The following is an 82,575-nucleotide window of genomic DNA, read 5'->3' on the forward strand; positions in this document are numbered from 1 at the left end:
GTCACGCCCGCCGCGTCCTCGGGCAGGGCCAGAACGGCGTTGGCCGCACCGCGCAGCTTGAAGGCGCCGGTGGCCTGGGCGATTTCCAGCTTGAGCAGCACGTCGTGGCCGGCGATCCGGGCGAGGAAAGGGGAGGGGACGAGCGGCGTGTCCAGCGTGGCGGTGCCGGCAATCCGCCGGCGCGCCGCCAGGATATCGGCCAGCGAAAGCGTCGTTACCACTAGCTTGCCTCCAGAACGGCGCTCAGGAACTGGCGCGTGCGCTCTTCCTTGGGCTCGTTGAAGATCTCGTCGGGCTTGCCGGATTCGGCGATCCTGCCGCCATAGAAGAAGCAGACGCGGTCGGCGAACTCCCTGGCGAAGCCCATCTGGTGGGTGACCATAAGCATGGTCAGGCTGTGCTCGGTGCCGAGCTTGCGGATGACGTTGAGTACCTCGCCGACGAGTTCCGGATCGAGTGCGGAGGTCACCTCGTCGAAGAGCATCACCTTGGGCCGCATGGCAAGCGCGCGGGCGATGGCCACGCGCTGCTGCTGGCCGCCGGAAAGCTGGCTCGGATACTGATCTCTCTTGTCGCCGAGCCCCACCATGTCGAGGAGTTCCGTGGCCCGTTCCGCCGCCTCCTTCCTGGAAAGGCCCAGCACATGGACCGGCGCTTCCATGCAGTTCTTGAGCGCCGACATGTGCGGGAAAAGGTTGAAGTGCTGGAAGACCATGCCGATGTTGCCGCGCACGCGTCGCAGATAGCGCTCGTCGGCCGGCACCAGCTTTCCGTTCTTCTGCATGTGCGTCATCGGCTCGCCGTCGACATAGATGACGCCCTCGTTGATGCGTTCCAGCGTCATCAGCATGCGCAGCACCGTCGTCTTGCCGGAGCCGGATGGGCCGATGATGGCCACCTTCTCGTTGGGGGCGATTTCCAGATTGAGCGAGTCGAGCACGGTCAGGGAGCCGTAGCGCTTGGTCACATTGTCGAACTTGACCATGGGAGTCGTCATCGCGCGCCTCCGGGATTGCGCAGGGTGCGGTTGAGATAGGCCTCCACCCGGCGGATCAATGCCGCCGCGACCAGGCTCATGACCAGGAAGAACGCCCCGACGATCGTGATCGGCTCGACATAGCGGAAGCTTTCGGACCCCAGGATCTTGGCCGTCTGCATGAGTTCCAGCACCGCGATGGCCGAAAGCAGCGGCGTCTCCTTGAAAAGGGCCACCAGATAGTTGCCGAGCGCCGGCACCACGGGCGGAATCGCCTGCGGGATGATGATGTCGCGGAAGGTGATGTAGGGGCTCAGATTGAGCGCGATGGAGGCCTCCCATTGTCCGCTGGGTATGTTTTCGAGCCCGGCGCGGTAAACCTCCGAGCAGTAGGAGCCGTAGTGCAGGCCGAGCGCGATCACTCCGGCGACCATGGCTGGCAGGACGATGCCGAATTCGGGAAAGACGAAATAGATGAAGAAGATCTGGATCAGCACCGGTGTGGAGCGGATGAATTCGATGAAACCCGCGGTGAGAACGGAGATCCACGCCGTCTTCGACATGCGCAGGATGGCAAGCACCAGGCCGAGAACGGCGGCCAGGATGAAACCCAGTACCGTCGCCTGTATGGTGACCAGTGAAGCGCGCAGCAGCGCCGGCATTATCTCCCAGACGTAGCTCCAATCCCACATCGCTCATCTCCCCCGCGCGATGCCGCGTGCAGCGATTGTCTCGAGCGTGCGCGTGCCGACGGTGATGACGATGGAGATCGCCAGATACATGACCAAAACGATTGTGAAGATCTCGACCGTGCGGAACGTGATCTGGTTCATCTGTTGTGCTTTGAAGGTGAGGTCGGAAATCGTGATGAGCGAGACGAGTGCCGTCGCCTTCAGGAGCTCGATGAAGAGATTGCCCCACGGCGGGATCATCGCCACGAAAGCCTGCGGCAGGATGATCCGGCGCAACGCCAGTGCCCGCGGCATGTTAAGGGCGACGGACGCTTCCCACTGGCCGCGGGGTACGGAATTCACCGCGCCGCGCACCACTTCGGCCCCGTAGGCGCCCACATTGAGCCCCAGGGCGGCGATGGCCACGGTCATAGGATCGAGCACGACGCCGAAATGGGGCAGCACGAAGAAAAGCCAGAAAAGCTGGACCAGCGCCGAGGTGCCGCGGAAGATCTCGATGTAAGCGACGGCCAGCCAGCGGATCGGGCCGAGACCGTACATTTTGGCCATCGCGCCGATCAGCGCCATGACGACGGCGAGCAGCGATCCGCCGACGGTGATCTGGATTGTGACCCAGGCGCCCTGCAGGAGGCCGGGGATGAATTCTCGGAAGCCTGCGAAGCTGGAGACCGCCAGGCCCGCGGTGAAGAAGACGATTGCGCAAACCGCGAGCTGGCGAAGTTGCATCGCGAACCCTCACATCCCCCGATTACAACCGCTTGATCGGCGCGGTCCTTTCCCCACCGCTTCTGCGGGAGCCTCGATTCGAGGCGGCCCGGCCGAAACCGGTGCCGCCGTTCTCTTTCGCCGGCCTTATCCGTCGCTCGAGCAGAGTTCCTCGGTCGTCTGCGTCGGCAGATAGCCTTCGCCGAAGCCGAACTGCGACACGAGCTCGATATGCTCCTCGGTGCCGATGAAGTCCGTCAGGTGGCTGTTGAACTCCTCCAGAAGCGCTTCGTCCTCCTTGCGGAAGGCAAAGCCGCCGTGGCCCATCACGGATTCGCCAGCGACCTCGGCGAAGGGCTCGGTGGATTCCACGCCCTCGTTGTTTTCCGCCATGCGCTGGATGGACAGGGCGGTCAGCGCGGCCGCATCGGCGCGACCGGCCCGCACGGCGCTCACCAGGCTGGCCTGGTCGGGCAGAACCACGAGTTGGTCCTCCGGAATTCCCGCCGTCTCTGCATAGCCGGCCTCCACGGCACCGGCCATGACGGCAAGGGTCAGGTCGCCGTTTTCGGCGATGGAGCCGTAGTCGGTGATGTTTTCGGGATTGCCCTCGGCGACGAGGAGCGCCTGCCCGATGCCGTAGGACGGTTCGGAAAAGGCGACCTGCTCGCAGCGCTCCGGCGTGATGAACATGCCGGCGGCGATGATGTCGAAGCGGCCCGCCTGGAGGCCGGGAATCAGCGAGCCGAACTCGGTGAGCACGCCGTCGACTTCATCTATGCCCATGCGGGAAAGGATTTCCTTCGCGACCTCCGGGGATTCACCGGTCAATTCACCGGCGGGCGTGGCGAAGCCATAAGGCGCCTCGTTGGCGAATCCGACGCGGATATAGCCCTGCTCGCGCGCACTCTCCAGCGTGTCCTGCGCGGAAGCGGCGGTGGCGAACGTACCCAGTGACGCCGCCACGGCACCCAGCGCCACCATTCCCTTCAGAACAGTCCGTCTCATGGTGTCTCCCCTGCGTTTTCGTGAAAAATGAAATTGCTGGCCGACACAGCCTGTTGTATACATCATCACGCGTGTCGAGCGCTTGTCAACGGGCCTTCGACAACGCGGAAGGTTCAACAGAGTTCCCAATTATTTCAAACAGAAACGGTTAGCACCGCCCGGCAGCAATGGCGCGTGGGACGCGTCGGAATGCCGGGAAGCCTTGCGTGGTTCCGGAGGTCTCATGCCCGCATCCGTCCTGCCTTTCTCCCTTCAGGAATATGCCACCCGCCTCGACAAGACGCGTCAGGCGATGGAAGCCAAGGGAATCGATATCCTGTTCGTCGAGGATCCGTCCAACATGGCCTGGCTGACCGGCTATGACGGCTGGTCCTTCTATGTCCATCAGGGCGTCCTGGTCTTCAAGGAGAGCGACCCGATCTGGTGGGGGCGGTCGATGGACGGCAATGGCGCCGTACGCACCTGCTACATGGATGACGAGCGGGTGCTGCGCTATCCCGATCACTATGTACAGGCCAATTCGCTGCATCCCATGCAGCACCTTGCGGAGATCATCCGCGCCCACGGCTACGGCAATCAGCGCATCGGCGTGGAACTGGAGAACTATTATTTCTCCGCGAAGGCGTATCTGGTCCTCAAGGAAGAGCTCCCGGACGCCAAATTCGTCGACGCCACCGGGCTGGTGAACTGGCAGCGCGCCGTCAAGTCGGACGAGGAACTGGTCTTCATGCGCCGCGCGGCGCGCATTTCCGAAAAGATGATCGACGGCATCGTCGAGCGCATCGAGCCGGGCATGAAGAAGAACGACCTGGTGGCCGAGATCTATGCCGACGCCATCCGCGGCGTCGACGACGACTGGGGCGAGTATCCGGCGATCGTGCCGCTTCTGCCCACCGGTTCGGACGCCGCCGCCCCGCACCTGACCTGGGACGGGCGTCGCTTCGAGCAGGGGCACGCGACGTTCTTCGAGATCGCCGGCTGTTACCGCCGTTACCACACGCCCTTCTGCCGCACCGTCTTCCTCGGCACGCCCCCGCAATACATGCTTGAGGCGGAAAAGGCACTGGTGGAGGGGATCGAGGCCGGCCTCGACATCGCCCGTGCCGGCAATCGCGCCGGCCAGGTCGCCGAAGCGCTCTACGGCGCGCTGGAAAAGGCCGGCATCAAGCGCGACGGGCGCTGCGGTTATTCCATCGGTATCTCCTATCCGCCGGACTGGGGCGAGCGCACCATCTCCTTCCGCCGCGAGGATGAGACTATCCTGGAACCGGGCATGACGTTCCACTTCATGCCGGGGCTGTGGATGGCCGACTGGGGTCTGGAGATCACGGAGACCATCCTCATCAGGGAGGAAGGCCCGGCGGAGACCCTTTGCAAGCGGCCGCGCGAGCTTATCGTGAAGGAATAGACGCCGTCGGCGTTTCATGATCAATGTCGCGGAGCGCGCCTTCGGCGGTGCGGCGGGTTTCGTCCGACCCCGCACCGCCGGCGCCCCCCGCGCTGGAATGCAGGACCGACGCATGGCCGATATCGCACGAACGAGAGATATTCTTGCCGATCTGGTGGCGTTCCCGACCGTTTCGGCCGACAGCAATCTGGGGCTCATCGCCTATGCCGGCGAGATCCTGAGCGAGGCCGGCGCGCGGCTTTCGATCCACCATGACGAAAGCGGCACCAAGGCCAATCTTTTCGCCACCCTCGGGCCGGAGGGCGACGGCGGCATCGTCCTTTCGGGACACACCGACGTCGTGCCCGTGGAAGGGCAGGACTGGACGGGCGACCCCTTTCGCCTGCGCGAGGCGGACGGGCGACTCTACGGGCGCGGCACATGCGACATGAAGGGCTTCATCGCCTGCTGCCTCGCCATGGCGCCCGTCTTCGCCGAAAGGACGCTCAAGCGGCCCCTGCATTTCGCCTTCACCTATGATGAGGAGGTGGGCTGCTTCGGCGCGCGGGCGCTGATGGAGGATCTGAAGCGCGCGCAGATCCACCCCGCGGCGGCCATTATCGGCGAGCCGACCCTGATGCGCATCATCGAGGGGCACAAGGGCTGCTACGAGTATACGACCGAATTCCGCGGCCTCGAGGGCCACGGCTCCGACCCCGACCGCGGCGTCAATGCGGTGGAATATGCCGTGCGCTACGTTTCGCGCCTGATGGCGCTGGCGGAGGATCTCAAGGCTCGCGCACCGGCGGAAAGCCCTTTCCGGCCGCCCTGGACGACATTGCAGGTCGGCCTCATGCAAGGGGGCGCGGCCCGCAACGTCATTCCCGGCCATTGCGCCGTGGAATGGGAGATGCGCCCCGTGCAGGAGGCCGACGCGGCTTTCGTCAAGGACAACGTCCAGGCCTATATCGACGCGGTGCTGCGCCCGGCCATGCAGGCGATCTCGCGCGAGGCGGACATCGTCACCCATGTGGTCGGCGAGGTGGAGGGACTGGAGCCGGCGCCCCGATCGGAAGCCCGGCGCATTGTTTCCGAACTGACCGGCCTCACCGAGGCGGAGGTGGTGGCCTTCGGCACCGAGGCGGGCCTCTTCCAGAGCGCGGGTGTTTCCGCCGTCATCTGCGGCCCAGGTTCGATCGCCCAGGCACATAAGCCCGACGAGTTCGTTGCCGTCGAGCAGCTCTCCGCCTGCCTCGGCATGCTCGAGCGGCTCACGGCGAAACTGGTGTGAGCGGAGATGGGAAAGGCGGGCGGCAGCGAGGCGCGTGTCCGCTTCGAGAAAATCTACCGGATATTGCGCCGCCGCATCTGTCTCCTGGACTACCCGCCGGGGCGGCGGTTGCGCGAAGAGGATCTCGCCGCCGAGTTCAGCACCAGCCGTACGCCCATCCGCCGCGTCCTGGCGCGGCTTGAGGACGAGGGCCTTGTCAGATCCGTCCACGGCGTCGGCACGATCGTCACGGATTTCAGTATCGACGACTTGCAGCAGGTCTATCAACTGCGTGTCGAACTGGCCGAACTGATCGGCAAGCTGGCCCCGGTCGCGCCGGACCCGGAAAGGCTGGCGGCCTTTCGCCGCCTCGTCGAACGCGGGCGGGAGCTGGCGGACAAGCCCGACGCGCGCGAGTTCGCCAGGCTGAATATGGAGTTCTTCCATCTCCTGATGACGCTGACGGCCAACGAGCCGCTCAAGGAGATTTCCGAGCGGCTCTACTACCAGACGACCCGCGTCTGGCTGAAAACCGCTTCGCGGCTCGCGCAGTACGAGAACATGCTGCGAAACGAGATCAGCATCTTCCAGCGCGAGATGGCCGATACGGTGGCGGCCATCGAGGCGGGCGATCTGAGGATCATCGGGCATATCCGTCGCTCCCATGTAGCGATGAGCTTCGCCAGACTGCGAGCGGAAACCCATCCGGCGCGCTGAGGTCGACGACGGGAAACGCACGACTGGGAGCGGGCCCCGCGTTGCCGGCCGACGGCCGCGTTCCGCCCGCAATGAAGAGCGCAATCATGCAGCATCCTATGGAACCTCCGCTCCTTATGCTGGTTGGCCCAGCGAGGGACACGAACAGGTGGGACCACGCTCGTGGCAGGGGAACGATATGGGAGGATTGCAGCGCCGGGTCGGCGTGCTCGTCGTCGAGGACGAATTTCTTATCGCGCTGGATGTCGAGGACAAGTTTCAGCAGCTGGGCTTCTGGGATATCCATGTCGCCCACAGCGTGGAGCAGGGCAGGGATGTTCTGCGCGACCACGTGATCGGCCTTGCCTTTCTGGACGTGAACCTCGGCCGTGAAGTGGTGTTTCCGCTGGCCGAGGAACTGCGCACCAGGCAAATCCCCATCGTCTTTTCCACCGCGCGTTCACGCAGCGACATACCGGTGGAATGGACCGGCTATCCGATCCTTGGCAAGCCGCTCGAGCCTGCAAGTCTCGTGGACGCCCTTCGCCGGCAGGGCGTCGAGCCCGACGGCGGCGGCTGACGGGCGGGTGTTCTCTCCGAAAAACCGGTTAACGCGACGATTCAAACTTTATTGGCAACTTTGCGCTAACGCTGCAGGCTCGCCCACATGCGAGGTGCCGTGCCTCGCTTTGGACCGGGGGGTGCAGGTCGCATGCGCAGTTCTTTGTTGGTCACATTCTTTGCCGCCTGCCTCGGGCTTGCCGCCTGTTCGGGCAACACCGACATCGATTCGGCGCTGAAGGTCACGAAACCGTCGGCGGAGACGACGGCCTCCATCGTCAGGCCCGATGCCGCCGTTCCGGGCGGAAGTGGCGAGACGGCCGACACCGCGGCCGGCATGACCGCCATCGCCGAACCAGACCACGTGAAGGCGGCGGCCTTCGAGCAGGTGGCCTTCGCCAACCCGCCGAAGCCGCAGCTGCGCTCGAACGCCGCGTCGTCCGTGCGCGTCGTTCCCGCCCGCTTCGACGATGCCCACCCCATCGACTTCGGGCGCGTGACGCCCAAGCACCACGCCGTTCACGGTGTCGACGTCTCGCGCTGGCAGGGCGAAATCGACTGGCCGAGCCTGCGCGCCCACGGGGCCAACTTCGCCTTCATCAAGGCGACCGACGGCATCGACCATCTCGACCCGATGTTCAGGAAAAACTGGGAGGGCGCGCACCGTGCCGGCATCATGCGCGGGGCGTATCATTTCTTCTATTGGTGCCGGAAGGCGTCCGACCAGGCGAAATGGTTCATCCGCAACGTCCCGAAGGAGAAGGGTGCGCTGCCGCCGGTGCTGGACCTTGAATGGAACCACCAGTCGAGCTGCAAATGGCGCCCGTCGCGCGCCGAGATCCTGGAGAAAATCGCGGTCTTCGTGGAGCGGCTCGAGCGGCACTACGGACAGCGGCCCATCATCTACACCACGCCGGACTTCTACGACCACGTGCTGAAAGGCGCCTTCCCGAACCATCCGTTCTGGCTGCGCGCGGTCGCCGAGCACCCCTCCAAGGTCTATCCCGGCCGCGACTGGGTGTTTTGGCAATATTCGGGCTCGGGCTTGAGCGGCGGCGTGGACGGGCGCATCGACCTCAACGTCTTTTACGGCGACGAGGCGGAGTGGCGGCGCTGGCTCGCGCACGTCGCCGGGTGAGGCGCGCGCCCGGCGCGCGCGCCTTTGCCGCGGGGATTTGAGGCCGCCATCGGTTTCCGGCGTGGCCGGTTCGCTTTTTTGCCACCATTGCGCACTACCGGGCGCATTCCGCGCCGCTCACCCGCATTTGCGGCGGTGCGGGTATATATTTTTTGTTTTGAACATGACGTCGGACCCGCGCCTTTCGGGGGGATCGGCTGAAATATTGAAAAAGATTGGAAGCACGCATGAATTTTGTCAGAGACCGGGAACTCGCCCAGCGTTTCAGGAATGGTGCCGTCTCCTCGAGGGAGAGGCTGCTGTACTATTTAATTTTCACAACGGTCACGATCGCGTTGTTCTCATCCTCCTTCACCGCGGGGGCGGAAGAGGAGGGTGCCAGCCGATGGGACCTGGTTCTCGACATCTTTTACATTGTCGTGCAACTGGCTGGCGTATTGGTCTGCTACAGCACGAACAGGCGCGGAGACGACAGGGAGTTTATCGAAAGGATGGTCTGTATCGGTTTTCCGGTCGGCATCCAGACATTTTTGATTTGCCTTCTCCTCATCGGATACTACGTCGTCGCTTCGTTCTTCTTTCCCGGAACGGACTTGTCCGGTTATCCGTATATCCTTCCGGTCGTGACGCTCCCGGTGATCTATTACTACTGGCGCCTGAACGCCTCTATCCGCGTGGCGGCGGGGTAGCGCGTCCTGTCATGCGAGGAAGGCGGCGACGGGTGCGGGCTTTCCGGCATCGGGCATCCAGTGCCGGAAGCGTCGGGCGTGAGCGGAGAGGGAACGGCATGGATCCCAGGTCTGCGCCTTCGGCACCACCCTGGGATGACGAAGGTGAGGAGGAAGGGCTCTTAAGTAGGAGCGATGCCTCTCAACTTCATCCTAAGCCGCTTTTGAGTACCAGTGTTGCTGAATGTACTGGGAAGCCTCTGGGCTGATATTGTACCAGTGCGCCATGTTGTTTGTGACGTCCACGACATAGAGGCTGTCATTCTGGTCCATCACGTACCAAACCGCTCTAGCGACCTCTTCGGCGGAAAGAGGGGTGTCCAGATACCAAAATGATTTGTGAATTTTCGCCCAGCCACCAAGAGTCTTGATCTTGGCGATCACGTTCTCGTAGTTCTGTCCGGGCTTGTAGAGGTCGTATGAGATGTGAATGTTGTTAGCCATGGGGGTCCTAATTCTAGTCGAGCCTCAGGCACTTCGACGCAGAAATATGGCCTTTGGCCTCAATTGCCATGGCCAAAGCCAACCCTTCGGGTCGGCTTTGGCGCTTGTGAGGATGTCGCGCACCCCTACTGGGTGTGACAGCTGTAGCTGCAGTAGTAGCAGCCGTTGACCTGATCACGGTGCTTTTTTGCTTCACTTACTGCTGGACGGCAGGAGGTGAAGTCACCAAGATAGATTCGGTTTTCCGGCTGAGGCATGAAGCTGCAACCAGTGGTATGCACTTCATGGTCACCATTTGACTGCGCGTTCTTGTTTACGTAGTAGCGTGCCATGGGGCCTGTTCTCCTTTCTCCCGCATCACTTGATGCGCAGCGCCTTTTGGTCGCGCTTGACATCCGTTGATCATGAGAACAGCATGCCCACGCTTTAGCGAGCGAGTGAGCGGCAAGGGCGGCGGGTCCACCTTGGCTGTTCACAGAAGGGCGGTGTGATCCCAAATGGGTTATGCCGCCTTTCGTTTTTGATGCTTCCCCAACAGTCCGTTTGAGTCCATCCCTTATCTCGTAGTACCCCTTATCCACAGCCGAACTTGACCTGAACAGAGAATCGTAGCATCACTATTCAAAGTCCGTTGACGCCAATATACAGGTAGAAGTCAAGGACTGGATACCATATCTGGTATCGATTGCACTGCAAGCGCATTTTAGTCGTTTGCTGTGGATAATGTGTTCTCCACATCATTTGCACAGGAAAGCCGCGCTTTATCTAGCTGGCTGAGGCGGTTGCCGTAGCCGTTTTCCTCGAATCAGTCGGCCCAATCTTCGACTGGGCCGAGCGTGATTCGTTTCGGTTGCTGCTACTACTCGCTCGCGGATGCTTCTCAACTACACCCGCTCGTCGCCCCGCACGTATCGCACTTCTCGCAGGTCCCATTCCGCACCATCGTGAAGTTCTGGCACTCCGAGCACATGTTGCCCGTATACCCTTGCGCGATGGCTTGGGCCCGGCGGTGGCTTTCGACCTTCTTGGCCTCCGCCGCTTCCTCGGCCGCCGTGTCGGAGAAGAGGGCGTTCATGCCTTCGTCTTCGAGGGCCTCCTCGGCCAGTTCCTTGGCGCGCTCCTCGTAGTCGCGGCGGAAGGCGGTGGCTTCTTCCTGGAGGCCGGCATAGGCGGGCTTCAGCGCCGTCACCGTGCCGCCGGAGGAGGAGATGGTGTGGACGTTGGAGCCTGATTTCGCGGTGGGGGCGGAGCGGGCAGGGGTGTCTGCGCCGCCCTTGGCCTCGCCCTTCGGCTCCGACTTGCCGGAGACCAGCTTGAAGGGGGTGGCGCCGCGGGTTAGGCCCTTGGAGAAGGGAAGGGCCTTGCCTTCGTTGATGCCGCGGCCGAGCGCGGTCTTGTCGAAGTCGGACGTATCGACATGGGCGAGGTCGGAGCGGCCGAGATAGGAGACCGCCAACTCGCGGAAGACATAGTCGAGGATCGAGGTGGCGTTCTTGATGGCGTCGTTGCCCTGCACCATGCCGGCCGGCTCGAACTTGGTGAAGGTGAAGGCCTCCACATATTCTTCGAGCGGCACGCCGTATTGCAGGCCGAGCGAGATGGCGATGGCGAAATTGTTCATCATGGCGCGGAAGGCTGCGCCTTCCTTGTGCATGTCGATGAAGATCTCGCCGAGGCGGCCGTCGTCGAACTCGCCGGTGCGCAAGTAAACCTTGTGGCCGCCGACCACGGCCTTCTGGGTATAGCCCTTGCGGCGGTTGGGCAGCTTCTCGCGGTCGCGGTAGAGGCGCTCGACCACGCGCTCGACGATCTTTTCGGTGACCTGCGTGGCCTGGGCGGCGGCGGGGCTTGCCACCAGCTCCTCCACGAGATCGTCGGCCTCCTCGTCGTCGTCGGAGAGCAGCGAGGCGTTGAGGGGCTGGGAGAGCTTTGAGCCGTCGCGGTAGAGCGCATTGGCCTTCAGCGCCAGCTTCCACGACAGCATGTAGGCTTGTTTGCAGTCGTCCACCGTCGCGTCGTTGGGCATGTTGATGGTCTTGGAGATGGCGCCCGAGATGAAAGGCTGGGCGGCAGCCATCATGCGGATGTGGCTTTCGACCGACAGATAGCGCTTGCCGACCTTACCGCAGGGGCTGGCGCAGTCGAAGACGGGCAGGTGCTCGGCCTTCAGGTGCGGCGCGCCCTCGAGCGTCATGGCGCCGCAGATGTGGATGTTGGCGGCCTCGATCTCCTTTTTCGAGAAGCCGAGCGCCGGCAGGAGCTCGAAGGAGAAGTCGTCGAGCTGCTCCTGGGCAAAGCCGAAGGTCTCCTTCAGCCAGTCAGCGCCCAGCGTCCACTGGTTGAGCGCGAACTTGATGTCGAAGGCGGATTTGAGCGCCTCGTTGAGCGCGGCGATCTTCTCGTCGGTGAAGCCCTTGGCCTTCAGGGTCGAGGGGTTGATGCCCGGTGCCTGGTTCAGATTGCCGTGGCCGACGGCATAGGCCTCGATCTCGGCGATCTGGGCTTCGGAATAGCCGAGGGTGCGCAGCGCCTCGGGCACGGCGCGGTTGATGATCTTGAAATAGCCGCCGCCGGCGAGCTTCTTGAACTTCACCAGCGCGAAGTCGGGCTCGATGCCGGTCGTGTCGCAATCCATGACGAGGCCGATCGTGCCGGTGGGGGCGATCACGGTCGCCTGGGCGTTGCGGTAGCCGTGCTTCTCGCCGAGCGCCAGCGCGCGGTCCCAGGCGGCCTTGGCGTGCTCCACGAGGTCGGCGTCCGGGCATTCGGCGGCCTTGAGGGGGACGGGATTGACGGCGAGCGCCTCGTAGCCTTGCGCTTCCCCATGGGCGGCGCGGCGGTGGTTGCGGATGACGCGCAGCATGTGTTCGGCATTGCGCTCATAGTCCGGGAAGGGGCCGAGCTGGCCGGCCATCTCGGCGGAGGTGGCGTAGGCGACGCCCGTCATGATGGCGGTCAGCGCGCCGCAGATGGCGCGGCCCTCATCGGAATCGTAGGGAATGCCGGAGGTCATCAAGAGACCGCCGATATTGGCGTAGCCGAGGCCGAGCGTGCGGTACTGGTAGGAAAGCTGGGCGATCTCCCTGGACGGGAACTGGGCCATCATCACGGAGACCTCCAGCACGATGGTCCAAAGGCGAACCGTGTGCTCGTAGGCCGCGATGTCGATCTTGCCGTCCTTGCCGCGGTATTGCAGCAGGTTGATGGAGGCGAGGTTGCAGGCCGTGTCGTCCAGGAACATGTATTCCGAGCACGGGTTCGACGCGCGGATGGGGCCGGCCGCCGGCGCGGTGTGCCAGTCGTTCATGGTGGTGTTGAAGTGGAGGCCCGGATCGGCTGACGCCCAGGCGGCGTAGCCGATCTTCTCCCAAAGATCGCGAGCCTTCAGCGTCTTCGCCGGCCTGCCGTCGATGCGGTTGATCAGCGTCCAGTCGCCATCGTTCTCGACGGCGCGCAGGAAGTCGTCCTTGAGCGAGACGGAATTGTTGGAGTTCTGGCCGGAGACGGTGAGATAGGCTTCCGAATCCCAGTCCGTGTCGTAGGTCTTGAAGGCGATGTCCGTGTAGCCCTGGCGCGCGAACTGGATGACGCGCTTGATGTAGTTTTCCGGTACGGCGTTCTTCTTGGCCGCCTTGACCTCGCGCTTCAAGGCCGGGTTCTTCTTGGGATCGAAGCAGTCGTCATTGTCGGCCTGGCAGTTGACGCAGGCCTTCATGATGGCTTCGAGGTGCTTCTTGACGATCTTGGAGCCGGTGACGAGTGAGGCGACCTTCTCCTCCTCTTTCACCTTCCAGTCGATATAGTCCTCGATATCGGGATGGTCGATGTCGACGACGACCATCTTGGCCGCCCGCCGCGTCGTGCCGCCGGACTTGATGGCGCCGGCCGCCCGATCGCCGATCTTGAGGAAGGACATGAGACCGGAGGACTTGCCGCCACCCGACAGCCTCTCGCCTTCGCCGCGCAGGTGAGAAAAGTTTGAGCCGGTGCCGGAGCCGTATTTGAAGAGGCGCGCCTCGCGCACCCAGAGATCCATGATACCGCCCTCGTTGACGAGGTCGTCGCCAACGGACTGGATGAAGCAGGCATGCGGCTGCGGGTGCTCGTAGGCCGACTTGGACTTCGTCAGCTTTCCCGTGAAGGGGTCGACATAGTAGTGGCCCTGGCCGGGACCGTCGATGCCGTAGGCCCAATGCAGCCCGGTGTTGAACCATTGCGGGGAGTTGGGGGCGACGCGCTGGGTGGCGAGCATGTAGCAAAGCTCGTCCATGAAGGCGCGGGCGTCTTCCTCGGAATCGAAATAGCCGCCCTTCCAGCCCCAGTAGGTCCAGGTGCCGGCCAGCCGGGTGAAGACCTGGCGGGCGTCCGTCTCGGAGCCGTAGCGCTCCTCCTCGGGAAGTTCCTTCAGCGCCTCCTGGTCAGCCACCGAGCGCCACAGGAAGGAGGGGACCGAATTCTCCTCAACCTTTTTCAGGCGCGCCGGCACGCCGGCCTTGCGGAAATATTTCTGGGCGAGAATGTCGCTCGCGACCTGCGAGAACTGGGCCGGCACGTCGATGTTGTCGAGCCGGAAGACGGTCGAGCCGTCCGGGTTCTTGATCTCGCTCAAGGCCTTGCGGAACGCGATCTCCGCGTACGGAGACTGGCCTTCTTTGGTGAACCGGCGTTCGATGCGCATCTTCGTCCCTCTGTTCGATCCCTAAATATAGCGTCCTTCGCGGTGACATGCTCGCCGCATTTTCCCCGTCTGGACGGCCAATCCACAGCAGCCCGCCGCACCTCGTATCGCGGCGGTAATCGTTCCTGATTCCCCGTGCCCGTGACCGCCGCGGCGTCACCGCCTGGCCGCACGTGCCGGGGAAACCGGCCAGTCCATTCCGACGCTTCCTGTGATGGTTCTCCAAACGGAGAAGTTCACATTATCTGGTGCCGGTTTTCTCAGCAAACACTAAATATAGTATTAACAGCTTGCTAAAACCAGCCCTGATACCCAGCGCCCCCATCGCCTTCTCAAACGCAAAACCGTCTCCATCCCCCTGCGGCGACAACAGGCGGACGAACAGATACACATACCCGATTGGAAACTGACAGACTGCTGAACTTTTCAACCGCGCCCGCAACGGAACGCGTGCGATCATTAAAAGGCGACTCGCTTTCGCCCGTCAAGCACTCGTTCCTTGTAAGTTTTGTGACCGCTACATGTTGTGTGTCATCGGTGTGGATATCGGGGAACGCGCAGATCCCCACTTGTGCGCGGGGAAAGGCGCAGAACGCCGGCCGGTGGCCGTCATGTTCCGGCCGCGGACGCTACATATTCGGCCACCGCATCGATCTCCGCCTCGCTCAGCCGTTCGCCATAGGCCGGCATGGCGCCCGGACCGTCTTGCAGGGCCTTGCGCACCTGCTCGGGCGTCGGCTGGAGTTCATCGAGATTGGGGCCGACGCGGCCCACGGCGCCGGCGTCCCGCAGCACGTGACAGACGGAGCAGGCCGGCTCGACGGAGGAAAAGAGTTCCTTTCCCGACGGAGCATCATCCCCGGCGAAGGCGCCCGCCGGGGCGGCGGCGAACGCGCCGAGGATAATGGGCATGAGGACGGAACGGCATGACATGGCGCGGGTCAGACCACCGTCACATCCACCGCCAGGCGGCGCCAGCCGCTATAGTCGTAGCCGCGGTGGTTGGGCTCGGTGACTTCCTCCTGAACGGTGCCTTCCGAATTGGTGGCGCGGCTGGTGACCGTGTAGGTGCCGGGCTCCAGATCGGCCTCTAGGACGAAGGGCCGCCAGGCGAAGCGGCCGAGGTCCGGTCCGAGCAGACGTGCCTCCTGCCAACTTTCGCCGTCGTCGGTCGATACCTCGACCTTGTCCAGCGCGTGATAGCCGCCGAAGGCCACGCCCTCGATCAGCACGGTGCCGTTCTCCACGTCGGCCAGCGGCCGGGTCACCCATGACTTCACCTTCATCTCCCACATGGAGGGCTGGTCCGGGGCACCGTCGACCCCGACCGGGCGGACACGGTAGCCGGTGCGCATGATGGCCGCGTCGCTCTCATCATCGGTGAAGGCAACCCGCTGCACGTATTTCACGTTGTTGATGCCGTAATAGCCGGGGACAATGACGCGCAACGGGCCGCCATGGGCGCGTGGCACCGGCTCGCCGTTCATCTCCCAGGCCAGGATGGCGTGCTCCATGGCGTACTCCACCGGGACCGAGCGCTCCACCACGACCTCCTTCGGATCGACGCCCTCGGGCAGGGATTCGCCGCCGGTGCTGGTCATGAAGTTGCGACCGTCCTCCAGTCCGCCGAGCGCCTCGACCACGTTGCGCACGGGCACACCGCTCCACAACAGGTTGCCGGCCGCGCCGGTGCGCCATTGCGAGCCGCTGGTCTCGTGCTCGAAGAAGCCGCGCCCGTTGCCGGAGCATTGCAGCACGGTGGCGACCGTCTCCACGCCCATGCGCTTCAGTTCGCCGACGGTGAGGGTGCGGGGCTCGGCCACGCCTTCGACCGAGACCTCCCAGGCGTCGCGATCGGCGACGGCCACCTCGTCGGGCGAGGGAAGGTTGTTGCGCAGATAAAGCACATCCTTGGAGGTGATGCCGCTGGTGCCGATCGCGTCGCGCTCGGTCTCCACCGTGAGGTCCGAATGCACGATGGTGGCCCCAGGATCCTTCCAACTGACGGCCTCAGGCAGTTCCTGTGCGTTCTGCTCCTGTGCCCGCGCGATACCCGGTGCAAGGGTGCGCAGCGACGTGGCGGCGCCGGCTGTACCTGCCAGAGCGACGAGGAAGTGACGGCGTGGAATCGTGATCATGGTTTCCTCCCTGAATGGATGCCTGCGCCCCGACACCCCTTCACGGGTGCGCAAAGGCATTCCGATGGACGTTGCATCCGTCGAACGCGGAGGTAACGGAACTATGCCGCGGTTTGTTCCTGCAAGAACGAAGCCGTGCGCGTGGTGCAGCCGCTAAAGCACTGCATCGAACAGGAGGAAGACCCCGGCCGCCAGAATGCCGGCGGCGGGCACGGTCGTCACCCAGGCGGCGACGATGGTGCGCACATGGGCCCGGCGCACCAGCTTGCGCCGGGCGATCTCCTCGCGCGACATGCCGGCATCGCCGCTTTCTCCGCCGGACGGACCGGTGGTGTTGCTGTTTCCATCGCGCTCTTCGTTCTTCACCTGCAGGCCTTTGCGTTCCAGGTAGGCGCGGCGGCGTTTCGAACGCGCGGTGTACCACTCGCGGAAGAAGCCGACACCGAAGACGGCGCCGACGGCGGTATGGGTGGAACTGACGGGCAGGCCCAGCCAGGAGGCAATGATGACCGTAATGGCGGCGGCCAGCGCGACGCAGAATGCGCGCATGGGGTTGAGCTTGGTGATCTGCTCGCCGACCATGCGGATCAGCTTCGGGCCGTACAGGACGAGGCCGATCGAAATGCCCAACGCACCGATGATCATGACCCAGATGGGGATTGCCACCTCGGCCGTGACGGTGTCCGCCTGGGCGGTGAAGACGATGGCGGCAAGCGGCCCGACGGCGTTGGCGACATCGTTGGCGCCGTGGGCGAAGGACAGGAGCGCGGCGGAAATGACAAGCGGCAGGTTGAAGAGCTCACGGAGCGACTGGTTGCGGTTCTCCATCCCTTCGGACTGGCGGCGCACGTGGAAATGCGAAAGCACCCAGATGAGGACGAAGGTGCCCAGGCCCAGGGCCGTCACCCCCAAGGCGCTGACGTGAACGATCTTCTTCAGCCCCTTGGTCGCAAGATAGGCGGCGAAGGCCCCGGCCATCACGGCGATCAGCAGCGGCAGCCAGCGGCGCGCCGCGGTGATCTTGTCGTCCTGATAGATGATGAAGGTCTTGATGACGGCGAGGAACAGGGCGGCGACCACGCCGCCCATCACCGGCGAGACGACCCAACTCGCGGCGATCTGCGCCATCACGGTCCAGTCGACGGCTGAAAATCCCGCCGCCGCGATGCCCGCGCCCATGACGCCGCCGACGACCGAGTGGGTCGTCGAGACGGGGGCGCCGATCCACGTGGCGAGATTGATCCAGAGGGCGGAGGAGATGAGCGCGGCCATCATGACGCCGATGAAGACGCTGGGGCTTGCCACCGCCTCGGGCGCCACGATGCCCTTGGAAACGGTATTCACCACGTCGCCGCCGGCGATCAGGGCGCCGGCGCTTTCGAAAATGGCGGCGATGACGAGGGCGCCGCCAAGCGTCATGGCCCTCGAGCCGACCGCCGGCCCGACGTTGTTGGCCACGTCGTTGGCGCCGATATTGAGGGCCATATAGGCGCCGATGGCCGCCGCGGCGATGATGATGATGGCGCGAGGCTCGCCGATCACATAGACCGAGGCAAAGACGGCTGCCAGTGCCAGAAAGAGAAGTGCGAGGCCGGGCGCCACCAGCCCACGCGCCAACAGACTGGCCGCTTCCTCGACATGGACGAGCTTGTCCAGATCCTTGTCGAGGGTCTGTTTTCTGGGGTTGGTGGTGTCGGCCATTACTGGTCTTCGCTCAGATTCTCTTTCGCTTCCAACGGGCTGTCTTCCGGCAAGGGGCGAATGACGGATTTGTTCCGTCCACGCCCGCATTTCCGGAAAGGCTCATCCGGCTCATGGCAACCCCCGCCGATCGCGCGCGGGCAACCTGTCGCCCGCCGCGCAATGTGACAGCCCATCGGGTAGGAAAAGGAGCATGCAGAGACAAGCGCCGGATCGAAGATCGGCGTCGATCATGCCGTTCAGGCGGCAATTTCCCGTGGATTACCGTGGAAAGCGGTGATGAGTTCGGCCAGATCCGGCTCCTTCACCATGTCGGCGGCCGCTTCGCGAGTCACCCACAGGCGGGTGCGCTTCTTCTTCTCCGGCCATTTCTTGGCCTCGCGTTCCACCTTGAGCGGAAAGACGGCGACCTCGCAGCGCCAGAGCAGGCCCGTCGCCGTCGCCTTGCCGTAAAGATAGCGGCCCAGCGCTTCCTCGCTGATGTCACCTTCCACGCCGGCCTCTTCTACCGCCTCTCGCGCCGCGGTCGCAGAAAGGCTTTCTCTGCCCTCCGGCCAGCCCTTGGGCAGAACCCAACGGCCGGTTCCACGGCTGGTGACCAGCATGACCTCTATGCGATCGCCCTTCACCCGCCAGGGAAGGGCCGCCGCCTGCACACGGGGCGGATTGCCGCCGATGAGGCGGCGTAGCCACTCGATCAGTCCCATGCGCGTGGCGTGGCTTGCGATCATCCTTCTCCGTCCGAGGTTCCATGCGACGAATCACCGTCACATCATTCAACTTCGTACCGAGAAGATAGGTTGCGCAGGAAAATAGGCAAATAAGCGGGGCAGGGCCGCGGCCGGCACGGCTCAGCCGCGCTCGTTCTCGGCAATAGGCTTCTGGTAGGAAAAGCCCATGTCCCACGGGAAATAGATCCAGGTGTCCTGCGAGACTTCCGTGATGAAGGTGTCCACCAGCGGCCGCCCCTTCGGCTTGGCGTAGACGGTGGCGAAGTGTGCCCTGGGCATCATCGCCCGCACGATCGCTGCCGTCTTGCCGGTGTCCGTAAGGTCGTCGACGATCAGCACCCCTTCACCGTCGTTCTCGAGCAGGCCAGGTGTTATCTCCTTCAGCACCTGCAACTCGCCCTGCTCGGTATAGTCGTGATAGGAGGCCACGCAGACGGTCTCGATCAGGCGGATGCCGAGTTCCCGGGCGATCACCGCCGCCGGCACGAGGCCGCCGCGGGTGATGCAGACGATCGCGTTCCATTGTCCGTTGGCTCCCGCCAGGCGCCAGGCCAGTGCCCGCGCATCACGATGAAACTGGTCCCACGAGACGGGGAAGGCTTTGTCTGGAAGGGCCATGCTCTCAACACTCCGCGTGGGCACGCCAGCCGTGCCGGGAATGCGCGGGGAATTAGCCGGAAACGGGTCGAAGGCGCAAGGGGCGTATGCAGACGCTCCAAGCGTCTGCAGCGGTAAAGGCCGGCGTGGCCTTACTTGTGGCGGATGAAACGGAGCACGCCGACGGTATCCGAGCCGGCAGGTCTGGCCCTGTCGGAGGGATGGTTCACGCCATCCGAGACCGGCACTTCGTCGAAATCGAACGGACTTATCCCCTCGAGACAGGCGACATTGACGCCGTATTCATTCGGGTCGGAGCGGCGCTGGTGATGCGTGTAGATCCCGCAGCGCGAGCAGAAGTAGTGTTTCGCCGTCATCGTATTGAACTGATAAAGGCTGAGCGCGTCCTCACCGGCAAGTATGTCGATGCCGCCGCGTTCGGCCGTCACAGCCACGGCTCCGCGCATGCTGCAGTAGGAGCAGGTGCAGCGGCGGGCCGTATGCAGTCCGCCCTTCAGCCGGACACGAAAGCGCACCGTCCCGCAGTGGCAGGCACCGCCAATTTCATCGATATCATACTCCATCTGCAGCCTCGATCGTTGCCATTGGAAGCCCCGAAGGAGATCACAATTTAGGCGTATTTGCGTATCAGGGGCGTAGGAATTGATATTAGAAATATGTTTTTTAGGGAAATTTTGATGACAAAGCTTTGCATGCGTTCCGCGCCATTGATCATTTTTTCGTTCTTCATGCTGGTGTCCACGTTTCCATTGAAGGCCGAGGTGTTCGCCACGTCACCCGATGACGAGAAAGAGGCGGAAGCGGCCGAGGTCGCGAAGATATACTTTCTTGCTGAGATGACGATGAGCAACGTATCCGACCTGATGCGCGTTCTCGACGGGCTGAACACGGGCTCAAAGAATCTTAAGACGATATATCTCTATATAAACAGCGAGGGTGGCAGTATAGATAGTGGGAAGATGGCCTATTGGGCGATCAAAAGTTCCCGAACACCCGTCACTGCCGTAAATTTGTCCATGGTCGCCTCGTCAGCGACCCTCATGTTCTGCGGCGCCGAAGAGAGACGATCGTTGGAAAGGGGAATCCTTTACCTGCATGCCCCCAGCACTTGGAGTGACGGTGGAGCGTATATTCAGCCCGACCAATTGATCAATGCGGAGCAACTGTTGGGCGTGTACAAGGATTCCATGGCGGACATCTACAGGGAATGCACGTCCCTGTCGGATGATGAGATAGAGAAGATCCTTTACAGCGAGAATGACAGGCTGGTCCTTTCGCCTGTGGAAGCGGAAGAAAAAGGAATCATCAGCGCCATCGAGAACGGCATCGTGGACGCGCCGCTCTCCATCGTCATAAAGGATGCCTCGGAAGACGACGGCTGATCACCGCGACATCAGGACCGGTGCGGTCATCGACTGCAGCATGCTTCGCGTGACGCCGCCGAAGATGAACTCCGAGGCGCGCGAGCGGCCGTAGGCGCCCATGATCAGAAGGTCGGCGCCGGTGTCGGAGAGGCGGTTGGCGATCACGTCGCCGTGGCTGAGTCCTGCCGACTGCTCGGTGCGCACGGTGACGTCGATGCCGTGACGGGCGAGCGTGGCGGCGATCGCCGCGCCGGCCATGCCGGCGTCCTGCTGCAGCGTGTCGCTCGGATCGACGGTCAGCACCTCGACATTGCCGGCCTCCTTCATCAGCGGCAGCGCGTCGAAGACGGCGCGGGCCGCCTCGCGGCTGCCGTTCCAGGCCAGGATCACCTTCTTGAAGGGGGCGCTGCGTCCTGACCACGTGTACGGGATAAGCAGGACCGGCCGGCCGCTCTCAAAGATCAGCGCCTCGACGTCGGCGACCATGCGGGCGTCGGCATCCGGGTCGTTCTGCTGCGCGATGGCCAGATCGGCCGCGCGCGCGCTTTCGATGCCGGAGACGGCGGAATCGCCGGAGACGTTCTCGTAGCCGCGCCATTCGGCGGAGACGCCTTCGGTCTGGGCGCGCTCGTCGAAGAGCGCGCGCAGCTCGGCCTGGCGGCTGTCGGCCTCGCCTTGCGCCTCGTGCGTCAAATCCATCGCCGGAGCGCCCATGGGCGTGATCATTGCGACGGGCAGCGCCTCGGCGTGGAGGCCGATCAAGTGGCTTTCGTGTCGCGCGGCGAAGGGCAGGGCGAAATCGAGGACGCGCGGCGCATCGGCCTCACTCTGCAGGATCGCGAGCAATGTGCGGTAGGTCATAGAAGCCTCCTTGAACGGCAAGGGCGGGAGTCTATGCCCGCCAGAGCAACTCCGGGAAAGGTGGATTCCGATTTTCCGCTCGGAACTGTGCAATATAAGACAGCTCGACCATTTCCGCGAGCCGCGGGAATGATGTGGTACAACGGTACAGGCTCAATTCCGTTTCAAAAGGCCGTCGAGCATCGCCTCGACCGCCGTCTTCGCCTCCTTCAGGACATCTTCGGATCGTGCCCGGATGACGATCTCGGTCCAGAAGCTGCCGTCCTGGTATTTCGGATAGGAGCCGATGATCGCTTCGGCGTGCGCTTTCTGGATCTCTCCGAGCGGACCACCGATCGTTCCTTCGGGAAGCGGGGAGGGAATGGCGACCGAGAGCAGCTTGGCGCCCGTCTTGAGCGTCGGCACCACGGCGTCGAGCATGGCCTGGAAGATGGCGGGCACGCCGGCCATGACATAGACATTTCCGATGTTGAAACCCGGCGCGACGGAGATGGGATTGGCGATGTGGACGGCGCCCTTCGGCATGCGTGCCATGCGCTTGCGCGCCTCGGTGAAGGCGATGCCGCGCCGGGCAAAGTGCTCTTCGAGCAGTTTCAGCGCCTTCGGTTCATAGTCGCAGGGCACGCCGAAGGCGGCGGAAACGGCGTCGGCGGTGATGTCGTCGTGGGTCGGGCCGATGCCGCCGGTGGTGAAGACATAGGTATTGCGCGCGCGCAGCGTGTTCACGGCTTCGACGATGGCCGCCTCGTCGTCGGCGACGATACGCACTTCCTTGAGGTCGATGCCGACGGCCGTCAGCATATCGGCGAGATGGCTGATATTCCTGTCCTTGGTGCGGCCTGAAAGGATCTCGTCGCCGATCACCACCATCGCCGCCGTAACAATTTCGCTCATCGCGTGTTTCCCCGTTGCGAGACCCGTCAGATAACCGGATCGCCGCGCAGCGGCAATGGATGGGAAAGGGTGAACACTGTGTCGGCAAAGAGGGGTGTTCCATCCTCCGGCACGATCCCTAAATCTCGGATGGCGCAGCAATCGCCCCAATGATTGGCAAGGAGCGGAAGACACAATGACGAAGATACTGGTTCTTTATTATTCGAGCTGGGGCCACATGGAGCAGATGGCCAGGGCCGCGGCGGAGGGTGCCAAGGAGGCTGGTGCCGATGTGACGGTCAAACGCGTGCCGGAGTTGGTGCCCGAAGAGGTGGCGAAGCAGGCCGGCTATAAACTCGACCAGGAAGCGCCCATCGCCGAGCCGCTGGAGCTTGCCGACTATGACGGCTTCGTCTTCGGCCTGTCGACCCGCTACGGCATGATGGCCGCGCAGATGAAGAATTTCCTCGACCAGACGGGGCCGCTTTGGGCCGAGGGCAAGCTGATCGACAAACCCGCTACCGTGATGGCCTCCACCGCCACGCAGCACGGCGGGGCGGAAATGGCGCTGACCTCGATGCAGCACGCCCTGCAGCACCACGGCATGCTCATCGTGCCGCTCTCCTATGCCTATGACGGCCAGACGGGCAATGATACGGTGCGCGGCGGCGCGCCCTACGGCATGACCACCACCACCAACAGCGACGGCTCGCGCTTTCCCTCGGATCAGGAACTGGAAGGGGCGCGGTTCCAGGGCAAGCGTCTGGCCGGGATTGCCGCGAGGCTGAAAGGCTGACGTAACGCCTGTGGAGGGGGGCGGCGACTCGCCGCCCGCCGCTTCCTCAGGCATGGCCGCCGCGCCGGCCTTCCTTCCTGCGATGCCACCACACTTCGATCCGGCGGCGAAAGCGCCGCACGGCTGCGACGTCGTAGGAGAGGATGAGCAGTCCCACCGGCACCATCCAGAAGCCGAGTACGGGCAGAAAGCCAAAGAGGCCGAGAACGGCCAGCGCGCCACCGATCCCGAGGCGTGCGAGGCGCGAGCGGGGAACGGGAATACGGCGCCCGGCCACCTTGACATGCGGACGGTCCCGCGCCGCGCGGTCGTGGTCTTGGCGTGGGGTTTGTTTTTGCATCGTCTCTTTTCCGGCGTCCGTGTCCATGGTCCGCGCTGCTTAAAGCCGCGCCTTGCGGTACGCGGCGCGCTTTCCCATATGGAGTGACGAACTGGCGGATGCGAGGCGCCATACTGAAATCGGCGAAAAAATTCGCAGAAGCCGCTTTGCAAATGCGAAAGCTCTTTGCTATAGGCACGTTCACTTGCCAGAGCACAGGTATTCCCCGGTAGCTCAGCGGTAGAGCAACCGGCTGTTAACCGGTTGGTCGCTGGTTCGAATCCGGCCCGGGGAGCCATTCCCATTCCGTAGAATTCGTGCGGCACCCGTTGTTGGCGACTGCGCGTATCAACCCGAGCATCGTTACCGTGACGATGGCCGGTGGGTTCGATGGCTTTTGGAATTTCGTCCTGCTACCCGACCGGCTGACGAACAGAACCCGCCGCCAAAGGCGACGGGTAAGGCTATGCCGTCGGGGCGGCGTTACTGGATTTCCGAATCCGGTTCGATGGCGTTCAGTTCGGTTTCCGCCGTTATCGGAGCGGGCAGTTCCTCGGGGTCGATCGCCGCGACTTGCTCGGCGCAAAGGCTTGCCGCATCACGGCTTATTTTCTGGCCGCCGGGCAGCATCGCCCACTCGGCGTTCTCCACGAACTGCCTTTGGCGATAACTGCTCAACGCGACCAGTTCCTGCTGTTCGAGACGCGCCTCACCTAGTGAAGAGAAGTTTTCAACGCAGATCGTGGCGGCAAGCTCGGCGTGTCGTGCCTGTGCCGCTTCTTCTGCCATTGAACGCGCCGTGCCGCCGGTAACCCAACCACCCCATGTGAAGCCCACAACCATTGTCAGGATGCTGGCTCCGACGGCGGTCCAAGCCAGAACTGATTTCTGGGGCCTGTAGTCCTTCCACCTGTCCGTGATACCCATGTCGTTTCTCCCAAAAGATTACATATGGTAGCAAACCTTGAGGCTTCCGGGGATCGAATGTCAATTTTATTCGTCGTGGCGGCCCCTGGAACTCCTTGTCTTCGCGAACGTGAGGAGTGGGAGGCTTGGAGGGCTTACCCTCACCATCGTTTCTGAAAGGGCCGCACGGCCGGTTCATCCGGCTCCCGCGGTGGCGAAATTCCGGAGTCTATTCGGCCCGGACTCGTTGCGCCCGCCAGGTGCGGCGGACCGGTGTGGCCGGGCGTTCGGCCCGTGCGGCCGTTATCATGCAGAAGGGGCCGCTTTATGCGTTGACTTTCTCCACCGTTGCGCCTTATTGTCCGCGCCATGATGACGACAGGTATTCTCGTAGTAGGAACGCACATGGGCAAGGCGGCGTAGCCGTCGGGCGACAGCCACTCATGTGCGAAGACAGGGCTCCTCCGGGAGCCTTTTTTATTGGCCGATCGAAGCGAATGTGAAAAGACGGGACAGCAAGCGATGAACGCACAAGCGCCGGCGCCGGAAGGGCAGGAGTTGGGCATGCAGGAAATGACGGGCGCGGAGATCGTGGTGCAGGCGCTGAGGGATAACGGCGTCGAGCATATTTTCGGCTATCCGGGCGGGGCCGTGCTTCCCATCTATGACGAGCTTTTCCAGCAGGAGGATGTCGAGCATATCCTGGTGCGCCACGAGCAGGGCGCGGGACACGCGGCCGAGGGCTATGCGCGTTCAACGGGCAAGGCGGGCGTGATGCTGGTCACCTCCGGGCCGGGGGCGACCAATGCGGTCACCGCGCTGCAGGATGCGCTCATGGATTCCATCCCGTTGGTGTGCATTTCCGGCCAGGTGCCGACCACGCTGATCGGTTCCGATGCGTTCCAGGAATGCGACACGGTGGGGATTACGCGCCCCTGCACCAAGCACAACTGGCTGGTGCGCGACGTCAACCGGCTGGCGGCGGTTCTGCACGAGGCCTTTCACGTCGCCCAGACGGGACGGCCCGGGCCGGTCGTCGTCGACATCCCGAAGGACGTGCAGTTCGCCAAGGGCACATATACGTCGCCGCAGACGGCACCGCGCACCAGCTACCATCCGCGGGAGGAAGGCGACCAGGACCTGATCAAGCACGCGATCGCGCTGATGGCCCAGGCCGAGCGGCCGGTCATCTATAGTGGCGGCGGTGTGGTGAACGCCGGTCCGCAGGCCAGCCAGTTCCTGCGCGAGTTGGTGGACCTCACGGGCTTTCCCATCACCTCGACCCTGATGGGTCTCGGCGCCTATCCGGCGTCGGGCAGGAACTGGCTCGGCATGCTGGGCATGCACGGCACCTACGAGGCCAACATGGCCATGCACGACTGCGACGTGATGCTGTGCATCGGCGCGCGCTTCGACGACCGCATCACCGGGCGCATCGACGCGTTTTCGCCGGGGTCGAAGAAGATCCATATCGACATCGATCCCTCGTCGATCAACAAGAACGTGCATGTCGACGTTCCCATCATCGGCGATGCGGGACGCGTCCTGGAGGATCTGGTGCGCCTGTGGCGGGCGAGCGCCAAGGCTGACAAGAAAGTGCTTTCGCCCTGGTGGACGCAGATCGAGAAGTGGCGGGCACGCAATTCGCTCGCCTACAAGCCGAACGACCACGTTATCATGCCGCAATATGCCGTCCAGCGCCTCTACGCGCTGACGAAGGATCGCGACGTCTATATCACCACCGAGGTCGGCCAGCATCAGATGTGGGCGGCGCAGCACTTCGGCTTCGAACAGCCCAACCGGTGGATGACGTCCGGCGGGCTCGGCACGATGGGTTACGGCCTGCCGGCCGCGCTCGGCGTGCAGGTCGCCCATCCGGATGCACTGGTGATCGACATCGCCGGCGATGCCTCCGTGCTGATGACGATGCAGGAGATGAGCGCGGCGGTGCAGCACAACGCACCGATCAAGATCTTCATCCTGAACAATCAGTATATGGGCATGGTGCGCCAGTGGCAGCAGCTGCTGCACGGAAACCGTTTGTCGCATTCCTACACGGAGGCGCTGCCGGATTTCGTCAAGCTCGCGGAAGCCTATGGCTGCAAGGGCATACGCTGCGAGAAGCCGGGCGATCTCGACGATGCGATCACCGAGATGATCGAGACCGACGCGCCGGTGATCTTCGATTGCCGGGTGGCCAACCTCGCCAACTGCTTCCCGATGATCCCGTCCGGCAAGGCGCATAACGAGATGCTGCTTCCCGACGAGGCGACGGACGAGGCGGTGGCGAACGCCATCGATGCCGAGGGCCGGGCACTTGTGTAGAACTACATTCCGGTAGCAAGGATAGAGAACAAGCGAATGAACGCCCAGTTGAAGCCCACCGGCTCCGCGTATTTCATCGCCGCCGAGACCGAGCAGGAAGAAAAGCGCACGCTCGCCGTGCTCGTCGACAACGAGCCGGGGGTGCTCGCCCGCGTCATCGGGCTGTTTTCCGGCCGCGGCTACAATATCGACAGCCTCACCGTATCGGAGACCGAGCACGAGCGGCACGTTTCGCGCATCACCATCGTCACCCGCGGAACCCCCCACACCATAGAGCAGATCAAGCACCAGCTCGAGCGCGTGGTGCCGGTGCACCGGGTGGTGGACCTGACGATCGTCGCCCATGAGCGCGGGCAGGAGCGTCCGCTGGAGCGCGAGCTGGCGCTGGTGAAGGTGAGCGGGAAGGGCGACCATCGCGTGGAGGCCCTGCGCCTGGCAGACGCCTTCCGCGCCCAGGTGATCGACGCCAATACGGAGCATTTCATCTTCGAGATCACCGGGCGTGTCTCGAAGATCGAGCAGTTCATCGCCATCATGAAGCCGCTCGGGCTGGTGGAAGTCTGCCGCACGGGCGTAGCGGCGATGAACCGCGGGCCGCAGGGCATGTGAGTTTTCCGCGATGCTTGCCGGCGGGAAACCGAGCGGGCTTCGCCGCGTTTCTATCCCATCAAGCGTTGGAATTGCATGTCACTCGATGTTTTCCTCGCCCTGCTGGTATTCTCCTTCGTTTCGTCGGTGACACCGGGGCCGAACAATTTCATGCTGCTGGCCTCCGGTGTGAATTTCGGGTTCCGCCGCACGGTCCCGCACATGTTCGGCATCGCCGGCGGCTTTGCCTCGCTGCTTCTGGCGGTGGGGTTCGGGTTGGGCGCGCTGCTGGCCGCCTATCCGCAGCTGCATGTCGTGCTGAAAGCGGCCGGCGGCGGCTATCTCCTCTACCTTGCCTGGCGGATCGCTTTCTCGCGGTCGCTTGACGCGCGGGGGAAGGAGCGTTCGCGGCCAATGCGCCCTGTCGAGGCGGCGGCCTTCCAGTGGGTCAATCCCAAGGCGTGGATGATGGCCGTCACGGCGATGGCGATCTACACCGATCCGCACACGCCCGTGCTCTCGATCCTCTTGGTGGCGCTGGCCTTCACGTTGGTCAATTTCCCGAGCGTGTCCATCTGGGCCGGTTTCGGCACGGCGATGCGCGGATTCCTGGCGGATCCGGTCCGGCTGAAATGGTTCAACATCACAATGGGACTGGCGCTTGCCTCGACCCTCTGGCCCATGCTGAACGCGTGATCATTGCTCGGCCAGGAAGGCGGCGAACTGGGCGAGGGCGGCGTTCCAGTTGATGGTGATCTCGTTGGTCGACCAGCTCTCGATGTCGTCGACATAGCAAAGCTGCGGCGCGCAGCCGGCGCGTTTTCCGGCCGCCACGGCATCCTGGAGCCAGACATTGGGGCCGCCAGCGAGCGCACCCTTGGGCGGGTGCGGAAGGGTTGCATCGAGCTGGTGGGCGAACCAGCGCGAATGCTGGTTTTTCGAATAGGCGCTGCCGTAACCGGTAATGAAGGAATTGTCGAGCGCATTGCGGCCCAAAAGGTAGTCGGCGGCTTCCAGCGCAGCGCGGCGGAAGCGCGGATCACGGGAGAAGTCGTAGGCGCGTGCGACGATGATGCCGATCTGGGTCATCGAGTGGTTCGAGCCCCAGCCGTACTTGCCGTCATCCGGCGCGTAGATCTGGCCGAAGGCGCGCGCGTCCTGAAGGGTGACGTAGCGCCGCGCCGCCATGATGACGGAACCGCGAAAGGCGGCGATATCCTCGACAGGCAGCGTGTTGGGCACGGTCGCCAGCGACAGACGGCCGAGCGCGGCCACGTTCGCCCAGTCAAAGCCCGCGTCGCGGAAGACCTCGCCCCGGAAATAGGGGGAGGCGGCGAGGTGCTCGCGGTAGCGTGCGTCCGCGGTGGTGATGAAAAGCTCGGCCGCCGCCCAGTAGAACTCGTCGCTCACGTCCGCATCGCCATAGGCCCCGCCGCCGGCGTCGTCCGATGCCGGTGCGTGGAGAGACGGGTGGTTCCGGGCGGCCTGCCAGGCCCGCTCGGCCGCGGCAAACAGGCGCCCGGCAAAAGGGGGATCGAACGTCTTGAACAGCCGCGCACCCTGTGCAGCGGCGGCAGCGAGATTGAGCGTGGCGGCCGTCGAGGGGCGGTGCAGCTTGCGCGGCATCGGATCCTCGTGCGGGAGCATCGGCAGGCCGGTCCATGCCGTGTCGTGGATCTTGTGATGCACCATGCCGGCGAGCGTCTCGCCTTCCGGCACCTGCATCTTCAAGAGGAACTCCAGCTCCCAGCGGGCCTCGTCCAGGATGTCGGGTACGCCGTTTCCCCCTTCGGGGATGGCAAGCGTGCCGTCAGCGAACAGGGCGGGTAAGGCGCCGTCCATGTAGAGCGTGCGCTCGTAGGCGCCCATGAGCTGGGCGACAGAGATGCCGCCATTGACGACGTACTTGCCGTGGTCGCCCGCGTCGTACCAGCCGCCAGTGACGTCGAGCGTGTAGGCGCAGGTCCACGGCGCGCCGTAGGCGGCGTCGGCCTCCTCGGGCGAAAGGCAGGGCACGGCGTGGTCGCCCTTATTGGTGAGCCCGTCCGCCGGCGCTGCGACATGGCCGGCGGGGCGGGCATAGGCCGCACCTGCGATCGCGCCATCGATCGCGATGCCGGAACGCACGGGATAGAAGTAGTTGACGGCATCGCGTGCAAGGTCCCGGTAGAGCCCGGCTTCGATTGAGAAGGGGTGGCTGCGGCTGCCGCCGGCTTCTATCCAGTAGGTGCCGGGCTCCGATAGATCCGTGAAATCGAGCACATGGGTGTTGGCCTGCGCCGTGGGATCGATGCCCGCGGGCTCGCTCTGGCCGGATGCGACCTCATTGCCCTTGTCGTCGACGATGCGCCAGGGAAGCGGACGCTCCGCCCCGGTCAGGAACGTCGCGCGCTTCGGTCCGTCGGGGAGATAGCCGAGCTGATTGACCACGAGGCGAGCGCGCTCGCCCGCGCCCGCCGGAGCTGCGGGGGTTTGCGCGGCTGTCGCCAGCATGAGCCCGGCGATCGCGACCGTCGTCTTGCACTTGCCCGCCATCCCATTTGCCCCCTTTTTTTGACCCTTGGACAGTAGCCCGGCGGCCTTAGTTTCCCGTAAAGACATCGCGGGTCCCAAAGCCCTGTTCATCGGTGGCAGAATCTGGTTTCTGGCGGTCATGGATTTTTCGCCGCAACAGGACGAGGCGCTGAAGGCGGTCTCCCGCTGGCTGAAGGACGGGCAGTCACAGCTCTTCCGGCTTTTCGGCTATGCAGGAACCGGCAAGACGACGCTGGCCCGCTATTTCGCCGAGCATGTCGACGGCGAGGTGCAGTTCGCCGCCTTTACGGGCAAGGCGGCGCAGGTGCTGCGCTCGAAAGGGGCGACGAACGCGCGCACCATCCATTCCTTGATCTACCGGCCGCGCGGCGAGGAACAGGTGGAAGACGAGACGACCGGCCGCACGACCATGTCGCCGACCTTCTCGCTCAACCGGCAGAGCCCGGTGGCCAGGGCCAAGCTCATCGTCATCGACGAGTGCTCCATGGTGGACGAGGAGCTGGGCCGCGACCTCATGTCCTTCGGCACGCCGATCCTGGTGCTGGGCGATCCCGGGCAGTTGCCGCCCATTTCCGGCGGCGGCTTCTTCACCGAGCAGGAGCCGGACTACCTCCTGACCGAGATCCACCGCCAGGCGCGCGACAACCCGATCATCCGCCTGGCGCTCGACGTGCGCGAGGGCCGGGAGTTCATGTATGGCGACTACGGCACGGCGCGGGTGATCTCCAAGGGTGATGTGGACCGAGACATGGTGCTCGCGGCGGACCAGGTTCTGGTCGGCATCAACCGCACGCGCCGGCGCTACAATCAGCGCCTGCGTGAGCTGAAGGGGTTCGACGGGCCCCTCCCGCAGGCCGGCGACAAGCTGGTCTGTCTCAGGAACGATCCCGCCAAGGGGCTCCTGAACGGCTCGCTATGGAAGGTGATGACGGCCGCGCGCGAGACCTCCAAACCCGGCATCAACCTGCTCGTCTCGCCGGAAGAGGACGATCCGGACCGGGGCGTGGCCAAGATCAAGCTCCTGAAGGCGGCTTTCGAGGACCCGGAGGCGGAGGTCCCCTGGCAGACGAAGAAGCGCTTCGACGATTTCGATTTCGGCTATGCGCTCACCGTGCACAAGGCGCAGGGCTCGCAATGGGACGAGGTGGTGCTCTTCGACGAGAGCTTCGCCTTTCGCGACACGCGCCAGCGCTGGCTCTACACCGCGATCACACGGGCGGCGGAGCGGCTGACGGTGGTGCGGTAGGCGACGGACCGTTTGGGCGTTCCGCGTTCGGCAACCGAACGGATCGGTGTTCCTTCACGCGTCTTCGAACGGCAGGCCATCTCCTGGGCAGGGCAATCGCAAAGGTGTCTTGCCGCATTGACGACAACCTTGCCGTCACCCCGGAAAGCCGACGGCTTATCCGGGGCCTATTGGCCGGACTTTCATCGAGCACGGCCCGGTCCTCGTCGTCCGGGTTGCATGTCAGTGCCCGCAACCGCTTTCTGCGGAGATCAGCTGCGCCGCTCAATGGTCCCGGCGCTGCGCGGCTTCGCCGCTTGGCCGGGATGACGGGGGAGTGTATCCGGCTAACGGATCGCCCTACGCCGGTCCCGGCAGCGGCCTGGCACCGATCCATTCCCATGCCGCTTCGATTTCCTCAGGTTCGAAATGGCGCATCTTCATGGAAAGGAAGGGCTTGGACAGGGCGATTATCGGCTTGATCCAGCCCGGGCCGCCGACGACCGCGTATTTGCGGATGCGCTTGATGGCGCGGTTCTTGCCGCGAATGGTCTGTTCCTTCCACGCCGCACCCCAGTCGAGGCCTTCGTAATCGTGGATGAGGACGATCACGTCTATGCGCTCATGCAGTTCATAGGCGCCTTCGAGGAGGCCGTACATGTTTTCCATGTCGGCCGCGCTGATGTGCCCGGTGACCTCGAAGGCGTAGGCGTCTTCACGGTCGGTGTCGATGCGCCGGACGTGCGGCGGTGTTTCGTTGATCAGCATTTGCGCGCACTTCCCGCAAGGCAGATGCCTGGCGCGGTCCTTCTCTGACCCCGTTGGACAACGGCGATTGGCCCTGTCAGTTCCCGCCAAAGGCGCTATAGGAGGGGGACCTGATACGCGAAGCGGGATCGATCCATGCCGGCCAAGCTCTCCGTTAATCTGAACGCCATCGCCATGTTGCGCAACCGGCGTGACCTGCCGTGGCCCAGCCTGACCCGGCTCGGCCACATCGCGCTCGAAGCCGGCGCGAACGGCCTTACCGTCCATCCCCGGCCGGATCAGCGTCATATCCGCTTCTCGGACCTGCCGGACATCCGGGCACTCATCGACGATGCTTTCCCGGGGCGCGAGTTCAACATCGAGGGGTATCCGTCGGAGGACTTCCTGCGCCTCGTCGAGGAAACCCAGCCTGAGCAGGTGACTCTGGTGCCGGACGACCCGGCACAGCAGACCTCCGACCATGGCTGGCCGTTTGTGGAAAAGGCGGACTTCCTGAAAGCGGCCGTCGCGCGGCTGAAGCGGCAGGGCTTTCGCGTTTCCCTCTTCTGCGATCCCGACGCGGACCGAGCGACGTTGGCGGCGGCGAAGGAAACGGGCGCCGACCGGGTGGAGCTTTACACGGGGCCCTACGGGGCTTGCCACGACGATTCCGAAAAGGCCGCCAAAGAGTTGGAAAAGCTTGGGAAAACGGCTGACACAGCGACGGGTCTCGGGCTGGCGGTCAATGCCGGTCACGACCTCACGGTCGCCAATCTGCCGCCACTGGCCCGGCGCATCCCGGCGCTCGCGGAGGTGTCGATCGGGCACGGGCTGACGGCCGATGCGCTGGAGTTCGGCATGGCCGAGACCGTGCGACGCTTCCTGAAGGCCTGCGAAGGATAGCGCTGCCCCCTCGGACAGGGAGGGGACGGCTGGACCATGCTCAACCCCGAGCGCTTCCCTGTGTACGACTTGCCGGCTACCAAGTGAGATTCTCCACCGCCCCAAACGAGTTTGCTTGAAAACGGCCGGCGATTGTGACAGAACCGTACCGTACGGTACTGAGAGGCGTAATCCTTGAGCGAAAATATCGATGGCCTGACGCCGCGGCAGCATGCGGTTCTGGAATGCGCGCTTTCGCTGCTCGTTACGGGGGGCGAGCGGGCGGTGACGACGGCCGGCGTGGCGCGGGCGGCGAGCTGCTCCAAGGAGAGCCTCTACAAGTGGTTCGGGGATCGCGACGGGCTGCTTGCGGCCATGATCGCCCATCAGGCGAGCAAGGTGCGCACCTATAGCGACGATGGCCGGCCGCTGGAGCGGGGGCAGTTCCGCGCGCATCTGGTCGCCTTTGCGCAGGATCTTTTGCGGGTTCTTTCCGGCGACGTGTCGCTGGCGCTCAACCGGCTGGCGATCGGGCAGGCGAGCCGAGAGGGCAGCAGGCTGGGCCAGCTTCTGGTCGAGCAGGGCCGCCGGCGGATCGACCAGGGGGCGGCCGCGCTCCTGGAATCGGGGCGGCGCTGCGGGCACATCGCCTATGACGACCTCGACGAGGCCTATCGCACGCTCTACGGGCTCGTGGTGCGCGACCTGCATGTGCGCATGCTGCTCGGCGAGGAGGGCATGCGCAGGCCGGAGGATTTTTCCGCCCGGGCGGAACGGGCGGTGGAGCAGTTCTTCACGCTGCACGGCGTGCGGGAGAAGGAGAGGGCGCACCCGTAACGGGCGCCGCAACTGTTGGCAATGGAAGGAAACGAAGGATGCGTGTCTATTACGATCGCGATGCCGATCTGAACCTCATCAAGTCGAAGAAGGTCGCCATCATCGGCTATGGCAGCCAGGGCCGCGCGCATGCGCTCAACCTGAAGGACTCCGGCGTGAAGGATGTCGCCGTGGCGCTGCGCGCGGGCTCCGGCACGGCCAAGAAGGCCGAGGCCGACGGCTTCAAGGTGATGACAGTGGCGGAGGCCGCCGGCTGGGCCGACCTGATGATGATGGCCACGCCGGACGAGCTGCAGGCCGGCATCTACAATGCCGAGATAGCGCCCAACATCCGCGATGGGGCGGCGATCGCCTTCGCGCACGGGCTGAACGTGCATTTCGGCCTGATCGAGCCGAAGAACACGGTTGACGTCCTGATGGTTGCGCCGAAGGGGCCGGGGCATACGGTGCGCAGCGAATATCAGCGCGGCGGCGGCGTGCCGTGCCTGGTGGCGGTGCATCACGACGCTTCGGGCAATGCGCTCGACCTCGGTCTTTCCTATGCCTGCGGTGTGGGCGGCGGACGCTCGGGCGTCATCGAGACGACCTTCCGCGAGGAGTGCGAGACCGACCTCTTCGGCGAACAGGTGGTGCTGTGCGGCGGGCTTGTCGAACTGATCCGCGCCGGCTTCGAGACGCTGGTGGAAGCCGGGTACGCGCCGGAAATGGCCTATTTCGAGTGCCTGCACGAGGTGAAGCTGATCGTCGATCTGATCTACGAGGGCGGCATCGCGAACATGAACTATTCGATCTCCAACACCGCCGAGTGGGGCGAGTATGTCTCCGGGCCGCGCATCATCACCGAAGAGACCAAGGCCGAGATGAAGCGCATCCTGAACGACATTCAGACCGGCAGGTTCACCGCCGAATGGATGCAGGAGTGGCACTCGGGCGCGGCCCGCTTCAAGGCCACCCGGCGCCTGAACGATTCGCACCAGATCGAGGAAGTGGGCGAGAAGCTGCGCGGCATGATGCCGTGGATCGCCCAGAACAAGCTGGTGGACAAGGAAAAGAACTGAGCCGGGGCTCAGACGGGAAAGACGCTCTCCCGCGGAAAGGAAAAGGCGGTGCCATGTTCGGCACCGCCTTTTTGCTGGGCCGTCAGGTCAGCGCATATAAGGTGAGACGCACTGCCTGCGGGGTCCGTTGTAGGGCTGGAAGGTGTTGTCCGAGGCCCGATAGGAACGGTACCTGTCGTAGCACCAACCGACATGCGCGCGGCTGAGCCGGTAGGCCGGCGCGGGGCGCACATAGCGCGGCCGGGCGTAGCGCGGCGCCGTGCCGAACTCGAAATAGATGCCGCTCCGCGGCCGGCTGTGACGGCGCCAGTCGTAATCGCGCCGGTGGTGCTTGCGCCAACGATGATCGCCACGGTGGTGCTTGCGCCAGTGCTTGTGACGCCGATGATCGCCAACCTCGACCAGATTGGGGTTGCCGGCGGTTTCGGCATTGATGACCGCATTCACCGTGGCCGCACCCACAGAAGCCGGCGAAGCCTGGGCCGCGGGAACAGCGGCGGCGAGTCCGAGCGCGAAAAGCCCGGACATGACAAGATGGGAAAGGATGCGTTTCATTGGGATACTCCGATCTTCACGTACTATCGTCCAAGCCCACAAGGTTTATCGTGAGCGTACGCTAGCACCTGGTGGATGAATGCCAAATGAACGCAAAAGTTGCGTTTTGTAATGTTTCGTTAGCGATGGCGGCCCGGTATTCTCACTGAACTCAGCCAAAGAATCACTTTTGCCTGCCCTGAGTGTCAAAAGACATCTTTCCATTTCTACTTAAAGTTTTGTCTCTCCGCTCAATCAACCGATCACCCTTTCCTCCGCACGTGCGGCCCCGGCGAAGTCCGGCTATAAATCAGGGGAGAAATGCTAGTCTCGGGTGGGCGGTGCAGCCGATGCCGACCGGAAATCACCAGGGAAGGGGAGACTTTTGGCTACGCGGCGATATCTTCTTTACGACGTTTTCACCCGGACGGGGTTGGCGGGCAATCCCCTGGCCATCGTGCTCGACGGTGAAGGGCTCGATACGGAGCGGATGCAGGCCATCGCGGCGGAGTTCAACCTGTCGGAGACGGTTTTCGTCACCCCGCCGGAACACCCCTTCCACACGGCACGGATCCGCATCTTCACGCCGCGCCAGGAACTGCCCTTTGCCGGCCATCCCACCGTCGGCACCGCAGTTGCGCTTTCCGAGCGGGTGGGCGAGATCGGGCAGGCCGAGCGCACGTCGATTATCGTTCTGGAGGAAAATGTCGGCCCGGTTCGCTGCGCCGTCTCGACCGCCAACGGGGCGGCTTTTGCCGAATTCGACCTGCCGCGCACCCCCGAGCCGTTCGCCCTCGATGTGCCGGCGGAAGTGGTGGCCGCCGCACTTGGCCTTGCCCACCACGAGATCGGGTTCGAGAATCATGCCATCAGCGGCTGGACCGCCGGCGTGCCCTATATCTGCGTGCCGGTCGCCAATCTCGAGGCAGCGGGGCGGGCGCGGCTCGATGCCGGTTTGTGGGAGGAACTGGCGCCGCGCATAGGAGCCGTGCTCAGCGATGCCTATGTCTACTGTCGCGAGACGGTGAACCATGATTGCGCCTTCCATGCCCGCATGTTCGCACCGGGGGCGGGCATTCCCGAGGATCCGGCGACGGGATCGGCGGCGGCAGCCTTCGCTGGCGCGGTGCTGATGTATGACGAGCCCGTGGACGGCGCGCATCGCTACTGGATCGAACAGGGCGTCGAAATGGGTCGCCCCTCGCGGATCCGCCTGGAGATCGACGTGGCCGGCGGCGCCATCGAGGCCGCGCGAATCGGCGGCGGCGCGGTGAAGGTGGCCGAAGGCCGGCTCTTTGTTTGAATGCGGCTGAGGCCTTCCTAATGTGTGTGACGGCCGCTGTCGGGCCTGTCGCGGGTCACGCTGAGAAGGGCTTGCATGCCCCCGGCAAACGCGCTAATGAGCGCGGCATTCTACGGCGTAGCGCGCCGTGGCGGGTGATTAGCTCAGTTGGTAGAGCAGCTGACTCTTAATCAGCGGGTCACAGGTTCGAGCCCTGTATCACCCACCAATTAAGTCAAAGACTTAGTAAAGAGTTGGCGAATAGGGCAGGGCGCGTGTCGCCACCGGGTCGCCACTTGGTGCGAATGTAATCCCTGCGACAATCCGTACGTCTTGCCCTTTGCCGGGACACTTCCTAAGTGCGGGGATGTCGGCCATCTACTCCTCCCAGATGCGATGCCGACGCCGAAAGCGGTGCACCTCCTCCCGCACCGCAATCGAATTAGAGCCCGCTGCCACCCTCCTCCCGGCAGCGGGCTTTTTCTTTTGCGGCAGCGAATTCGTAAAACCCCGCCGCCCGAAGGCGTTGGGGCACATAATGCCACGCGGCTTGAGCTAGGTTCACTCTGTGGCCTCTTTCGCCAACCGTGCCTTGCGCAGGCGCTCAGCCTTGGCCTCCTGACTCTCCCGTTCGGCGGCGATTATCTTCCTTGCGGCCGCATCCGTGTCCGCTGCTTTCCGCTCCCCGGTTGTTAGGGGTAAGTCAGGGTGGACGCCTACAGGCGGATGTTTCTGCTGGGACATGACTGCCTCGTTGTTCAGCACTCGCAGGCTATCAAAGTGATGGCGCACGAAAAACCCGGCCGCGAGGTAGGATGCAGCGCCGCCCTCAAGAGTCATCCTCATCCTTCTCGCCATCGTCCTCTTCGGCTTGTTCCAACTGCGCCAGGAGGTCTTGGAAGCGATCCTGTTGATCCACTTGGAATAGGGGATGGTCCCGGAAAAGCCGTCTGTGTTCAGCTGACAATGTGCCGAACGTATACCCGCCTTGCATTGCCGTTTTTGCCATAATTAGGTCCCTTCACCATGGCGAACGGCAACTGGCGAGGGGTGTTCCGTGATTTCTGTGGCGCACGAAAAAGGCCCCGCCGTGTAGTGCCAGCGGGGCGCGACTGTGGTGGGTGGTGGTGGTTAGGGCGCCTTAAGCCATTCCCCGATCACTACGCAGCGTTTAGTGCACCTTGTAGCGAATGCGCCAATGCACTGTTGACGGTTGCCTACAGCCAGCTAAGGTTCTGCCACCGTACCAACGGTTGTCAGGAGGGCTTAGAAACCGTGCACAAATTCGAGATATACAAGGACAAGGCTGGCGAGTATCGCGTCCGCTTCAAATACAATAGCGAGATCATGTTCTCGACCGAGGGCTATTCCAGCAAAGGCAGCGCTCAGAACGCTATCGATTCGATCAAAAAGAACGGCCCTGGCGCTCCAATCGAAGACAATTCGTAAAGGCAGTAACAAAGAACACTACCGTGCGCCAAACCCGGTGGGGTTCCTAGATCGGCTCTTTGGAAGGCGCCTTTCCGCCGCGTGGTAAGGTCTGCCAATTGTCAGAGTAGTATCTGTGAACAATCCACACTGTTCGCAAAAGCCCCGCCGCCCGAAGGCGACGGGGCACACGCGGTTATCGACGCTTGGTTTTCACTTGCCGGCTGACCGCGTGAATAGTGCCGTGGTGGTGCGGTGGTGGTGGTGATGGTGCTTTGGGTGGCTTTAGGCAGCGGCGCCCAATCCACAAGCCTCCCGCTCCAACGCATTCACCCGATCCAAATCCTCGGCAACAAGTCGCAATTCGTCCAGATGCACGCCCATGTCGTTCTGCTCATCAGAAAGCAGCGTGGCCACGAAATGCAGCTTTGCCAGTGCTTCAGCGCGGTTGGTAGCGGGTGCGCCGATGATCTCCCGCCGAATGTCGCCAATGGCACCCGTTATGTGATCCATCACCTCATCAGGCATCGGAGCTAGGTTTCCCGCGGTGTGTTCAAGCGCGGTCCAAATCTGAATCATGTGGGGGATGGTGGCGCTGCAGTCATCAACATAAACATTCATCACAAACCTCCAATATCCGCACCGCACAACGCGGTCGGCATAGAGACAGTATGTCGATTCCACATGCAACGCAACAGTATATTTCATGAAAAATTCTCTACCGTTCTACCGTTTTAGTAATGCGGTATTCCGGTATCATTATGCGAATTCGCATATTTACTTAAGTCTATATGTGAGTTCACATATTAAAGTCTAGTCAATTCTCCAGATCGCCTTTGCGCATCATCCTGATCTTGCCCAGGCGCCGCACATGGATCGGCGCTGCAATGCGCCTTGACCACTCGCAACGGTTGCGGCAGGTTCGCGGTGGGCTAAGGGAGCGGGGAATAATGAAACTCTCTACAATTGCGGCAGTCGCAGGCGTCTGCATTGCGCTGACGGGGTGCCAGTACACGGCTGAGCCGCTGTCGGTCGCCGCCTACAACGTCTACTCATCGTACGACGGTAAGTTGCCGGGCAAATACCTTCTCTATGTAGACGGCAACAAACTCAACAAGACGATAAAGCCGTCAGATTTCAATTGCGCAGCTCATTCATACCCGTTGGCGCTGTCCAGCGGCTTTACCGGCTCGGTCAGGAAAACCTTTGCAAATCTCGTCGAGACGGTCGAAATGGTGGACATCCCTGTCGACCGCAGCGAGCTTCCCGCGCGAGGCGCGCGTGCAATGATCATGGTGCGCGGCGAAGAAGTGAACGGGCGCCTAAGGGTTGTGCCGGGATTCTGGGTCGCCGGCATGGAAACCGAAGTCGAGCTTGCTGCTTCCATCGTAGTTGATGGCCGGCGTGGTCGCCTTCTCGGTACCACTGTCGGTGGTGACGGAAATGCTCAAGGCACCGCTGGAGGGTTCTGTGAAGGTGGTTCGGCAGCACTTACAGAGGCGGCCGAACAGGCGGTCAAGGAAACGGTGGGGCGGCTCGGCGAGGCGTTGACGAACTCAGAGCGGGTGCGGTCAGGAGTATAGAAGCGGGTGTCTACCCTTGCCTCCATCGCGATCCTCGCCTGCCTCTCCCTCTCGGCCGTCGACGGCGACACGATCAAATGCAACGGCGAGAACATGCGCATCATGGGACCGGGCGCACCGAACAAGTCCGGAGTGGACACACCGGAGATTTATAGTCCGGTGTGCCAGCAGGAGAAATTCCTTGGCGAGCAGGCAAAGCGTCGACTGGAGGAGCTGCTGCGCCAGGATGTACAGGTTGAAGATTCCGGCGTAAGGGATCGCTGGGGACGTTCGCTCGTCTGGGTAAGATTGCCGAATGGGGAGACCGCCGGGGAAGTCCTACTCAGGGACGGCTACGTAGTGGTTTGGCGACCGGGAAAACAGACCTCATGGTGCAAGTGACCGACGCGATTGCGGAGCTGCGTGAACTGATCAATGCAGACAAGCCGCTTGATCATGCCCGTTGCCGGCGTCTTCTTCTGAGGGTCACGAGCCGGATATCGGACGTTCAGCGAGCCAGCGCTCTCATCGATCTGTTCGAGCTTCGCTTTGCGGCTCTGGAAATGGCTGAGTTCATGGGCACTGACGGGAAACTCGAAGCCGAACAGATCTCGGAACTGCTCAACGAGATGGAGCGCCTGGCCTGGCCGAGCTAGCCCCGAGGAGTCGCCGCCTTCCTCGCCCGGCCGTCGACCGACGCAAAGTTGAGGAGTACCTGGATATTCCTCGATCCGCAGCGGGGGCAGCGAAGGGCGCGTGTTGAGCAACCCGATCGGGAACGCCCGGCCGCGCGTCACCACCAGCGTCTCCAGATCGAGCGTGGCATTCGGCAGTGAGGTGTAGCGCTCAGAAGACAAGTACGACAGCCGCCGCAGGAATGTCGCAGTCGCATGGAATCCGGAATTGGTTAGGAAGAGGCTGAGCGGCGGCTATGCGCCCTAAGATCGGCCGTAAAGGCAAGCATTGCCGTTGCCCGAAAGCAGACATTGCTAGTTCAGGCCATGAAGGGCCATGACGGGCACGGGTAGTGAGACTCAGGAGAGGTTGGCGGTCGCCCAAAAATTGGAGAGGTTCCGGGTGCTAGGCTGAAGTAGGTGGTCCAAACCAGGTGAACAGAGCGTCGGCCAACCCTTTCGTGGTCCCGTCTCCAACCCAGGCCACGTGACCATCAGGCCGGGTCAGTCCGGCGGCCGGAGTCTGGACCATACCAATAGCGGGGAAGCTCGCACACGCCTCAAATTTGCGTCGATCTGCTTCACGCGATTTGCCCATCCGGCAATGTCAAGCGAGCTGGGCTTCCCGAAATTGAACAGCGCCCGCAGCGCGTCGTGCACGAGGGTGAGGATCCGCATCAGGTAATCTGCGGCAATAAGGTCAACCAGGTACGCGGCGGCCGAGCAGTGAGTGAGGAACTTGCCGGTATGGCGGAAGAGGCCGCTTCTGCCTGACAGCCTGAAACTCTCATCGACCCCCGCCGCTTGGCAACGGCAAGTGGCGGGGCGGCCATGTCATGAGGATGCTGGTCACGGCAATACAGCCGTGATCAGCATCCACCTTTGCTTGCGCATGACGAGGAGAAAATAAACGCCGATCTATGCGAATTCGTCACGATGGATCATTCGATTTCGGCAGTCTCAGCAGACTTGAACGCGCCGGTCCGGTAGTCCCGAAATGCCTGCTCGATCTCTTCGTCAGTGTTCATGACGAACGGTCCGCGCGCCGCCACGGGCTCGCCGATTGGATCGCCATGGGCGAAAAGGACGAGCGCGTCTGAGCCGGCCTCAAAGCTGATCGTGTCGCCATCATCGCCGAAGATGACTAGGTCGCGCTGGGATGCCGCGTGGCCCTCGATGACTACGTTACCCCGCACGATATAAAAGAGGATCGTACGTCCTCGCGGGACCGGCAGTTCGACGTGTGCGCCGGTTCGAAGTTCGATGTTGGACATAAAGATGCCGGTGAGGGAGTCTATCGGCCCGATTGTCTCACCAAACTGCCCCGCGACCAGGTTCAGCGTCGCCGCGCCGCTGGGTAGCGGAACAGCGGGAAGCGTATCGCGCTGTACGCCCGTGTAGCGTGGAGGAACCCACTTCAGATTTGAGGGCAGGTTCACCCAGAGCTGCAGGATTTCCAGGGATCCACCCTCCTTACGGAAGGCGGGAGGCACCTGCTCGTTATGGATCACACCGGAACCGGCGGTCATCCATTGGACGCCGCCTTTCTCGATTGCACGGTGATGGCCACTCGAATCGGAGTGGACGAGAGACCCGTCGAGAATGAAAGTCACGGTTTCAAAGCCACGGTGCGGATGGTCGTCGAACGGCATGCCATGGTTACCGGCCTCGAAGACTTGCGGACCATGATGACCGAGAATCAGGAACGGATCGAGTTGCCTATCGGTCGGGTCGGAAATGGGGAGATGGGAAAAGAGACTTCCGACGTCGTGCCGCGGGGCGGGCCGAATGGAGGCTACATTGCGCCGTGTCATGCCGAGCTTCCTTCAAGTTTGGGGGCAGCGAGCTTGGCGGCTGTCTGGGCAACACGCCGGCCCAGGTGACGGGCAGCGGCCTGTTCCTCCTCGTGGACCGCCCGGCTGCCATCGGCGCCGGCGATCGTTGTCGGCCCATAGGGTGAGCCGCCTCTCACATCGTCGACCCCAAGCTGTGACTTGAAGCCGTAATCGAGACCCACGATCGTCATGCCGAAATGCAGGAGGTTGGTGAGGATTGAGAAGAGCGTTGTCTCCTGTCCGCCGTGCTGGCTGGCCGTCGACGTGAACGCCGCGCCGACCTTCCCAACCAGGGCGTCACGGGCCCACAGGCCGCCCGCCTGATCAAGGAAACTCGCCATCTGCGAAGAGATGCGCCCAAAGCGTGTTCCCGTGCCGACGACAATCGCATCATAGTCGGCCAGCTCATCGACGGTTGCGATGGACGCTGCCTGGTCGAGACGCATGCCGCTCTTGCGCGCGATCTCCTCCGGAACGAGCTCGGGCACCCGGCGAATGGTCGCCTCGGCGCCGGTCGCGCGCGCTCCTTCGGCAACAGCCTCAGCCATCGTCTCGAGATGTCCGTAGGCCGAATAGTAGAGAATCAAAACTTTCGTCATCGTCGCAATCCTTCGTTCTGCTTGACGTGGGTCCTCATCGCCGTGGCAATGGCGTGGCTTCGGCGCCACGCCATTGCCTATGCGCCGTTCAGTTGGCACGTTGGATGCCGGTCGCATCGAGCAGCCAAATCGTCTCGTCGCTGTTGCGAGGGTCGTCGATGCTCGAGGGGGTCTGCCGGTCCCAGCTGACGTGGACCCGCTGACCCGCAGTCAGGCCGGAGAGATTTACATGGGCGGGCAGCTGGTAGGCGTCCCCGTTGCGAAGGTGGACGGTGTTTGCCTTGCTGCTCAGGCTCTCGATCACGCCGGTGCTGGTAAAGGTACCGGCAGAGGCAATTGAGGCAGCGGTCATGACGGAAGCGGCAACAGCCGCGGCAAGAATCGTACGCATGGTTAGCTCCTATGGTTTCGTGTTCAGAGATGGACAAGCCAGTGCTGTTGGAAGCTGGCTGAGAAGAGCCGTTTGGTTCGGCCGCCTCTCTGGTCACGAATATGGACTCGCGATGCCAAACGGATAATATGAAATAATCAAAATGGACTGTGTTGGAATTCCGAATAGTGAGACATGATGACAGCGCCCAATTTTGCAGAGGCAAACGCCTTCGTCGCTGTCCTGGAGCAAAAGAGCTTTACAAGGGCGGCGAAACAGCTGGGCCTCTCGCCCCCGCGCGTCAGCGCGTTGGTGCGTAACCTGGAAGAGCGCCTGGGGGTGCGGCTTGTCGAGCGCACCACGCGCTCCGTAAGCCCGACGATAGCCGGCGAGCACCTGCTTCAGCGGCTGCGTCCCGTGCTCGACGACTACCGGACTGCGCTGGAGTCCACGAATGAGTTCCGCGACAAGCCCGCGGGTCTCCTGCGGCTGACAGTGGCCCCGCCGGCAGCGGACTCCGTCCTTGAGCCGGTGCTTCCGTCATTTCTCGAACGCTACCCTGAGATCAGTCTCGATATATCTGTCGACAGCGGGCTGGTCGACATTGTCGCCCAACGCTTCGATGCTGGAATCCGGCCGGGCGAGCGGCTTGAACGTGATATGATTGCCGTGCGTATCAGCGATGAAATTCCGATCGTGGTTGTCGCCTCGCCGCGCTATCTGTCCGAACGTGGCGAACCAAGGACGCTGCAGGAACTGGCCGAGCATAACTGCTTCAGTGTTCGCCTGCCAAACGGGGCAACATATCCCTGGCGTTTCCATGTGAAGGGCCGGCCGGTCGAGGTACACGTGGATGCACGCCTCACCGCCAACGCGACAAAAATGCTGGTACGGGCTGCGGTTGAGGGCATGGGGCTTTTTCAGCTACCGCGACAAGTCGTTGCCCGAGAACTCGATGCGGGTCAGCTTGTGACACTTCTCGACGAATGGGCGCCGCCGCCAGTGGACCGGTTCTTTCTGTACTACCCGAGCCGCCGGCAGATGCGGCCGGCACTAAGGGTGCTGATCGATTTTCTGCGCGAACGCAGGCGTTAATCAGGGTTTTGAACCTCTCAGGACCCATGCAGGGAGGAGCTGGCGACGGCGGCTCCCAAGGAATTTCAGCCAGGCGAGCGAACAGAGAAGCAACCCGGAATGCGATCAGCCGCGGCCGAGGGGGCAAGCAAGCGCTCCGTCTGGGCCTTTTGCAACTCCCGCTTCAACCGGGCGTTCTCCGCCGCCAGGTCGGGCCGGGGACGGGCTCTGCGCCTACGTGATGGGGCGCCGCGCAGACCCCGTCCCCGCCTTGCCGAACTGGCGTATCCAACGACGCAACTACGTCTCGTGGACGCCCAGCTCCGCCGCAACATCCATGACCGAAAGCCCGCTTGTCTCTACGCGCTCCGTCACCTGCCGCTTGAACTCGTCGGGAAAATACCGGCGCTTCTTCTTCTCCATCGGACACTCCCTCCGTTGGCTCGAAAGCCTATCATGGGTGTCCACCAAACCCGGGCAAGATCAGAACGCTTTAACCCCGAAAGGCGGCTTCTTCCCGCAAACAGATCGTTCTGCGTGCCAGCCTTGGGTGACCGCTCAGAGCCCTTTCCGGTCGTTCCTGCCACGCCTTACGAACTACAGGTTCGCGCCCTCATTTCGGACGTTGAGACGCTCTGGCAAATGGTTCTAAAGCTGACGCCGCGGCCGACTGGCACAACTCGATTCCCGGCACCTATCGGTATTGGATGGCATACCCGAGAAACTCAGCATGAGGCTGGCGAAAAACATCCCAACGCCGATGCGCGGGAAAGCTTGCAGGCCGCTCTCGATTTGACACGACCGTCAAAATCAGCTGCTGCCTAGCCCGCGAGATGGCGACAAAGAAAGCAGATCGCTCGTCGACAGATTTCCCCCAGAAGGTTTCCTTTTCGATACCCATCACCACCACAGTATCGAATTCGAGCCCCTTGCTCTTATGGATCGACATGATGCGTACCGCCCGATCAGCTGAGAATGCGGAGAGGGCGACACCGACGTCGTCTTCTTGCGCGAGAACTTCGTGCAGACGGTCGATCGCAGCCTGGACTAGATCGTTGAGCCGGCTGCCTTGGGAATAGTCGGCCGACATGGCGACGATAGTGTCTCGACCAACGACATCGACGAGATGATCCACGATCGCTCGAAGTCCTGCACGATCGCCCTTTGCAATCGCTCCTTGAGCTATGGCGCTTCGCGTATCCGCGACAAATCTCGTCCAACGAGACCGGGCGCGGTATTCCTGCTCCTCGTCCATCGCCTGGCTGTAGACCATCGCATCTATGAGCCGCCGGTGCGCGTCGGCGCTGGCAGTCGTACCGGCGACAAGAAGTAGGTCGGTAATGACCTTAACGACTGGCTCGGAGGCGAAATCCTGCGTGCTATCCTCCTCCCGAAACGGAATGCCTTGGGCCTTGAATGCCACGCGCAGTCGTTGGCAGAAATATGGCTGATCACGGCTGACAAGGATTGCGATCTCTGAAGGTGCAATACCATCGTCATCAATCCGGCTCTTTATCGAGGCCGCGAGAAGTTCTGCCTCGTGGACTGCGTCTGTGGCTTGGATGACTTGGATTGTGCCCGCGTCCCCAGGCAAGGCAGCATCATCAACCGCGGCGGCAGGGTCCATCGTCCTAACCATCGCGTTCTGCATTCTGCGAAGCCGCGGCTTGGAGCGGAAATTCTGGTAAAGGCTCAAGGGTGTGGCACCGAAATCTGCCGCAAAATCCTTGAAGATGCCCTCGAGTGCGCCTGCCCATCCCATGATCTTCTGCTTGGTGTCGCCCACCGCGGTCAGCTTTGCGTGGGAACCGAAAAAACAACTCAAAATCAGCTGGTATTGCTCCTTGGTGCAGTCCTGGAACTCATCAAGGAACACGTGGCTGTATGTGTGCCGAATGGCGTTTCGGGCAATCGTGTTGGTCTGCACAATGGTCGTGGCCAGTGGCACCATGTCGTTGTAGGTGATTGACTGACGTTGCACGCGTCTCGGGCCGATACTGTAGTCCACATCGAGTTGATCTGCATCCGTCAGTGCCGTCCGAAATCGGTCGATGATTCGCTTTGCAAAAGCATGAAACGTGTAGCTGTCGAAACGACTCGCCAGCTCGTGACCACACCGAAGCCTGACCCTGTTCTTCAGATTCTGGCTTGCGTCGACCTTGAAAGAGATAGCGAGAATACGACTGGGATAGCGACACGTGGCAGTGCGCAGCAGGAAATCGGCACGCTGGGCAAGCACCTCCGTTTTCCCGGCGCCGGGACCCGCGGTCAGGGCGAGATTTCCATCGACAGTCTTGGCAGCAACGAGCGCGTTTGGTTCGAGAACAAGACCATCGGCCGGCATCCACCGATCAGCAGTGATCATTCGGGTATCGCCTTAAGAGCAGCTAAGGCATGCTCGACAAGGCGCTTGACGGAGCCGGGCAAATTGGCCACGAGCGCGTCGTCACTAAGTTCGGACATTGCCCGGATATGCCATACTGGCTTGCTGCCGATTTTGAACCGCCGGTGATAGGCATCGAAGTAAGACAACTGCTCAGCATCATACTGGCCCGTCACAGTATCGTGTTTTTTGCCCAGAACGGACTTGAGAGTGTCGTCTTCCGGCGCACCCAATTCTTCAGCATCAACCTCGTATGCACTCGGAAATGCCATCATCATTGCGTAGTCGAGATCGAGCGGTGACGAGAAGAAAACTCCTTGGCCTTCTAGCCAGTTTAGCCACCCTCCGGTATCGGCCATCAACCGAGGTTCAGCATTCCAGGCAGTGAATTTCTTTATGTGGTCTGCCGTTAAGCCAGTTGCGTTTACATCGGCATATGCGAGCAATTGCTGACAGGCATATCGTACTCGCCCCCACCCACCGTCGAAACGTGCTAAATCGAGGTCAAGGAGAGTTACGAAGGGGATCTCCAGTCCATGTAGGAGGCGCCAGAAGTGATTTACGTGCCTTCCGCCAAGCGGCACCACCGAGATGGATGCATCGTCTATCTTGGTGCCGGCAGCGCTGATGAGCCGCGGCAGAACTACTTCTTCGCTATCGCCCTCACCAAGGATCACATAGCGCGAAAAATAGAGCTCCGGAAAAGCCTGGACCGCTTCACGCACGAATTTATGGGCGTCAGCGTCTTTCTCCTTGTTAGGAAGCTCGATCGTTCGCACTCGGGTCGTGCGGTCGGTTGCCAGACGCAGATAACGAACGTTCTTTGGGTCGATGCGGCGCATTATTGAGGCTGAATGGGTCGCCAAGAGAGCCTGCGCATCTTGCCCCTTCGAGAACTCGGTTAGGCTGGCGACAACGCGTCCGAGGTAGTGGGGAGACAGACTATTTTCTGGCTCTTCCACCGCGATTAGGTTGAAAACCGCCGGGCGAAGTTTGTCGACATCGAACTCAGTTTTCAGCTCACCTGCCAAAACGCGCTGGTTGAGATGGTGAACCCCTAGCACGATGGACAAGTACAGAATCGATTGCTGTCCGTCGCTGAGGCGTGAAAAGTCAACGCTCGCTTCATCATGTCCAGGAGCAAACACCACGCTCATATGGCGCAACAGCGCTTCAATCTCATTGCGGCCAAAAAAGACCGATGGGTTGTTGAAATGGCTTCCTGTATGCAGGCTGCTCCAAGCGTTGGATAAAGCCTCGGTTACGCTGGTCATGGCTGCATTACCAGCCAATGCCGCGCTGATCTGCTCAGTAAGACCCTCGATGACTACACGTTCGGTGGCCCAGATCGCCGATCTCAGCACGCGACCAAGAAGGGCAGTAGCCGAATAGGAAATGTGGTCGGCCGGGTCCCGGCGAGCCGGCAGATAATGAACCTGAATGCTGCTGCGTTCCTGCTTGGCCACCCGACTTTCGATCGTGGGCTGACCATTTGCATCGACCTTTTGGACGTTGGTGAAGTTCTCCTCAATTTCACCGTCTTGGTCGAGGGTTGCTTTCAGGCGGAAACGCACCTGAGCCGGGCCTTCTGGTGCTTCAAGCTGCATATGGGCAAAAGCACCCGGTACAGCAGGCTTGGGCGTACCGTCGTCGACAAGTAGTTCTGGAAATTCGAAATCAGCCTCAATCCAGAGCTGTCGCTCGAGGGGAGATTCCTTCTCGTCATGGGGGACATGAAAGTCCGATCTCCGGATTTTCCGTTGCCCTGGGTCCAGACTAAACATCCTCCCCAGCGCTTGCAGCACGACAGTCTTGCCCGCGCCGTTTGGTCCGAGCAGGAAAGTCATATCGGTAAGGTCAATGGTGCTGGCTGTGGGGCCAAAGGACCGGAAATTGCTCAGCCGCAAACGAACGAGTTTCATAATTTGTCCCCCCGATAGATGATAGCAAACCATCATGGATAGCGGAAGGTAATCGCGTCAAATTGCCAATCTCACGCTGTCGATAGCGGCCATGGATCCTTCGAATCGCAATTCGAACGTCTGCTAACAGTTTTGTCTGTCCGAAAGCTGACTGTCAGGTTCCGGCCCCGATATTGCCGGAATCAATCTCCGCTTTACGTCCGCGATCGCAAAGGCGTGAAAGGCACCAACTGGTGATGAGCGGACGCCTGTCTTCTACGCATGTGTTGCCTTGTGCTAGCATCCTCGTCTAGCCACGGATATGGAGGAGAAGGTAACGTGGAGCCTTGTGACAAGGAAAAGTCAGCCCAATTCGATTATTCCCGTCTCAGCCAGCCGTTTGCAGTGTTGTCCAAACCTGCTCAACGAGCATTGATAAACAATGGCATTTATACAACCAATGATCTTGCCAAGTGGGACCGCGGGGACCTCGCGAAGCTCCATGGCATCGGGCCATCCGTGTTTCCAAAGCTTGACAGCATCCTTCGTGCTGATGGCATGGAATTCAAGAGGTAAGGTGCGTCTCAGCTATTGAAGTGTGTCAATATCGCTCGCCGAACGGCTGCGGTGGGGGCGTCAGCCGAACGGCGGCTTACTCAAGTTTTTCGGACAGAACCGGACAGACACCAAACGGCCCCATGCACGACTTTCGGTGCCTCGCGGTCGAGCCCTCCTTCGGTGGCGTCCTGCGCTTTAGCCGAGAGGGCTACCGCCGCTTTCCAGGCACGTAGGGTTGGCCTGGCGCCCCGGTCGGCGGTGCAAGCCGCAAGCCGATGTCCTTGCTTCCGCACTTCGAACAGCAGAGTTTCGGCACCAGATCGTTGCGCATCCAGCTGTGATCCCGGCCGAGGCGAGCGGCGAGCGCGGCGAGATCTAGATCGGCCCGATGGTTGCAGCCGAAATGGTAGCAATATGCCGTGAGGGTGTAGTCGCCATCGATAACATCGCCGATCGCCCTGACGGTGAGCGGCATGTCACTTCAGCCGTTGTTGCATCCAACCAACCACGCGCCTTTCCTTGAAGATCGGCTTGTCGATCGAAACGCGCGGAGGCCGATCCCAATCGACCTCGACGAGCGAGATGCGCGTCTTGGGGCGGCAGCGCGTGCATCGGAAATTGAGTGTGATCGGATCGCGGCCGCCGCCGAAGAGCATCATGAGGTCAGTGGCAAGGAAATGGCGGACATTCCCGCACGGGCATTCCGCACGCACGAGCATGCCGAGCCGGGCTGCCTTTCCCAAGGTGTCGATCGGTTGGGCCATGAGAACGAAATAGGAACAAATCTCCATTGCCGTCAAGCAACCGCTGTGGCGATCTTCAGCCCATGTGCAACCTCTATAACGTCACGACCGCCTGGCGATCATCCAATGGACGCGTGCCATGCGCGACAACGCCTCATGGAACACCTCCCTCAGACACCCATCCAGTTGAAGCATCCGGCCGGAACGCCGGAGCCGCTGACAAGCAGTGCCCCATACTTGTAGAAACTCCATCTCCTCGCCGGCGGGATATCAACCACGACCACGCCCATGGATGAATCCGCCCATACAAGCCGGGCATCAGTCGAGGCGAGTGACGAAACGACATCTTGGGAGCCAATCCCTGGGCGGAACACCACTGTTGTGAAAGGCTGATCCGGTGGAGTCCGAAGTGACCAGGCAGCTGCCCCGACGGTGAGCAACGCCAGAAGAAGGACTGCCGAACCCGATCCTCGGGGCTGTCCTCCCAAGCCGTCTCTGGGGTGCCGGAGCAACAGCCAGCCGGCGACAAGCGGAATGATCCCGAATGCGACAAACCAGAACAGATCCCACATCAGTGGATTATCGCTGTCGAGCTTAATACGGTGAATTCCAAGAACCCAATGGGAGAGGACGCTATCGACGACGTGCCAAATCCCAAAGCCGACCAATAGCGCTCCGGATAGGCTACGCCCTCGTGCAGCTGCGGCACCTTTATGCGCTCGCCAAAGCCCCCAAAGGCCAAGAGCAGCGAGCAAGTACATCAACCCGTGGAAGTAGCCATCCCAAAGAACCTGCGTCCGAAGATCCGCGACGCCCGGAACAAGGCTCAGAAGGTGATGCCACTGCAAAATCTGATGGAGCAGAATGCCATCAAAGAATCCGCCGAACGCGAAGCCAAGAACAATTCCCCACCGCGTCCAGGGTGACTTCCACATTCGCGCTTTCCTATCTCGTCTGCAAACCGCTCAGCGTCAATAGCGTTCCCAAACGCAAGAAATCCGCCGACCGATGCCGATAGGCATGGGGTGGTTGCGACACAAAGCCGTCCTGCGGGGCAGCAGCCGGCCTGTGGCGTTGGTCTTCCTCAAGAAAACATCAGGGCTCTCGGTACTCACCACCCTTTCGTTCGGTAGCAGACCTGTCGACGTATTTCCCGTGGTCTGGAACGGCAAGGGCATCGAAATCACGAGAGAGCCCATGAAGCGCCTCACGCATCTCCGCGCCCTGCATGGCAGGGCCGTGGCCCGTGATCACCTGCTCTGGCTCGAGCGAGGCCAAAAGTTCGACAGAGGTACGGGCATTATCCCAGTTCGTGGTGTAATACATGGGTGGCCCATGCATCTCAGGTTTTTGCACCGTGACGGCATAGGCCGATTCCTGCCGCGTCGTTATGAAGGCGTCACCCGCGACAATGGTCCGGTCCGCTTCCCTCCAGAGGGACACGTGGCCCGGGGTATGCCCAGGCGTGTGAAACCAGCGCCAGCCTGACATTTCAGGCACACTGCCATCTTGGGGGAAGGTTTGCAGCCAACGACCCACATTTACGGGGCCGCGCGGATAGAGCGGCGAGAGCATTGACATAAGGCCGCCGCCGACCGACGGGTCCGGTGGAGGATAGGAGGCGCTGCCGTCGAGGTATGGGAGCTCCAGTTCGTGTGCGTAGACAGGAACCTGCCATCGCTCGGCAAGCTCTTCGAGAGCGCCCACGTGATCGAAGTGCCCATGCGTCATGAGAATCGCGGCGGGCCGGGAATTCGGCCCGAAGCGCTCCACGGCAGCCCCGGTAATCAAGTCGGTCGTGCCCATGAAGCCGGCGTCGATCAGAACCCATTCCCGGTCGCCGGCACCCGGCGTTCCGAAGAAGACGGCGTTGACGATAGCAAGGCGCCTGTAGGCAAGATCGGGGCAGATCTGGTGAGTGCCATCATCGCCCACGCTGCCGCCCTCGGCACGGCCGCGTGGATCAAGCGGTATCCGTTCAGGCATTTCGTCGCTCCTTTCACCCGCTCCCGAAACGACCGAACCATTCGTTTTCGATCGGGTTCCGAATGGCAAGCGCCCCTCCAAATCAGGCCAGAACCATTTCGCCACTTACGGGTTCGAGCAGAGGTCCCCTTGGGGAACTCTTCACGTCAAAATGACGTCAGATCAGGGAATGGAGAAAGACGCACCCGCGCGAGGACAAACCTCCGCCGAAGGCAGGTTCTATTGTTCAATGCAGCCAGCAGAATAGGGCAACACCCCGCCGCCCATAGGCGTGGACAAATTCGCTGGCAGTTCCCGGCAATCCCGCCAATCCGCACCTTTCTTATCCACGTCCCTCCAAATGCCCTCACACTGTGTTCCGGACCAACAGATCTGGAGATGGTGATGAGCACGTTTCATATGGTCTTCTTCTCCGCATTGGGCATTACCGTCGCAAGCGCGGTAGCAGCTGGCGTGCTGGTTGCGCTCGATGACACGCCGCAACGCGACACGCGGAAGATATTGGTCGAGAGGCTGATACAGGTCGCGCTCCTGGGCGCAGGGACGATCATTGCGCTTCTGGGGAGGTTCCAGGATCTCTGAAGCGACGGCGATCCACCGCACGACCTGGCGGCGCCCCTATCAAGGCCCCGCCAGTTTCGCCTTGCCAGAGCTTATTGCATGGTAGTCTGGCCAGGTGGTGGCGGTGCACTCATGTCGTCAGGTCCAGACATCGTGGTTTGCCCTGGAGGGGGCGGCGGGTCAGCGGGCCCGGACATCGTCGTTTGCCCCGGAGGTGGTGGTGGATCATATGTCGGTTCTGATGTGCTACCGCAGCCCGCCAAAGCAATTGCGGCGACGGCAGAAAGTGACATCGGAAGAAGTTTCTTCACGTTGCGCTCCTTCAACTTCGGTGCGCCCCGTCCGCCGGCGGTTTTGTCACATTCTTCATGCGTACACAAAAGTCACAACTCATGAACCGTGTTCACGGTGATGTTGGTAGGGGAAGCGGTTCCCGGCGTGGAAGGTCGCGCCTTCTCATCCTTTCACCTATCCCGACTTCGGCCAACCGCCGACGCGCGTTTCACCTAGTTTGGTAGATCTCGCCCCCGACGAAGGAAAAGCGCGAGCCGTCGGTTTCAGGCCTTCTTGAGCACCTTGTTGACGACGAGGCCGACAACGATTTGGACGACTGCGCCTGCAACGCCACCTCCTACGAGTTGGCCTGCAAGAGCGCCGATGTCCATACCGCCTGCGGCGGCACCGGACGCGCCGAGCATAGAGCTGAGCAACGTTCCGCCACCAACGCCACCTACGGCGCCGGCGACCAGATTTCCGATGTTGCCAAGATCAGCATCCTTGACGGCCTTGCCACCTGCAGCACCGCCAGCCAAGCCGCCGACCAGTTGTGCAATCAGTGCTTCCATGGGATTTCCCCTCCATTCGAGCCTGAAACCTTATGCACTCGCCATCCCTGCACGGAAAGGTGGCATGTTGCAACACTGACGCTTCAAGTCGCGCCTTGAGTGCTCCGGCCCAGTGCTCCCGAGAGTTTCAGGAAGGCCAAAGATGGCGCGTTGGGATTGCAGCGATATGACGACGGCCCACCGCCCCATTACAGAACGGTGGGGTAAGCCGCTGCCTGAGGGCAGTACGCAACTCAGCCGCCAACATCAGGCTGCCGCATGAACTAACCGGTCAAGCCGTAGCGGGCCAACTGAACTCCGGAAGCTCGGCAATGAAGCCTTCCACCGTCGGCGCCGCGCGCTCGCCGGAGGATTGACCGCACGCGGTAGTTGCGGCAGGTTTGCGTTGGGAGGCCACAATGTCGGAAGACTGGCTAGAAGTGCTTCGCGAGCAGGGCGAAATCGCTCAACGCATGGCGCGAGATGTCGCGGAACTGCTCGGGCATCCCGGTCTTACGCTTGACCAAGCGTCACGCATGTACCGATTAGTGGAGAAGGGCGCCCAAGACTTTGACCGCATGGTGGAAGCGCTGGAAGAGCAAGATGCCCTTGACGCTGTCCTCGAAGCCGCAGAGACGATACAAAGCATCTGGGACGAATTGTCTATCGCCACAGCTAACAAGGTCCGCACACTGAGGGGGTTGGAACCCATCGAATTCCCGGACGACGAGGATTAGTTCGTGTCTCCCTCATTCCCCTCCGTACCAGCTATGTAGGAACATTTTCCTTCGACGCCGGGCCGCAAATGTGCTATGTTCCGCTGATCGATTAAACAACAACCAGCGGCTGAGAGTTCGATCCACAAAGAGATTTGAGTGCTCCCGTCCAGTTTTGAGGAGCACCATGTCTTCTCGTGATAAGAAATCCCCGCAAGGCGACCCGAAGGCGCGTAAACCACGCGTCGGGGAAACCGGTGAACAAGCGCGAAAAGTCGAAGAGGCACGGGATACTGAGCGAAAATTGACCATCTGGTCGGTCATTATGGTGGGCCTTATCGTCGTCTCGATCTTTGCTGTGACCGCGACATTTGTTCTTTACTAAATCAACCCCACCGCCCCCGCGAATGAGGACGGTGGGAAGCGGAACAAAGTTCTCCACTCGAGTTTGATTCCGTGCGGCTTTTGCCCTTTGCCGCGCCCCAACGGCCGACCCGGTATCTTTTCCAGCCGGGTCGGTTTTTTGGCGAAAGGTGCCCTGTCCGCATAACTTCCGTTCGACGTTATCGCATTAGCGGTCACACCGACGCAGGCCACTCAAACTCCGGCAACTCGGCGATAAATCTATCCACGGCCGGCGCGGCACGCGTGCCGGATTGCACCTTGTCCGATTCGCCAAGAGCATAATCCCACACCACGCCGGCCGGCCTCCGCTTATCGATACCCTAGATCCGCGGCGAGATAATCCGGCTCGCGCCCCGTAACTGCCGTCAGCGCCCGGTCGATAGCTTCGGTTAGCTCGTGCAGAGCGGTGTATTGCGCGTTGAACGGGACGAGGCTTCTCTGCGCATCGATAATGGTTTTGCGCAGCGCCAGCGCGTCCCGGATGGCGGCCTCCCTCTCTGCATCGGACAGGTGGTCAAAGCGGCTCTTTCGTCTTCCCATGGCGGTCTCCCTATTGGGAGAACGAAATAGGAACATTTTCCGGCGCGCGTCAAGCACGCAGAAGTAGACAGGAGGCTGGCGCCATGCCAGATAGGTGCTCGGCGATTTTGGGTGGGGAACTTCAATGAAAAGAGTGATCATGCTTGCTGCGCTTGCCGCGGCGGTCAACCTGTCTGGGTGCGCGACCAGCGCTTCTCCGGTCTTCATTGATGGCAGCTATTACATGATGGGTGATGCAGACTGTGCCCGTTATAGGCTACACAATACCGACAAGCACATCATGTGCCTGAACTCCAAAGAGCAGGCCACCGGTTACAGAACCGCGATGACCGATCAGCAACTCTATATGTACCAACAAAATCAAATGCAGCAGCAGTTGGCTGCTCAGCAACTAGCTACTCGCCAGCCAATGCAGGTCATCCAGTATCCAACGATGCAGACGCCCCAAGTGACGCCGATCACTCCTCCCGGTGGGGGGCAGGTGCGCTGCATCAGCACGGGGATCTACACCAACTGCCGATATTAGCGATGTGGTTCGGATTCACCGGTCGTGGCGTGCGCCGTTGCGGACAACTCGGGGGAAATCACGATGCATCGCTATCTTGCGGCATGATCACTAAGAACATTGCCGACAATCTGCCCCACATGGCTTCTAAGCTGAACGATTGGGCGACCCTAGCGGCGCGCGCTTACGGAACTTATGCAGGCGTCAACACTGCAATAGCCAAAGCTACCGACAAATCGTCGCCTGCTGTGCAACATGCGGATGAAGTCCGTCAACAGGTGGCACTTATGGCAGTTATTCGAACATTCGCGGTTCTCGACAGAGATGGCAGCGTCTCCTTTCAGCCCGTCTATCAGTTCCCGAAAGAGGACCGCGCAACTGAGCTTATATCTGCCTTGTATGCGGCATCCGAACCGCCTTGTTCCAATGAAATGGCAATGGCCGATTGCGGGAAAGCAATCGAGAGATTCCAAGCCGAGTATCAGCGGATCAACTGGAAGGCGTTTGGACGCCTTCAGGGCTTTCGCAACAGCGCCATTTCGCATGTCGCATGGGGGGACGTTAAGAAATTCGTCACCTACGGCGAATTGGAAGAAACCGTGCGCATCTGTTGCCGTCTTGCTGGCGAGCTTACTCTGATGACGAGTGGGTTAAATGACTGGCCAGAAGAAGACATAAGCGAATATCAGGAGACTGCATATACTTTCTGGGCAGCGGCATTCGCGGCAGGACTTCGTGGCCGCCCTGCCGAATGATGAGTTTGAAACGCGCCGAGAAGATTACCAGTTCTCCTTCGGGCGCCGGCGGACGATGCTGACAACCTTCGCCTTGAGTTCGGCCCTGTCCTTAGACAGAGCCTGCTCAAGCCGCGCAACAGCCTCTACCGAAGCGCCACGGTTGTCGATTACCGGGGCGTAGTTCACCACCACGGACTCGCCGCCACCAAGCCTGTGGTTCGGAATTACCTCCGACCCCTTCGGCAGATTCACCAGTTCCGGCCCGCGCTCGCCGACAATCGCCATGCCACCGGGGTGGTTTTGCGTGCCCGTGGCATACCCGGGGGTGGTTGATCGAAGACCTGCCCATGGGTCGCCACCGCCACCAAAGCCGCCGCCTAGGCCGAGCAGGCTTCCTAGGAATCCCCAAATGCCACCGCCGCCGTTGGCCGCGTTCTGAACCTGAAAAATGCCGTCGAGTACGTCGTTAAGAAGCCGATCGCCGACCTTCTTGAGCGCATCGGCGAAGATATCCGCGGCGCTGGCGCCCTCCAGAAATCCATCGATAATCCCGCGCGTCAGCTCTTTGTTGAAGTCAGCAAGCTCCTGCGCCTTCTCGCGCACCTTGTCTTGTGACTCGGCGAGCTTTTCTGCGCCTGCCGCCGTCCCCGCATAGGCACTGGAAAGGCTTTCGATCTTCGCCGCTAACTCCGGCGTGATTTCAATTCCGGCGCGCTGTGCCGCGTTCAATAGCGCCTGCTTGGCGTTTGCCTTTTCAACGGCGAAGCCATAGTCGTTCAGGACTGGGTTTAATTTGGCCTGCGCCTCGGTTTCGGCCTGGATGAGCCGGATGCTCTCTTCAAGGGACGCAATTTCGCGGTCAAACTCATTCGTCTTTCCGGCGTCTTTTTCGCGCTTGCGCGCTTCCTTGAGCTTCTCTTCTGCCTCGGCAATCGCCTGGACGTTCTTGATTATCTGCTGCCCAAGTTCGCTTTCCGCAGAGACGCCCGCCTTGGCAAGCCGGTTTGCAATCTCGCGCTGCGTTGCGGTCTTACCGGCAAGCTCCAGTTCCTTCTCAAGAGCCTTGATGACGCCTTCGGCTCTGTCCTGCTGCGCCTGTTCTGCCTCTTCCTCGCCCTGCTTAATGGCGTCATAGCGCTCCATGCTCATTTGCTCTGCCTCGCGGTGAAGCTTGAGCTGCAACTGCTGACGGCGCCGAAGGAGGGCCTCAATGATCTTTTCTTCATGCTCGGCCTGAGATGCAGATGGACCGACGCCACCCTGATTCCTGGCCAAGCTCTCTCGCGCCGCGGCCAGGTCCTGATTGATTACATCAAGCTGCCCGGACGTTGTGCCGCCCTTACGGTTCATTTCATCAACGGCCTGAGAGATGCCAAGAATTGCCGCGCGGAGGTTCCACGCCTCGGCAATCTGCGCGCCCCATCGCTCGAGAAGGTTCTGCGTCGACTGCGAAAGCGCGTCTACCGCGCCGGCCAGACCGCTGGCCGAAGCGCCACCGGCGCCTCCGACCTGCTTCTCGAGAATGTTCAGGATTTCTTCTTGGGCCTCCGCGGCGCGGCCTGTCTCGTAGAGGCTCTGAATCATTTCCTTCTGCGTTTCCGTGAAAGAAACGCCGACACGTCGCAAGCGCGTCAATCCGCGCGCCGGATCTTCCAGGGCCTTCGCTAACTGCTGCGTGGCCGACTTCAGTGAGCCGAAACCGACCGTGGCTAAATCCTGCGCCAGCTTTAGTGTGCGATCAAACGTATCGCCCGAAATGGAGCGGAACGTTAGAAGTTGGGCCGCTGCCTCCCGGACCTCTGTCGTGGAGGCGAGCGTGGCGGACGCGATGCCCTGCGCTAGGGCCTCAATCTGCTCCCCAGTTTGGCCGGATGCCTGCCCAGTTGCACGCAACACCTGCTCAATGACGAGCTGCTGTGTCTCAAACTTCTGAAAAGCGGCAAGCGCCTTTCCTGCGGCTACACCGCCAGCGCCTATGGCGACGGCAAAGCCTCCGAGCGCTAGGCCGGCACCTGAAGCTAGAGTTGCCATTGCCGAAAAGCGAGAAGCAATACCGCCAAGCGGCCCGTGCATCACGGCGATTGAGGCGGCCGTATTCTGGAATGAATGCGCCAGCCTGTTGTTGGCGGACTCCATCTTCTTAGACATCTGCCGAGAAGATTTGCTCATCTGGTTTGCGGAGCGTGAGAACTTCTGCTCTGCCTGCTTTAGCTGCTTCTCTAGCTGGTTAAGACGCGCCTCAACGAGAACTACAAGCTTGGGTTCACGCGCCATCCGCAGCCTCCGCATGGTCAGCAAGCCGACGCAGATAGTCGGCGGCCGCCTCGGGTCCTACCGCTTCAATTGCGGTGGCAGCGCCTTCTATGCAAAGGGCGGCAGCTACGTCTTCTGGATGCCAGCCGGCGCGGAGGAGGCGCGATGCGTAATGGCGTGCGTGGTGCTGTGGCGCGTGGGCGCAGCCGCCAGCACGGCCGGCGATGTGGTCGACATTGGTCATGTTGATCTCTATGGAATTGGTTGCTGGAGCGTGGGTGCTCCTTGGGGCGGAGAAAAGTTGCCGACCTACCTGCCGTCTGGCATGGTGGGCTGGAGGTGAAATCATGAAGCGCGAAGTTCAGAGGCGTGAACCACTGTCGTTCGTAAACCCGAACAAGGCACTCGTGGTAGAACAACTGGATAAGCTGCTCGCCGAATGGCGCGCCTGGCTGAAGGTCGTGGAAGACCTGCCTGATAGTCCAGAGTACAATCCCGACACGTGCACGGAAGTCATTAAGGACGGACGCGATAACATCCGGAAGCATGATACTCTTCGAGAAAAGACGCTTGTCTTCTTGGCCAGCAACTTTGAGGGATACGACTTCCTGTTTGCGAATTGGCCAACTCCCCCACACGAATACAATCTTGCACGGAAGCGCGAGATCGTTCCCGGTTGGATACATCGACTAGAGACACTGCAGGCCTGCATTGAATATGCACGTGTGCCGGACGGATATTGGAAGTCGCGAGGCAAGCAGCTTGTGGAATCAATGGCTGGTACGGGACCAGAAAAGGCTGCTGAACTGGCTGCCACCGCACTGAAGGGCGGCTAAAGCCGAAATCTTTCTCTCCATCTGGCCTAATTAAAACGGCCAGATGGCTTAACGCGAAAGTTGTACTTCATCCCCATCTTACATTTGCGTCAATGTTTCTCCTCCCATTTGCATTGATGCGTTCCCCTCTGGAGGTTTCTGACCTTCAATTCGGCCGAGCTTCGTGCTCGGCCTTTTTTATGTGAAATAGAAGTCATCAATATCGTCCTCGTCATCTTCAGGCGGTGCCCAGCTGACTTTTGAGAAGTCGGCCGACGTTGTGCCCATCGATCCAAGGCACAGCCTAAGCAAACTGGCACCGCTGTCCGTGAGCGTACCGGCTCGCATCCTGCCAGCGAGCAGCGATGCAATCGCGGTGATGCAGCGATGGCTGCGGTTCAGCCAGGGCAGGTTCCCTGCAAACTCTTGCCAGGCATCCCGTGCATTGGCATCCAGCCAGTCGTAAGGCTCGCCAACGGGTTCGCTGAAAGATGGTGCGTTGCTGCGCCTGTATCGCTCGGGGTGCTTATCCGTGGCGCCGATAATCCTGGCTTTTTCATATGGTGTGCGTGGTCGCGCCATTGTTCGACCCTCATATTTTGAATTGGAAAAATGTGCGCTTCCGCCCGGGGCCGGTGAGCGGTGGAGGGCGAAACAGTCTCTCCGACACCCCCGCCTACTCGCACACCGCCGCGATGGCCTGACGCTTCGTCCGCTCGAACCATTCAGCTAACTCGGAATTCCGGAGACGCCGGTGTTCGGATAGTTCAGGGTCGGTAGCACCGTGCTCGCGAAGGAGTTCGAGTTCGCATTCGATTACCTTCTCAGCAACGAGGTGCAGCGCCATGGCTGCGGTTGCTTTTTCTGGCAAGCGCCGTATTGCAGCACTCATTTCCCACTCCTCGCCGGCACACCGACTTGCAGGGGCTCTCTGGATTTTTCGGCCTTAAGGATGCCGTCCTTACCGTCGCGGCCGCGCTTTACAGCAAGGCGCCAGCCATTCCCGGTGTCTGGCTTTTCCGTGGTGGTTTTCTGCGCAATCCAGAAAGAGCCAGCCCATGTTACACCGTCGCCGGCCGTGTACTTTGTCCCTTCCTTGAACACGCCGCGGTCGAGTACAACTGCCATGGAGTGGCGGAATTCCTTGACCCGATCGCCACGGACATATCGGCGGATGATCGTGCGGCCATCATCGGCCAGTTCCTCGGTCATGTCGTCGAAACCGAGGCCATCGACTCCGTCCTTGCCCTTTTTGCCATCTTTGCCGTCCTGGCCATCTCTACCGTCGCGACCCGGATCACCGCGTTCGCCCTTGTCAGGCTGGCGCTTTTCTACGGCTTCTAAACGAGCCAATATCGGCGTTATGGTTTTGTCTATTTTTGCAGACAAAAAGAAACCGACCGACTTCAGTATCGACTCCTTTTCAGAGAGTTTCATAGTCGTTGGTACCCTTCTCGATTACGGTGGAGGTACAGTTCTTCATGGAAATCATTTCTTTAATTCTCGGATTCTCTGTTTAATTTCGGCCCACATCGGTGCGAGCGCTACCGTAACGACGGCGTGGCCACTCAGGTCTAGACCATCGCCTGGAATCAGCATCGGGCTACGCCCCGGATCCAGCGAGACGACCGCGACCAATGCGTGATCTCGCGCGCGGTCTACAATGAACGATGCTTTCACGGCGGCTATGTTGGGGCTTAACCCGTGGGCCACAAGCTCGCGCATGACGGCCAGGCAGCGTAGATCGCGTTCATTGAAAACAATGCGCCGAGTGAGTGTGCGCGAGCCGAAATTTAGGACGGCCCGCTGCAGCCAACCACGGATGTGGGACTCCGGCAATTCTATTATAAAGGCCGCGTCCGCGACCGAGTAGGAAGCTTTCATCTTGCGACCTGTCTTTAATGTGGCGGTTAAATTTTTGAAGGAGGCCGCCTGGGCTGACAGGCGACCTCCAATCACGGTTGCTGGCTGGCGCCTCCGAGTTCGCGGCCCGGCAATCGTGAATCCGATGTGTGCACGTCGCCGCCCCTGACAGACTGCGCGCGCCGGCGGCCGCACGCGGAGACCGCAATAAAAAAGCCGCCCGAGGGGCGGCAAAGAGGCCGGCTGAACCGCGCATATGGAGCGCCGGCTTCAAATTCGAGGAGAAGGCAAGAACTGCCCTTCTATACCTACCCGCTGGCAGTGGGCCGAAACGGTACTTAGGCGGCCAAAAGCTGTTCGATTCTTTGTAGCGTCTTGATGCATAGCCCGCGTCCAACTTTGTGAGCGCTGCTTGGCGATGCGCCTTCCGCAAGAGCAATCTCGGAAAAGCTGTCAGCGTCTATGATGCGTCTGATGCGGGAAGCGTCGGTATCGTCCAGCCTTGAGATAAGATATTCGGCTGAAGCAGCGCGGTCTATCTCGGCGAGTGCATCAGGTGCAGGAGCGCTCGTCCTACATTCGCCGACGCCTTTGGCTTCCGAAACACCAGCAAGTCGGCCGTAGTCACGAGCGGCGCCGGGAGAAAAGAACGACAGGCGCTTCTTGCCGATGCGATAGCAATCCGCAAGGTAGCCGTGAACAATCGGGCCTAAATAAAACCGAATCCACGCGAGTTCTTCATTACGCTCTGCTTCCTTTTCCTTCTTGTCCTTACTCGCCTCGGCAGCGCGCGTGGCGTCATACCACGGCGTTTTCTTCCGGCCGTTCGCATCAGAATACGCGATCAACTCGCCGCGGTAGAACTGCAACCCGTAGAACTCGCCGCTGCTGTAATAGCCGCCAATTTCAACGAACTCATGCCCGCCGTCGCCCGTCTCATACCTGACACCGCCCTGGAAGCGCTCCATTGTGCCATCACGCCGCAACACCACGCGCGGCCGCATTCCGTCAAAGTAGGCGCGCAGGACAGTATCAGGGCTCGGCTTGATGCACCCCTGGTTATGGACGCGCTCGTGCCCGACGCCGCTATTATCATCATCGGCAGCCGATGCGTCGTTGTCATTGTCGGCCACGCGCGGCGGGTGCAGCAACTCATCCAGCGACACAAGCGTTCGGAATGCATCCGGCGCGGTGCGCTGAAGGTTGGCGCGGATCCGCATCGGCGTTGACGTGCCGCCCGCTGTGACGCGCTGCTCTACATGCTCAGGTAGAGGAACCGGAACACCGCGTGGGGGGCGGTTGTCGTTGGCAGGAAGGCGCAAGGGGCGCGGCTTTGGCTTCGGCCTGTCGATGGCACCGGCAGGCCTTGCGTGGCCTGTCAAAGCTTCATAGGCGCGCCAAGTAAGCCGCTTGCCTCGAGTGGCGGTGCTCATGCTGCTTTGTCCTTCTTGCCGGAAAGGTTATCGTTCGTTGCCTTCGGTCGAAGATCGGGGCGTAACCTCCAAAGCTGCTCCCATGAGATCTTGCGAACCTGGATGGTTGAGTTGGAGTCGGTGGTGGTCCTCATGCTGCCTCCCTATGCCCGCGATTGTCGTTATCAGCGGCGAGCCAGCGAAGCTCGGCGACCAGTTCTGATTTTTGCTCGTGAAAACGGTGCGGATCCCGGTGGTCGGGCGCCAGCCGCGCAAGGCGGTCGGCTATCTGCCGCAGACGGTCATAAACAGTCATGCTGCGACCTCCGCTTCGGCTGGCGCATTGTCATTGGCGCCCACCGGCTCGTAGCGCACGCTGCCGTCACGCCCGACAACGGCGACCACGCGCGCGCCGACAAGGTCAGCGGTGTCCTCGATATCAACGATGCCCGCGGCGGCCGTCAGCTTGTTCAAATGGTCTTGGCCGCGCCGCTGTAGTTTCTCGTCCTTGTGTTCAATAAAGAAGCGATGCTCCACGTCGCCTATGCAAATGTCGTCGTCGTCAACGTCATACACCAACGTCACCTCGGGGTTGCCGTCATCGTCAGCGGCGCTGTCCGCGGCCTTAATTTCGATGGCGTGCTTACCGACAGGAACAAACGCACTTACGTCGCCAACCCACTCGAAAAGCGGTTCCTCGACCTCGTCCGCGACGGTATTGGCGGCCTGCGTTGGTGACCGTGCGGTGGCCCTGCGCGGCTTGTCCTTCGCCTTGAACGCGGACGGCGGTTCGCATTCATATTCTTCCTGCTCTATCCATCTGCGCAGGTGCATGCGCTCGACACTATCACCTGCCGCGTCCCGCCAAGCTTTAGCAGAGGCAATCATGGTGGCGTGCAGACCGGCATCCGGTGCGAGCTTGTCATAGGCGGCGCGGGCGTCAGCTTTCTTCTTCCGGACGCCGTAGGTTTTCCAAAGCTGTTCGAATGGCTCTGGCTTCGCATCTTCCGCCGTTTCCGCCGCGGTGGCCGAAAGGCCATCCGCAAGCGGCGCCGAAGGCGCGGCGGAATCAATCGTCCTTTCCTGTAAGCCGGCCTTGTAGGCCGTTACAGGTAGGACGGTTTGGGTCCCCTCTACGGGACTACTAGATTTGCTAGAGGTGGCCTCCACGGGACTACCGGTAGTGGCCTCCACGGGACTACTAGAGCAATCATCGCTAGAGGTCCCCTGTGCGGGACTACTAGGCTTCTCGCCCACCAAATTGAAGTGAAGTTTGTATTCCGTTGGTCGGGTGCCGATTCCCGGCCTGGCAACGCTGATTGGCCCGTTCTCGCATATCCTGCGCAGCGACGCGGTAACATTCGAGCGCTTGGCTCCCGTCGCCTGCTGAAGGTAACTCAGGCTGGCGCGGCTGTTGCCAAATTCCTTGCGGTAATTGTCGATGATCTCAAAGGAGATTGACTTGTCTAGGCCGGTCGCCCAATCGGAGCGAGACACGAGGGCGTAGAGGCGCCACTGGTACTTTAACGAGTCCGGCGCGTACTTGTCAGCGGCCATTTAGACGCGCCTCCCGTGCCGCGCGCCATGGCCCAGCGATCTCCAAGCATGGAGCATATTTGGCGCGACCGTCCGCAGTGCGGCCAACTTCCCGGATGGCACCAGCTTCAACGAGACGCTGGATGGCCGCGCACATTGTCCGACGTGTGGAGTTGAACTGCCGCGCGAGCCGGTTTGTCGAAAGGACGCAATAACCCTTCTTCGCCCAATCATCGGCGACGAAGAATGGAATGCGGAAATCATGCCGGCCGCGTGTCAATTCGCCGGCCGCCATCGTATAGTCTATCATCTCCCGGATTGTTTCTTCCGGCAGGTCATCAAGTGTTCTAAGCATACTCGATCCAAGGGAGAGAGTTTTATGTTGGGGGTGTTCCCGCGCCGCGGGTGTCCACGGGTGCCGTATGGCGATTGGCGGCGCGGGATGGGGTTAGGCGGCTTCAGTGTGCCAGGGGCGCCAACCCGCCGGAGCAGGCATTGCCGTTAACGGCTCCCCCTCCAGGTAGGCAATGTCCACCTCGACGGTCGAAATCTTCGCATCGACGTCACAACCTTCCGCCTTCATCTCCTGCAGTTCAGCCAGCCACGAGCGCTGTGACGCGAGGCGTTCGGCTATGTACTCTTCCTCGTGCTTGCGCATGGCTTCTCGCCATTCGTCATATGATGGTAGAACAAGGCGCCCCTTGAGGTCGCGCAGCGCCTTCGCGTATGTCAGCGTTTTCGCGGCGCGGTCCTCGGCTGCGACCGCCGCTTCCTCAAGATCGGTGTCGACGTCAGTGTGGTCGCGCAGATATTCCGCCGACACGCGGAATCCTTCATATGGTCCTTCCGTCACCTCGCAAAGGATAGGGTCCTTTTCGGTGCAACCGCCAAGCGCGCACGGATAGCGCGTCAGGAAGTTAGACGCGACGAGTTCAACCTTTACCTTGTCCATGGTCTCACTCATGCCGCTGCCCTCTTGGTCTGCTGGTTGTCGTTGGCGGTCGCCCAAGTATCGGTGCAGATGCGGTCAGACATCCAGGCATCAAGATCGTCCGTCGAATAGACTACGGCACGCCCCAGTTTGAAATATCGAGGGCCGCCCCCGAAGCAGCGGAGCTTATCAAGAGTGGATTTGGAGAGGCCAAGATATGTTGCAGCCTCCTTCACGCGAATGTTCATGTCTGCCTCCGTTTCTTGTTGATGGAGGCAATATGCTTGTTTTCGCCTCACAAGAAAATCAGGGGTCTTTTGTGATATCCTGTGATGCCGAGTGGATCGCCTTTTCAGCCTTTATTTCGTAGGGCTGTCGTTTAAGCGAATCTGGCGCAGATGATTTCCGTGAGAATGCGTTCCTAGCCGTGCCTTCCGTTACTCCAAGCTTCTTCGATACTATTTTTGCAGCTTGCGATAGCGTATTCCCGGCTCTCATTTCAGCTTTCATCGAAGAGCGCAAAATGAAACTTGACCATCCGGCCGGCCTTCCTCCTAGGCTCTCGCGGTCAGCAGGCGTCTCGATCTGAAATGCAGGCTCGTATTCCAACGCCAATGCTAATGCCAAATCGCGCCAACCATCCGCGGTCGCCTCAAGCCCGTTGTGAGCGGCAAGGAGCGCCTCCAGACGCTCCGCAAATTCTGCGACTATTGAATCAGCGGTGGTGCTGTCATCTATTCGAATAGGAGGGCGGGATAGTACTTCAGTATGCCAATTGCTCATTTCGCGCCCCCATTCATTGCTGTACTGATTTTCGCCGAAATTAGGTCGGCGGCCCGCTTCACAGGGTCAACATCAAGGTGGGCATACCGGGCTGTTGTCGATGCTTGGCTGTGACCGAGCAACTTGCCAATGACAGGTAGGCCCAATCCGCCACCAGCACCAATGCTAGCGTAGGTATGACGTAGATCATGCAGGCGAACACCAGATAGGCCGGCGCGCTTTGAGATCGCTGCCCATGGACGCTTGAGGTCGCTACGCGGTTTCTCATCCTTCTCGCCAGCGCTCTCGCTTGCAACGACAAACTTTCCGACGCGGGGCAGGGCTGTCAGCACCTCTTGTGCCGCCGCGGACAACACTATCGGCTTTCTTCCCGTCTTGCTGTCCGCTAAAAACGCAATCCCGCGCTCGAAGTCCAGTTCGGCCCACCGCAAGTCGAGGATTTCGCGCAGGCGACATCCGGTTAGGATCAGCAACCGAACTGCTCCAACCGCATGAGGCGAAACCTTATACCGTCCTTTCGGCGTGTGCTTCGATTTGGGTTTGTCCGGGTCAACCTCGTAGGGCAATCCAACGGTTTCAGCCTCTTGCAATGCAGCGCCAAGTGCGGCCAGTTCCTCGGATGTCAGGAAGCGTTCCTTTCGGTTTTCTTTGTATTTCTCGACACGCTGCACCGGATTGTACCCCTCCGGAACAAGCCCCTCGCGGTCGGCCCAATTGTAGATCGCCGAGAGCACAGCCAAAGCACGGTTAGCAGCAGTCTTCCCACCGTTGGGCATGTTCTTACGAGCGCGCACGATCGCCGCCTGCATTCGCGCCACGTCTGCCCTGGTGACGAGTGGTGCACGCATCCCGCCTATTGCCGGTACGATCAAATCGTTGATCGCGTAGGCGTAGAGTCGCTCCGTGTTCGCCTTCCGCTTTTCGGCCACATGCTTCTCGAGGAATAGTTGCGCCAATTCAGCTACGGAAAGGGCACTGCGCTCATCAGCGCGCTCGGTAGCCGGATCGGAGCCGAGCGTCACCCTCGCAAGGGTTCTGCCTGCCTTCTCCCGTGCGTCCTCAGGAGACATAGTTGCGGCGTCGCCGATCTTAACACGCTTTTTCGCAACGCCTCGGCCGCCAGCGCCGGGTCGATATTCAATTATCCACGATCGCACGCCGGATGGCATCACGCGAAGCCCGAAGCCTTTCACGCTCTCGTCATAGTAGACGACCGGCTTTTCCGGCTTTTCGATTGCCTGTATGCTTCTCCTGGTAAGCTTGACTGTTGGCAACTTCCGCCCCGCTGATTTGCTGCTTGTGTCGCCACCGAGTCGCCACCAAGACAAGAAACTAGGCGAAATTGGCTGAAACAACATCCAAGAATGTAGCGCTAAAAGGCGTCAATTACAAGGGTTTCGGAAACATCGGACAACTTGCGGAAACTCAGCGTCGATAACTCTTAATCAGCGGGTCACAGGTTCGAGCCCTGTATCACCCACCATCAATGTCCAGAAATTCCTCGGCTGACCGGGATGCGGTACCCTGATTGCATCGCGAAGGCGCGGGAGCGTTCTGCTCGCGAACACTGGATGTGACAATCGTTTTGCAAAGAGCCGAACGGCTCATGCATGGTGCTGTGCAGTCGGGCATTTTGCGTGCTCTTGGTCTCCCTCCATATGTTTCACAGCCGCTGGCCGCATGCGCTCGCTTTCGCTGCGTCAGATTTCCCGCCGCCGGTTGGAACGCATCGCCTTGCGCGTGGTTTTCCTCCTGAATCCAACGAAGGAGGGTTCCATGGCGCGTTGCGAGGTTTGCGGCAACGAATACGACAAGGCTTTCAAGGTCGAGATGGCCGGACAGGCGCATATCTTCGACAGTTTCGAATGTGCGATTCACGCGCTGGCGCCAGCCTGCGCCCATTGCGGCTGCAAGGTCATCGGGCACGGTGTCGAGAAGGACGGCGTGATCTTCTGCTGCGCCCACTGCGCTTCCCAGGAAGGCGTGGAGAACCTGCAGGACCGCACTTCCTAGGTCATTGATCAAAAGCGGGGAACCGCCAGGCATGCACAGTTCCGGACGGAGGCGAGTGTCCGCTCTTCTGGAGTTGCGTATTAATCCTCCGGCGGTTCGTCCGCGGCGTGGAGGAGGGGATCCGGCCGGGTAAGCCCCTCCAGCACGCCGCGCGGTCCCGTGCGCGGGTAGATTCCGCTGTCGTCTTCGATGACGCGGTAGAGCTTGTCGTCGCGGAAGGCGCTGGCGAAGCTGGTCGACACGCCGTCTCCGGGCTTTGCCGGAAGGTCGAGAAAGTCCGTTTCGGCTTGCGCGGCAACGATGCGTGCGTCCGCGGGCGAGCGGGCGCGCACGACGACTTCGCCGGCGGGCGCGGCCAGGTCCCAGTTGGGGTCGGTTTCGGCTGCGTCGGGAACCAGCCGGTATATGCGAAGAACCTCGTCTGTCTGTTCCGGCATCTTCCTATTTCTCCGTGGATATGCCGGAGCAACACGTGGCAGGGTAGAGCGGTTCCGCCAAATCTCCGGGTAAAATTTCTGCGAAACAATTTTTTTGTGGGCCATGAGGAACCTTCCCTTGCCCGGTGCATTTGGGGGATGACGACACGCACTCCCCCCGCCCCCCAACCCCACAATTGCGTGTCGTTTGCCGGCGTACGCGCCGGCATTTTTTTGCCCGAATGGTTCCCGGAACAATTCGCTGCAGGGTTTGGTTGGCAGGATATGCGGCCGGCAACAACACGCCGGCATTTTGATCAGCAACGGAGGTGAACTCCATGAAAAGCTATATCGCAGCCGCGCTTGGTGCCACCTCGGCACTCGCTCTGGCCCTGCCGGCCAACGCCCAGGGCCAGGACGAGCAAGGAGCCGCGCAGACGAACGGGGCGCAGGCCTCGCAATGCATGCAGGACCTGCGGCAGTTGGCCGAAACCTTGCAGGAGGACGGCTATTGGCTGACCGGCTATCGCGGCTATGGCACGACGGCGATGGGACCGACCGCCGGCGGCAGGGCCACGACGCCCGGGACCGCGCCGCCCGTGCCGGACCAGCAGCCCGGCGAACTGGCGGTCACGCCCGAGGCCACGGATACCGCGCGTGACGTGCCAGGCGCTAGTCCGTGGGGAAACGTGCGCTGGGAGCAGCGCCCGCAATACGAAATTGGCGTGCTCTACGAGGCGGCCTATGTTCTGGCAAATAATGGTGACGAAGAGAGATGCCAGACCATGGTCGAGGCCACCCGCGATCGCTATGAAAACTATGTCGCGGAGTTGGAGGAACTTGGTATCGACCCGCAGGAAGTAACCGATTGGCGCCGGGCGGAGATTGCCGCCTCCGAGCCAGTTGCGCAGATGGAAGGTCGCTTCCGCGCCGACGACATCATCGGTGCCAATGTCCGCAACGCCCAGGACGACAATCTGGGCAGCATCGACGATGTCGTGCTCGATCCGCAGACGGGCGCGGTGCAGTACGTGGTTGTAGACTACGGCGGCTTTCTCGGATTGGGATCGGACGAGGTCGTGGTTCCGTGGGAGCGCCTTCGCGCGATGCCGGGCCGCAACGCCTTCGTGCTTCCGGTGGAGCGTGCCGCGCTGGAGCAAGCGCCGACGCTGCCTGACGACCAGGGCCTCTTCGATACCCAGCAGACGGGATCGATCGACACACAGGAGGTCGATGCATATTGGGATCGGACCACGGACCAGCAGAATCAGCAGTAAGCTGGTCCCTTTGCCGCCAGCGCATCGGTTCGAGAACCTGAATCGGTTTTCGAGAAGTGCGATGCGCGGACTGAAACCCTACAGCGTGCTTTGTGCGTCCGAATGGCGCACGGCGCTGTAGTGGCGGCGGAGCATCAATAGTCGCGCTCGTAGAAGACGCCGACGCTCGAATCTCCCTCCGAGCCCACGGCACCGCGCGCCTTCAGGTTTTCGGTAATGTCTAGGTTGATGGTGGCGCGCGTGGTGCCGCTGGCGCCCGCTTCCACCCCGAGATAGATATTTTCCTGGATGTAGCGTCCGGCGCGCACGGCGACGTTGCCTTGCGGATCGGTGACGACGTCGAGTTCGTCGAGGCCGGCCGCCTGGCGGAGCGAGCCGAGAAGCGAGGTGTTGCCGCCGCCGGCAAGCTCTGCGGCGGCGGCCGCGAGCTGGGCGAGCTGAACGGGCGAAAGCTCGTTCAGGCCGCGGTCGAAGATCAGGCGCGCCAACACCTCGTCCTCCGGCAGTTGTGGCTGGGACGAGAAGGCGACGTCGAGGTCGGAAACGCGGCCCGTCACGGTGATGAACACGGTAATGTCGCGCCCCTCCGAGCGAGCGACGAAATCCAGATAAGGGTCGAGGTCGCCGACCAGCGTGACCGTCCCTTCATCGAAGGTGATGCGCCGTCCAAGAATGGCAAGGCGGCCGCGTATGAGGCGGAAGCCGCCGACCGGCTGCACCGAGGTGATGGGTCCCGTGAGCGTGACCGAGCCGCCGAGCTCGGCATCCAATCCGCGGCCGCGAACGAAGATTCGCGCCGGAGCGTCGACCGTGACGTCGAGGCGCATGACACTCGGGCGGCCGCCGGGGACAGGCGTCCCGTCGTCGGCACGGGCCCGCTGCAGCGTGCGCGCAACACCCGCCGGCGGATCGACGTGCCGGACGTTGATGCCCGCGCCACCGCCACCGAAATTCTCCGGCACAATGATTTCCGCGCGGTCGACGGACAGGTTGCCTGACAGCAGGGGATCGCGTGTGAGCGGTCCGGCGAGCGACAGGGTACCGCTCAGGGTCGCCGTAACCAGTTCACCGTCCGTGTAGCGTGCCTCATTCAGCCCCAACGACAGATTTGCCGGGAAGCCCGCGCTCGCGTCGGTCGAGATCGTCCCGGAGAGCGAAACCGTTCCACCGGTCGCAAGGGAGGCGGAGCTGGAGCGGATCGTAACGGTGTCACCCTGAATCCCGGCGTCGATGCGGATGGCGCTGAGACGGAGATTGGTCATCGGATCGACGGCGGCCGCATCGGTGGTGGATACCGTCCCTGAGATCGCCGGGTTGGAGAGGCTGCCGCCGATGTTGAGGTCGACGACGGCGGTGCCGGTCAACTGCGTGCCGCGATCGGCCAGCAGGCGGTTGCCGAGCGCGAGCGGAATCGTGCCGCGCGCGTTTACGGCAAGGCCGCTGCCGGTGAGGGGAATGCGGCCGCTGCCGGACACGGTCAGGCCCGCCGGGCCCGTCGCCTCCAGCGCGGTGAGGATGATCGTCTCTTCGGCAAACCTGCCGGATGCGGATACGTTCAGCGGTGCGGCGCCGAAGGCGGCGAGCGTTCTTGCGGTGAACGCGTCGGTACGCAGGCTGAACTCGGCGCGTGGGTCGGCAAGGCTGCCGGTGACGCGTGCCGAACCGGTGAGCGTCCCGCCGAGATCCTGGTTCGGCACGCGTGCGTTGAGGAGCGAGAGGGGGAAGGCCCGAAGGTCGACGTCGACGGCCAGTCCACTGTCGGTGAGCGGTACGTCGCCGCTGATCGTGGCACTGACGCCGCCGGGACTGGTGACGCGTGCATCGACGACGAGCGTTTCGCCGCGCATGTTTCCCGTCGCATCGACCGTGAGCGAGGCAATACCGGCTTGCGAAAGGGCTGCGGCGACGATGTTGCGGCCGGTGAGGTTGAAGGTGGCCTGCGGGGCATCGCGGGTGCCCGAAATGGTGGCCTCGCCGTCAAGCGTGCCGCCGAGCGCCAGGTCGGGGCGCACGGTGTTGGCGATCGACAGCGGAACGTCGGCAAGCGACACCGCCACGTCGAGATCGCGGCCGATCTCGCCCTCGGCGGATACACGTCCGCCGGCGATGTCGATGTCGACCGGTTCGAAGGTGATCGTGTCACCCTGGACGGTGAGGCTGGCCGGCCTGAGCAGCCGGGCCGCGATATCCCCCTGCACGAGGCTGGCCTGCGCAAGGGATACGATGAAGCCGCCGTCCGCGGGCGCCAGCGCGCCGCGCGCGGCGATCTCGGTGCCGTTGGCGAGCGTTGCCTCGCCGTCGAACGCGGTCTCTCTGCCGCTGGTCTCCGCGGTGGCCTGGAGGCGCGCCACGTCTATGCCGGCGGCCGTGAGGCCCGTTGCCCGCAGTGTTCCCTCGACGGCCGGCACGCCGAAGAGATCGGCAACGTTCGCTTCCAGCTCGCCATCTTCCAGCGAGACCTGTTCCGCGACCACGTTGCGCAGTGTCGCCTCGATCGCGACATGCTGTGCGTCTTCGCGCGGCGCAAAGGCAACCTCGGCATCGATGGCGCCGCTCGCTTCCACCAGGAACAGGGCGGCGGCGGTCGAAATGTCGCTGGCATCGAGCGTGAGCTGTCCGGTGAAGAGGCCTTCGCGATCCTGCACAAGGTCACCCGTGAGATGCGCGCCGCCGGCAGTAAAGTCGAGGTTGCTCAGGCGCCGCTCTCCCGCCGAGACGTTCACGCGCGACTGCAGGCTGGCGGCCACGCCATCGAGAAAAGCCTCTCCGCTTACAAGCCCGGCGAGCGCCTCGTCCTGCAAGGTGCCCTCGAAGCCGATCTCCGCCTCGGCGAGGCGCTTATCGAGCAAACGGCCGCTGGGGACCTGAGCCTCGAATGAGAGGCTGAGCTGGCCCGCGCTGCCCGTGGCGCGTCCGCTCGCCGTCAGGCGGCCTTCGGCGCGCTCGGTGAGGACGGCGAGGTCGGCAAGGTCCGCATCGAAGCGGAAATCGGCGGCCTCGGTGGCGAAGGTGCCGTCAGCCGTCAGGGTGAACCGGTCACCGGCAATGCGGAAATCATTCGCGGAAAATCCTTCCGTGCTGCGCGTAAGCTGCCCGGTAAGGCGCGTGGTGCCCGCCAAGAGCGCATCCGCGGCGGGCGTGCCGATGCGCAGGTCTTCGCCCCGGCCGTCAAGATCGAGATCGAAAGCGCCGGTGATGGGATGCAACTCGCCGTTTGCGGCGAGGCTCAGGCTGCCGCCCAGATCACGGCCGGCAAGACCGGAGAAGGGCGCGATATTGTCCGCTTCCACCCCGATGTCGCCGCGGAAGGCGAATTCCGTGATGATGCCGGAAAGCCTGGCGGTGAGGCTGTGCGCGGCGATCTCCGCCGTTTCAAGCGTGATCGGCTCTCCCGCCGCCCACGCACCGCTGGCGGCGAGGCTGACAGAGCGGCCCAGTGCTTCGGCGACGTCGGCGCGCTCGGCCGTGATGCCGGCGAGCGACCCGTCGAGATCGAAGGTGAGGCGCCGCTCGGCAGGCCTGGAAAGGTTCGCGGCCATGCCGGAGAGCCGGATTTCGGTGTTCTCGGCGGCGAATTCACCCGTCCGGAGATTGTCGATCTCCAGTTCCGCCTGCCACGCTTCGTCATCGGCGGTCCCGTAGCGGGCGGTCAGGCTGGCGGAGTCGACAAAGGTTTCACCGCCCCTGACGGGCAGAAGCACCCGCTCGCCCTGGGGGTCGGCGATCTCTGCGTCGAGCGTAAGCGTGGTCAGGAACCCGTCGCTTGCCGTTTCCGCCGTCGCGTTGATCTGCAAGGCGGCACTTACCAGGTCGAAGGTGTCGAGCCGCAGCCCGCCGGCGTTCTTGGACATGCCCGATGCCTGCAGCGTGGTCTCCTCGCCGAAGAAGCCACGGAAACGGGTGGGGACGAGGCGCACGATCGGTCCGCCGACATCGATGTCGAAGCCCAGTCCTTCCGGATCGCCGCGAAACCGGGCGATACCGGACAGGGTGGGTTCGTCGTCGACGGTCATGGCGAGCGACAGGTCAAGATTTTCCACCGGGCCGGAACCGGCGAGCGTGAGGGAAAGCGGCGGCCGTCCCTCGATGTTGAGCATATTGGCCACGACGCCGTTTTCGGGCGATGAAAGGGTAACGTCGAGATCGACCACCTCGGTCGCGTTGTCGTAGGCGGCTTCGATCGACAGATTGCCGCCCGGGCCGTCGATGCGCACGATCTCGAGCGCGGTGTCGAGCGAGCCGCCTTCCAGGCGAAGGCGGCCGTCCACGGACAACACCGATTCAAGGCCGAACACTTCTTCACCGAAGGAAATGCGCGGGACCTGAAGCTGCTCGAGCACGATGGCAATCGGCAGTTCCGGGATGGCGAAGGAACTGGCTTCCGGCGCCGGCAACCCTTCCGCCGGGACCGGGCGCCGGTAGACCTCGATGGATTCGGCCGCAAGGCGCTGTATCTGCAGGCGCTGGCGCAGGACCAGAGCCGAACGGCTCCAATTGATCGAAGCGTTGGTGATGCGCAGCCAAACGCCTTCCCGGTCGGCCACGGTGATTTCCCCGATCGCTGCCTGCGAGGAAAGCACCCCCTGGATGCCCCTGATGCGGATCTGCCGGTTGGGCGTGGAAAGCTGGTCCTCGATGAAGGAGAGGAAGAGGGAGCGTTCTTCTTGCGGGCTGTCGGCCGCGCCGTCCTGGGCCAGGGCCGGAAGCACCGGGAAGAGGAGAAGCAGGGTGAGCAGAAACCGGGTCAAAATGCCTGTCCTATTCCAACGTAGAGCGCAACGCTCGGGTCATTCTCCCGACGGTCGAGCGGCACGGCGATATCCAGCCGGATGGGGCCGAAACCGGTAATATAGCGCAGTCCCGCGCCAACGCCGATGCGCAGGTCCTCGGAAAAATCCGGGAAGGCCTCGGCACCGACATAGCCGGCATCGGCGAAGCCGACGATGCCGATGGTGTCGGTCACGCGCACGCGCAACTCCGCTGAGCCTTCGATGAGCGAGCGGCCGCCGGCGACCCCTAGCGGGGTTTCGACACCGATGTTGCGGTAGGCGTAGCCGCGCACCGAGCCGCCGCCGCCGGCGAAGAACAGCTTGTCGGGCGGGGTCTCGGCAATCGGCGGGTCGAAGAGGGCGCCCGCCTTGACGCGGCCGGCAAGCACGAAACGGCTTTCCTCGTCGAGGCTGTAATAGGCGCGTGCCTCGGCAACCACGCTGGCGGCGGCGTTGCCGTATTCGAATTCGTAGAAGGGCGTCACGGTGAGTTCTGTAAAGATGCCCCGCGTGGCGTTCGCGGCGTTGTCGCGCGTATCGTAGGTGATCCCGCCCAGGAAGCCGGCGGTGACGAAATCGCGCTCGCCGAAGATATCGTCGTTGAAATGGTTATAGCCACCGGTGGCGAAGAGCCGGGCCGAAAGCTCCTCGGAGAACCGATGGGTGAAGCCGATCCGGCCGGAAACGCCCGTCCGCGTATAGGCGTCGAGCACCTCGCGTTCGCCATAGACCGAGGCGACGAAATCGGTTTCCGGCGTGTAGATGCCGGGCTTGGTGAAGGTGGTGCCGACACGATAGGTGAGCTCGTCGGGCTTGAAGGTCTCACCGAGGCCGCTGACCCGGCCTTCCACACGCAGGCGCTCGGCGCGGCCGAAGAGGTTGCGGTGCAGCCAGTAGGCTTCGAAGCCCAGCCCGTCGAGCGTGGAATACGAGCCGCCGACGCCGAAGCGGCGCGGCGGGCGTTCCTGCACGATCACCTCGATCGGCAGGCGCCCGTCGGGTCCGACCGTCTCGGCTTCCTGCAGGCGGGAACTGCTGAAGACGTCGAGCCGCGCCAAGCGGTCATTGGCCTTTTTCATGTCGTCGGGGTCGTATTCGGTGCCCGGCGTGATTCCCGTCTGCCGGGCAACGAAAGCGGGATCCATGCGCTCCGTGCCGCTGACCGTCACCGGTCCGAACACGGCGTAGGCGCCGGGCTCGACGCGTATCGTCGCGTCAATCGTCTCCGTGTCATGGGCGGCAACGATGCGGCGCTCGGCAACCTCTGCCTTGGCATAGCCCTGGTGGCGCCATGCCTCGGAGGCGAGGCGGCCGGCGCCTACTATGGCACCGCTGCGGGCGGGTTCACCGACGCGGAAACCCTCCTCCGCAGGATCGGCCACGTGATCGTCTCTGTTGGTCGTGGGCGGCGCCTTGTTGACGATCTGCGCCCGCTCGAAATGAAACAGGGGACCGGGATCGATCGTCACGCGCACCGCCGCCGGGTCGGCGAGCTCGACATCGGGCAGGAGGTCGGATGCCTCGCGGCCGTCTAGGGTGATCGAAATCGTCCCGCCATAACGGGCCTGGCCATAAAGCGCGTCCAGAAGCCGCCGGTAGTCGCCGCGGGCCTTGGCGACAAGGCCGGCCACGCCCGCGGCCGGCTCTTCCCTGTCTGCCCACAGGCTCGAGGCGTTCTTCAGGTCGGACTCGATTTCTTCGTCGTCGCCGGAGACGGTGAATTCGACGGTGTAAGGCTGCGGCGTTCCGATGAAGGTGTCGTCTTCCTCCGCGTCCTGTCGCTCGAAGAGCCGAAGGCCGAAGATCTCGAGCGCACTGGCTGGGGGCGCGGCAAAAACCGGGCCGAAGGCCAACGCGGCAACGACACAGAGACGCAATACTCGATCTGCATCGGCGATCCGAGTGCTCAAAATCCCTCCCGACCCCGCAAAGTCATGTCAGTCGTCTTTCAAAGTCTCACCGCCCCCGCCGACACAACCCGCCGGCGCGCAAAATGACTTTAAATAGCCAGGTTCGCAATGGCCAAGGGCCTGAACGGCCCCGGTTTATGGAGTTTCAGTCGTTTTCGTGGCAAGTCTGCCACGCTGCCGCCATGCGATTACAATTCAGAGATGCAGGTTACTGCGCCGCCTCGCAGCGCGTCAATGTGGCTTCCTGTTCTCCGGCGCCCGTGAAGACCCTGAGAGCCAGGGTATCCTCGCCGACGACCCGCAGGTGGAACAGACGATCCCGGCGGCCGGTCTCGGTAGCGCATGTGGCATGGACGTCGGCCGCACCGTCCTCGGAATCGATCTCTCGGATGCTGCAGGCCGCGTCCTCCCAGCGAATGAGCGTATCGGTGACGTAAAGACCGCCGTCGTCCTGGTTTTCCATCGACGTGCACGCGGTCTCGTTGCTGGCCCAGGAGCCGCGGATCTGAACGAAGGCCTCGTCCGTGCGACGAATACGGGGTTCTTCCGGGTCATCAGGCGCCGGACGATCCTCGACGATGAAGGGCGGCTCTTCGTTTTCGAGGAGTTCATCCTCGGTTACCTGGGCCGGAGAAGGCGCGGTGGAAAGAAGTATGCCCACCATCCCCAGAAGGAGAATGCCCCGCATTCTCATTTGCCGCTCCTGTTGCCCTTGCCCAGATCGGTGCGTGCGCGCTTGTCCTTGTCCATCTTCTCGAAGCTCTCCATCACCTCGTCGGCGTCTCTGCGGGTGTCGGGCTGGTCGTGGCGCTCGTTGCGCACGCTCGTCTGGTCATCGCCCTGAAGGCTGTTTTTGCCCATTCTGTCGTTCGCAAAATCCGTCTGCCTCAGATTGCCCGCGCGGTTGCGCTCCCGGGCCTCTTTGGATTTCTGCCGTGCCATCTCGTTCTCCTTTGCGGGCGGGTCTGACGATCGAACGTCAGGAAGGGCAATGTGGTTTCGCCACGGCGTGAAATTCCCATGCCGGAACGAAGCCGGACGGCGGGCGTTGCCAAGTCGGAGCGCCGGGTGGTGGGCAAACAGGCCAAAGACTCTTATTCTGCAGCCCACCGTTGCAGGGAGATGGATTCGCCCATGGCCGAGACACCCAAGCCGTCGAGACGACGCAGTCCCCGCGGTACGCAATCGCGTCGTGCAACGACACCGACTCGCAAGGCCGCCGCGCCACGGACTCCCGCCAGAACCGAGGCAGGGGCGCGGCCGGTCTATCTGGTCGATGGCGCGCGCACGCCTTTCTTGCGGGCGCGCGGCAAGCCGGGGCCCTTCACGCCGGTGGATCTCGCCGTGCAGTGCGGGCGGCCGCTTCTGGCCCGGCAACCCTTTGCCGCGGAGGATTTCGAACTCGTCATTCTCGGCTGTGTCAACGTGATCGCCGACGAAATGAACCCGGCCAGGGTGGCCGCCTTGCGGCTCGGCATGGGCGAAGCGATGCGCGCCTTCACGGTGCAGATCAACTGCGGCTCGGGCATGCAGTCGATCGACACCGGCTTCCGGCTCATCGAGGGCGGAGAGGCCGATCTCATCCTCGCCGGCGGGGCGGAGGCCCTGTCACATGCGCCGCTCGTCCTGTCCAACACGGCGGCATCCTGGTTCGGGCGCATGGCCACGGCCAAGAGCGCGTGGGAGCGGGCGGCGGCGGTCGGCGCTTTCCGGCCCGGCATGGCAAAGCCGGTCGTCGGCCTCGAGCGGGGGCTGACGGATCCGCTCACCGACCTCGGCATGGGCCAGACGGCGGAGATCATCGGCCACGCTTTCGGGATTACACGCGAGGCGGCGGATTCATACGCCCTGGAAAGCCACCAGCGGCTGGCGCGGGCGCAGGGCGAGGGGTTTCTCAAGGGCGAGGTGATCGCCTCGGTCACGCGCGAGGGCCGGCTCTACGATCAGGATGACGGCGTGCGACCGGACTCCTCCATGGAAAAGCTCGCCAAGCTCACGCCGGTCTTCGAGAAGCCCTACGGCCGGGTGACCCCCGGCAACTCCTCCCAGATCACCGACGGTGCGAGCTGGGTGGTGCTCGCCTCCGAAGAGGCGGTGAAGAAGCACAAGCTCAAGCCGATGGCACGGATCGTCGACAGCGAATGGGCCGCGCTCGATCCCTCGGTCATGGGGCTCGGGCCGACGCTATGCTGCACCGCCCTGACCGAACGGCGGGGGCTGAAGCGCTCGGATATCGATCTTTGGGAGCTCAACGAGGCCTTCGCAGCGCAGGTGCTCGCCTGCCTGGCGGCCTGGGAGGATGATGAATACTGCCGGGACGTGCTCGGGCTCCAAGAACCCTATGGCGCGATCTCGCGCGACCGGCTCAATGTCGACGGCGGGGCGATCAGCCTCGGACACCCGGTGGGCAGCAGCGGAAACCGCATTGTCCTGCATCTCGCCAACGCCATGCGCCGCCTCGGACTGAAGCGCGGCATCGCCACCGAATGCATCGGCGGCGGGCAGGGCGGTGCCATGCTTCTGGAGGTGGTGTGATGGCTGTCTCGCAAACGGTCTGGGAGGTGCTCGAGCGGCGCAACATGGAACTCGGGCCGCCGGAAGCGACCGGGATGCTGACCCACTGGCGCTATGCCAAGGCGGAGGACGGGGTCGTCTGGCTGGTGCTCGACCGGGCGGAGGAGAGCACCAATACGCTTTCCGAAGCAGTGATCGCCGAACTCGACCGCGTGCTTTCGGAGGTGCAGGGATTGAGCGCCAGGGCGCTGGTCATCCGCTCGGCCAAGAAGGGCGGCTTCGTTGCCGGCGCCGATATACGCGATTTCCGCGGCGTGCATGATGCGGGTGAGGTGGAAAAACGTATGCGCCGGGCGCACGAGGTGGTCGACCGGCTGGCGGGACTGCCGATGCCCACCATCGCCGTCATCCACGGCCATTGCCTCGGCGGCGGTCTGGAACTGGCGCTCGCCTGCAAGCACCGCATCGCCGTTGACGGTGCGAGCTTCGGCTTTCCCGAGGTGCTTCTGGGTCTGCATCCGGGCCTTGGCGGCACCTTCCGCCTGACGTCGCTCATCGATCCCGTGGAAGCGATGACGATGATGCTGACCGGGCGCACCGTGCACACGAAAAAGGCCAAGGCGCTCGGCCTGGTCGACACGGTGGTGGAGGAGCGGCACGTGGAGAACGCGGTGAAGGCCGCCGTCTCCGGCGAGCTGAAATCCGCGGCCGGCGGGTTGAGGGCGAACCTTCTGGGCCTTGGACCGGCGCGCCGCATGGCCGCCAAGCGCATGCGCGCGGAGACGGAGAAGAAGGCGCCCCGGGCGCATTACCCGGCGCCGTACCGGCTTATTGACCTCTGGGAGGAGCACGGCGGCAACGAACGGAACATGCAAAGGGCCGAGATCCGCTCTTTCTCGCAGTTGCTCGTTGGCGAGACGGCGCGGAACCTCATGCGCGTCTTCTTCCTGCGCGAAGGCTTGAAGCGCCGCGGCCGCGGCGAGAGCGGCGTCAAGCACGTGCATGTCATCGGCGCGGGCACCATGGGCGGCGACATCGCCGCCTGGTGCGCGGCGCGCGGCAAGCGGGTGACGCTGACCGATCTCGAGCCCAAGGCCATCGCCGCGGCCATCGGTCGGGCATCGTCCTTCTACGACAAAAAGCTGCATTCCAGCCTCGACCGGCGCGACGCACTCGACCGGCTGATACCGGATTTCGACGGTGCGGGGGTGTCCAAGGCCGATCTCGTCATCGAGGCCGTGGCGGAGAAGGAGGCGGTGAAGCGCAAGGTTTTCGAGGCGGTCGCGCCGCGCATGAAAAAGGACGCGATTCTCGCCACGAACACGTCGAGCATTCCCCTGGAAAGCTTGCGCGAAGGACTGGCTTTTCCGGAGCGTTTCGTCGGCCTGCACTTCTTCAATCCCGTCACGCGGATGGAACTCGTCGAGATCGTCGGCCATGACGAGGCGGGCGAGAAAACCCTGCAAAGGGCGAATGCGTTTTGCGGCGACATCTCCCGCCTGCCGGCGCCGGTGAAGAGCGCGCCGGGCTTCCTCGTCAACCGTGCCCTGACGCCGTATCTGGTCGAGGCATTCGTTATGTTCGACGAGGGCGTGCCGAAGGAGGTGATCGACGCGGCGGCGCGGGATTTCGGCATGCCGATGGGGCCGATCGAACTCGCCGACCGCGTCGGCCTCGACATCTGCCTGGAGGTCGCGCGCATGCTGCAGGAGCGCCTCGACGAACCCATGCCGGACGTGCCGGAATGGCTGGTGCAGAAAGTGGAGAACGGCGAAACCGGCCGCAAGGCCGGCAAGGGACTCTACACCTATGACGAAAAGGGTCGGCCGAAGAGCGACGAGGTAAGGGTGGCCAAGAAGGCGGAGACACCGAAGGCGGACGCGGTGCTGGCCGACCGGCTGGTCCTGCCGATGCTCAACACGCTGGTGCGCTGCCTGCGGGAAGGCGTCGTGCCGGATGAGGACACGGCCGATGGCGCGATGATCTTCGGTACGGGCTTTGCTCCGTTCCGCGGCGGCCCGCTGCATTATGCGCATTCGCGCGGGGCAGACGAGATCGTCACCAAGCTGCAGCAACTGGAGGAGAAGCACGGCCCCCGCTTCGCGCCGGATGCGGGTTGGGAGCGGTTGAAAGGTCAAGAGGCGCCGTCCTGACAGCCGCTAGTTCAGTTCACCGTCTCATGGGAACGGTGAACTGATCTCACCATTTAATTCCAGCCAATTCCGGAGGGAAGACCGGCTTCCACTTTTCCTGGAACTGCTCTCAGGGTCAGCGCTTTTTGAAGAAGGGCCGGGTATTCCCGGCGGATGCCTTGATTCATACATTCGCGATTTCCGGCTACCGCTCCATCCGCTCCCTGGTTCTGCCGCTCGACCGCCTGACCGTCATCACCGGGCGCAACGGGACGGGCAAATCGAGCTTCTACCGCGCGCTTCGCCTCCTGGCAGACGTGGCGCAAGGCCGTGTCATCGCGTCACTTGCGGCGGAAGGCGGGCTGCAATCGACCCTGTGGGCCGGCCCCGAGCGGATCTCGCGCGAAATGCGACAGGGAACCCAGGAGATACAGGGGACGGTGAGAAAGGAAAGGGTCAGCCTGAAGCTCGGATTTGCCTCGGACGACTATGGCTACGCCATCGATCTCGGCCTTCCCGTCGCCGCGCAGGGCTCGATGTTCAATCTCGATCCGGAAATCAAGGCGGAAGCGGTCTGGGTCGGGGAGGCGCTGAGCCGCAGCAACACCTTTGCCACGCGCTCCGGCCCGGCCGTTATGGCGCTGGACGAAGCGGGGCGCCGACACACGCCCATCACCAACCTGCCGCCCTATGAGAGCATGATGATGCAAGCGGCCGATCCCAGGAACCTGGCGGAGCTGCTCGTGCTGCGCGAGCGCATGCGGGGATGGCGCTTTTACGACCACTTTCGCACCGACGCGGAGGCGCCCGCAAGGAGCGCGCGGATCGGCACGCGCACGCCGGTGCTCGCCGCGGACGGATCGGACCTGCCGGCTGCGCTGCAGACCATCCGGGAAATCGGCGACAAGGAGGCGCTCGCGGCGGCGATCGACGACGCGTTCCCCCGCGCCTCGATGGCGATCGAGGAATCGGGCGGAAAGCTGGAACTCCTGATGCACCAGCACGGGCTGCTGCGCAGCCTGCGCGCGGCCGAATTGTCCGACGGTACGCTGCGTTATCTACTTCTGCTCGCGGCCCTGCTCACCCCGCGCCCGCCCGGCCTGATGGTGCTGAACGAGCCGGAGACGAGCCTCCACCCGGAACTGCTGGCACCGCTCGCGCGGTTGATCAGGGATGCCTCGGCTTCTTGCCAGATCGTCGTCGTCACCCACGCCGCACCGCTCGTGGAGGCTTTGGCGGAGGCGGGTATTCGCGGCTACGAACTCACCAAGAGCCTCGGCGAGACGCGGATCGACAGCGTGGAGCCGGTGCCCTGGTCGTGGCCGAGCCGGTAGCACGTCGCCCTGGAAGTTCCCAAGAGGCGGTTAGGGTGTCCGCCGGGCCAGATCCTCCAGGTCGCGGACCTCCTCCAGGGAGGACGGGATGAGGAAGCTGGCCTTCTCGCTCCAGCCGATGTCTCCGTTGCGGGCGAAGACGGTCTTGCCGTTCTCCATGCGCGCCTTGCCCGAGGCTGCGAGGGCGAGCGCCAACGGATAGATCTGGTGCTCGACCCTGAGGACGCGCTCTGCGAGGTCGTCCGGGGCATCGCCCGGCAAAACCGGGACGGCCGCCTGGGCGACGATAGGCCCGCTGTCCATCTCCGCCGTGACGAAATGGACCGTGCAGCCATGGATGCGCATGCCCGCTTCGAGCGCGCGTGCGTGGGTGTCGAGGCCGCGAAAGAGCGGCAGGAGCGAAGGGTGGATGTTGATCATCCGACCCTCCCACCGGTTCACGAAATCCGCGCTCAGCATGCGCATGAAACCGGCAAGGCAGATGAGTTCCGTCTCGTGGGCGGAGAGCGTTTCCTCGATCGCCGCCTCATGGGCCGCCTTGTCGGCAAAGTCCGTCCGCGGCACAGGGACGGCCTCGATGCCGGCCGCGCGCGCGGCCGTGAGGCCCGGTGCG

Annotated in this window: 85 protein-coding genes, 2 tRNA genes and 1 pseudogene; 34 read left to right on the forward strand and 54 right to left on the reverse strand. The window is 62.4% G+C overall.

Annotated features, from left to right (window positions below; genetic code table 11):
* From ACFP9U_RS02750 to ehuB, 5 genes are all read right to left on the reverse strand, one after another.
* On the reverse strand, window positions 1-221 hold a 221-nt coding region (locus ACFP9U_RS02750; RefSeq protein ID WP_378618855.1), incomplete at its 3' end, for a pyridoxal-phosphate dependent enzyme.
* The gene (ehuA, locus tag ACFP9U_RS02755) at window positions 221-997 is read right to left on the reverse strand and encodes an ectoine/hydroxyectoine ABC transporter ATP-binding protein EhuA (RefSeq protein ID WP_378618857.1); all 777 of its coding nucleotides are present in this window, start codon (window positions 995-997) and stop codon (window positions 221-223) included. The genes ACFP9U_RS02750 and ehuA, both read right to left, overlap by 1 nt.
* The gene (ehuD, locus tag ACFP9U_RS02760) at window positions 994-1,668 is read right to left on the reverse strand and encodes an ectoine/hydroxyectoine ABC transporter permease subunit EhuD (RefSeq protein WP_378618858.1); all 675 of its coding nucleotides are present in this window, start codon (window positions 1,666-1,668) and stop codon (window positions 994-996) included. The genes ehuA and ehuD overlap by 4 nt, the downstream gene beginning before the upstream one ends.
* Window positions 1,669-1,671: 3 nt before the next feature.
* A complete protein-coding gene (ehuC, locus tag ACFP9U_RS02765; RefSeq protein ID WP_322450653.1) occupies window positions 1,672-2,394 on the reverse strand; it encodes an ectoine/hydroxyectoine ABC transporter permease subunit EhuC in 723 nt (240 codons plus the stop codon).
* A gap of 126 nt (window positions 2,395-2,520) precedes the next feature.
* On the reverse strand, window positions 2,521-3,381 hold the full coding sequence (gene ehuB / locus ACFP9U_RS02770; RefSeq protein ID WP_378618860.1) for an ectoine/hydroxyectoine ABC transporter substrate-binding protein EhuB: 861 nt from the start codon (window positions 3,379-3,381) through the stop codon (window positions 2,521-2,523).
* Window positions 3,382-3,604: 223 nt separating this feature from the next.
* Between ehuB and doeA the strand changes: the two genes are divergently transcribed.
* The 6 genes from doeA (at window position 3,605) to ACFP9U_RS02800 (ending at window position 9,122) form a co-directional block, all read left to right on the forward strand.
* Complete coding sequence (gene doeA / locus ACFP9U_RS02775; RefSeq protein WP_378618862.1) at window positions 3,605-4,789, forward strand: ectoine hydrolase DoeA; 1,185 nt, start codon at window positions 3,605-3,607, stop codon at window positions 4,787-4,789.
* 112 nt (window positions 4,790-4,901) lie between these two features.
* Complete coding sequence (gene argE, locus ACFP9U_RS02780) at window positions 4,902-6,059, forward strand: acetylornithine deacetylase (RefSeq protein ID WP_378618863.1); 1,158 nt, start codon at window positions 4,902-4,904, stop codon at window positions 6,057-6,059.
* Window positions 6,060-6,065: 6 nt separating this feature from the next.
* Window positions 6,066-6,755 (forward strand): GntR family transcriptional regulator, encoded by a 690-nt coding sequence (locus ACFP9U_RS02785; RefSeq protein ID WP_378618865.1) that lies wholly within the window; start codon window positions 6,066-6,068, stop codon window positions 6,753-6,755.
* 178 nt (window positions 6,756-6,933) lie between these two features.
* Window positions 6,934-7,314, forward strand: coding sequence for a response regulator (locus ACFP9U_RS02790; RefSeq protein WP_378618867.1), 381 nt, complete (start codon window positions 6,934-6,936; stop codon window positions 7,312-7,314).
* A gap of 132 nt (window positions 7,315-7,446) precedes the next feature.
* On the forward strand, window positions 7,447-8,433 hold the full coding sequence (locus ACFP9U_RS02795) for a GH25 family lysozyme (protein WP_378618868.1): 987 nt from the start codon (window positions 7,447-7,449) through the stop codon (window positions 8,431-8,433).
* A 227-nt stretch (window positions 8,434-8,660) separates the two neighbouring features.
* The gene (locus ACFP9U_RS02800) at window positions 8,661-9,122 is read left to right on the forward strand and encodes a hypothetical protein (protein ID WP_378618870.1); all 462 of its coding nucleotides are present in this window, start codon (window positions 8,661-8,663) and stop codon (window positions 9,120-9,122) included.
* Window positions 9,123-9,314: 192 nt separating this feature from the next.
* On the opposite strand, the gene ACFP9U_RS02805 is transcribed toward ACFP9U_RS02800, so the two are convergent.
* From ACFP9U_RS02805 to ACFP9U_RS02845, 9 genes are all read right to left on the reverse strand, one after another.
* The gene (locus ACFP9U_RS02805; protein ID WP_378618871.1) at window positions 9,315-9,605 is read right to left on the reverse strand and encodes a CRISPR-associated protein Cas2; all 291 of its coding nucleotides are present in this window, start codon (window positions 9,603-9,605) and stop codon (window positions 9,315-9,317) included.
* A 125-nt stretch (window positions 9,606-9,730) separates the two neighbouring features.
* Window positions 9,731-9,937, reverse strand: coding sequence for a hypothetical protein (locus ACFP9U_RS02810; RefSeq protein WP_378618873.1), 207 nt, complete (start codon window positions 9,935-9,937; stop codon window positions 9,731-9,733).
* 548 nt (window positions 9,938-10,485) lie between these two features.
* Window positions 10,486-14,283: a vitamin B12-dependent ribonucleotide reductase gene (locus tag ACFP9U_RS02815; RefSeq protein ID WP_378618874.1), complete on the reverse strand. Its 3,798-nt coding sequence runs from the start codon at window positions 14,281-14,283 to the stop codon at window positions 10,486-10,488.
* Window positions 14,284-14,892: 609 nt separating this feature from the next.
* Window positions 14,893-15,195 carry a c-type cytochrome gene (locus ACFP9U_RS02820; protein WP_378618876.1) on the reverse strand — a complete coding sequence of 101 codons (303 nt, stop codon included), beginning with the start codon at window positions 15,193-15,195 and terminating at the stop codon, window positions 14,893-14,895.
* A gap of 29 nt (window positions 15,196-15,224) precedes the next feature.
* Entirely contained in the window at window positions 15,225-16,421 is a 1,197-nt protein-coding gene (locus ACFP9U_RS02825) for a sulfite oxidase (protein ID WP_378618877.1), read from the reverse strand.
* Window positions 16,422-16,574: 153 nt separating this feature from the next.
* On the reverse strand, window positions 16,575-18,122 hold the full coding sequence (locus ACFP9U_RS02830; protein WP_378618879.1) for an inorganic phosphate transporter: 1,548 nt from the start codon (window positions 18,120-18,122) through the stop codon (window positions 16,575-16,577).
* A gap of 239 nt (window positions 18,123-18,361) precedes the next feature.
* A complete protein-coding gene (locus ACFP9U_RS02835; protein WP_378618881.1) occupies window positions 18,362-18,853 on the reverse strand; it encodes an NUDIX hydrolase in 492 nt (163 codons plus the stop codon).
* Between the two features lie 120 nt (window positions 18,854-18,973).
* Window positions 18,974-19,471 (reverse strand): xanthine phosphoribosyltransferase, encoded by a 498-nt coding sequence (gpt, locus tag ACFP9U_RS02840; RefSeq protein ID WP_378618882.1) that lies wholly within the window; start codon window positions 19,469-19,471, stop codon window positions 18,974-18,976.
* 131 nt (window positions 19,472-19,602) lie between these two features.
* A complete protein-coding gene (locus ACFP9U_RS02845) occupies window positions 19,603-20,034 on the reverse strand; it encodes a GFA family protein (protein WP_378618884.1) in 432 nt (143 codons plus the stop codon).
* 114 nt (window positions 20,035-20,148) lie between these two features.
* On the opposite strand from ACFP9U_RS02845, the gene ACFP9U_RS02850 reads away from it, so the two are divergent.
* The gene (locus ACFP9U_RS02850) at window positions 20,149-20,853 is read left to right on the forward strand and encodes an ATP-dependent Clp protease proteolytic subunit (protein WP_378618885.1); all 705 of its coding nucleotides are present in this window, start codon (window positions 20,149-20,151) and stop codon (window positions 20,851-20,853) included.
* On the opposite strand, the gene ACFP9U_RS02855 is transcribed toward ACFP9U_RS02850, so the two are convergent.
* Together ACFP9U_RS02855 and ACFP9U_RS02860 are read right to left on the reverse strand one after the other, a co-directional pair.
* Window positions 20,854-21,696, reverse strand: a complete 843-nt coding sequence (locus ACFP9U_RS02855; protein ID WP_378618886.1) for a universal stress protein — start codon at window positions 21,694-21,696, stop codon at window positions 20,854-20,856.
* Between the two features lie 153 nt (window positions 21,697-21,849).
* The gene (locus ACFP9U_RS02860; protein ID WP_378618887.1) at window positions 21,850-22,590 is read right to left on the reverse strand and encodes a competence/damage-inducible protein A; all 741 of its coding nucleotides are present in this window, start codon (window positions 22,588-22,590) and stop codon (window positions 21,850-21,852) included.
* A 175-nt stretch (window positions 22,591-22,765) separates the two neighbouring features.
* Here ACFP9U_RS02860 and wrbA (ACFP9U_RS02865) point away from each other — a divergent pair, with 175 nt between their 5' ends.
* Complete coding sequence (wrbA, locus tag ACFP9U_RS02865; RefSeq protein ID WP_322450673.1) at window positions 22,766-23,365, forward strand: NAD(P)H:quinone oxidoreductase; 600 nt, start codon at window positions 22,766-22,768, stop codon at window positions 23,363-23,365.
* A gap of 46 nt (window positions 23,366-23,411) precedes the next feature.
* Here the strand turns inward: wrbA (ACFP9U_RS02865) and ACFP9U_RS02870 are convergent, their stop codons facing one another.
* Window positions 23,412-23,732 carry a hypothetical protein gene (locus ACFP9U_RS02870; RefSeq protein WP_378618888.1) on the reverse strand — a complete coding sequence of 107 codons (321 nt, stop codon included), beginning with the start codon at window positions 23,730-23,732 and terminating at the stop codon, window positions 23,412-23,414.
* 175 nt (window positions 23,733-23,907) lie between these two features.
* Between ACFP9U_RS02870 and ACFP9U_RS02875 the strand changes: the two genes are divergently transcribed.
* Window positions 23,908-23,982, forward strand: a tRNA-Asn gene (locus ACFP9U_RS02875).
* 185 nt (window positions 23,983-24,167) lie between these two features.
* On the opposite strand, the gene ACFP9U_RS02880 is transcribed toward ACFP9U_RS02875, so the two are convergent.
* Window positions 24,168-24,611: a hypothetical protein gene (locus ACFP9U_RS02880; protein ID WP_378618889.1), complete on the reverse strand. Its 444-nt coding sequence runs from the start codon at window positions 24,609-24,611 to the stop codon at window positions 24,168-24,170.
* Window positions 24,612-25,112: 501 nt separating this feature from the next.
* On the opposite strand from ACFP9U_RS02880, the gene ACFP9U_RS02885 reads away from it, so the two are divergent.
* The 3 genes from ACFP9U_RS02885 to ACFP9U_RS02895 all read left to right on the forward strand — a co-directional run bounded on the left by ACFP9U_RS02885 (window position 25,113) and on the right by ACFP9U_RS02895 (window position 28,199).
* Complete coding sequence (locus tag ACFP9U_RS02885; RefSeq protein ID WP_378618890.1) at window positions 25,113-26,915, forward strand: acetolactate synthase 3 large subunit; 1,803 nt, start codon at window positions 25,113-25,115, stop codon at window positions 26,913-26,915.
* Between the two features lie 36 nt (window positions 26,916-26,951).
* A complete protein-coding gene (ilvN, locus tag ACFP9U_RS02890; RefSeq protein ID WP_322450677.1) occupies window positions 26,952-27,524 on the forward strand; it encodes an acetolactate synthase small subunit in 573 nt (190 codons plus the stop codon).
* 75 nt (window positions 27,525-27,599) lie between these two features.
* Window positions 27,600-28,199: a LysE family translocator gene (locus ACFP9U_RS02895; protein ID WP_378618891.1), complete on the forward strand. Its 600-nt coding sequence runs from the start codon at window positions 27,600-27,602 to the stop codon at window positions 28,197-28,199.
* On the opposite strand, the gene ACFP9U_RS02900 is transcribed toward ACFP9U_RS02895, so the two are convergent.
* Window positions 28,200-30,038 carry a glycoside hydrolase family 9 protein gene (locus ACFP9U_RS02900; RefSeq protein WP_378618892.1) on the reverse strand — a complete coding sequence of 613 codons (1,839 nt, stop codon included), beginning with the start codon at window positions 30,036-30,038 and terminating at the stop codon, window positions 28,200-28,202.
* 118 nt (window positions 30,039-30,156) lie between these two features.
* Between ACFP9U_RS02900 and ACFP9U_RS02905 the strand changes: the two genes are divergently transcribed.
* Window positions 30,157-31,284: an ATP-dependent DNA helicase gene (locus ACFP9U_RS02905; protein WP_378618893.1), complete on the forward strand. Its 1,128-nt coding sequence runs from the start codon at window positions 30,157-30,159 to the stop codon at window positions 31,282-31,284.
* A gap of 339 nt (window positions 31,285-31,623) precedes the next feature.
* Here the strand turns inward: ACFP9U_RS02905 and ACFP9U_RS02910 are convergent, their stop codons facing one another.
* On the reverse strand, window positions 31,624-32,031 hold the full coding sequence (locus ACFP9U_RS02910; protein WP_378618894.1) for an STAS/SEC14 domain-containing protein: 408 nt from the start codon (window positions 32,029-32,031) through the stop codon (window positions 31,624-31,626).
* Between the two features lie 135 nt (window positions 32,032-32,166).
* On the opposite strand from ACFP9U_RS02910, the gene ACFP9U_RS02915 reads away from it, so the two are divergent.
* The 3 genes from ACFP9U_RS02915 to ilvC all read left to right on the forward strand — a co-directional run bounded on the left by ACFP9U_RS02915 (window position 32,167) and on the right by ilvC (window position 34,787).
* The gene (locus ACFP9U_RS02915; RefSeq protein ID WP_378618895.1) at window positions 32,167-32,913 is read left to right on the forward strand and encodes a pyridoxine 5'-phosphate synthase; all 747 of its coding nucleotides are present in this window, start codon (window positions 32,167-32,169) and stop codon (window positions 32,911-32,913) included.
* Window positions 32,914-33,087: 174 nt separating this feature from the next.
* Complete coding sequence (locus ACFP9U_RS02920) at window positions 33,088-33,729, forward strand: TetR/AcrR family transcriptional regulator (protein WP_378618896.1); 642 nt, start codon at window positions 33,088-33,090, stop codon at window positions 33,727-33,729.
* A 38-nt stretch (window positions 33,730-33,767) separates the two neighbouring features.
* Window positions 33,768-34,787 (forward strand): ketol-acid reductoisomerase, encoded by a 1,020-nt coding sequence (gene ilvC, locus ACFP9U_RS02925; protein WP_322450685.1) that lies wholly within the window; start codon window positions 33,768-33,770, stop codon window positions 34,785-34,787.
* Window positions 34,788-34,874: 87 nt separating this feature from the next.
* Here the strand turns inward: ilvC and ACFP9U_RS02930 are convergent, their stop codons facing one another.
* Window positions 34,875-35,342 carry a BA14K family protein gene (locus ACFP9U_RS02930; RefSeq protein WP_378618897.1) on the reverse strand — a complete coding sequence of 156 codons (468 nt, stop codon included), beginning with the start codon at window positions 35,340-35,342 and terminating at the stop codon, window positions 34,875-34,877.
* Window positions 35,343-35,706: 364 nt separating this feature from the next.
* Between ACFP9U_RS02930 and ACFP9U_RS02935 the strand changes: the two genes are divergently transcribed.
* Together ACFP9U_RS02935 and ACFP9U_RS02940 are read left to right on the forward strand one after the other, a co-directional pair.
* Window positions 35,707-36,624: a PhzF family phenazine biosynthesis protein gene (locus tag ACFP9U_RS02935; RefSeq protein ID WP_378618898.1), complete on the forward strand. Its 918-nt coding sequence runs from the start codon at window positions 35,707-35,709 to the stop codon at window positions 36,622-36,624.
* Window positions 36,625-36,756: 132 nt separating this feature from the next.
* Window positions 36,757-36,832 (forward strand) — tRNA-Lys (locus ACFP9U_RS02940).
* Window positions 36,833-37,164: 332 nt separating this feature from the next.
* Here ACFP9U_RS02940 and ACFP9U_RS02945 read toward each other — a convergent pair.
* Window positions 37,165-37,461, reverse strand: coding sequence for a hypothetical protein (locus ACFP9U_RS02945; RefSeq protein WP_378618899.1), 297 nt, complete (start codon window positions 37,459-37,461; stop codon window positions 37,165-37,167).
* 417 nt (window positions 37,462-37,878) lie between these two features.
* On the opposite strand from ACFP9U_RS02945, the gene ACFP9U_RS02950 reads away from it, so the two are divergent.
* A complete protein-coding gene (locus tag ACFP9U_RS02950) occupies window positions 37,879-38,052 on the forward strand; it encodes a YegP family protein (protein WP_378618968.1) in 174 nt (57 codons plus the stop codon).
* 264 nt (window positions 38,053-38,316) lie between these two features.
* Here ACFP9U_RS02950 and ACFP9U_RS02955 read toward each other — a convergent pair whose 3' ends face one another.
* Window positions 38,317-38,652 carry a hypothetical protein gene (locus tag ACFP9U_RS02955; RefSeq protein WP_378618900.1) on the reverse strand — a complete coding sequence of 112 codons (336 nt, stop codon included), beginning with the start codon at window positions 38,650-38,652 and terminating at the stop codon, window positions 38,317-38,319.
* A 329-nt stretch (window positions 38,653-38,981) separates the two neighbouring features.
* Here ACFP9U_RS02955 and ACFP9U_RS02960 point away from each other — a divergent pair, with 329 nt between their 5' ends.
* From ACFP9U_RS02960 to ACFP9U_RS02970, 3 genes are read left to right on the forward strand one after another with little or no spacing between them, the layout of a single operon-like run.
* Window positions 38,982-39,614: a hypothetical protein gene (locus tag ACFP9U_RS02960; RefSeq protein WP_378618901.1), complete on the forward strand. Its 633-nt coding sequence runs from the start codon at window positions 38,982-38,984 to the stop codon at window positions 39,612-39,614.
* A gap of 6 nt (window positions 39,615-39,620) precedes the next feature.
* Window positions 39,621-39,995, forward strand: coding sequence for a thermonuclease family protein (locus tag ACFP9U_RS02965; protein WP_378618902.1), 375 nt, complete (start codon window positions 39,621-39,623; stop codon window positions 39,993-39,995).
* A complete protein-coding gene (locus tag ACFP9U_RS02970) occupies window positions 39,983-40,249 on the forward strand; it encodes a hypothetical protein (protein ID WP_378618903.1) in 267 nt (88 codons plus the stop codon). Before ACFP9U_RS02965 ends, ACFP9U_RS02970 begins: the two co-directional genes overlap by 13 nt.
* Window positions 40,250-40,673: 424 nt before the next feature.
* On the opposite strand, the gene ACFP9U_RS02975 is transcribed toward ACFP9U_RS02970, so the two are convergent.
* The 4 genes from ACFP9U_RS02975 to ACFP9U_RS02990 form a co-directional block, all read right to left on the reverse strand.
* The gene (locus ACFP9U_RS02975; RefSeq protein ID WP_378618904.1) at window positions 40,674-40,865 is read right to left on the reverse strand and encodes a hypothetical protein; all 192 of its coding nucleotides are present in this window, start codon (window positions 40,863-40,865) and stop codon (window positions 40,674-40,676) included.
* Between the two features lie 343 nt (window positions 40,866-41,208).
* Window positions 41,209-42,081: a pirin family protein gene (locus ACFP9U_RS02980; protein WP_378618905.1), complete on the reverse strand. Its 873-nt coding sequence runs from the start codon at window positions 42,079-42,081 to the stop codon at window positions 41,209-41,211.
* Window positions 42,078-42,701 carry an NAD(P)H:quinone oxidoreductase gene (gene wrbA / locus ACFP9U_RS02985; RefSeq protein ID WP_378618906.1) on the reverse strand — a complete coding sequence of 208 codons (624 nt, stop codon included), beginning with the start codon at window positions 42,699-42,701 and terminating at the stop codon, window positions 42,078-42,080. The genes ACFP9U_RS02980 and wrbA (ACFP9U_RS02985) overlap by 4 nt, the downstream gene beginning before the upstream one ends.
* Window positions 42,702-42,789: 88 nt before the next feature.
* Window positions 42,790-43,092: a DUF1344 domain-containing protein gene (locus ACFP9U_RS02990; protein WP_378618907.1), complete on the reverse strand. Its 303-nt coding sequence runs from the start codon at window positions 43,090-43,092 to the stop codon at window positions 42,790-42,792.
* Between the two features lie 177 nt (window positions 43,093-43,269).
* Here ACFP9U_RS02990 and ACFP9U_RS02995 point away from each other — a divergent pair, with 177 nt between their 5' ends.
* Window positions 43,270-44,166: a LysR family transcriptional regulator gene (locus tag ACFP9U_RS02995; RefSeq protein ID WP_378618909.1), complete on the forward strand. Its 897-nt coding sequence runs from the start codon at window positions 43,270-43,272 to the stop codon at window positions 44,164-44,166.
* Between the two features lie 131 nt (window positions 44,167-44,297).
* Here the strand turns inward: ACFP9U_RS02995 and ACFP9U_RS03000 are convergent.
* The 7 genes and pseudogenes from ACFP9U_RS03000 to ACFP9U_RS03030 form a co-directional block, all read right to left on the reverse strand.
* Window positions 44,298-44,568: pseudogene (locus ACFP9U_RS03000) on the reverse strand (transposase); the annotation flags it as partial.
* Window positions 44,569-44,839: 271 nt separating this feature from the next.
* Entirely contained in the window at window positions 44,840-46,510 is a 1,671-nt protein-coding gene (locus ACFP9U_RS03005) for a UvrD-helicase domain-containing protein (protein WP_378618911.1), read from the reverse strand.
* On the reverse strand, window positions 46,507-48,450 hold the full coding sequence (locus ACFP9U_RS03010; protein WP_378618912.1) for an ATP-dependent nuclease: 1,944 nt from the start codon (window positions 48,448-48,450) through the stop codon (window positions 46,507-46,509). Before ACFP9U_RS03010 ends, ACFP9U_RS03005 begins: the two co-directional genes overlap by 4 nt.
* Window positions 48,451-49,195: 745 nt before the next feature.
* Entirely contained in the window at window positions 49,196-49,462 is a 267-nt protein-coding gene (locus ACFP9U_RS03015; protein ID WP_378618914.1) for a hypothetical protein, read from the reverse strand.
* A 1-nt stretch (window position 49,463) separates the two neighbouring features.
* Window positions 49,464-49,778: a hypothetical protein gene (locus ACFP9U_RS03020; RefSeq protein WP_378618915.1), complete on the reverse strand. Its 315-nt coding sequence runs from the start codon at window positions 49,776-49,778 to the stop codon at window positions 49,464-49,466.
* Window positions 49,779-49,900: 122 nt separating this feature from the next.
* Window positions 49,901-50,665, reverse strand: coding sequence for a DUF2243 domain-containing protein (locus ACFP9U_RS03025; RefSeq protein WP_378618917.1), 765 nt, complete (start codon window positions 50,663-50,665; stop codon window positions 49,901-49,903).
* 160 nt (window positions 50,666-50,825) lie between these two features.
* On the reverse strand, window positions 50,826-51,716 hold the full coding sequence (locus tag ACFP9U_RS03030; RefSeq protein ID WP_378618970.1) for an MBL fold metallo-hydrolase: 891 nt from the start codon (window positions 51,714-51,716) through the stop codon (window positions 50,826-50,828).
* A gap of 384 nt (window positions 51,717-52,100) precedes the next feature.
* Here ACFP9U_RS03030 and ACFP9U_RS03035 point away from each other — a divergent pair, with 384 nt between their 5' ends.
* Window positions 52,101-52,298, forward strand: a complete 198-nt coding sequence (locus ACFP9U_RS03035) for a hypothetical protein (protein ID WP_378618918.1) — start codon at window positions 52,101-52,103, stop codon at window positions 52,296-52,298.
* Window positions 52,299-52,834: 536 nt separating this feature from the next.
* Here the strand turns inward: ACFP9U_RS03035 and ACFP9U_RS03040 are convergent.
* Window positions 52,835-53,122 carry a hypothetical protein gene (locus ACFP9U_RS03040; protein ID WP_378618920.1) on the reverse strand — a complete coding sequence of 96 codons (288 nt, stop codon included), beginning with the start codon at window positions 53,120-53,122 and terminating at the stop codon, window positions 52,835-52,837.
* A 398-nt stretch (window positions 53,123-53,520) separates the two neighbouring features.
* On the opposite strand from ACFP9U_RS03040, the gene ACFP9U_RS03045 reads away from it, so the two are divergent.
* A complete protein-coding gene (locus ACFP9U_RS03045) occupies window positions 53,521-53,838 on the forward strand; it encodes a hypothetical protein (RefSeq protein WP_378618921.1) in 318 nt (105 codons plus the stop codon).
* Window positions 53,839-54,531: 693 nt separating this feature from the next.
* Here the strand turns inward: ACFP9U_RS03045 and ACFP9U_RS03050 are convergent.
* Window positions 54,532-54,762: a hypothetical protein gene (locus ACFP9U_RS03050; protein ID WP_378618923.1), complete on the reverse strand. Its 231-nt coding sequence runs from the start codon at window positions 54,760-54,762 to the stop codon at window positions 54,532-54,534.
* Between the two features lie 124 nt (window positions 54,763-54,886).
* Between ACFP9U_RS03050 and ACFP9U_RS03055 the strand changes: the two genes are divergently transcribed.
* Both ACFP9U_RS03055 and ACFP9U_RS03060 read left to right on the forward strand, forming a co-directional pair.
* Complete coding sequence (locus ACFP9U_RS03055) at window positions 54,887-55,288, forward strand: hypothetical protein (RefSeq protein ID WP_378618925.1); 402 nt, start codon at window positions 54,887-54,889, stop codon at window positions 55,286-55,288.
* Window positions 55,289-55,290: 2 nt separating this feature from the next.
* Window positions 55,291-56,022 (forward strand): hypothetical protein, encoded by a 732-nt coding sequence (locus ACFP9U_RS03060; RefSeq protein WP_378618926.1) that lies wholly within the window; start codon window positions 55,291-55,293, stop codon window positions 56,020-56,022.
* A gap of 24 nt (window positions 56,023-56,046) precedes the next feature.
* Here ACFP9U_RS03060 and ACFP9U_RS03065 read toward each other — a convergent pair whose 3' ends face one another.
* Entirely contained in the window at window positions 56,047-58,278 is a 2,232-nt protein-coding gene (locus ACFP9U_RS03065) for a phage tail length tape measure family protein (protein ID WP_378618928.1), read from the reverse strand.
* 13 nt (window positions 58,279-58,291) lie between these two features.
* Here ACFP9U_RS03065 and ACFP9U_RS03070 point away from each other — a divergent pair, with 13 nt between their 5' ends.
* On the forward strand, window positions 58,292-58,600 hold the full coding sequence (locus ACFP9U_RS03070) for a hypothetical protein (RefSeq protein WP_378618929.1): 309 nt from the start codon (window positions 58,292-58,294) through the stop codon (window positions 58,598-58,600).
* A gap of 4 nt (window positions 58,601-58,604) precedes the next feature.
* Complete coding sequence (locus ACFP9U_RS03075) at window positions 58,605-59,093, forward strand: hypothetical protein (RefSeq protein ID WP_378618931.1); 489 nt, start codon at window positions 58,605-58,607, stop codon at window positions 59,091-59,093.
* A gap of 177 nt (window positions 59,094-59,270) precedes the next feature.
* On the opposite strand, the gene ACFP9U_RS03080 is transcribed toward ACFP9U_RS03075, so the two are convergent.
* From ACFP9U_RS03080 to ACFP9U_RS03130, 11 genes are all read right to left on the reverse strand, one after another.
* Window positions 59,271-59,654: a hypothetical protein gene (locus ACFP9U_RS03080; protein ID WP_378618933.1), complete on the reverse strand. Its 384-nt coding sequence runs from the start codon at window positions 59,652-59,654 to the stop codon at window positions 59,271-59,273.
* Between the two features lie 94 nt (window positions 59,655-59,748).
* Window positions 59,749-59,964, reverse strand: coding sequence for a hypothetical protein (locus ACFP9U_RS03085; RefSeq protein WP_378618934.1), 216 nt, complete (start codon window positions 59,962-59,964; stop codon window positions 59,749-59,751).
* Window positions 59,961-60,509 (reverse strand): hypothetical protein, encoded by a 549-nt coding sequence (locus ACFP9U_RS03090; protein WP_378618936.1) that lies wholly within the window; start codon window positions 60,507-60,509, stop codon window positions 59,961-59,963. Before ACFP9U_RS03090 ends, ACFP9U_RS03085 begins: the two co-directional genes overlap by 4 nt.
* A 51-nt stretch (window positions 60,510-60,560) precedes the next feature.
* Window positions 60,561-60,956 (reverse strand): MerR family transcriptional regulator, encoded by a 396-nt coding sequence (locus ACFP9U_RS03095; RefSeq protein WP_378618937.1) that lies wholly within the window; start codon window positions 60,954-60,956, stop codon window positions 60,561-60,563.
* Between the two features lie 317 nt (window positions 60,957-61,273).
* The gene (locus ACFP9U_RS03100) at window positions 61,274-62,368 is read right to left on the reverse strand and encodes a hypothetical protein (RefSeq protein ID WP_378618939.1); all 1,095 of its coding nucleotides are present in this window, start codon (window positions 62,366-62,368) and stop codon (window positions 61,274-61,276) included.
* Between the two features lie 130 nt (window positions 62,369-62,498).
* Entirely contained in the window at window positions 62,499-62,663 is a 165-nt protein-coding gene (locus tag ACFP9U_RS03105; protein WP_378618941.1) for a hypothetical protein, read from the reverse strand.
* Complete coding sequence (locus ACFP9U_RS03110; RefSeq protein ID WP_378618943.1) at window positions 62,660-63,904, reverse strand: hypothetical protein; 1,245 nt, start codon at window positions 63,902-63,904, stop codon at window positions 62,660-62,662. Before ACFP9U_RS03110 ends, ACFP9U_RS03105 begins: the two co-directional genes overlap by 4 nt.
* A 427-nt stretch (window positions 63,905-64,331) precedes the next feature.
* A complete protein-coding gene (locus tag ACFP9U_RS03115; RefSeq protein ID WP_378618944.1) occupies window positions 64,332-64,847 on the reverse strand; it encodes a hypothetical protein in 516 nt (171 codons plus the stop codon).
* Window positions 64,844-65,062, reverse strand: a complete 219-nt coding sequence (locus tag ACFP9U_RS03120; RefSeq protein ID WP_378618946.1) for a helix-turn-helix transcriptional regulator — start codon at window positions 65,060-65,062, stop codon at window positions 64,844-64,846. The genes ACFP9U_RS03115 and ACFP9U_RS03120 overlap by 4 nt, the downstream gene beginning before the upstream one ends.
* A 58-nt stretch (window positions 65,063-65,120) precedes the next feature.
* Window positions 65,121-65,597: a hypothetical protein gene (locus tag ACFP9U_RS03125; protein ID WP_378618948.1), complete on the reverse strand. Its 477-nt coding sequence runs from the start codon at window positions 65,595-65,597 to the stop codon at window positions 65,121-65,123.
* On the reverse strand, window positions 65,594-66,871 hold the full coding sequence (locus ACFP9U_RS03130) for a tyrosine-type recombinase/integrase (protein WP_378618949.1): 1,278 nt from the start codon (window positions 66,869-66,871) through the stop codon (window positions 65,594-65,596). Before ACFP9U_RS03130 ends, ACFP9U_RS03125 begins: the two co-directional genes overlap by 4 nt.
* A gap of 502 nt (window positions 66,872-67,373) precedes the next feature.
* Between ACFP9U_RS03130 and ACFP9U_RS03135 the strand changes: the two genes are divergently transcribed.
* Complete coding sequence (locus ACFP9U_RS03135; RefSeq protein ID WP_378618951.1) at window positions 67,374-67,610, forward strand: hypothetical protein; 237 nt, start codon at window positions 67,374-67,376, stop codon at window positions 67,608-67,610.
* Window positions 67,611-67,690: 80 nt separating this feature from the next.
* On the opposite strand, the gene ACFP9U_RS03140 is transcribed toward ACFP9U_RS03135, so the two are convergent.
* Window positions 67,691-68,047 carry a hypothetical protein gene (locus ACFP9U_RS03140; protein ID WP_378618953.1) on the reverse strand — a complete coding sequence of 119 codons (357 nt, stop codon included), beginning with the start codon at window positions 68,045-68,047 and terminating at the stop codon, window positions 67,691-67,693.
* Window positions 68,048-68,364: 317 nt separating this feature from the next.
* Between ACFP9U_RS03140 and ACFP9U_RS03145 the strand changes: the two genes are divergently transcribed.
* Complete coding sequence (locus ACFP9U_RS03145) at window positions 68,365-69,303, forward strand: PRC-barrel domain-containing protein (protein WP_378618954.1); 939 nt, start codon at window positions 68,365-68,367, stop codon at window positions 69,301-69,303.
* A 134-nt stretch (window positions 69,304-69,437) separates the two neighbouring features.
* Here the strand turns inward: ACFP9U_RS03145 and ACFP9U_RS03150 are convergent, their stop codons facing one another.
* The 4 genes from ACFP9U_RS03150 to ACFP9U_RS03165 form a co-directional block, all read right to left on the reverse strand.
* On the reverse strand, window positions 69,438-74,051 hold the full coding sequence (locus ACFP9U_RS03150) for a translocation/assembly module TamB domain-containing protein (RefSeq protein ID WP_378618956.1): 4,614 nt from the start codon (window positions 74,049-74,051) through the stop codon (window positions 69,438-69,440).
* Window positions 74,048-75,982, reverse strand: coding sequence for an autotransporter assembly complex protein TamA (locus ACFP9U_RS03155; RefSeq protein WP_378618957.1), 1,935 nt, complete (start codon window positions 75,980-75,982; stop codon window positions 74,048-74,050). The genes ACFP9U_RS03150 and ACFP9U_RS03155 overlap by 4 nt, the downstream gene beginning before the upstream one ends.
* 208 nt (window positions 75,983-76,190) lie before the next feature.
* Complete coding sequence (locus ACFP9U_RS03160; RefSeq protein ID WP_378618959.1) at window positions 76,191-76,676, reverse strand: hypothetical protein; 486 nt, start codon at window positions 76,674-76,676, stop codon at window positions 76,191-76,193.
* The gene (locus ACFP9U_RS03165; protein WP_378618960.1) at window positions 76,673-76,924 is read right to left on the reverse strand and encodes a hypothetical protein; all 252 of its coding nucleotides are present in this window, start codon (window positions 76,922-76,924) and stop codon (window positions 76,673-76,675) included. Before ACFP9U_RS03165 ends, ACFP9U_RS03160 begins: the two co-directional genes overlap by 4 nt.
* 192 nt (window positions 76,925-77,116) lie before the next feature.
* Between ACFP9U_RS03165 and ACFP9U_RS03170 the strand changes: the two genes are divergently transcribed.
* The 3 genes from ACFP9U_RS03170 (at window position 77,117) to ACFP9U_RS03180 (ending at window position 81,962) form a co-directional block, all read left to right on the forward strand.
* The gene (locus tag ACFP9U_RS03170) at window positions 77,117-78,517 is read left to right on the forward strand and encodes an acetyl-CoA C-acetyltransferase (protein WP_378618962.1); all 1,401 of its coding nucleotides are present in this window, start codon (window positions 77,117-77,119) and stop codon (window positions 78,515-78,517) included.
* Window positions 78,517-80,649, forward strand: coding sequence for a 3-hydroxyacyl-CoA dehydrogenase NAD-binding domain-containing protein (locus tag ACFP9U_RS03175; protein WP_378618963.1), 2,133 nt, complete (start codon window positions 78,517-78,519; stop codon window positions 80,647-80,649). Before ACFP9U_RS03170 ends, ACFP9U_RS03175 begins: the two co-directional genes overlap by 1 nt.
* Window positions 80,650-80,807: 158 nt before the next feature.
* On the forward strand, window positions 80,808-81,962 hold the full coding sequence (locus ACFP9U_RS03180) for an AAA family ATPase (RefSeq protein WP_378618965.1): 1,155 nt from the start codon (window positions 80,808-80,810) through the stop codon (window positions 81,960-81,962).
* A 30-nt stretch (window positions 81,963-81,992) separates the two neighbouring features.
* Here ACFP9U_RS03180 and purN read toward each other — a convergent pair.
* On the reverse strand, window positions 81,993-82,575 hold a 583-nt coding region (gene purN, locus ACFP9U_RS03185; protein ID WP_378618966.1), incomplete at its 5' end, for a phosphoribosylglycinamide formyltransferase.

This window comes from Nitratireductor sp. GCM10026969 (genome assembly GCF_042660605.1).
GTDB lineage: Bacteria > Pseudomonadota > Alphaproteobacteria > Rhizobiales > Rhizobiaceae > Chelativorans.

Excerpts from the sequence above, each read along its gene's own strand:
- ACFP9U_RS02970 (WP_378618903.1), top strand. The coding sequence starts at position 39,983 with ATGGTGCAAGTGACCGACGCGATTGCGGAGCTGCGTGAACTGATCAAT.
- ACFP9U_RS02955 (WP_378618900.1), bottom strand. The coding sequence starts at position 38,652 with ATGAATGTTTATGTTGATGACTGCAGCGCCACCATCCCCCACATGATT.
- ACFP9U_RS03045 (WP_378618921.1), top strand. The coding sequence starts at position 53,521 with ATGTCGGAAGACTGGCTAGAAGTGCTTCGCGAGCAGGGCGAAATCGCT.
- ACFP9U_RS02835 (WP_378618881.1), bottom strand. The coding sequence starts at position 18,853 with ATGATCGCAAGCCACGCCACGCGCATGGGACTGATCGAGTGGCTACGC.
- ACFP9U_RS03125 (WP_378618948.1), bottom strand. The coding sequence starts at position 65,597 with ATGAGCAATTGGCATACTGAAGTACTATCCCGCCCTCCTATTCGAATA.
- ACFP9U_RS02895 (WP_378618891.1), top strand. The coding sequence starts at position 27,600 with ATGTCACTCGATGTTTTCCTCGCCCTGCTGGTATTCTCCTTCGTTTCG.
- ACFP9U_RS02845 (WP_378618884.1), bottom strand. The coding sequence starts at position 20,034 with ATGGAGTATGATATCGATGAAATTGGCGGTGCCTGCCACTGCGGGACG.
- ACFP9U_RS03020 (WP_378618915.1), bottom strand. The coding sequence starts at position 49,778 with ATGGAGATTTGTTCCTATTTCGTTCTCATGGCCCAACCGATCGACACC.
- ACFP9U_RS03135 (WP_378618951.1), top strand. The coding sequence starts at position 67,374 with ATGGCGCGTTGCGAGGTTTGCGGCAACGAATACGACAAGGCTTTCAAG.
- ACFP9U_RS03015 (WP_378618914.1), bottom strand. The coding sequence starts at position 49,462 with ATGCCGCTCACCGTCAGGGCGATCGGCGATGTTATCGATGGCGACTAC.
- ACFP9U_RS03175 (WP_378618963.1), top strand. The coding sequence starts at position 78,517 with ATGGCTGTCTCGCAAACGGTCTGGGAGGTGCTCGAGCGGCGCAACATG.
- ehuB (WP_378618860.1), bottom strand. The coding sequence starts at position 3,381 with ATGAGACGGACTGTTCTGAAGGGAATGGTGGCGCTGGGTGCCGTGGCG.
- ACFP9U_RS02815 (WP_378618874.1), bottom strand. The coding sequence starts at position 14,283 with ATGCGCATCGAACGCCGGTTCACCAAAGAAGGCCAGTCTCCGTACGCG.
- ACFP9U_RS02945 (WP_378618899.1), bottom strand. The coding sequence starts at position 37,461 with ATGGCGAGAAGGATGAGGATGACTCTTGAGGGCGGCGCTGCATCCTAC.
- ACFP9U_RS02910 (WP_378618894.1), bottom strand. The coding sequence starts at position 32,031 with ATGCTGATCAACGAAACACCGCCGCACGTCCGGCGCATCGACACCGAC.
- ACFP9U_RS02995 (WP_378618909.1), top strand. The coding sequence starts at position 43,270 with ATGACAGCGCCCAATTTTGCAGAGGCAAACGCCTTCGTCGCTGTCCTG.
- ACFP9U_RS03165 (WP_378618960.1), bottom strand. The coding sequence starts at position 76,924 with ATGGCACGGCAGAAATCCAAAGAGGCCCGGGAGCGCAACCGCGCGGGC.
- ACFP9U_RS02930 (WP_378618897.1), bottom strand. The coding sequence starts at position 35,342 with ATGAAACGCATCCTTTCCCATCTTGTCATGTCCGGGCTTTTCGCGCTC.
- ACFP9U_RS03120 (WP_378618946.1), bottom strand. The coding sequence starts at position 65,062 with ATGAACATTCGCGTGAAGGAGGCTGCAACATATCTTGGCCTCTCCAAA.
- ACFP9U_RS02810 (WP_378618873.1), bottom strand. The coding sequence starts at position 9,937 with ATGGCACGCTACTACGTAAACAAGAACGCGCAGTCAAATGGTGACCAT.
- ACFP9U_RS02915 (WP_378618895.1), top strand. The coding sequence starts at position 32,167 with ATGCCGGCCAAGCTCTCCGTTAATCTGAACGCCATCGCCATGTTGCGC.
- ACFP9U_RS03140 (WP_378618953.1), bottom strand. The coding sequence starts at position 68,047 with ATGCCGGAACAGACAGACGAGGTTCTTCGCATATACCGGCTGGTTCCC.
- doeA (WP_378618862.1), top strand. The coding sequence starts at position 3,605 with ATGCCCGCATCCGTCCTGCCTTTCTCCCTTCAGGAATATGCCACCCGC.
- ACFP9U_RS02830 (WP_378618879.1), bottom strand. The coding sequence starts at position 18,122 with ATGGCCGACACCACCAACCCCAGAAAACAGACCCTCGACAAGGATCTG.
- ACFP9U_RS02795 (WP_378618868.1), top strand. The coding sequence starts at position 7,447 with ATGCGCAGTTCTTTGTTGGTCACATTCTTTGCCGCCTGCCTCGGGCTT.
- ACFP9U_RS03030 (WP_378618970.1), bottom strand. The coding sequence starts at position 51,716 with ATGCCTGAACGGATACCGCTTGATCCACGCGGCCGTGCCGAGGGCGGC.
- ACFP9U_RS02855 (WP_378618886.1), bottom strand. The coding sequence starts at position 21,696 with ATGACCTACCGCACATTGCTCGCGATCCTGCAGAGTGAGGCCGATGCG.
- ACFP9U_RS03055 (WP_378618925.1), top strand. The coding sequence starts at position 54,887 with ATGAAAAGAGTGATCATGCTTGCTGCGCTTGCCGCGGCGGTCAACCTG.
- ACFP9U_RS02880 (WP_378618889.1), bottom strand. The coding sequence starts at position 24,611 with ATGGGTATCACGGACAGGTGGAAGGACTACAGGCCCCAGAAATCAGTT.
- argE (WP_378618863.1), top strand. The coding sequence starts at position 4,902 with ATGGCCGATATCGCACGAACGAGAGATATTCTTGCCGATCTGGTGGCG.
- ACFP9U_RS03060 (WP_378618926.1), top strand. The coding sequence starts at position 55,291 with ATGTGGTTCGGATTCACCGGTCGTGGCGTGCGCCGTTGCGGACAACTC.
- ACFP9U_RS02785 (WP_378618865.1), top strand. The coding sequence starts at position 6,066 with ATGGGAAAGGCGGGCGGCAGCGAGGCGCGTGTCCGCTTCGAGAAAATC.
- wrbA (WP_322450673.1), top strand. The coding sequence starts at position 22,766 with ATGACGAAGATACTGGTTCTTTATTATTCGAGCTGGGGCCACATGGAG.
- ACFP9U_RS03040 (WP_378618920.1), bottom strand. The coding sequence starts at position 53,122 with ATGGAAGCACTGATTGCACAACTGGTCGGCGGCTTGGCTGGCGGTGCT.
- ACFP9U_RS02885 (WP_378618890.1), top strand. The coding sequence starts at position 25,113 with ATGAACGCACAAGCGCCGGCGCCGGAAGGGCAGGAGTTGGGCATGCAG.
- ACFP9U_RS02790 (WP_378618867.1), top strand. The coding sequence starts at position 6,934 with ATGGGAGGATTGCAGCGCCGGGTCGGCGTGCTCGTCGTCGAGGACGAA.
- ACFP9U_RS03105 (WP_378618941.1), bottom strand. The coding sequence starts at position 62,663 with ATGACTGTTTATGACCGTCTGCGGCAGATAGCCGACCGCCTTGCGCGG.
- ehuD (WP_378618858.1), bottom strand. The coding sequence starts at position 1,668 with ATGTGGGATTGGAGCTACGTCTGGGAGATAATGCCGGCGCTGCTGCGC.
- ACFP9U_RS03110 (WP_378618943.1), bottom strand. The coding sequence starts at position 63,904 with ATGGCCGCTGACAAGTACGCGCCGGACTCGTTAAAGTACCAGTGGCGC.
- ACFP9U_RS03035 (WP_378618918.1), top strand. The coding sequence starts at position 52,101 with ATGAGCACGTTTCATATGGTCTTCTTCTCCGCATTGGGCATTACCGTC.
- ACFP9U_RS03115 (WP_378618944.1), bottom strand. The coding sequence starts at position 64,847 with ATGAGTGAGACCATGGACAAGGTAAAGGTTGAACTCGTCGCGTCTAAC.
- gpt (WP_378618882.1), bottom strand. The coding sequence starts at position 19,471 with ATGGCCCTTCCAGACAAAGCCTTCCCCGTCTCGTGGGACCAGTTTCAT.
- ACFP9U_RS02850 (WP_378618885.1), top strand. The coding sequence starts at position 20,149 with ATGACAAAGCTTTGCATGCGTTCCGCGCCATTGATCATTTTTTCGTTC.
- ACFP9U_RS03085 (WP_378618934.1), bottom strand. The coding sequence starts at position 59,964 with ATGAGTGCTGCAATACGGCGCTTGCCAGAAAAAGCAACCGCAGCCATG.
- ACFP9U_RS03070 (WP_378618929.1), top strand. The coding sequence starts at position 58,292 with ATGGTCAGCAAGCCGACGCAGATAGTCGGCGGCCGCCTCGGGTCCTAC.
- ACFP9U_RS02870 (WP_378618888.1), bottom strand. The coding sequence starts at position 23,732 with ATGGACACGGACGCCGGAAAAGAGACGATGCAAAAACAAACCCCACGC.
- ACFP9U_RS02960 (WP_378618901.1), top strand. The coding sequence starts at position 38,982 with ATGAAACTCTCTACAATTGCGGCAGTCGCAGGCGTCTGCATTGCGCTG.
- ehuA (WP_378618857.1), bottom strand. The coding sequence starts at position 997 with ATGACGACTCCCATGGTCAAGTTCGACAATGTGACCAAGCGCTACGGC.
- ACFP9U_RS03090 (WP_378618936.1), bottom strand. The coding sequence starts at position 60,509 with ATGAAACTCTCTGAAAAGGAGTCGATACTGAAGTCGGTCGGTTTCTTT.
- ACFP9U_RS02990 (WP_378618907.1), bottom strand. The coding sequence starts at position 43,092 with ATGCGTACGATTCTTGCCGCGGCTGTTGCCGCTTCCGTCATGACCGCT.
- ACFP9U_RS03050 (WP_378618923.1), bottom strand. The coding sequence starts at position 54,762 with ATGGGAAGACGAAAGAGCCGCTTTGACCACCTGTCCGATGCAGAGAGG.
- ilvN (WP_322450677.1), top strand. The coding sequence starts at position 26,952 with ATGAACGCCCAGTTGAAGCCCACCGGCTCCGCGTATTTCATCGCCGCC.
- ACFP9U_RS02800 (WP_378618870.1), top strand. The coding sequence starts at position 8,661 with ATGAATTTTGTCAGAGACCGGGAACTCGCCCAGCGTTTCAGGAATGGT.
- ACFP9U_RS03005 (WP_378618911.1), bottom strand. The coding sequence starts at position 46,510 with ATGATCACTGCTGATCGGTGGATGCCGGCCGATGGTCTTGTTCTCGAA.
- ACFP9U_RS03080 (WP_378618933.1), bottom strand. The coding sequence starts at position 59,654 with ATGGCGCGACCACGCACACCATATGAAAAAGCCAGGATTATCGGCGCC.
- ACFP9U_RS03010 (WP_378618912.1), bottom strand. The coding sequence starts at position 48,450 with ATGAAACTCGTTCGTTTGCGGCTGAGCAATTTCCGGTCCTTTGGCCCC.
- ACFP9U_RS02860 (WP_378618887.1), bottom strand. The coding sequence starts at position 22,590 with ATGAGCGAAATTGTTACGGCGGCGATGGTGGTGATCGGCGACGAGATC.
- ACFP9U_RS02805 (WP_378618871.1), bottom strand. The coding sequence starts at position 9,605 with ATGGCTAACAACATTCACATCTCATACGACCTCTACAAGCCCGGACAG.
- ACFP9U_RS02825 (WP_378618877.1), bottom strand. The coding sequence starts at position 16,421 with ATGATCACGATTCCACGCCGTCACTTCCTCGTCGCTCTGGCAGGTACA.
- ilvC (WP_322450685.1), top strand. The coding sequence starts at position 33,768 with ATGCGTGTCTATTACGATCGCGATGCCGATCTGAACCTCATCAAGTCG.
- ACFP9U_RS03170 (WP_378618962.1), top strand. The coding sequence starts at position 77,117 with ATGGCCGAGACACCCAAGCCGTCGAGACGACGCAGTCCCCGCGGTACG.
- ACFP9U_RS02820 (WP_378618876.1), bottom strand. The coding sequence starts at position 15,195 with ATGCCCATTATCCTCGGCGCGTTCGCCGCCGCCCCGGCGGGCGCCTTC.
- ACFP9U_RS02905 (WP_378618893.1), top strand. The coding sequence starts at position 30,157 with ATGGATTTTTCGCCGCAACAGGACGAGGCGCTGAAGGCGGTCTCCCGC.
- ACFP9U_RS03100 (WP_378618939.1), bottom strand. The coding sequence starts at position 62,368 with ATGAGCACCGCCACTCGAGGCAAGCGGCTTACTTGGCGCGCCTATGAA.
- ACFP9U_RS03065 (WP_378618928.1), bottom strand. The coding sequence starts at position 58,278 with ATGGCGCGTGAACCCAAGCTTGTAGTTCTCGTTGAGGCGCGTCTTAAC.
- ACFP9U_RS03160 (WP_378618959.1), bottom strand. The coding sequence starts at position 76,676 with ATGAGAATGCGGGGCATTCTCCTTCTGGGGATGGTGGGCATACTTCTT.
- ACFP9U_RS02900 (WP_378618892.1), bottom strand. The coding sequence starts at position 30,038 with ATGGCGGGCAAGTGCAAGACGACGGTCGCGATCGCCGGGCTCATGCTG.
- ACFP9U_RS03095 (WP_378618937.1), bottom strand. The coding sequence starts at position 60,956 with ATGAAAGCTTCCTACTCGGTCGCGGACGCGGCCTTTATAATAGAATTG.
- ehuC (WP_322450653.1), bottom strand. The coding sequence starts at position 2,394 with ATGCAACTTCGCCAGCTCGCGGTTTGCGCAATCGTCTTCTTCACCGCG.
- ACFP9U_RS02980 (WP_378618905.1), bottom strand. The coding sequence starts at position 42,081 with ATGACACGGCGCAATGTAGCCTCCATTCGGCCCGCCCCGCGGCACGAC.
- ACFP9U_RS03145 (WP_378618954.1), top strand. The coding sequence starts at position 68,365 with ATGAAAAGCTATATCGCAGCCGCGCTTGGTGCCACCTCGGCACTCGCT.
- ACFP9U_RS02975 (WP_378618904.1), bottom strand. The coding sequence starts at position 40,865 with ATGGGCAAATCGCGTGAAGCAGATCGACGCAAATTTGAGGCGTGTGCG.
- ACFP9U_RS03075 (WP_378618931.1), top strand. The coding sequence starts at position 58,605 with ATGAAGCGCGAAGTTCAGAGGCGTGAACCACTGTCGTTCGTAAACCCG.
- wrbA (WP_378618906.1), bottom strand. The coding sequence starts at position 42,701 with ATGACGAAAGTTTTGATTCTCTACTATTCGGCCTACGGACATCTCGAG.
- ACFP9U_RS03025 (WP_378618917.1), bottom strand. The coding sequence starts at position 50,665 with ATGTGGAAGTCACCCTGGACGCGGTGGGGAATTGTTCTTGGCTTCGCG.